This is a genomic window from Cellulomonas hominis, assembly GCF_014201095.1.
Lineage (GTDB): Bacteria > Actinomycetota > Actinomycetes > Actinomycetales > Cellulomonadaceae > Cellulomonas > Cellulomonas hominis.
This window is the reverse complement of record NZ_JACHDN010000001.1, coordinates 510121-621961: the sequence shown is the minus strand read 5'-3', so window position 1 is coordinate 621961 and position 111841 is coordinate 510121. Positions and strand designations below refer to the sequence as shown.

The window sequence follows — 111841 nt, the reverse complement described above, 5'->3', positions numbered from 1 at the left end:
CGGCGTACAGCGCCCAGCCCTCGCCGTGCCCGGACACCCAGCACGCGAGCCGGCGCCAGGAGTTCAGGGTCGCCCGCTGGTACACGGCCTGGCCGATCTGCAGGTGGTGGCCGGGGACGCCCTCGTGGTAGACGGTCGTCTTCTCGCGCCAGGTGTTGAAGGTCGTGACCTCCGGCGGCACGGACCACCACATGCGGCCCGGGCGGCTGAAGTCGTCCGAGGGGCCGGTGTAGTAGATGCCGCCGTTCTGCGTCGGTGCGATCCGGCACTCCAGGGTGCGGATCGGGTCCGGGATGCTGAAGTGCACGCCGTCCAGGGCGGCGACCGCGGCGTCCGAGGTCTCCTGCATCCACGCGCGCAGCGCCTCCGTGCCCTCCAGGCGGCGGGACGGGTCGGCGTCGAGGGCGGCGACGGCCTGCTCGACGGTCGCGCCGGGGCCGGCGATCTCCGCGGCGACCCGCTCCTGCTCGGCGACGACGCGGTCGAGCTCCTCGAGCCCCCACTGGTACGTCTCGTCGAGGTCGACCGCCGCGCCCAGGAAGTACCGGGACCACAGGGCGTACCGGTCGCGCCCGGCGGCGTCGGCCTCGGGCGCCTGCGGCGCGAGCTCGTCGCGCAGGAACGTGACGAGCTCGGCGTAGGTCTGCCGGGCGGCCTCCGCGCCGCGCTCGAGGTCGGCGCGCAGCCCGTCGCCCGCGGCCTCGACGGCCGCCTTCGCCTCGGCGCCGGTGACGAAGCCGGTGAAGAAGGACGTCGACGGGTCCGCGAGCTCCTCGGCCTGGGCCAGGGCCTCGCGCACCTGCCGGACGGCCGGGACGCGGCCCTTCGACGCCGCCAGGCGCAGGGACTCGACGTAGCCGGCGCCCGCGGAGGGCAGGCCGGCGAGGCGCTGCGCGATCGCGGACCAGGCGTCCGGGCCGTCGGTCGACATGATGTCGAAGACGTCCCGCAGGCCCTGCACGGGTGAGGCGATGACGTTGAGGTCGGCGAGGACCTCGCCGGACTCGTGCAGCTCGACGTCGAGGCCCAGGCGCTCCCGCATGGCCGCGAGGGTGACCTCGTCCACCTCGTCGGCGGGGGCCAGGCCGTCCAGGGCGCGCAGCGTGGCGCGGGCGGCCTCGGCGCGGGCCTCGTGCCCGGCGGGGGACAGGTCGGTGACCTCGTGGTCGTGACCCGGGATGCCGAGCTCGGTGGCCTCGAACGGGTTCAGGGTCGCCAGCGTCGTGACGTAGGCGTCGGCGACGGCGTCGATCGGGGTCGCGGCACGCTCCGGTGCGCGGCTGTCGGGGGTGGGTGCGGTGCTCACCCGGCCGACCCTACCCGCGCCGCGGCCGCCGGCTCGTCCCGATCCCCGCCGCGGGCCGGCGGGTCAGCGCAGGCTGCGGCGCCAGGCGTCCGGGCCGGTCCGCCAGGTGCTCTGCGTGCCCCGGACGGTGCGCGCGCGGTCGGACCAGGCGTCCCGCGGGGACCACGCGCCGTCCGGCTCGTCCCCGCCGGCGCCGGCCGCGGCCACCAGCCCGGCGACGAGCGCGGCGAGCTCCACGTCGTCCGGCGTGCCGCGCACGACCTGCACGTGCGCCGCGGACGGCCCCTGCGGCGCGGTCACGAGCCCTCCGGGTCGTCGCCGTCGTCGTCGAACGTCACCGGCGCCCCGCGGGACGCGCCCCAGCCCTCGACGGTGTAGCCGCTCTCCAGGAGCCGCTCGACGATCTCCGCGCCGCCGTTGTCGACGATGCCGAGGACGGCGTCGATCGACTGGTCGGCGGGGCCGGCGGGCACGCTCACGACGAACCCGAGGTGGAACTCGTCGGTGTCCTCCTCCTCGGCCGGCTCGGCGGCGGGACGGGTCTCGTCCTCCCACGTCATGCCGGTGAGCTCGGAGTGCATGCCGAGGCTCGCGTGCAGCAGGTCGTACAGCCGGGCGTTCAGGCCGGAGACGCGGGCCTCGAGCGCGAGCACCCGCGGGTCCTCGTCCGCCTCGGCGGCGCCGAACTCCGCGCGCACGCCCGCGGCGGTCTCGACGTACTCGTGCAGCGCGGCGGTCAGCGCGTCGACCACGCCGTGCATCGCGCCCGTGTCGACGCCGGGCAGCGGCTCGGGGCCGTGCGCGCCGCCGTCGTGGTCGTGGGCGTGGCCGTGGTCGTCGGGCCCGTGGCCGCCGGGCAGGAGCGGGTCGCCGGTCACAGCGGGATGTTCCCGTGCTTCTTGGGCGGCAGCGCGGCGCGCTTGGTCCGCAGCACGCGCAGCGCGCGCACGATCTGCGAGCGCGTCTCGGCGGGCGCGATGACCGCGTCCACGTAGCCGCGGTCGGCGGCGTCCCACGGGTTCACGATGGCCTCCTCGTACTCGCGGGTCAGGCGGGCGCGCTCGGCCTCGACGTCCCCTCCGGCGTCGGCGACCTGCTTGAGGGCGCCGCGCTGCAGGATGTTCACCGCACCGCCGGCGCCCATCACCGCGATCTGCGCCGTCGGCCACGCCAGGTTGACGTCCGCACCGAGCTGCTTGGACCCCATGACGATGTACGCGCCACCGTACGCCTTGCGGGTGATGACCGTGACCAGCGGGACCGTCGCCTCCGCGTAGGCGTAGATGAGCTTGGCCCCGCGGCGGATGATGCCGTTCCACTCCTGGTCGGTGCCCGGCAGGAAGCCCGGGACGTCCACGAACGTCAGCACCGGCAGCCCGAACGCGTCGCAGGTGCGCACGAACCGGGCGGCCTTCTCGGCGGCGTCGATGTCGAGCGTGCCCGCCATCGTCAGCGGCTGGTTCGCGACGATCCCGACCGCGTGCCCCTCGACCCGGCCGAAGCCGACCAGGACGTTCCGCGCGAACAGCGGCTGGACCTCCAGCAGGTCGCCGTCGTCCAGCACGTGCTCCACGACGGTGCGCATGTCGTACGGCTGGTTGTCCGAGTCCGGGACCAGCGCGTCGAGCTCGCGGTCCTCGTCGGTGACCTCGAGGTCCGCCTCCTGCGGGTAGGCCGGCGGGTCGGTGAGGTTGTTCTGCGGCAGGTAGGACAGCAGGGAGCGCACGTAGTCGAGCGCGTCGTCCTCGTCGGAGGCCAGGTAGTGCGCGACCCCGGAGCGCGTGTTGTGCGTCGTGGCCCCGCCGAGCTCCTCGAAGCCGACGTCCTCGCCGGTCACGGCGCGGATGACGTCCGGGCCGGTGATGAACATGTTCGACGTGCCGTCGGCCATGACGATGAAGTCCGTCAGCGCCGGGGAGTACACCGCGCCGCCGGCGGACGGGCCCAGGATCAGGCTGATCTGCGGGATCACGCCGGACGCGGCGACGTTGCGGCGGAAGATCTCCGCGAACTGCGTGAGGCCCGCGACGCCCTCCTGGATGCGCGCGCCGCCGCCGTCGCTGATGCCGACCAGCGGCATCCCGGTGCGCAGCGCGAGGTCCATGACCTTGGTGATCTTCTGGCCGTGCACCTCGCCGAGGCTGCCGCCGAACACCGTGAAGTCCTGGGAGTACACGGCGACCGGGCGGCCGTCGACCGTGCCGTGCCCGACGACGACGCCGTCGCCCGGGACGCGCCGGCGGTCCAGGCCGAAGTTCGTGGACCGGTGCCGCACGAAGGCGTCGAGCTCGGTGAACGAGCCCGGGTCCAGCAGGGCCTCGATGCGCTCGCGGGCGGTGCGCTTGCCGCGCGCGTGCTGCTTCTCGGCCGCCGCCTGCTCCGGCTCGGTGACGGCGCGGCGGTGGCGGTCGGCCAGGTCGGCGACCTTGGCGGCGGTGCCGGCGGGGGCGCCCGGGGGGACGTCCGCGGGGGCGTCCGGGGTCCGGGGGGCGTGCGAGGCAGAGGTGTCTGTCACCTGAGGAAGGCTAGTGGCCGCGCCGGGGGCGCGGGGGGTGCGGACGCGCACGGACTCCGGCGCGCGGGGTCGTGCGGATGCGACAAGCGCCCGGTGGAGGCGGCGGGGGAGGATGGGCGGGTGGACTCCGGACGGGCCCCCCTGCGGGCGGACGAGGTGCGGGCGGCGCTGCTGGCCCCGGCCGGGCCGCTGCGCCGCTGCGAGGTGCTGCCCGTCGCCGGGTCGACCAGCACCGAGGCGCTCGCGCGGCTGGCCGCCGACCCCGCGTGGGCGGACGGCGGCCTGCTCACCGCGGAGCACCAGGACGCCGGCCGCGGTCGCGGCGGGCACACGTGGACCACCCCGCCCGGCGCGGCGGTGACCCTCTCGCTGGTGCTGCGCCCCGGCGTGCCGCGGTCCGCGTGGGGCTGGCTGCCGCTGCTGACCGGGCTCGGCGTGGTGCGCGCCGTGTCGGCGGTCTCGGGGCTGCCGGCGGCGCTCAAGTGGCCGAACGACGTGCTGCTGCCCGCCGCGGACGGCGCGGACCTGCCCGGGTGGGGGACCGACCGCAAGGCCGCCGGGATCCTCGCGGAGGTCGCCCCGTCCGGCGACGCGGTGGTGCTCGGGATCGGGGTCAACGTCGGGCAGGCCGCGGCCGAGCTGCCGGTGCCGAGCGCGACGTCGCTGCGTGCGGCGGGCGCGGCGGGCGCGGCCGGCGTGGACCGGACCGCCGTGCTCGTCGCCGTGGTGCGGGAGGTCCTGGCGGTGCTCGAGCGCTGGCGCGCGCACGGCGGCGACGTGACGGCCGCCGGGCTGGACGCCGACGTCGCGGCGGTGTGCCGGACGCTCGGGTCGGCGGTCCGGGCGACGCTCCCGGACGGCGCCGAGGCGCGCGGGACGGCGGTGCGGATCGACGCGGACGGTGCCCTCGTGCTGCGCGGCGCGGACGGGGCGGAGCGGCGCCTGCTCGCCGGTGACGTACGTCACGTGCGGCCCGCCGGTGAACTAGGGTCACCGGTGTGACGGACGGGACGCAGGGCGTGGTGCACGGGGACGGCGGGAACGCGTCGGACCCCGCCGACGCCCCCGGCGCCCGGCTCGACGCCGCGCTGCTCGGCGGCCCGCGGACCCTGTCGCTGCGCGACCTCGCGGACAGCACGGGCGTCGACCTGGAGCTCGTCCGGCTCTACTGGCGGACGCTGGGCCTGCCGCACCCCGACGCCGACGACGTCGCGTTCACCTGCCGGGACGCGGAGGCGCTGGGGAGCGCCGCCGCGCTGCTCCGGGACGAGCGGGTCGGCGGCCGCACGATGATCTCGCTGACCCGGGCGCTCGGGCACACCAGCGACCGGCTCGCGCTGTGGCAGGTGGAGGCCCTGGTCGAGGACATGGCCACCCGCCGCGGCCTGGACGACCCGGCCGCGCGGCGCGCGGTCCTCGACGAGCTGCCCGACCTGGCGCCCGTCCTCGAGGCGCAGCTCCTGCACTCCTACCGGCGGCACCTGGCCGCGATCGCCGCCCGGTACGCCGTCGAGTTCGCCGCCGGGCAGGACCGGGCCGGCGACCCGGCCGCGCTGCCGCTGGCCCGCGCCGTCGGGTTCGCGGACATGGTGTCGTTCACCCGGCGCACCGCCGGCCTGGGCTCGACCGACCTGTCGGACTTCGTGCAGCGCTTCGAGACCATCGCGCGGGACGTCGTCACGCAGGGCGGCGGCCGGGTGGTCAAGACGATCGGCGACGCCGTGCTGTTCGTCGCGGACGACGTGCGGACCGGTGCGCGCGTGGCGCTGGAGCTCGCCCGGGTGCTCGGCGGGGACCTCGACGTCGAGCGCGAGAAGGGCGCCGGCGGGCTCGCCGAGGGGGCCCGCGGCGTCACGCCCGTGCGGGTCGGCGTGGTGTGGGGGCGGGTGCTGTCCCGGTTCGGCGACGTGTTCGGCCCGTCGGTGAACGTCGCCGCGCGCCTGACCGACATCGCCGACCCGAGCACGGTGCTGACCGACCCGGCGACCGCGCGGCTGCTCGTCGACACCCCGGGCCTGGTGCTCCAGGCGCTGCCCGAGCGGGAGCTGGAGGGGATCGGGGCGCTCGCCCCGGTGCGCATCCGCACCGCCTGACCGGCGGGGTCGAATCGATTCGCGACCGCGGCGGCGCCGTGGGACGATGGGGCCACATGAGCACCGGCGACCCCGTCCCGCCCCCGCCTGCGCCCGCCCCCGGCGCGGCGCCCGCCGTCGCACCGGCCGCCGCCAGCCCGGACCCCGTGTTCCGCCCGAACGCGAAGTACGTCCTGCTGCTGGGCGTCATGACCGCGCTGCCCGCGGTCACCACCGACATCTACCTGCCGTCGCTGCCCGACGTGGCGCGCGACCTGCACACCAGCGCCGCCGCCGCGCAGCTCACCATGACGTCGATGCTGATCGGCGGCGCCGTCGGCCAGCTCGTCATCGGCCCGCTGTCCGACCGGTTCGGCCGGCGGAAGCCCGTGCTGACCGGCGTCGCGCTGCACGTCGTGACCTCGCTGCTCTGCGCGATCGCGCCGGCGATCGTCCCGCTCATCGCGCTGCGCACGATGCAGGGCTTCTTCAACGCCTCGGCGTCCGTCGTGGCGATGGCGGTGATCCGGGACCGGTTCGTCGGGCCCGACGCCTCGCGGCTGCTGTCCCGGCTCATGCTCGTCATCGGCGTGGCCCCGCTGTTCGCGCCCACGGTCGGCGGGCTGATCGCGGGGGAGTTCGGCTGGCGCGGGGTGTTCGTCGCGCTCGCCCTCTACGGGGCGGCGCTGTGGGTGGTCGTGCTGCTGCGGCTGCCCGAGACGCTGCCCGCCCGGCGGCGGCTGCCGTCCACCGGCGGGGCGTGGCGCGGGTACGGGGTGCTGGTCAAGGACCGGCACTTCGTGGCGCTCGCGGTGCTGCCGGGACTCGGGCAGGCCGTGCTCATGAGCTACGTGGTCGGGTCGCCGTTCGTGCTGCGGGAGGGCTTCGGGCTGACGTCCGGGCAGTTCGCGCTGGTGTTCGCCGTGAACGGCGTGGGGCTCGTCGCCGGGGCCCAGGTGAACGCCGCGCTGGTGCGCCGGTACGCGCCGATCCAGATCGTCCGGGCCGTGCTGCCGGTGTCGTTCCTCCTGACGCTCGTGCTGCTCGGGCTCGCGCTCACCGGTGCCGGCGGGCTGCCCGCGCTGCTCGTGTCGCTGTTCCTCATCATGTCGCTGGTGAACTTCACGCCGCCCAACGCCTCGGCGATCGCGCTGTCCCGGCACGGCGAGCGCGCCGGGACGGCCGCGGCCTTCATCGGCGCGCTCCAGGCGGGCGTGGCGGGCGTGGTCAGCCCGCTGGTCGGCGTCCTGGGCGAGGACACGGTCGCGATGGCCACGGTCATGGCGTGCGCCGCGGCGGCGGCCCTCCTCGTCCTGGCCCTGGCCACCCCGGCGTACCGCCGAGGCGGCTGGACCAGCACCCACTGACCGCGCGCCCCGGGCGTGCGCGGACGGTGCGTGCGCGGCCCGTGCCCCTGCCGAGGGGGTGCCGTGCGATCACCCGGGGCGGTCCGGGAGGTGCCCGCCCGTCCGCGGGGGACCCCCTCGGTGGCCGGGGGGCGGCGGGGTGCGCGGGCGGGGTGCGCGGGCGCGGGGGTCAGCGGGCGAGGGCGGCCAGGCGGGTGGTGGCCTCCGCCAGGACGTGCTCCTGCTTGACGAACGTGAACCGGACCGCCGTGCGCAGGGCGCGGTCGGCGGGGGAGCCGTCGCGGGTGAACGCGCCGACCGGCACGCCCACCACCCCGGCCAGCTCCGGCAGGGCGCGGCACAGGTCCGCGGCGTCGCGCAGGCCCGAGCCCGCGAGCGGGCCGGCCAGCAGCGGGGCGGCGTCCGCGACCACGAAGTAGGTCCCCTGCGGGCGGACCACGGCGAACCCGGCGTCCGCCAGCCCGGCGCTCAGCAGGTCGCGGCGCGCCGCGAGCGAGGTCGCCAGGTCGCGGACCCAGCCGGCGTCGGGGCCGTCGGACGTCTCCAGCGCCAGGGCGTGCGCGATCGCGGGCTGGAACGGCGCACCCGACACGTACGTGAGGAACTGCTTGACCGCGCGGACCGCGTCCACCAGCGGCGCCGGCCCGGTCACCCAGCCGATCTTCCACCCGGTGAACGAGAACGTCTTGCCGGCCGACGAGATGGTCAGCGTCCGGTCGGCGACGCCCGGGAGGGTCGCGAACGGGACGTGCGCGACGCCGTCGTAGGTGAGGTGCTCGTAGACCTCGTCGGTGACGACCAGGCAGTCGTGCCGCTCGGCGACCTCCGCGACGACGGCCAGCTCGTCCCGGGTGAGCACGGCGCCGGTCGGGTTGTGCGGGGTGTTCAGCAGGATCACGCGCGTGCGGTCGGTGACCGCGGCGCGCAGCGCGTCGGCGTCCAGCCGGAACCCGTCGGGGGTGGCGGCGAGCGGCGCCGTCGTGTGCCGGGCGCCGGCCAGGGCGATCACGGCGGCGTAGGAGTCGTAGTACGGCTCGAGGGTCAGCACCTCGTCGCCCGGCTCGGTCAGGGCGAGCAGCGCCGCGGCGAGCGCCTCGGTCGCGCCGGTGGTGACCAGCACCTCGGTGTCCGGGTCCGGCTCGAGGCCGTAGTGCCGGCGCTGGTGGTCGGCGATCGCGTGCCGCAGCTCCGGAATGCCCGGGCCCGGCGGGTACTGGTTCACGCCGGCGGCGATCGCGTCCGCGGCGACCCGCTTGACCGACTCCGGGCCGTCGACGTCCGGGAACCCCTGGCCGAGGTTGATCGCGCCGGTGCGCGCGGCGAGCGCGGACATCTCGGCGAAGATCGTCGGACGCGGCACGCCGTCGGCGCCCAGCAGGCCGGCGGACCGGGCGGCGTCGCGCCACCGGCCGGCGGGGGAGGTCGGGGAGGGGGTGCTCATCGCGGTCCTGTCGTGTCGGGGACGCCAGGAGGGTAGACCCGCGACGGCCGCGGGGGTCGGGGGTGCCCGCGGTGCGGTCCGGGGTGTCGGAGCGGCGGCCCGCGGCCTGGCCCGGCGGTCAGAGCAGCCCGGACGCCGCGGCCAGCCCGCCGAGGACCAGCAGCAGCAGCGACGCCCACGCGCACACGACGAACCACGGCACGTGGTGCCGGGTCCGGGTGCGGGGGTGGTGCGCGCTCATACCCGGGACATCGGCAGGACGGGCGCCGCCTCAAGGCCTCGCGGCGCGTCCACCCGGGTGACATCCGCCCGGGCGTCGCGCGGGGCGTTCGCCCGGACGGGTGGCGGGGCGGTCTCAGCCCTGCTCGGTCTGCCGCACCTGGTCGCCGAGCTCCTGGACCTGCTGCGCCAGCCGGTCGAGGGCGTCGGCCGTCGTGGCGTCGACCTGACCGGAGGCGTCGTCCAGCGCGGTCCGGGCCTGGTCGAGCGCCGACTGCGCGGACTCGAGCTTCTCCTGCGCGGCGGCGGAGCCCTGCTCCTTGGCGTCCGCCAGGGCGGTCGTCGCGTCGTCGATCGCGGTGCGCGCCTGGTCGACGGCGTCCTGCGTGGCGGCCTGCGCGGTGCCGTCGAGGTCCGAGAGGCGGGCGGTCGCGTCGTCCAGCGAGGCGCGCGCGGACTCGACCCGCTCGCGCGCGGAGTCCGCCAGGGCGGACAGCCGGTCGGCAGCCTCGCTCGCGGACTCGCGGGCGGAGTCGACGGCCGACTGGGCCTGGGACGCGGCCTCCTGGGCCTCGGCGCACGCCCCGAGCACCCCGGCGGTGCCGAGGGCGAGCGGGACGGCGAGCGCGAGGCGCGCGGCGCGGGTCAGCGGGGCACGGCGGGTGGTCATGCGGGGCCTCCTCGTCGGGGGCGCTCATTGTGCCAGGACGGGCTGGGAAGGGCCTGGACACGGGAGCGCCCCGCCCGCGGACGATCGCGGGCGGGGCGCTCGGCGAGCAGCCTGACCGGGGGTCAGGAGGAGGCGACCGTGGCGCTCTCCTCGGCCGGGGCCCCCGCCCCGGCGGGCGCGTCACTCGTCGCACCCTGCTGCTCGCGGCGGCCACGCACCTCGGCGACGGAGGTGCCGTAGTAGGCCGCAGTCATGATGTCCTTCATGTCCGCCCGCATCGGCATGCGGGGGTTGGCGGGGGCGCACTGGTCCTCGTACGCACCCATCGCGACCTCGTCGAGCCGGGACAGGAAGTCCTGCTCGTCGACGCCCTGCGCCTGGAAGGACGACGGGATGCCGACCTTCGCGCGCAGCGCCTCGATCGCCAGGGCGTAGGACTCGACGCCCTGCTCCGGGGTCTCGGCGGGCAGGCCCAGCATCTGCGCGATCTGCTGGAACCGCTCGGGGGCCACGTAGTGCTCGTACTTCGGCCAGCTCGTGAGCTTGGTCGGGATCTGGCCGTTGTACCGGATGACGTGCGGCAGCAGCGTGGCGTTCGTCCGGCCGTGGACCAGGTGGAACGTCGAGCCGATGACGTGCGCCATCGCGTGCACGATCCCGAGGAAGGCGTTGCCGAACGCCATGCCGGCGATGGTGCCCGCGTTGTGCATCTTCTCGCGGGCGGCCTTGGTGGCCGGGTCGGCCGGGTCGCCGTTCACCGACTGCGCCAGGTTGTCGAAGATCAGGCGGATCGCCTGCAGCGCCATGCCGTCGGTGAAGTCGTTGGCGTACACCGCGACGAACGCCTCGGTGGCGTGGGTCAGGGCGTCGAAGCCGGAGTCGGCGGCCAGCGAGCGCGGCATCTTCGAGGTGAGGACCGGGTCGATGATCGCGACGGTCGGGGTCAGCGCGTAGTCGGCCAGCGGGTACTTCTTGCCGGCGTCGGGGTCCGAGATGACGGCGAACGGCGTGACCTCGGCGCCCGTGCCCGACGTGGTCGGGATGCAGACGAGCTTGGCGAGCTCGCCCAGGACCGGGAACTTGAAGGCGCGCTTGCGGACGTCGAAGAACTTCTGCTTGAGGTCGGAGAACACGATCTCCGGGTGCTCGTACAGCAGCCACATGACCTTCGCGGCGTCCATCGGCGAGCCGCCGCCCAGGGCGATGATCGTGTCGGGGCGGAAGTGCCGCATCTGCGCCGCGCCGGCCTGGACCGTCTTGACGCTGGGCTCGGGCTCGACCTGGTCGATGATCTGCACCGACACGTGGTTGCCGCGGCGGTTCAGCACGTCCAGGACGCGGTCCACGAAGCCGAGGGTGGTCATCGTGGCGTCGGTGACGATGGTGACGCGCTCGACGTCGGCCATGTCGGACAGGTAGCGGATGGCGTTCGGCTCGAAGTACGTCTTGGCCGGGACCTTGAACCACTGCAAGTTGTTGTTCCTCCGGCCCACGCGCTTGATGTTGACGAGGTTGATCGCCGACACGTTGTTCGACACCGAGTTGTGGCCGTAGGAGCCGCAGCCGAGGGTGAGCGACGGGATGAAGGCGTTGTAGATGTCGCCGATGCCGCCGAGCGACGACGGGGCGTTCGCGATGACGCGGATCGCCTTGACGCGGTTGCCGTACTCCTCGGTCAGCGCGTCGTCCTGGGTGTGGATCGCGGCGGAGTGGCCCAGGCCGTCGAACTCGACCATCTGCTCGGCGAGCTGGATGCCCTGCTCGGTCGAGGTGGCGCGCAGCACCGCGAGGACGGGGCAGAGCTTCTCGCGGGTCAGCGGCTCGTTCGGGCCGACCGAGCCGACCTCCGCCAGGATGATCGAGGTGTCGGCCGGCACCGTGAAGCCGGCCTGCTCGGCGATCCACTGCGGGGACTTGCCGACCACCGTCGGGTTCAGCTTGGCGTCGGCGCAGTTCTTGCCCTTGGCCTCGACGCCGAAGATGAACTTCTCGAGGAGCGCCTTCTCCTTCTTGGTGGCCCGGTAGGCGTGCAGGACGGCGAACTCGGCCAGCGCGGCGTCGTAGATCTCGTCGTCCAGGATGACGGCCTGCTCGGAGGCGCAGATCATGCCGTTGTCGAACGACTTGGACAGCACCACGTCGTTGACGGCCCGCTTGAGCTTCGCGGTCTTCTCGATGTACGCCGGGACGTTGCCCGCGCCGACGCCGAGGGCCGGCTTGCCGCAGGAGTAGGCCGCGCGGACCATCGCGTTGCCGCCGGTGGCGAGGATCGTGGAGACCCCCGGGTGGTTCATCAGCAGGCCGGTGGCCTCCATCGAGGGGGCCTCGACCCACTGGATGCAGTTCTCGGGGGCGCCGGCGGCGATCGCGGCGTCGCGCACGACCTGGGCGGCGGCGACCGACGACCGCTGCGCGTTCGGGTGGAACGCGAAGATGATCGGGTTGCGGGTCTTCAGCGCGATGAGCGACTTGAAGATCGCGGTGGAGGTCGGGTTGGTCACCGGGGTCATGGCGCAGATGACGCCGACCGGCTCGGCGATCTCGGTGATGCCGTTGATCTCGTCGCGGCTGATGACGCCGACCGTCTTGAGCGAGGACATCGAGTTGGTGACGTGCTCGCAGGCGAAGATGTTCTTGACGGCCTTGTCCTCGAAGACGCCGCGGCCGGTCTCCTCGACCGCGAGCTCCGCGAGGTGGCCGTGCTGGTCGAGCGCGGCGACGGCGGCCTTCTTGACCAGGCGGTCGACGTCCTCCTGCGTGAAGCGGCTGTACTCCGCCAGCGCCTTGGTGGCGCCGGCGACCAGCTGGTCGATGGCGGCCGCGGTGTCGGTGCTCGTCGTGGTGGTCACGGGGCAACTCCCGAGGTGGGTCCGATGAGGGGGATGAGAGGGCTCCGTCGACCTCACGTGGACCACGCTATCGAGAAACTTTTCACAAAGTCTGGGACCGGAGTCCCGGGGACCTTCGTCCGGCCGGGCGCGGGGGTCCTCCGTCCGCCCGGAGGACCCCCGCGAGGACGCTCCTATGGTTCGTCAAGCCGGGAGTGGGCCGTGTTCGAGTTGGCGGAACAGGTCGCGGGCGATGTAGCGCTTGAGGCAGCGGCGGATCTCGCGGTCGGTCTTGCCCTGGGCGCGGCGGCGGTCGATGTAGTCGCGGGTGCGCTGGTCGTAGCGGGCGCGAGACAGGGCGATGACGTGCAGCGCGCGGTTGAGCTGGCGGTCCCCGGAACGGTTCAGCCGATGCCGGATCGTCATGCCTGAGGACGCGGGGATCGGGGCGGTCCCGGCGAGCATCGCGAACGCGGCCTCGGAGCGGATCCGTCCCGGGTGGGACCAGGCGATCAGGACCTGGGCGGCGGTGAGGGCTCCGATCCCGGGCTGGGTCAGCAGGTCGGGCCGCCACGAGCGCACGATCTCACCGATCGCGGTCTCGTGGTCGCGGGCCTCGTCCTGCAGGGTCAGGACCCGGCGCGCCAGGGTCCGCAGGACGTTCGCGGTGGTCACCGTCTGACGGTCCCAGGCCGATCGGGTCCGCAACCGGGCGGCGGTCTGGACCGTCACGGTCGTGTTCGCCCCGCGCAGCACGGCGCGCAGCTCCTCTGGCGCCGCGGTGACCAGAGCGAGCAGCTGGCGCTGAGCCAGGGTCGCGGCCTCGACCCCCGAGCGGCGGGCCGCCATGAGAACGGCGAGCTCGGCGCGAGGACCGTCGTCCTTGATCCGCGCGAGGTGCTCGCGGGCCAGGGCCTCGCGTGCGGCGCGGACCGCGTCCAGGGAGTCGGACTTCGCGCCATGACGTCGGGCGGCTCGCTTCGGGCGGTCCAGCTCCACGACCTGCTCACCGGCCGACCCGAGGAACCGGGCCAGACCGGCGCCGTAGCCGCCGCCACCTTCCAACGCCCAGACCCGCGAGCCACCACGGATCGCGCCGACCCAGGTCAGCAGCTCGCCATAGCCACCCGGATCGGTGCTGACGGTCAACTCGCTGAGCGTGCCGCCAGTGGTCGCGTCCACGACCGCGGCGGTGTGGGTGTGCTTGTGGGTGTCGACCCCGATGACGAGATCGACGCGTTCAGCCAGACTGGTCACCGCGTACTCCTTCGAACCGGAGGAACGTGAGGTTCCGGTCCGGCTGGAGATCGGCAGGACTGTGACGGGACACGCCCGCGTCCACGGGCGGTCAAGCTCCTGATCAGGCCAGCAACTCCGGTCGGGCCGGGGCCGGCAGGCACGCGCGGACAAGTCCGCTCGAAGGCACGAAGCCAGTCAGACGTAGAGTCACGCGCGCACCCACCGAACACAGCCCACCGCTCAGCGAGCCGCAGGCACAAGCCTCACAGTCAGTCGTGCGAGAGCGGCGGCGGGGTCAGCACCGTCGGGTGGTCCGGCACCGTCGCGGTCATGAGCGTGCCGTCGGCGCGGCGCGTGCCCTCGATGTCGCGGACCGTCGGCGTGCCGATGAGGCGCGGCGCCGGGGCCAGCGCGAGGACGACCGGGTCGCCGGCCGTGACCTTGACCTGCTCGCCGCGCACCACCAGGTCGGCGGCGTCGCCCTCCTCGACCGTCAGGCGCAGCTCGGTGTGCCGGACGTCCACGCGGACGCGGGTGCCGCGCAGCGTGAGCCGGAACGTCAGCCCGTCCCAGACCTCCGGCAGGCGCGGGTCGAGGGACACGACGCCCTCGTGGTCCCGCAGGCCGCCGAAGCCGCAGACCAGCGCGCTCCACACGCCGCCCGCCGACGCGACGTGCACGCCGTCGGAGGTGTTGTGGTGCAGGTCCGCGAGGTCCACGTACAGCGCGGCCGTGAAGTACCGCAGCGCGAGCTCCTGGTACCCGACCTCGGACGCCACGATGGACTGCACGACCGCGGACAGGGTGGAGTCCCCGGTGGTCAGCGGGTCGTAGTAGTCGAAGTCGGCGAGCTTCTCCTCCGCCGTGAACTGGTCGCCCTGCAGGAACAGGGCCAGCACGACGTCGGCCTGCTTGAGCACCTGGAACCGGTAGATGACCAGGGGGTGGTAGTAGAGCAGCAGGGGGCGCTTGGCCGGGTCGGTGTTCGCGAGGTCCCACAGCTCCTTCTCGAGGAACTGCGCGTCCTGCGGGTGGATGCCGAGCCGCTCGTCGTAGGGGATGTGCATCCGCTCGGCGGCGTGCGCCCACTCGTCGAGCTCGTCCTGGCTGAGCCGCAGCCGGGCGACCATCGCGGCGTGCGCGGCGGGGTCCTCGTGCGCGAGCCGCTCGACGGCCTGCACCGCGCCGCGCAGGTTGGCCCGCGCCATGACGTTGGTGAACAGGTTGTCGTTGACGACGGTCGTGTACTCGTCGGGGCCGGTCACGCCGTGGATGTGGAACGACGCGTCGCCGTTCGTCCCGCGCCAGAAGCCCAGGTCGGCCCACATGCGGGCGGTCTCGACGAGGATGTCGATCGCCTCGCGCGCGAGGAAGCCCTCGTCGCCCGTGGCGGCCACGTACTGCCGCACGGCGTGCGCGATGTCGGCGTCGATGTGGTACTGCGCGGTGCCGGCCGCGTAGTAGGCCGAGGCCTCCTCGCCGTTGATCGTCCGCCACGGGAACAGCGCGCCGTGCTGGTTGAGCTCGGCGGCGCGGCGGCGGGCCGCGTCCAGCATCGTGTACCGGAACCGCAGCGCGTTCCGGGCGACCCGGGGCGAGGTGTACGTGAGGAACGGCAGGACGTAGATCTCGGTGTCCCAGAAGTAGTGCCCGCTGTACCCGGAGCCCGTCAGGCCCTTCGCGGCGATGCCGTTGCCCTCGGCGCGGGCCGTGGCCTGCGCGATCTGGAACAGGTTCCAGCGGATGGCCTGCTGCAGGTCGGGCTGGCCGGGGACCTCGACGTCGCTGCGGGCCCAGAAGGCGTCCAGCCGCGCCCGCTGGTCGGCGAACTGCTGCTCGACGCCGGTCTGCGCGACCCGGTCCAGGGTGCGCCGGCACCGGTCGGCGAGCTCGCGCGCGGGGACGCCGCGGGACGAGTGGTAGGTGACGACCTTGGTGATCCGGACCGTCCGGCCCTGCTGGGCGTCGATCCGGTAGACGTGCTTGGCGAGGTCCTCCTCGACCAGCGAGAGCTCCTCGTAGTCGTTCTCGGTCTCGATCGTGTGGTCCGCCGCGACCGCGAGCGTCATCCCGGACGTCGCGGCCCGGTAGGACAGCACGTACCGGCCGCCCGAGCCCCAGTGGGTGCTGGGCTGCAGGACGCGCTCGGTCAGCGTCTCGGACTTGCGGGGGTCGAAGCCCTCGCCCATCGCGGCGGCGCGGACGTGGTACTCGTCCTGGCCGTCCTGCCGGTTGAGGATCTGGCTGCTGATCACGACCGGGGCGTCGGCGTCCAGCATCGTCAGCTCGTACGTCATGACCGCGAGGTGCCGCTCGGCGAACGACACCATGCGCCGGGTGCGCACCTGCACGCGCTTGCCCGACGGCGTCTGCCAGACCAGGTCGCGGTAGAGGACGCCGTCGCGGAAGTCGAGGCTGCGCTCGTACTCGTGCAGGTCGGCGACCGTGAGGAGCAGGGGCTCGTCGTCGACGTACAGCCGCATGATCTTCGCGTCGGGGACGTTGACGATCGTCTGCCCGACGCGGGCGAAGCCGTACGCCTCCTCGGCGTGCCGGATCGGCCAGGTCTCGTGGAACCCGTTGATGAAGGTGCCGTGGCTGTGGCTGTCCCGGCCCTCCTCGACGTTGCCGCGCATGCCGAGGTAGCCGTTGCCGACGGCGAACAGGGTCTCGGTGCGGCCGAGGTCGGCGGCGTCGTGCCGCGTCTCGCGCAGGCGCCACGGGTCCGCCGGGAACCGGTGCCGGTCGACGGGGTCGGGGGTGAACAGGGAGGTCGGGTTCACGGCTCGGTGCTCTCGGCGTCGTCGGACGTGGTGACGAGCTCGGCGAGGTCGTCCACCACCAGGTCAGCCCCCTGCTGCAGCAGGACCGCGGCGCCCGCGCCCCGGTCCACCCCCACGACGAGCCCGAAGTCCCCGGCCCGGCCGGAGGCGACGCCGGACTCGGCGTCCTCGACCACGACCGCGCGGGCCGCGGGCACGCCGAGCTGCTCGGCGGCGTACAGGTAGGTCGCCGGCTCCGGCTTGCCCGCGAGGCCGCGCGCGGCGGCCACGAGGCCGTCGACGACGAGCGGGAACCGGTCGGTCAGGCCGGCGGCGGCGAGCACCGGCACGGCGTTGCGGCTGCTCGACACGACGGCGACCTTCCGGCCGTCGGCGAGCAGCGCGTCGACCAGGCGCACCGAGCCGGGGTAGGGCGTGACGCCCTCGGACTCGAGCACCTGGGTGAAGACGGCGTTCTTGCGGTTGCCCAGCCCGCAGACGGTCTCGGTCGCCGGGTCGTCCGACGGGTCGCCCCAGGGCAGCTCGATGCCGCGCGACGCCAGCAGCGAGCGGACGCCCTCGTACCGCGGCTTGCCGTCGATGTGCGCGAAGTAGTCCGCGTCCGCGTACGGCGCGACGCCGCGCGCCTCGAGCAGCGGCGCGAACAGCCGGGCCCACGCGTGCATGTGCACGACGGCGGTCGGCGTCAGGACGCCGTCGAGGTCGAACAGGACGGCGTCCAGTCCGTCGAGGACCGCGGCGGGGCGGTCGGGGGCGGGTGCCACACGTGCTCCAGGGGCTCAGGGGGTGGGTGCTGCGGACAGGTCGGGGACGGCGGGCCGGCGGCGGGGTGCGGGCGCGACACTGGAGGCACGGACGACGAGCTCCGGCGCCACGAACCCGGCGGGGGCCGGCGGGTGCCCGAGGTCGACGCCGAGCCGGTCCAGCACCTGCTCGACGAGGGTCTGCGCCACCAGTGTGATCGGTTGGCGCACGCTCGTCAGCCCGGGGCGCGCGAGCGTCGCCAGGTCGGAGTCGTCGAAGCCGGTCACGGCGACGTCGCGGCCCGGGGTCGCGCCGGCGTCCGTGACCGCGGCCAGCACGCCGAGCGCGAGCACGTCGGAGGCGCAGACGAGGGCGGTCGGAGCGGTGCCGGTGCCGGAGGCGGCGAGCGCCGGGGCGGCGACGGCGGTGGCGGCGGCGGGGTCGTCGGCGGCCGCCGTGAGGTCCGGCCCGGCGTCCAGGCCGAGCCGGGCCAGCGCGTCCCGCCACCCCGCGCGCCGGGCGTCGCCGCCGGCGCCGTCCGCGGGCCAGCCGACGAACCCGATCCGGCGGTGGCCCTGCTCGGCGAGGTGCGCGACGGCGCGCGCGGTGCCGAGCGCGCCGTCGACGTCGACCCACGGGTGCGCGGCGCCGGCGTCGCCCCAGGGGTGGCCGTGCACCGCGAACGCCGCGCCGTGCTCGGCGAGCCACGCAGGCCGGCGGTCGCCGGGGTGGGTGTCGGCGACGACGACCGCGTCCACGTCGTGACCGGCCAGCAGCTCGGCGTACGCGGCGATCTCCGCGTCGTCGTCCCCGTAGGGCGCCTGGAACGCGAGCAGCCGGTAGCCGTGCGGGCGGGCGGCGCCGACCAGGGCGTGCAGCAGCCGGTCGGGGTGCGCGGCGGTGCGGTGCGCGGTCGGGCCGACGCGGATGCCGATCAGGCCGGACCGGCGCGACGACAGGGCGCGGGCCGCGCGGTCCGGCCGGTAGCCGAGCGCGGCGACGGAGCGGCGGACCCGGGCGAGCGTGGCCGCGGACAGGCGGCCGGGGGAGTTCAGCGCGTTGGAGACGGTCTGCCGGGAGACGCCCGCGTGCTCGGCGACGGCGCGGATGGTGACCCGCGCGCCCGTGCCCGTGCCCGTGCGGGTGCCCGTGCGGGTGCCCGCGCCCGGGCGCGCGGGGGCGCCCGGTCGTGCGGGGTCGGCGGGGGGCATGGGGCGGTCCTCGGGGCGTCCGTGCAGGGGGGTCGGTCGGACCCGACGGAGCCGCGTTTGACCGGTCAAATCCGTGATCCATCATCGAGCCGCGCCGGGGGCGGTGTCAAAGACCCAGGACGAGCCGGGCGAAGCCGGCATCCGCGGCCCTGCCTGGGGCTTCGTGCCCGCGCAGGGCGGTCCGCGGTGTGACTAGGGTGACAGTCATGACGTGGCTGACGACGCCCGCGCACGCCCGCTGGCTGGAGACCGAGACCGACCGCCTGCTCGCCTTCGGGAGGGCCTCGGCCGCGCCCGCCGGCGGCTTCCTGCGGCTCGACGACGTGGGGCGCCCGCTGCCCGGGCCCGTCGAGCTGTGGATCACCTGCCGGATGACGCACGTGTACGCGCTCGCGCACCTGCTCGGACGGCCCGGGAACGCCGCGCTCGTCGACCACGGCCTCGCGGCGCTCGACGGCCTGTTCCGCGACGCCGAGCACGGCGGCTGGTACGCCGAGGTGGACGCGGACGGCACCCCGCGCGACGACGCGAAGGCGGCCTACCCGCACGCGTTCGTGGTCCTGGCGACCGCCTCGGCAGCCGCCGCGGGCCGCCCGGGCGCCGAGGCGCTGCTGCGCGAGGCCCTCGCGGTGTCCGAGCGGCACTTCTGGGACGAGGAGGCCGGCATGGCCGTCGAGTCCTGGGACCGCACGTTCACCGACCTCGACGCGTACCGCGGCGTCAACGCGAACATGCACACCGTCGAGGCGTACCTGGCGGCGCACGGCGTCACCGGCGAGCGGGTCTGGCTGGACCGCGCGGTGCGGATCGTCGGCCGCGTCGTGCACGGGTACGCGCGCGACAACGCCTGGCGGATCCCCGAGCACTTCGACTCCGCGTGGCAGGCCGACCTCGAGTACAACGCCGACACCCCGGCGCACCCGTTCCGCCCGTACGGCGCCACGATCGGCCACTGGCTCGAGTGGGCGCGGCTCACGCTGCACGCCCGGGCCGCGATCACGGCCGCCGGCGACGTCGCGCCGGCCTGGATGCTGGACGACGCGGTCGCGCTGTTCGACGCCGCGGTCCGCGAGGGCTGGGACGTCGACGGGGCGCCGGGGTTCGTCTACACCGTCGACTGGTCCGGCCGCCCGGTCGTGCGCGAGCGGATGCACTGGGTCGTCGCCGAGGGCATCGCCGCCGCGGCCGCCCTGCACGCCGCGACCGGCGAGCAGCGGTTCGACGACTGGTACACGACGTGGTGGGAGTACGCCGCCGAGCACCTGCTCGACCACGACGGCGGGTCCTGGTGGCACGAGCTCGGCACGGACAACCGGGTGTCGCGGACCGTCTGGGAGGGCAAGGCCGACCTGTACCACGCGGTGCAGGCGACCCTGATCCCGCGCCTGCCGCTCACGCCGGTGATCGCGCCGGCGCTGGCCCAGGGGCTGCTCGACTAGGCGCGGACCGCGCGGACCGCGCGGGCGGGCGGGGGCCGGGGGGCCTACAGTTCCGCCGTGTCCCGGCGGCGGTCTGTCCCGTGGTGGGCGGTCGCCGTGGGGGTGGCCGCCCTGCTCGTCGTGACCGGGGTCCTGCCCCGGGCCGACGCGGCGGCGCTCGCGGAGCGGGTCGGCCCCGTCCTGGTGTTCGTCGCGGCGCTGACCGTCGTCGCGGAGCTGTGCGGCGCGGCGGGCCTGTTCGACGTGGCGACGGACGCGGCCGCGCGGTCGGCGGGCGGCCGCCGGTGGGTGCTGTGGCTCCTGCTGGTCGGGATCGCCGTGGTGTCCACCGTGCTGCTGTCGCTGGACACGACCGCGGTGCTGCTGACCCCGCTGGCGATCACGCTCGCGCGGCGGACCGGGACGTCGCCGCTGCTGCTCGTGCTGACCGTGGTGGCGCTGGCGAACACCGCGTCGCTGCTGCTGCCGGTGTCGAACCTGACGAACCTGCTCGCGGACCACCGGTTCACCGAGGCGGGGGCCGGGTACCTCGGGGTGATGTGGGCGCCGGCGCTCGCGGCGGTGGTCGTGACGGTGGCGGTGCTCGCGGTGCGCGGACGGGCCGACCTGCGGGGGCGCTTCGACCCGGGGCCGCGGTACGCGCCGCCGGACCGGGGCCTGCTGCTCGCGACCGGGGCGACGACGGCGGTGATGGCGGTCGGGTTCGTCGCCGGGCTGCCGGTGTGGGCGGTCGCCGTGGGGGCGGCCGCGGTGCTGGTCGGGGCCTTCGCGGTGCGCCGCCGGCCGCTGCCCGGGCGGGCGCGCGACCTGGTGCCGTGGCGGATGCTGCTGGTGGTCGCCGCGCTGTTCGTCGCCGTCGAGACGCTGCAGGTCCGGGGTCTCGGGGAGGCGCTCGCGGACGTGGCGCCCGCCGGCGGCGGGGCGGGCGCGCTGCTCGGCGTCGCGGGCCTGTCGGCCGGGGCGGCGAACCTGCTCAACAACCTGCCGGCGTACCTGGTGCTCGAGCCGGTCGCCGGGGGCGACCCGCTGCGGCTCGCGGCCGTCCTCATCGGCACCGGGGTCGGCCCGCTGCTGACGCCGTGGGCGTCGCTGGCGACGGTGCTCTGGTGGCGGCGCTGCCGGCAGGCGCTGGTGCACGTGCCGGTGCGCGCGTTCCTGGTGCAGGGGCTGTGGCTCGCGCCCCTGTGCGTCGGGGCGGCGACGCTCGCGCTCGTGGTGGCGCGGTGAGCCTCAGCGCGGCCGGCGGGTCGACCGGGCGCGGACGTGCATCCGCTCGCCCTGCGGGCCCCACAGGCTGATCACCTCGGACGGCCCGGGCCCCGGGTTCGTGAACCAGTGCGGCACCCGGGTGTCGAACTCCACCGCCTCGCCCGGCTCCAGCAGCAGGTCGTGGTCGCCGAGCACCAGCCGGATCCGGCCGGTGAGGACGTACATCCACTCGTAGCCCTCGTGCGTGCGCGGGTCCGGCGGCCCGGGGTGGTGGCCGGCGGGGAACACGAGCTTGTACGCCTGCAGGCCGCCCGGCTTGCGGCTGAGCGGGACGTACGTGACGCCGTGCCGCACGAACGGGGACAGGTGCACGCGGGGGTCGCCGGTCTCGGGCGCGCCGACGAGCTCGTCCAGCGGCACCTGGTGGGCGCGCGCGAGCGGGAGCAGCAGCTCGAGCGTCGGGCGGCGCTGCCCGGACTCCAGCCGGGACAGGGTGCTCACGGAGATGCCGGTGCTGCGGGACAGGTCGGTCAGCGTGGCGCCGCGGCGCTGGCGGAGGTCGCGCAGGCGCGGGCCGACCGCGTCGAGGACGGGGCCGAGGTCGGGCGCGGGATCGGCGGCGTCGGGGGCGTCGGGGCGTGCGGGGCGGGCGGGGCGGTCGGGCACCCGCCCAGTTTGCCGTTCCGGCAACGGCACTTGTCAACAGAGCACGTCCCGGCGCACCGTGGACGCCGACCGGGAGGAGACCCCATGGACCAGACGTACGACGCCCTCGTGCTGGGCGGCGGCGCGGCCGGGCTGAGCGCCGCGCTGACCCTGTCCCGCGCGCGCCGCCGCGTCGCGGTGGTGCACGACGGCACCCCGCGGAACCGGCCCGCCGCGCACATGCACGCCTACCTCGGCTCGGACGGGCTGCCGCCGGCCGAGCTGCTCGCACGCGGCCGGGCGGAGGTCGCCGGGTACGGGGCGACGCTGGTCGAGGGCACCGTCGCCGACGTCCGGCGCGACGGCGACGCGTTCCGGGCGGCGCTCGCGGACGGCACGGTGCTGCGCGCGGGGCGCGTGGTCGTGGCCACCGGGCTCGCCGACGGGCTGCCGGACGTGCCGGGGCTCGCCGACCGCTGGGGCCGGGACGTGCTGCACTGCCCGTTCTGCCACGGCTGGGAGGTGCGGGGAGCCGCGGTCGGCATCATCGCCGCCGGGCCGCTCGCCGTGCACCAGGCGACGCTCTGGCGCGGCTGGACGGACGACGTGACGCTGTTCCTGCACACCGCCGACGAGCCGGACGAGGCCGGCTGGGAGCAGCTCGCCGCGCTCGGCGTGCGGGTCGTGGACGGGCGGGTCGGCGGGCTCGTCGTCGCCGGGGACACCCTGACCGGGGTGCGGCTGGCGTCCGGGGCGGTGCTGCCCGTGGCGGCGGTCGTCACGGCGACCGGGATGCACGCGCGGCTCGACGGGCTCGACGGGCTCGGGCTGACCGTGGAGCCGGTGGTGCGCGAGGGGTACGTGATCGGCACCCGGGTCGCCGCCGGCCCGGACGGCGCCACCGGCGTCCCGGGGGTGTGGGCCGCCGGCAACGTCACCGACCTCATGGCGCAGGTGCAGGTGGCCGCCGCGGGCGGGCTGACCGCCGGCGCGGCGGTGGTGGCGGACCTGACCGCCGCGGACGCCCGGGCCGCGGTCGCGCGGTACCGGGCCGAGCGGGCGGCGCCCTTCTCGGCGGCCGCCGAGCGGGCGGTCGCGGAGCGGGTGGCGGGGCCGGGGCGGCACGGGCTGTGACGGACCACGGACGGACGACGGAGGAGCGCATGGAGCAGCACGACGGGCACGGGCACGCGCGGCCCGGCCACGGGGACCCGCGGGAGGTGCGGCACGACCGCGCGTTCTGGGAGGAGCGGTACCGGTCCGCGGACCGGATCTGGAGCGGGCGGCCGAACGCGCAGCTCGTCGCGGAGGCCGGCGACCTGCCGCCGGGCCGCGCCCTGGACGTCGCGTGCGGCGAGGGCGGGGACGCGCTCTGGCTCGCGGCGCGCGGGTGGGAGGTCACCGCGGTGGACCTCGCCCAGGCGGCGCTGGACCGGGTGGACGCCGCCCTCGAGCAGGCCGGGCCGGAGGTCGCGGCGCGGGTGCGCACGGTGCGCGGCGACATCGGGAGCTGGGACCCCGGGGCCGGGCGCTACGACCTGGTGACCTCGCACTTCCTGCACCTGCCGCCCGCCGACCGGGTGTCGGCGTTCGCGCGGATGGCCGCGGCCGTCGCCCCCGGCGGCACGCTGCTGGTGGTCGCGCACCACGGCAGCGACCTCGCGACCACGATCGGCCGGCCCGACCTGCCGGAGCTGTTCTTCGAGCCGGCGGAGGTCGTCGCGGCGCTCGAGCCGGGGGACTGGGACGTGCCCGTCGCCGAGGCGCGGCCCCGCGAGGCCGTGGACCCGGACGGCCGGACGATCACGATCCGGGACACGGTGGTGCGGGCGCGCCGGCGCGGCTGACCGGGCGCGCACCCGGTGGCAGGATCGCGGGCATGAGCGACCACGAGCTGCGGACCCTGATCGCGGAGGTGGAACGGCAGGAGCGCGACCTGCGGTTCGCCACCTTCACCAACGACGACGCCTGGGAGCTCGGCTGCCTGCTCGTGCGCGTCGCGACCGAGCGCGGGCTGCCCGTCACGGTCGACGTCCGGCGCGGCACGCAGCAGCTGTTCCACGCGGCCCGCCCGGGGACCACCGCCGACAACGACTCCTGGGTGGAGCGGAAGGTGCGGGTCGTCGAGCGGTTCGGGACGTCGTCGTACCTGCAGGGCCTGCGGGCGCGCGCGAAGGGCACGACGTTCGCGGAGGCGCACGACCTGCCGCTGCAGGAGTACGCGGCCCACGGCGGGGCGTTCCCGGTGCACGTCGAGGGCGTCGGCGTCGTCGGGGCGGTGACCGTCTCGGGGCTGCCGCAGGCCGAGGACCACGCGCTGGTCACCGAGGCCGTGCGGACGTTCCTCGACGGCTGACGTCAACCGAGCGGGAGCACCCCGGGCAGCCAGGCGGCGACCGCCGCGGCGACCGCGGGCAGGTCCTTCTTCAGGCCGTGGTCCCCGGCGACCCGCACGACGGTGCGCCCCGGGGCCTCCGGCGGGGTGCCGTACGGGTCGGTCGCGCCCTGGACGACCAGCACCGGGACGCCGGCCCCGTCGAGCTCCGGCAGGCGGTCGGGGGCGTCGGGGCGGCCCGGGGGGCGGGTCGGGAACGCGAGGCACAGCACGCCGGTGGCCCCGGTGGCGAGCGCGGTGCGGCACGCGGTGCGGGCGCCCGCGGACCGGCCGCCCGTGACGAGCGGGACGTCCAGCCCGCCGGCGCGCAGGTCCGCGACCACCGCCGCCCAGGCCTCGTCCAGCGCGGGGCCGCGGGGGCCGACGCGCCGGCCCGCGACGCGGTAGGGCTGCTCCACCAGGGCGACGGCGAGCCCGAGGCCCAGGGCTGCGGCGGTGACGGCCCGCAGGTCCGGCGCGTCGACGCCGCCGCCGGCGCCGTGACCGAGCACGAGCGCGCCGGGGGCGGGGGCCGCCGGTGCGCGCACGTGCGCGCGGGCGGCACCCTGCGGGGTGGCGATCTCCACCACGCGGGCCGGGGGCAGCGCATCGGGCGTCACGTCCGGCACGGTACCCCCGGCGGCCGGGGCGGGTCAGGCGGGGTCGACGAGGCCGCGTTCGACGGCGCGCACGAGGCGGCGGGGGACCTCGACGGTGCGGCCGTCGGGGGTGCGGGCGGTGGTCAGCGGGACGGGGGTCGCCTTCCACTGCGACCGCCGGGTGCGGGTGCTGGCGCGGGAGAGCTTGCGCTTGGGGACGGCCATCAGCCCTGCCTCGCCTTCCAGCGCGGGTTCTTCTTGTTGAGGACGAAGGTCTTGCCGTGGCGGCGCACCACGATCGACCCCTCCTTCTTCTTCAGGGACGCCAGGGACGCGCGCACCTTCATCGGGTCTCCTCGGGGGCGGTGATGCCGTAGCGCCGGCGGAACTTCTCGACGCGGCCGGCGGTGTCCAGGACGCGGGACCTGCCCGTGGAGAACGGGTGGCTGGCGGAGGACACGTCGACGTCGACGACCGGGTAGGTGTTCCCGTCCGGCCACTCGACGGTCTTCTCGGACGTGATCGTGGACCGGGTCAGGAACGCGAAGTCCGCGCTGATGTCCCGGAAGACCACCGGGTGGTAGTCGGGGTGGATGCCCTGCTTCATCTCGTTCTCCTCACCAGCTGGACTTCGTGACGCCGGGCAGCTCGCCGCGGTGGGCCATGGCGCGCATCCGGACGCGGGACAGCCCGAACTTCCCCACGTACCCGCGCGGCCGGCCGTCGGCGACGTCCCGGTTGCGGACGCGGGTCGGGCTCGCGTCACGGGGCAGGGCGTGCAGGGCGGCCCGGGCCGCGACGCGCTCGGCCTCGGTCAGGTGCGGGTTCACGGCGGCGGCCTTGAGCTCCAGGCGGCGCTCGGCGAAGCGGGCGACGACCTGCCTGCGGCGCTCGTTCGCGGCGATCTTCGACTTCTTGGCCATGTCAGCGCTCCTCTCTGAAGTCGACGTGCCGCCGGACGACGGGGTCGTACTTCTTCAGCACGAGCCGGTCGGGGTCGTTGCGGCGGTTCTTGCGGGTGACGTAGGTGAACCCGGTCCCCGCGGTGGAGCGCAGCTTGATGATCGGGCGGACGTCGGCGGCGCGGGCCATCAGACCTTCTCCCCGCGGGCACGGATCCGGGCGACGACGACCTCGATGCCGAGCTCGTCGATCGTCCGGATGCCCCGGGCCGAGACGGTGAGCGTGACGTGCCGGCCGAGCGAGGGCACCCAGTAGTGCTTGCGCTGGATGTTCGGGTCGAAGCGGCGCTTCGTGCGCCGGTGGGAGTGCGAGATCGCATGGCCGAAGCCGGGCGAGGTCCCGAGGACCTGGCAGTGAGCGGACATGTCGTCATCATAGGTAATGAGAATCGTTCGCGACAAGCGTTAGGCTGTCGGGCATGACGCAGCCGAAGCCCCTCGTGGTGCTCGCCACCGTGGGCCCCCTGCTCCGCGACGCCGTCGCGCTCGGCGTGGTCGTCGACCACCCGCGGACCGTCGTGCTGCGGCACGACATCGTCGACGGGCCCGACGGCGGCGGGATCCGCCGCGTGGTCGCCGACGCCGGCGGAGTGCTCGAGGACGTCCTCGTGCCGCTCGCGCACGCGTGCCTGTCCTGCTCGGTGCGCGAGGACGCGGTGCCGACCCTGGAGCGCCTCGCGCGCGACCCGCGGTGGGACCAGGTGCTGCTCGCGCTGCCGGTGTCGGCGGAGTCCCTGCCGGTCACGCGGGCCCTCGGGGCCGCCGCCGGTCGTGCCGGCCGGCTGCGCGGCCTGCGGCTCGCCTCCGTCGTCGCGGCGCTCGACCTCGCCGCGTTCGAGGACGACCTGCTGGGCGACGACCTGCTCGACGAGCGCGGGGTCGCGCTCACCGCGGACGACGAGCGCGCCGTCGGCGAGGCGCTCGCGGCCCAGGTCGCGCACGCGGACGTCGTGCTGGTCGCCGGGGAGCCGGCCGAGCACCCGGTCGCCTCCGACCTGCTCGACCACGTGCGCGCGGCCGACGGGCTCCGCGTGGACGGCGTGCTGGCGGCCGACGCCGCGGCGCTGTTCGCCGGGGCGCACGACCTGCGCGCGGGCGACCGGCGGCTCGACCCGCGGCGCGCCGCACCGGTGCCGGACGCGCCGACGCGGCACGGCGTGTGGACGCTCGACCTGCGGGCCGACCGGGCCCTGCACCCCGAGCGGCTGGTCGCGGACGTCGCCCGGCTCGGGCAGGGGCGGCACCGCAGCCGCGGCCGGTTCTGGGTGCCGAGCCGGCCGGACTCGGTGTGCGCGTGGGACGGCGCGGGCGGGCAGCTGTCCGTCGGCGAGGTCGGCACCTGGGGGCGGCGCGCGCCCGGCACGCGGCTGGTGTTCACCGGCGTCCAGGACGTGCGGGCGGACCTGCTCGCGGCGTTCGAGGACGTGCTGCTCACCGCCGACGAGCACGCGCGCGGGCTGCACCCGTGGCTCGGGCGCGAGGACGTGCTGGCGCCGTGGCTGGGGGACCGGGCGGCGTAGGCCGGTCGCCCGGGGGGCTGCCGGTGCTGCGGATGCGTCACGGTGCCGGCGGGGGCATGGTCGAGGGGACCGAACGTCGTCGCCTGCGAGGAGGCCGCCATGCCGCGCCGTGACTCCGGTCCGAGCGTCAAGGACAAGGAGCTCTACGAGGAGCTCCGGGACGAGGGCAACAGCAAGGAGAAGTCCGCGCGGATCGCGAACGCCGCCGCCGCGCGCGGCCGGTCCTCGGTGGGCCGCAAGGGCGGCGAGTCCGGGTCGTACGAGGACTGGACCGTGGACGACCTGCGCAGGCGCGCCGCCGAGATCGGCATCGAGGGGCGGTCCTCGATGAAGAAGGCCGACCTCGTGCGGGCGCTGCGGTCGCACTGAGCCCCGGCCCGGGCGGGCCCGCGCGGGTCAGCCCGCGCAGACCAGGCCGGACGCCAGCGCGTCGAGGTTGTCCCGCATGATGTCGAGGTAGTCGCGCTCGTCGCCCTCGGTGCGGCCCTCCAACGGGTCGAGCACCGCGGTCCCGACGCCCAGGTCCTCCGCGAGCGTCTGCGTGACCTTCGGGCTGGTGAGCGCCTCGAAGTACAGCGTGCGCACGCCCTCGGCCCGGACGGTCGCGGCGACGTCCCGCAGCCGGGCCGGCGACGGCTCCACCTCCGGGTCGATGCCGCTGAGGCCGACCTGGTGCAGGCCGTAGCGCTGCGCGAGGTAGCCGAACGCCTCGTGCGAGGCGACCAGGGTCGCGCCGCGGCACGCCGCCAGGCCCGCGGCGAGCTCGCCGTCCAGCGCGTCCAGGTCCGCCGCCAGGTCGTCCGCGGCGCCGGCGAACTCCGCGGCGTGCTCGGGGTCGACCTCGGCCAGCGCGTCCGCGACCTGGTGGCCGACGTCCGCGAGCCGGGTGGGGTCGAGCCAGAAGTGCGGGTCCAGGCTGCTGGTGCCGAACGTGCCGGACGTGCCGGGTGCGACGCCGTCGGGCGCGACCTCGAGGGCGGCCGCCTGCGCGGCGTCCACGGTGTGCGCCGGCGCGGTCGAGGCGACGGCCGCGTCGGTCGCCGCCTGGAACCCCGACAGGTAGACGACGAGGTCCGCGTCCCCCAGCCCGGCGACCGCGCTCGGCGACAGCTCCAGGTCGTGGGACTCGCCGCCGGGCGGGGTGAGCGAGGTGACGGCGACGTGCGCGCCGCCGACGCGCTCGGCGACGTACTGCAGGGGGTAGAACGCGGCGACCACGTCGTGCCGGCCGTCGTCGGCGGCGGGCGCGCAGGCGGCCAGCCCGAGGGTGAGGCCGGCGGCGAGGGCGAGGCCGGCCGCGAGCGCGGCGGTGCGGGTCGTGCGGGTGGTGCGGGAGGTGGTGCGGGCGGGGCGGGTGCGTCGGGGCACGGGGTTCCTCCGGGGCGGCGCCCGGACGGACCGGACGCGTGCCGAGTGGAGAGTTCTGGCACGACGCGCCGCGCGTGTCGGGCAGAACTCTCCACTCGGCGAGGTCAGTGGGTCGATGGGGGACGGGTCAGTCGGTGTGCTCGTCCTCGTGGGCGTGCTCGTCGTGCTCGTCCTCGTGGGCGTGGTCCCCGGACGCGTGGGGGTCGACCTGGCCGGAGGCCGTGGTGAGCTCGTTCGGGGTGACCTCGAGGGTCGCGCTCAGCCAGACCTCGCCGGTGACGACGTCCACCGCGTGCACCGCGTCCGCGGCCGGGTCGGTGACGTAGGCCGTGCCGTCGAGGACGGTGACCGCCGGGCGCGGGGACTGCCACTCGTCCGGCTCCTCCCAGGCGTCGACCACCGGGATCGAGCGGACGAGGGTGCCGGACTCCGGGTCGATGACGTGCAGCGAGCCGTCGGTGCCGAGCACCAGGGCCTCGCCGTCGTCGCCGCGGGCCAGCGAGCGGAACGTGTAGGAGGACGGCAGGTCGACCAGGCGCAGGGACGCGTCGCGGGTGTCGATCAGCGAGACGCGGGTCGGTCGCTCGAGCTCGGCGTCCGGGTCGGACTTGTAGTCGCCCAGGACGATCGGGGACGCCTCGGTGCCGGCCTGGTTGCCGATGCGGCCGTACGCGTCCGGCGCGGCGACCTTCTGGATGCTCCCGCCCGCGTAGACGACCGCGCCGTCCTCGCAGCCGATGACGACGGCCTCGTCCGCGGCGACGGCCTCGCCGTGCACGCCGGGGCACTCGGCGGAGGCGGCGACCTCGGTGCCCTCGGCGTCCAGGACGCGGATGCCGGTGCGGGCGTCCTCGGTGCCCTCGGAGACGACGAGCGTGCCGTCGGCCAGCTCGACCGCGACCCCGTGGTGGGCCGACGGGGTGGTCAGCTCGCGGACCTCGGCGCCGGCGTCGCCGACCTCGCCCGAGTCGAGGACGGTGATCGTGCCCGTGCCGTCGTCGAACAGGGCCGTGCGGCCCTCGTGCGGGACGACGTGGCCGGGCTTCTCGGCGGACCAGGTGACGTCGGTGAGCACGGGGTCGCTGGTGTACGAGTGGGAGTGGTCGCCGTGCGGCTCCGACCACGTGCCTGCGTCGAGGACGCGGAACCCGCCGGTCGTGGAGACCATCACGTGCCGGTTGTCGCCGGCGGCGTTGACGCGGTTGAACCCCTCGAGCGGGAGGTCGGCGACCAGCTCGAGCGTGTCGGCGTCGAGCACCTGGATGCCGCCGTCGTACGTGAGGACGAGGCGGGGCTTCGCGGTGGCGACCTCGGTGGCGGCGGGCGCGGCGTCGGTGGTCGGGTCGGCGGCCGGGGCGGCGTCACCGGAGCCGGAGCCGGTGTCGGCGCAGGCGGCGAGCAGGGCGAGGGACAGCCCGAGGCCGAGGGCCCCGAGCGCGCGCGGTCGGGTGGGGGTGTGCTTCATGCCCGCACGTTAACACGAGTGATACCCGTTCTCATTACCGAACGCGCACGGGTCGCACGTCGAGGTCGTCGGTTGCGCCCGTCCGCCCGGGTGCGCAACCGGCGACCTCGCGCGCAACCGACGACCTCGCGGGCCGGGCCGGCCCCGCGGTTCACCAGGCCGCGTCGAGGCGGGTGCGGAGCTCCGGCGGGAGCGCCAGGCGGACGCCGCGCAGGGCCGCCTCCAGCTGGGCGGGCGTGCTCACGCCCGCGACCGGCGCGACCTGCGGCGACCCGCCGGCCATCCAGGCCAGCACGACCTCGCTGCGCGAGACGCCGAGCTCGCCCGCGACCTCCGCGAGCGCGGCCAGCCGGCGGGTGGTGCCGGGGTGGTCGTACCCCTCGGGGACCGGGCGGTCGTCGCGGTCGTACGCGCCGCCCAGCAGGGGGCTGTAGGCCCACAGCTCGGTGCCGGTGTGCTGGGCGTGGTCGAGGTGGTCGTCGGTCAGCCAGCCGAACCGGTGGTCGTGCAGGTGGCCCCGGACCATCGGCCGCGGCTGGAGGTAGGAGTACCGGAGCTGGAACGCGCTCGGCTCGGCGAGGCCGGCGGCGCGGGCGAGCGCGGCGGCGCGCTCGAACCGCCACAGCGCGGTGTTGGAGCAGCCCCAGCGCCCGGCCGTGCCGTCCGCCACCAGGCCGCCGAACGCGTCGACGATCTCCGGCAGGGGCGTGGCGCGGTCGTCGCGGTGCACCCAGAACAGGTCGACGTGGTCGACGCCCATGCGGTCGAGGCCCTGCCGGGCGACGCCGCGCACGACGTCGCTGCCGAGGCCGGTGGACCGCTCGGGGTACGAGCCGGGCCACAGGGGCTCGCAGCCGACCTTGGTCGCGATCCTCACGCGCTCGCGCATGCCGGGCCGGGCGGCGAGCCAGCGGCCGAGCACCCGCTCGCTCTGGCCGCCGTGGCCGGAGCCTTCGGCCCAGAAGGCGTAGCAGTCGGCGGTGTCGATCCAGACGCCGCCGCCCTCGACGTAGGCGTCGAGCAGGTCGAAGGACTCGGCGTCGTCGTGGCGGGTGCCGAACAGCATGGCGCCCAGGGCGATCGGGGGGACGGGGGAGGTCGTCGTCATGGCGCCAGCGTGTCGGCTGGAGCGCGCTCCAGCGCAAGGGGGGACGTCGCGGGCACACTGGGCCCATGACCACCTACGCCCCGGCCGTCGCCGCGCGGCGCTCCGGGTTCAGCCTGGACACCCTGCGGTACTACGAGAAGATCGGCCTGGTGCGCGACGTGCGCCGGGACGCGGCGGGGCGGCGGGTGTACGACGACGCCGACCTGGACTGGCTGGGCGTGCTGCGCTGCCTGCGGGACACGGGCATGCCGATCGCGGCGATGCGCCGGTACGCGGCCCTCGCGCTGGACACCGGCCCGGGGGCGGACGCGACGGTGCCGGAGCGGCTGGCCCTGCTGGAGGCGCACGCCGCGCAGGTCGCCGCGACGATCGCGCTGCTGAACCGCCAGCAGGCGCACCTGGCCGACAAGATCGACTGGTACCGCGGGGTCGTGCGCGCGGCCGAGGCCCCGGTGGTCGTCTGATGGACCTGCTGCTCGTCGGCCTGATCGGCGCGATCGCCGTCATCGCCGTGACGGCCCTCGCCCCGCGCGTCGGGGTGGCGGCGCCCCTGCTGCTGGTCCTGCTCGGCGTCGGGATCAGCCTGCTGCCGGTGGTCCCGGCCGTGGAGATCGAGCCGGAGTGGATCCTCGGCGTGGTGCTGCCGCCGCTGCTGTACGCCACGTCCGTGTCGCTGCCGACGATGGACTTCCGCCGGGACCTCACGGCGATCAGCGGGCTGTCGGTGCTGCTCGTCGTGGTGACGTCGGTGGTGCTCGGGTTCATCTTCAGCGCGCTGGTCCCCGAGGTCTCGCTCGCGACGGGCATCGCGCTGGGCGCGGTCCTCAGCCCGACCGACGCCGTCGCGACGTCGATCGTCCGCAAGTCCGGCGTCAGCCCCCGCGTGGTCACCGTGCTGGAGGGCGAGAGCCTGCTGAACGACGCCTCCGCGCTGGTGCTGCTCCGCTCGGCGATCGCGGCGACGGCCACGTCGGTCACCCTCTGGGGCGTGTTCGCGGACTTCGTGTACGCGGTGGTGGTGGCCGTCGTCGTCGGCGCGGTCGTCGGGAAGGTCAGCCTGTGGCTGCGGACCCGGGTGTCGGACCCGCACCTCACCACGGCGATCTCGTTCCTCGTGCCGTTCATCGCCTACCTGCCGGCGGAGCGTCTCGGGGCCTCCGGCCTGGTGTCGACGGTCGCCGCGGGCCTGGTGGCCGGTGCGGGGAGCGTGCGGCTGCGGCCGCAGGACCGGATCGCGGAGGCGGCGAACTGGCGGACGCTGGAGCTGCTGCTCGAGGGGGGCGTGTTCCTGCTCATGGGCCTCGAGCTGTACGGCCTGGTCGAGGAGGTCCAGGACGACCACGGCCACCTGGGGATCGCGTTCGGGCTGGCCGCGCTGTCGGCGGTCGTCGTGCTGCTGGTGCGCACCGGCTACGTCGCGTTCCTGCTGCGGACGCTGTCCCGGCGCGCCCGGCGGGGGGCCACCGTGCGCGGGTACCTCACGGCCGCGAGCGACCGGGTGGACGCCCTGGGCTCGATGACGCCCGAGGAGCTCGCCCGGCTGCGCGTCCCCGGCGCGCCGCCGTCCGGCGCGGTCGACGACCCGCGCACGCGGCGCCGGACGCTGCGCGGCGTCCCGCGCCGCCGCCCGGCGGTGGGCCGCGACGACAGCGTCGAGCACCGCACCTCCCGGCTCCGCACCCGGATCATCCGGCGGATCGCGGACATCGACTACCTGCAGGCCGAGCCGCTCGGGCCGCGCGAGGGCGCCGTGCTGGTGTGGGCCGGGATGCGCGGCGTCGTCACGCTGGCCGCCGCCCAGTCGCTGCCGCGCGAGACCCCGCACCGGGCGCTGCTCGTGCTGGTCGCGTTCGGCGTCGCGGCGGGGACGCTGCTGGCGCAGGGCGGCACGCTCGCCTGGGTGGTGCGCCGGCTGGGGCTGTCCCGGGACGGCGCCGACGAGCGGGCCGACGTGGAGCGGCTCGTGGTCGAGATGGCGCGCGCGGCGGCGGACCTGCTGAGCGACCCGGACCTGCGGCGCGCGGACGGCACCCCGTACGACCCGGCGGTGCTGGACAAGGCCCGCCGGATCGCCGCGCGCCAGGGCGAGGAGGTCGACGAGGACGAGGCCGCCGAGGCGGACCGCGCGTCGGCCGCGGCCCAGGTGCGGGAGCTGCGCCTCGCGACGCTCACCGCGCAGCGGGAGGCGCTGCTGCGGGTCCGGGACCTCGGCACCGCCTCGTCGGGGGCGCTCACCGAGGCGCTCAAGGTGCTCGACGCCGACCAGATCAGCCTGGAGCTGCGCGGCGGCGACTGAGCGGGCGGGTCAGGGCGCGGGCAGCGGACCGCCGCGCGCGTCGAGCATCGCGTGCAGCGCAATCAGCTCGCGCTCCTGCGACGTCACGATGTTCCGGGCCAGGGCGACGACCTGGGGCCGGCGGGCGTGCTCGACGGCGTACCCGGCCATCGCCACGCCGCCCTCGTGGTGCGGGATCATCAGCTCGAGGAACAGCCGGTCGGCCTCGGCGCCGTCGGCGGCGGTGAGCCGCGCGAGGTCCTCCCGGGACACCCACCCGGGCATCGCGGCGTAGCCGGCGGGGGCGTCGGGGTCCGCGGCGCCGGCGGTGTGGGCGTGCTCCTCGCCGGCCATCCACGCCATCGGCGCGTCCGATGCGGCGGCCGGCAGCCCCCACGTGGACAGCCAGCCCGCCATCTGGCCGATCTGGTTCTGCTGGGTGAGCAGGATGTCCAGGGCGACGGTCCGCACCTCCTCGTCGGTGCTGCGGTCCCGGACCAGCACCGCGAGCTCGACGGCCTGCGCGTGGTGCGCCTGCATGTCCCGGGCGAACCCCGCGTCCACCGAGCCCTCGGCGGCGGCGGTGAGCGTCGGCTGCCGGGCGAGCAGCGCGCCGGCCAGGGCGCCGAGGGCCAGCGCGGCCACGACGACGACCGCGAGCACCGCGCGCCCGTGCCCCCGGCCCGCCGCGGGGGCGGTGCCGGGCGCGTCGGGCGCGTCGGGCGAGGTCACGCCGGGACGCCCACGCCGTTCGAGCAGGGGGCGCCGACCTCCGCGAGCTCCGGGTTCAGCAGGTACTTCTGCACGAACACCGCGAGCCGCTCGTCGTCGGCGGAGTCGACCTTGAGCTGGTAGCCCCACGCGGAGGCGGCCACGGCCGAGTCCAGGCCCTCGTACGGGGAGACGATCACGTAGCTCTGGCCGGCGGCGAGCGCCTCGAGCGCGGCGACCTGGTCGGCGGGCAGCGCGGGGTCGTAGGTGATCCACACCGCGCCGTGCTCGAGGGAGTGCACCGCGTTCTCGTCCGGGACGGGCTCGGTGTAGACGCCGCAGTTCAGCCAGGCCGCGTTGTGGTCGCCGCCCGCGGGCGGGTCCTGGGCGTAGTCGACGGCGGTCGTGACGTGGTTGAACGTCAGGCCGTCGATCTGCTCGACGCCGTCGATGGCCTGCTCGGCCTGCGCCTCGAGGGCGGCGTTCTCGCGACCGGCGTCGAGGATCACCCAGGCGCTCACGCCGACGAGGGCGAGGACGAGGACCCCCGCGATCGAGGCGATGGTGACGGTGCGCCGGCGCTCCTTGCTGCGCTGCTCGGCTCGGACGGCGGCCAGGCGGGCCTGGCGCTCGGCCGCGGTGGGACGGCGGTCGGGCATGGGGGTCTCCTCCGGTCGGTCGGCGCCGCGGGGCGCCGGTCGGTCGGACGAGGATACTTGAATCGTCTACTAATCGACAGGGGTGGCAGGCGACGGGACCGCCGGGCGCAGCAGCGGGTCCAGCGCGGCGGGCGCGCAGGGACGGCCGAGCGCCCACCCCTGCGCCGAGTCGCAGCGCAGGTCCCGCAGCAGGGCGAGGGTGCGGGCGTCCTCGACGCCCTCGGCCACCACCTGCATCCCCAGCGCGTGCCCGAGGTCGACCGTCGAGCGCAGGATCTCCGCGCACACCCGGTCGTCCGCGGCAGGGGCGACGAACGCCCGGTCCACCTTGAGCACCGTGAACGGCAGGCGCCGCAGGTAGTCCAGCGAGCCGTAGCCGACGCCGTAGTCGTCGATGGCCAGGTGCACGCCGAGGCCGGACAGCGCGCGCAGGGTGCGCTCCGCCCGGACGCCGTCGCGCATCGCCATCGTCTCGGTCACCTCCAGCGCCAGCGCGTCCGCCGGCAGCCCGTGCCGGGTGAGCGCGGCGCCGACGTCCGCGGGGAGGCGGTCGTCGTCCAGGTCGTGCGCGGAGACGTTCACCGAGACGACGAACCACGGCGCGCCCGCCGCGCGCCACCGGGCGCAGTGCCCCAGCGCGACGTCGAGGACGTGCAGCGTGACCGGGCGGATCAGCCCCGTGCGCTCCGCCGCGGGCACGAACGCCGCCGGGCCGAGCAGGCCGTGCTCCGGGTGCTGCCACCGGACGAGCGCCTCGGCGCCCTCGATGCGGCCGCTCGCGACGGCCACCATCGGCTGCACGTGCACGACGAGCTCGCCCGCCGCCACGGCCGCGGGCAGGCCGCGCAGCAGGTCGGCCTCGGGCAGGGCCGAGCCGGACTCGTCGCACCCGCCGCTGCGGTCCAGGGCCAGCCGGTCGGGCCGGGCCCGGGCCCCGGAGAGCGCGGCGTCGGCGCGGCCGAGGAGGGTCGCGGACGACACGGGACGCTCGACGCCGACCGCGGCGCCGACCAGCGCGCCCGCGGCCAGGTCCATGCCCCGGACCGGGACCGGGGCGGCCAGGCGGTGCAGCAGCCGCCGGGCGGCCGCCTCGGCCTCGTCCGGCCCGGCGACGTCCAGGCCGACCGCGAAGACGTCCCGGCCCAGCCGGGCCACCGTCGCGCCGTCGTCGGCCTCCCGGGCCAGCACGCCGGCGGCCGCGCGCAGCAGGTCGTCGGCCACGCCGTACCCCAGCGTCTCCATGACCACGCGGTACCCGTCGAGCGCGACCAGCAGCACCGCGGGGCGGGTGCCCTCCGGCGCGTCGGCGGGTCCGGCCTCGACGCGCTGCGCCAGCCCGGTCCCGTTCGCCAGCCCCGTGAGCGGGTCGGTCACCGTGAGGTGCTCCAGCCGGGCGTGCTGCCGGCGCATGTCCCGGATCAGGCCGCCGAACCGGGTCATGAACACCACGATCAGCGCCGCGCCGATCGTGCAGACCTGGACGAGGTGCACCGGGCCGCCGCGCAGCGCCTCGACGACCAGCGTCCCCGGCAGCACGGCCACCGAGACGGAGAGGAACGCGATGTGCACCCCGGTCAGCTCGCCCGTCGGCCGCGGCGGCGCCGGGCACGCGGCGGAGGGGTGCGAGGCCGCGGCGGCGAGCAGCACGTAGCCGGCGAGCCACAGGGTGTCCGCGACCGCGACGTGCCGCTCGAGCCACGGCCACGCCGGGGCGAGCTGGAACGCGAGGTCGGCCAGCAGGATGCCGACCACCGACAGCGAGGTGAGCTGGTGCGCCCGGGACCAGGGGCCGGTCGCGGCGAACGAGCGGGCGAGGACCACCAGCAGCACGCCGTCCCCGAGCGGGTAGAGGGCACCGACGACCGCGGCGAGCGGTGCGGACCACCCGCCCGCCAGCGCCGGCTCCAGCACGAAGACCCACAGCAGCACCAGCCCGCCGCTCGCGAGCATGAACGCGTCGAGCAGCCACACCGGCTGCCGACGTCCCGGTTGGGCCGGGAACGCCCGGACCAGCCCGAGCGCGAGCAGCGGGTACGACGCGACGTACGCGACGTCCGCGACGGACGGGAAGGGGTCCGTGCCGGCGACCCGCTCGAGGAACGTCCAGATCGCGTCGCCGAGCACCCACGCGGCGAGGCCCAGTGTGAGCAGCAGCCACGCGGCGCGGCGCGCGCGGGGCAGCCGGGCGGTCGCCCGGGCCGTGGCCACGACCGCCAGCACCGCGACCAGCAGGTACACGGCGTCCTGGACGGGCCCCACCGGGAGCAGGGCGTGCGCCAGGGTCCCGCAGCCGGCGACGGCGATCAGCAGCGGGGACGGTCGGGCACGTCCGGTCACGTGCCCAGTCATCGGCAGCGGGGGGCGGTCGTTGACCCGTCCTGAGGAAGCGGTGCGGGGCGGAGGGTCGGCGCGCGGGCCGCGCGCCCGCTGGGTAGGGTCGCGCCGGGTGGCACCGCCGTGGGCGGACGTGTCGTCCGGTCTGCGGAAGGAGCCGGGAGTGAGGCAGCAGCTCGTGCTGCGGGTGGTCGTCACGATCACGCTCGTGCTCGGCCTGAACTACATCGCCTGGCGCTGGCTGGAGTCGGTGAACTGGTCGGCCTGGTGGATCGCCGTGCCGCTGGTCGTCGCCGAGACGTACTCGTTCGTCGACGTCGGGCTGTTCGGCATGACCATGTGGCGGGCGCGCCGCCGACCGGAGCCGCCCGCGCCGCCCGCCGACCTCACGGTGGACGTGTTCGTCACCACGTACGACGAGCCCGTCGACCTCGTCATGCGCACCGCCGAGGCCGCGCGGGACATCCGCTACCCGCACCGCACCTGGGTGCTGGACGACGGCTCGCGCCCCGAGCTCGCCGCGGCCGCCCGGGCCGCCGGCGTCGGCTACATCGAGCGCTCGGCGGACTGGACGGACCGGCCCCGGCACGCCAAGGCGGGCAACCTCAACAACGCGCTGTTCGTGACGGACGGCGAGTTCCTGCTCGTGCTGGACGCGGACCAGATCCCGGAGCCGGAGATCCTCGACCGGACGCTCGGGTACTTCGCGGACGACCGGGTGGCGCTGGTGCAGACCCCGCAGTTCTTCACGAACGTCACCGAGGCCGACCCGCTGGGCAGCCAGGCGCCGCTGTTCTACGGCCCGATCCAGCAGGGCAAGGACGGCTGGAACGCGGCGTTCTTCTGCGGGTCCAACGCGGTGCTGCGGCGCGACGCGCTCATGCAGCTCGGCCTCGTCGGCTACGTGCGCGAGACCGAGCGCTCGGTCCGCGAGGCGCTGCACGCCGCCCGCCGCGTGCTCGAGCAGGCGCAGCGCACCGCGCCCGACGCGGAGCAGGCCGCCGTGCTGCACGAGGTGCAGGAGGCGGCGGCGCAGGCGCTCGGCGCCCTCGACGCGGGGGAGCCGCTGTCGGACGTCACCTACGGGTTCCAGCGCCGGGTGGACGCGATCTCGGCCTCCGTCGTCGCGCACGACGTCGCCGGCATCCAGGCCGACCTCGCCGCCATCGCCGCCCTGCCGATCGCCCGGGACGACCAGATCGACGCCGTCGTGGTGGACGAGCCCGCTCTGGCCCGCCTCGCCGACCGGGAGTGGTCGCCGCTGGGGGCGATCGAGTCGGTGCAGGCGCTGGTCCGGGCGGTCGACGTGGGCCGCTCCGCCGAGGCGCAGGCCGTGATGCCGGTGGCGACGCTGTCGGTCACCGAGGACATGGCGACCGCGATGCGGCTGCACGCGCTGGGCTGGCGGACGGTCTACCACCACGAGCGGCTGGCGCACGGGCTGGCGCCGGAGGACCTGGGCACGATGATGACCCAGCGCCTGCGGTGGGCCCAGGGCACCATGCAGGTGATGCTCCAGGAGAACCCGCTGACGGTGCGGGGGCTCGCGGTGGGGCAGCGGCTCATGTACTTCGCGACCATGTGGTCGTACCTGTCCGGGTTCGCGGCGCTGGTGTACCTCGCCGCGCCGATCATCTTCCTGTGCTTCGGCGTCCTGCCGGTCACCGCCTGGAGCCAGGACTTCTTCGTGCGGTTCATCCCGTTCTTCCTGGCCAGCCAGCTGCTGTTCGTCATCGCGGCGCGCGGGGTCCGGACCTGGCGCGGCCAGCAGTACGCGCTCGCGCTGTTCCCGGTCTGGATCAAGGCCGTCTGGACCGCCGCCGCGAACGTGTGGTTCGGCCGGCCGCTGGGCTTCGCGGTGACGCCGAAGACCCCGCGGGGCGGCCGCCGGCGCCCGGGCCAGGCCCGGCTCGTGTGGCCGCAGCTCACGGCGATGGTGCTGCTCGTGGTCGCCGCGGTGGTCGGGACCGTCCGGGCGTCGATGGGCCTGTCCTGGTGGGTGGGCACCGCCGTCAACCTCGTGTGGGTCGGGTACGACCTGGTGGTGCTGAGCGTGGTGGTGCAGGCTCTGCGGTACCGGGGGTACCCGGGCGCGGCGGACGACGCGGCGCCCCGCCGCGCGCGTGCGCGGCGCGCGTCCTGAGGGTTCCTGAGGAGGAGAGTCGATGGAGCTGGTGACCGAGCAGGTCGGGCAGGCCGCGGTGGTGCGGGTGCGCGGCCGGCTGACCATGGCCGCCGCCGGCGAGCTCAAGGCGGCGGTCGACGCCGAGGTGGCCGCCGGGCGCACCCTGGTCGTCGTCGACCTCGCCGAGACCACCTTCCTGGACTCGTCGGGGCTGGGCGCCCTGGTCGGCGGCCTGCGCACCGCGCGCGCGGCCGACGGCGACCTGCGGATCGCCCGGGTCGGCCAGCAGGTCCGCACCGTGCTCGAGCTCACCACCATGGACCGGGTGCTCCGGCCGTACGCGACCGTCGAGGACGCGGTCGGTGCCGCGCGCTGACGGGGCCGCGGAGCTCCGCGTCGAGGGGCCGGCCGAGCCGGTCTGGCTCGACCAGGTGCACGCCGCGCTCGACCGCCTCTGGACGGCGAGCGCCGACGTGCCCGAGCTCGACCGGATCCGGTTCGAGACCGCGGTCATCGAGATCGCGACCAACATCGTGCGGCACACGGTGCCCGCCTCCGGGCCGGGGCCGGTGCAGGCCGCGGTGCTGCTCCGGTCGGCGCCGCCGCGGCTCGAGGCCGAGCTGTCCGACGACGGCGCGGCCGTGTCCGTCGACCTCGACCCGGCGCCCGTCGACGACCTCGCCGAGAGCGGCCGGGGGATCGCGCTCGTGAAGCGGGCCGTCGACACCCTGACCCTCGACCGGGCGGACGGGCGGAACACGTGGCGGCTCGCGCGGGTGTGGGCCCGCTGACGGCGGCGAGGCCCGGGCGTTCGCGGGCCCGCTGACGTACGGTCGGAGGCGATGTCCACCGACACCACCGCCCGTGAGCAGGACCGCGTCGCTGCGCTGCACCGCCTCGGCGTGCTCGGCACGCCCCCCGAGGAGCGCTTCGACCGGGTCGTCCGCCTCGCGCGCCAGCTGTTCGACGTCCCGACCGCCCTCGTCTCGCTGGTCGACCGCGACGTGGTGGTGCACAAGGCCATGGCCGGGTTCGACCAGGAGGTCGTGCCGCGCGGCGACTCGTTCTGCGGGACCGCCGTCACCCAGGACGCGATGCTCGTGGTCGAGGACGCCACGGCAGACCCGCGGTTCGCCGCCTCGCGGTACGTGGACCAGCCCGACGGCCTGCGGTTCTACGCCGGGCAGCCGCTGGTCGCCCCGGGCGGGTACCGCGTCGGCACGCTGTGCATCGCGGACAACCGGCCGCGCGCCTTCCCGGCCGAGAGCGCGGCGCTGCTCCGCGACCTCGCGGCGTGGGTCGAGAAGGAGCTCGTCATCGACTCCGAGCTCGAGCGCGCCGCCCAGGTGCAGGCGGGGCTGCTGCCGCGCACCGCGCCCGACGTGCCCGGCTACGGCGTCGCGGGCGCGTGCCTGCCGAGCCGCGCCGTCGGCGGGGACTTCTACGACTGGGCGCCGACCGCGGACGGCGGGCTCGTGCTCAGCCTGGTGGACGTCATGGGCAAGGGCGCGGGCGCCGGGATCATCGCGGCCTCCGTGCGGGCGGTGCTGCGGGGCTCGGCGCACGGGTCCGACGTGGGGCAGTCCCTGGCCCGGGCCGGCGCGGTGCTGCACGCCGACCTGTCCGGCGCCGGGGTGTTCGCGACGGCGTTCCACGCGTGCCTCGACCCCGCCACGGGCGACGTCCGGTACGCCGACGCGGGGCACGGGCTGACGGCGCTCGTGCGGGCCGACGGGACGTGCGAGCGGCTCGAGGCGACCGGGCTGCCGCTCGGGGTGCTGGACGAGCCGGCGCGGGAGCAGCGGGGCGTCCGCCTCGCGCCCGGCGACCTGCTGGTGACGTTCTCCGACGGGGTGCTCGACCTCGGCGACGGCACCGTCGCGACCGGGCTGCCGCGGGTCGTCGACGCTGTCCGGGGCGCGGGGTCGGCGCAGGCCGCCGTGGACGGGGTGCTGCGGCTCGCCGCGGGTGCGGCGGAGCGGCCGGACGACCTCACCGTGGTGGCGCTGCGGCGGGACTGAGGCCGGGCCGGTGCGGCGTCAGGACCGCGGGACCGGATGCAGGACGACGTCGGTCAGCGCGCCGTCGTGGGCCCGCGCGGTGAGGTAGGTCCCCGTCGGCTGCCGCCGGCGGTCGGTGGGCGACCCGGGGTTCAGCAGCCGGAGACCGCCGGGGGCGACGCTGTCCCACGGGATGTGGCTGTGGCCGAACACGAGCACGTCCGCGTCCGGGTACACGGCGGCCGCCCGCGCCTCGCGGCCGGTGCGCTGGCCGGTCTCGTGCACGACGGCGAACCGCACGCCGCCGAGCGTCGCCCGGGCCACCTCCGGGAGCCGGGCGCGCAGCTGCGGGCCGTCGTTGTTGCCCCAGCAGCCCACCACCCGGCGGGCCCGCTCCTCCAGGGCGTCGAGCAGCGCGACGTCCACCCAGTCGCCGGCGTGCAGCACGACGTCCGCGGCGTCGACCGCCGCCCAGACCTCCGGCGGCAGGTCGCGGGCGCGCCGGGGGACGTGCGTGTCGGCGAGCAGCAGCACGTCCACGCCGGTCACGCCGCCCGCAGCAGGGTCACGACGGTGAGGTCGTCCTCGGGCTGCCGCGTGTCGCGCACCAGGGACAGCACCGCGTCCGCCGCCTCCTCCGCCGACCGGGTGCCGCGCACCACCCGGCGCACCTGGTCGAGGTCCTGCAGCGAGCCGCCCAGCGCGTCGAGCACGCCGTCGCTGAACGTCACCAGCAGGTCGCCGGGCCGCAGCCGGGCCTGCGCGCTGGTCCGGGCCGGACCGGGCGCGATGCCGAGCGGCAGGCCGGTGGCCGACAGCCGGCGCGCGCTGCCGTCGGCGCCGACGATGAGCGACAGCCCGTGCCCGGCGTCGGTGTAGGACACGCTGCCGTCCGCGACGTCCACGTAGGCGCGGAACATCGTGACGAACGCGCCCGCGTTCACCAGGTCGGCGTCCATGGCACGCTCGGTGGCCGCGAGGGTGCCGGCGACGTCGTGCAGGCTCGGCTGCGCGTGCAGCACCGAGCGTGTCGTCGCCGCCAGGATCGCCGCGGCGGTCCCCTTGCCCATCACGTCCGCGAGGGTGAGCACGAGCCCGTCCGGGAGCGACTGCCAGTCGTAGAAGTCGCCGCCGACCGACCCGGCCGGCACGAACCGCGCCGCGAGGTCGAATCCCGGGACGTCCAGCCCGCGCGCCGGCAGCAGGCTCGCCTGCACCTGCGCCGCCCGGCGCAGCTCGGTGCGCTCCGCTGTGACGTCCCGGAGCACGGTGACCACGCCGCCGCCCGACGCGTCCGGGATGGGGGAGGACGAGAACGTAACGATCCGCGGCTCGGGGGTGCCGGGCACCCGGACCAGCAGGTCCAGGTCGCGGACCTCCTCGCCCGCCAGCGCGCGCCGGAACGGCAGCTCCGCGTCCGGCACGGGGGAGCCGTCCAGGCGCGCCAGCCCCGCGAGGTCGGTGGTGCTGTCGTCCGGGTCGAGGTGCGAGCGGCCGGCCAGCAGCCGGGTGGCGGTCGGGTTCCGCACGACCACCCGGCCCTGCGCGTCCACCACCCGCACGCCCTCGGCCATCGTGTCGACGACGGTGCTGAGCAGGGCGGCCTGCTCCTGGGCGCGGTCGCGGGCGGCCGCGAGCTCGGCGACCAGGCGGCCGCGCTCCTCGCGGGCGATGGCCAGGGCTAGCCCGATGACGGTGATGAGCCCGACGTAGAGCTGCGCCACCGCCACCTGCGTCGTCGCGTCGGGCAGGGACGCGAAAGCGCCGATCCCGGCGACGGTGAGCTGGATCGCCACGACGCCGCACGCGAGCGCGTGCAGCACCACCGTCCGGGTGGGCAGGCGCGACCCCGCCCAGACCGTGAGGCCGATCAGGGGGAAGACCACGGCGATGTCGGACAGCTCGGCGAACCAGAGCACGTAGAGCAGCGGGGCCAGGACGAGCGCCGCGAGCAGGTCGCCGCCGCCGCGGCTGCCGGTCCACCCCTCGACGCGCTCCTGCTCGGTGGACGCGCTCCGGCGCACCCGCAGCCAGTCGCCGACCGCGCACCCGAGCGTCACGATGCCCAGGATCGCGACGGTGTTCCGGGCGGACCACAGCAGCCCCGTCCGCCAGGTCCACGGCTGGCCCCCGAGGACCACCGCGGCCTCCACGAGCGGCGCCGTCACCACGGCGCTCCCCGCGGCGCCCAGCAGGAACCACCACAGGTCCGGGACCCGGCGCAGCTGCCGGCGACCCCGCGCGGCCCACACGTACGGGACCCGGCGCGCGAGCACCCAGCAGCACAGCACCGCCTGCGCGGTCGCGGCGACGGCGCCGATCGCGGCCGAGAGCGGCCGGCTGCCGGTGCCGGCCACGACCACCGCCGTCGTGAGCGCGAGGACGAGCGGGTCGAGCCACGGCCAGGGACGCCGGGCGCGCAGGACGAGCCAGAGGACCGACACCCCGGCGGCGGGCCACACGAGGCTGACGTCGGCGTCCGGCACCCGGGTCGAGCGGCCGAACAGGCACGCGCCGGCGTACAGCGCGGCGAAGGCGAGGACGAGCCACCAGTCCCGGGCGTCCGGCAGCCGGCGGGGGCGTGCCGGGGCGCCGGGCGCGGTCGCCTGCTGCGCGGTCACCCCACCTCCGTCCCCGCCGGGCGCGTCCGCCCGGCGCACCCCTGCAGGCTACGGGGCCGCGCGGGGGCGCGCCGGGCGGGGCGCGTCACGCCCCGACGTACTCCGCGAGGTGCCGGCCGGTGAGCGTGGACCGCGCGGCGACGAGGTCGGCCGGCGTCCCCTCGAACACCACGCGCCCGCCGTCGTGGCCGGCGCCCGGGCCGAGGTCGATGATCCAGTCGGCGTGCGCCATCACGGCCTGGTGGTGCTCGATGACGACGACCGACTTGCCCGAGTCCACCAGCCGGTCCAGCAGGCCGAGCAGCTGCTCGACGTCCGCCAGGTGCAGGCCGGTCGTCGGCTCGTCCAGGACGTAGACGCCGCCCTTCTCGCCCATGTGCACGGCGAGCTTGAGGCGCTGCCGCTCGCCGCCGGACAGCGTCGTCAGCGGCTGGCCGAGGCTGAGGTACCCGAGGCCGACGTCCGCGAGCCGGTCGAGGACCGCGTGCGCGGCGGGGGTGCGGGCGTCGCCGGAGCCGAAGAACGCCTCCGCCTCCGTCACCGACATGGCGAGCACCTCGGCGATGTTCCGGCCGCCGAGCGTGTACTCGAGGACCGACGCCTGGAACCGCCTGCCCTCGCACTCCTCGCAGGTCGTCGCGACCGTGGCCATCATCCCGAGGTCGGTGTAGATGACTCCCGCGCCGTTGCACGTCGGGCAGGCGCCCTCGGAGTTGGCGCTGAACAGGGCCGGCTTCACGCCGTTGGCCTTCGCGAACGCCTTGCGGACCGGCTCGAGCAGGCCGGTGTACGTGGCGGGGTTGCTGCGCCGGGAGCCGCGGATCGCGCCCTGGTCGATCGCCACGACGCCCTCGCGCCGCGACACCGACCCGTGGATGAGCGAGCTCTTGCCGGAGCCGGCGACGCCCGTGACGACCGTGAGCACGCCCAGCGGCACGTCGACGTCGACGTCCTGGAGGTTGTGGCGCGTCGCGCCGCGGATCTCCAGCGCGCCGGTCGGGGTGCGGACCTGCTGCTTGACCGCGGCGCGGTCGTCCAGGTGCCGGCCGGTCAGCGTCCCGCTCGCGCGCAGCTCGTCCACGGTGCCCTCGAAGACCACCTCTCCGCCCGCGGTGCCGGCGCCCGGGCCGAGGTCGACGACGTGGTCCGCGATCGCGATGGCCTCGGGCTTGTGCTCGACGACGAGCACCGTGTTCCCCTTGTCGCGCAGCCGGAGCAGCAGGTCGTTCATCCGCTGGATGTCGTGCGGGTGCAGGCCGATCGTCGGCTCGTCGAACACGTAGGTCACGTCGGTGAGCGAGGACCCGAGGTGCCGGATCATCTTGGTGCGCTGCGCCTCGCCGCCCGACAGGGTCCCGGACGGCCGGTCGAGGGACAGGTACCCGAGGCCGATCTCCACGAACGAGTCCAGCGTCTCCCGCAGCGCGGCCAGCAGCGGGGCCACCGACGGCTCGTCCAGCCCGCGCACCCACTCCGCGAGGTCGCTGATCTGCATCGCGCAGGCGTCGGCGATGCTGATCCCCGCGACCTTCGAGGACCGGGCGCCCGCGTTCAGGCGCGTGCCGTCGCAGTCGGGGCAGGTCGTGAAGGTGACGGCCCGCTCCACGAACGCGCGGATGTGCGGCTGCATCGCGTCGACGTCCTTGGCGAGCATCGACTTGCGGATCTTGGGGATCAGCCCCTCGTAGGTGAGGTTGATGCCCTCGACCTTGATCTTGGTGGGCTCGCGGTGCAGCAGGTCGTCCAGCTCCCGCTGCGTGAAGTCGCGCAGCGGCTTGTCCATGTCGAAGTAGCCGCTGCCGGCGAAGATCCGGCCGTACCAGCCGTCCATCGTGTAGCCCGGGACCCTGAGGGCGCCGCCGGCGAGCGACTTGTCCGCGTCGTACAGCTCGGACAGGTCGAAGTCCTGCACGGTGCCGCGGCCCTCGCACCGGGGGCACATGCCGCCGGTGATGCTGAACTCCCGGCGCTCCTTGGTGGTCTGGCCGCCCTTCTCGAACGTGACCGCGCCCGCGCCGCTGATCGAGGCCACGTTGAACGAGAACGCCTGGGGCGAGCCGATGTGCGGCTGCCCCAGCCGGCTGAACACGATCCGGAGCATCGCGTTCGCGTCCGTGACGGTGCCGACGGTCGAGCGCGGGTTCGCGCCCATGCGCTCCTGGTCCACGATGATCGCGGTGGTCAGCCCGTCCAGGACGTCGACGTCCGGCCGGGCGAGCGTCGGCATGAACCCCTGCACGAACGCGCTGTAGGTCTCGTTGATCATCCGCTGCGACTCGGCGGCGATCGTGGCGAACACCAGCGAGCTCTTGCCCGAGCCGGACACGCCGGTGAACGCGGTCAGCCGGCGCTTCGGGAGCTCCAGGCTGACGTCCTTGAGGTTGTTCTCGCGCGCGCCCTGCACGCGGATCCGGTCGTGGCTGTCGGCGACGTGCGCCGCCGCCGTCGCACTGCTCTCGCTGCTCTCGGTGGTCGTCATCGTGTCTCCCTGCTGCTCGCGGGCGCGGGAGCGCGTCTGCGCGGCCCCGTCGCCCGTGCCTCCTGCGCCCCGCCGGGGACCAGTGTGACCGATGCGTCCGACACTCAGGCACCCTCCACGACCCCGGGACCTACGTCCCGGGGTACGGTCGGGCGCGTGGACCGGAGCCCCCTGCTGCGCGCGCTCGTCGCGGGGCGGCTCGTGGGCGTGGCCGGCGCCGTGCTGGGCCTGGGGTCCGGCGCGCACGTGCTCGCCGGCGGCGGGCTGCCGTCGGCCGCCGCGCTGCTGCTGGTCGGCGCGCCGGTGCTGGTCGGGGCCGCGGCGCTCGCGCGGCGACCGCTGTCCGTGCCGGTCGTGCTGCCGCTCGCGCTCGCGGGGCAGCTCGGGGTGCACGCGGGTCTCACGTGGCTGTCCCCCGGGGGCGCGGCCGCCGCGGTCGTGCCGGGGGTGCACCTGCACGGGGCGGACGCGGTCGAGGTGGCCGGGTCGGCCGCCCACGCGCACGCCGCGTCGCCGGTGATGCTCGCCGCGCACGCGGCCGCCCTGGTCGTCACGGTGCTGCTGCTCGTCGGCACCGAGCGCGGGGTCGCCGGCCTGGTCCGGCGCTGGTCCGCGATGCTGCCCGCGCTGCTCGGCCGGGCCCACCGGGCGACCGGCGCGGTGCGGGGTCCGGTCGTCGCGCCCGTGCGCGGCGTGCGCCCGCTGCCCGCGGGGCGCGGGGGCGTGGGGCGGCGCGGGCCGCCCGGGGTGCCGCACCCCGCGACCGCCGCCTGACCCGGCCCCGGTCGCGCGTCCACCCGCGCCGCGCCGGCCGTCCGCCGGTGCGGCGCCCCCTGCCGCACCCCTGGAGTCCCGTCATGCCCGCACACCGCACCCGCCTGGCCGCCGGCACCGCCCTGGCCGCCACGCTGGTCCTGCTGCCCGCCGGCGGCGCGTCGGCGCACGTCCGCGTCGTCCCGGAGGCCACCGCCGCCGGCGGCTGGACCGTCCTGACGTTCCGCGTGCCCAACGAGTCCGCCACCGCCGCCACCACGAGCGTCACCGTGGACCTGCCCACCGGCACCCCGCTCACCTCGGTCAGCACCCGCCCGCTGCCGGGCTGGACCGCCACCGTCGAGGAGGGCGACCTGCCCGAGCCCGTCGACGTCGGCGGCGCCACGATCACGCGTGCTCCGGTGCGCGTGGTCTGGACGGCCGACGGCGAGGGCATCCGCGACGGGGAGTTCCAGGAGCTCGAGCTGTCCGTCGGCCCCCTGCCCGAGGCGGGCACCCGCCTGGTGCTCCCCGCCCACCAGGGGTACTCGGACGGCACGGTCGTCGACTGGGACGAGACCACCGACGACGGCACGGAGCCGGAGCACCCGGCGCCCGAGCTGACGACCACCGAGGCGGCGGACACGCACGGGGGCCACGGCGCCCCGGAGGCGGCCGCCGACGCGGGGTCCGACGGCGACGCCGACGCGGGGTCCGACGGAGATGCCGACGCGGGGACGGGAGCCGCGACCGCGACCCCGGACGCGTGGGGCCGCACCCTCGGCGCCCTGGGACTCGCGGCGGGCGCGGCGGCCCTGGTGGTCGCCCTCCGCACCCGCACCCGCGTCCGCCGCCCCTGACCGCGCCCCCGCCGCGGTGAGTGGCGGGTTCTGCCCGACACGCCCGGCGAGTCGCGCCAGAACCCTCCACCCACGCGGGGTCCCGCCGCGCCCGCGGCCCTGGTCCGGCGGAGTGGAAGGTTCGGACGAACACGCCGCGGGCGTGTCCGCTCGAACCTTCCACTCCGCCCACACCGCGGGGCAGCCCCGGTCCGACCCGACCGGGCCCGACCCGGCCCGGCCCGACAGAGGAGCCGGCCCGCGCCCGTGAGTGGAGGGTTCTGCCCGACACGCCCGGCGAGTCGCGCCAGAACCCTCCACTCACGTGGGCCCCGACTCACCAGCGTGCCCCAGCCCGCCCAACCCCAGCCCGGCCCGGCGGCCCCGGCCCCCCGACCCCCTGACCCGCGGCCCCCGGGCCCCCGGGCCCCCGACCCCCCAATCCGGGCCCCCGGGCCCCCGGGCCCCCGACCCCCCAATCCGGGCCCCCGGGCCCCCGGGCCCCCGACCCCCCAATCCGGGCCCCCGGGCCCCCGGAACCCCGACCCCCCAATCCGGGCCCCCGGGCCCGACCTTCGGCCCCGGCCCCCGACCGCCCGCAGAGTGGAAGGTTCGGACGAACACGCCGCCGGCGTGTCCGCTCGAACCTTCCACTCCGCGAGGCGCAGGGGATGGGGACCCCCGGGACCCCGGGCTGCACCCCGTCCCGGGGCACCTTGTCTCAACAGGAGGAACGGGCGTCTCAGAACGTAGGAAATGCCCCATGATCGGCCGCGACGGCAGGGTGGGCATCCCCGGCCGCGACCGACTCGCCCCCAGGACGGATCCCGTGACCCGCACCCCGACCGGCCCCCGCCGTCCGGTGCACCGCCACGCCCCGGGTCGATGTCGCTGACGCCCGCGTCCCGCGCCCGCTGAGCGCGCCCCGGACGCACCCCCCGCACCGCCCGGCGCGCCGATCGCCGGACCCCCTCCCGCCGCGCGCCCCCCCGCGCGCCCCCTGATGGAGCAGCCGCATGTCCTCGTGGAAGAATCTCGCCGCCCTCGCCGTCCTCCCGGTGCTGGCCCTGACCGCCTGCGCGTCGGAGCAGCCCGCCGCGACGGCCCCGAGCGCGGGCGGCGCGACCGTCGCCGCCGGCTCGGACGCCGACATCCCGGAGGCGGTCGTCGACCCGCTCGACGTCGCCCTGGTCACCCGCATCACCACCGGCTCCTGGTACGAGACCTACGCCCGCGCGGTGCAGTCCCAGGTGGACGCGTTCGGCGGGTCGCTGCAGGTCTACGACTCGAACAACGACCTCGCGAAGATGGCGTCGAACGTCGACACCGCGGTGAACTCCGGCGCCGACGTGCTGCTCATCAACAACGGCACGGCCGAGGCGCTCGACGGCCCGGTGCAGGACGCGCTGGACGCGGGGATCACCGTGGTCACGTACGACTCGGACCTCACGCTGGACGGCATCACCCAGATCAACCAGGACGACGCCGCGCTCGCCGGCAACGGCCTGCAGCAGATCTCCGACGACTTCGACGGGGCCGCGGACATCGTGGTGCTGAGCGTCGCGGGCTACCCGCCGCTGGACCGCCGGTCGGAGGCCGTGGACGCGTTCCTCGCCGACCACCCGGAGTCCACCGAGGTCGCCCGTGCGGGCGTGGTGTCCGGCAACTCCGCCCTGGACACCCAGGCGCAGGTCGACGCGCTGCTCAAGCAGTACCCGGACCCGGGGCAGATCGACGCGATCTGGTCGCACTGGAACGAGTTCACCCGCGGGGCGTTCGCCGCGCTGGAGGCCGCCGGCCGCACCGACATCGCGGTGTACTCCGTCGACCTGACCGACCAGGAGCTGCCGTACTTCTGGAACGAGAAGGTCGACTTCGAGGCCGCCTCGGCCACGAACCCGTCGTCCATCGGCCAGGCGCAGGTCCGGCTCGCGTACGAGAAGGTGGCGGGCGAGGACGTCGAGGCGTCCGTGCAGGTCCCGCCGGCCCTCGTGACGAAGGCCGACCTGCCGGCGGAGGAGATCACCTTCGACCAGCTCGCCGACGTGGTGCCCGCGTGGTCCGCCTCCTCGCTGGAGTGGCCGGACTGGGTCGCCGCGCTGGAGAGCCAGAACGCCTGACGCCATGCCGCTCGAGCTCGTCGACATCACGCACGACTACGGGGACGGCCCGGTCCTGCACGACGTGTCGTTCGCCGTCCGCCCCGGGCAGGTGCACGCCCTGCTCGGGGTGAACGGCGCGGGCAAGAGCACCCTCGTCCACGTGGCCACCGGCGTCCTGCGGCCGACCGCCGGCCGCGTGGTGCTGGACGGCGCGCCGGCGCGGTTCGCGGGGCAGGGGGACGCGAACCGCGCAGGCGTCGCCCTGCTGTCGCAGGAGGTCGACCGGGCCCTCGTGGCGTCGATGACGGTGCACGAGAACCTCACGGTCGGCCTGCTGCGCGCCCGGGGTGCCCGCGGGTTCCGGCCCCGGGCCAACCGGGAGGAGGCGCGCGCGCTGCTCGCCCGGTACGGCGTCGACCTCGACGTCGACCGCCTGGTGCAGGACCTGTCGCTGTTCGAGAAGCAGGTGCTGTCGCTGGTCCGGGCCGTGGCGTCGGACGCGCGGTTCGTCGTCCTGGACGAGCCGACGTCCTCCTTCGACGTGCCGGAGACGGAGCGGTTCTACGCGATCGTCCGGGCGCTGCGGGACCGCGGCATCGGGCTGGTGTTCATCTCGCACCGCCTGGCCGAGGTGTTCGCGCTCGCGGACACCGTCACCGTGCTGCGCGGCGGCCGGACCGTGCTGGCCGCGCCGGCGTCGCAGACCACGCCCGAGCAGGTGGTGGCCGCGATGACCGGCGAGGTCGCGCACGGGACGCGGCGCTCCGAGCGCGCCGCGGCGCCCGCGCAGCCCGGGGTGCCCGAGCACGCCCTCGCCGTCACCGGCCTCGACCTCGGCCGCGGCCGGCGCCCGCTGGACCTCTCCGTCGCTGCGGGCGAGGTGGTCGTGGTGTTCGGCCAGCTCGGCACGGGCAAGTCGACCCTCGCCCGCACGCTGTTCGGCCTCGCGCGCCCGTACCGCGCCCGCGTCGGCGGCCGGGAGGTCCGGGTGTCCCGCCCCGAGCAGGCCGCGCGCCTCGGCGTCGGCCTGGTGCCCGAGGAGCGCCGCCGCGACGGCCTGTGGCTGGACGAGACCGTGCAGACCCACCTGTCGCTGCGGCTCCGCGGCCTGGTCCGGCACCGCGCCGAGGCCGCCCGCGCCCGCCGCCTGGTCGTCGACTACGACGTGCAGCCGCCGGCCCCGGAGCGCCTGGTGCGCCGGCTGTCGGGCGGCAACCAGCAGAAGGTGGCCGTCGCCAAGTGGGACGGCGCGGCCCGCCGCCTGCTCGTCCTCGACGAGCCGATGAAGGGCGTGGACGTCGCCGCGAAGGAGGCGCTGTTCCGGGCCGTCGAGCGCGCCGCCGACGCCGGGGCCGGCGTCCTGTACCTGACCGCCGAGCCGGACGACGCCCTGCGCATCGCGGACCGGATCGTCGTCCTGGACCGGTCCGGCGTCGCCCTGGACCGTCCCGCGCACGGGCTGGAGCCCGTCGACCTCATGCTCGCCGCAGAGAAAGCCGAGATCCCGTGACCCTCACCGCCGAGCCGCAGGCGCCCGCCCGCGCCGTCACCGGCAGCGCCGCCCGCGCGTTCGCCTACCGGTACGCCGCGGTGCTGGTCATCGTCGCCGTGGTCGTGTTCTTCTCCCTGGTGAACGACAACTTCCTCACCTACAAGAACCTCATCGACATCGTCCGCTCGGTGTCGGTCTCCGCGTTCCTCGCGCTCGGCGTGACGTTCTCGCTGGTGGTCAACGGGTTCGACGTGTCGATCGGCTCGGTGGCGTCGCTGGCGACGATCGGGGCCGCCGCGGCGATGGTCTACCACCGGCAGGAGCTGCTGGTCGCGCTGCTGGTTCCGCTCGCGCTCGGGGCGATCGTCGGGCTGGTGAACTCGTTCCTCATCGTGAAGCTGCGGCTGCCGGACCTGCTGGCGACCCTGGCGATGCTGTTCGTCGTCAACGGGGTCCAGCTCACGTACACGAACGGGTTCTCGATCTACCCGGGCGTGCAGACCCCCGACGGGCCGGCGCCCGGCATCGTCGTGCCGTCGTTCCTCGCCATCGGGCAGGGCGACGTGCTGGGCGTGCCGGTCGCGGTGCTGCTGCTGCTCGCCGTGGTCGTGGTGTCGCACCTGTTCCTCACCCGCACCACGACCGGCCGGCACATGGCGATGGTCGGCGGGAACGTCGAGGCGGCCCGGCACTTCGGCCTGCCGGTCGGACGGCTCATCACGCTGGCGTACGTCATCAGCGGCGTGCTGGCGGCGGTCGGCGGCATCGTGCTGACCGCCCGCATCGGCTCGGGCCAGGTGTCCGCCGGCGCCCCGATGCTCATGGACGCCGTGGCCGCCGCGTACGTCGGCTACGCGATCTTCGGGCAGAAGCGCCCGAGCGTCGTGGGGACCCTGCTGGGCGCGCTGCTGATCGGCATCCTGCTCAACGGCCTGACCATGATGAACGTCCCGTACTACGCGCAGGACATCGTGAAGGGCGGCGTGTTCGTCGTCGCGCTCGCGTTCGCGTTCCTGCGCAAGGACCGCTGAGGAGCGCCCCGTGACCACCCCCGACTTCGCGCAGGGCTTCACGTTCCTCGGGCACAGTGACCAGGGCGGCCGCCCCGACGGCTGCCAGGTGATGGTGCACCGCGGGCACGCGTACGTCGCGCACGCGTTCTCCGGCGGGTTCTCGGTGCTGGACGTGCGCGACCCCCGCGACCCGCGGCCGGTGGGCTTCGTCGCGGCGCCGCCCGGGACGTGGAGCGTGCACCTGCAGACCGCCGACGACCTGCTGCTGGTCGTCAACGCCAAGGACCTGTTCGCGGACACCGAGTTCCAGACCGAGGCGGACTACTACACCCGCTCGATCGGCACCCCGGCGCTGCAGGCGGCGCGCGGGTACGCCGCGGGCCTGCGGGTGTTCGACATCTCGGCGCCCGCCGAGCCGCGGGAGATCGCCTTCATGCCGGTCGAGGGCGTCGGCCTGCACCGGCTCTGGTACACCGGCGGGCGCTGGGCCTACGCGTCGGCGCTGCTCGACGGCTTCACGGACTACGTCCTGGTGACGATCGACCTGGCGGACCCGACCCGGCCGCAGATCGCCGGGCGCTGGTGGCTGCCCGGCATGCACGAGGCGGCGGGGGAGACCCCGACGTGGGACACCGGCCGCTGGCGGTACGCCCTTCACCACGCGATCGTGCACGGGGACACCGCGTACGCGTCCTGGCGGGACGGCGGCCTGACGATCCTCGACGTGTCCGACCGCTCCGCGCCGTCGCTGGTCGCCGCGCGGAACTGGTCCGACCCGTTCGGGGGTGGGACGCACACCGCCCTGCCGCTGCCCGGCCGGAACCTGCTGCTGGTCGCCGACGAGGGCGTGGCCGACAACGCCGCCGACGGCATCAAGCACACGTGGGTGTTCGACGTCCGCAACCCCGCCAACCCGGTGAGCATCGCGACCTTCCCGCAGCCCGCCGAGGACGACTTCGTCGCCAAGGGCGGGCACTTCGGGCCGCACAACCTGCACGAGAACCGGCCGGGGTCGTTCCAGAGCGAGGAGCTCGTCTTCGCGACGTACCAGAACGCCGGCGTCCGGGCCTTCGACCTGCGCGACCCGTACCGGCCGGAGCTCGTCGCCGGCTGGGTGCCGCCGGCCCCGGAGCGGATGGTCGACACCCGGCCGGGGCGGCCGCGGGTGATCCAGAGCTTCGACGTGTTCGTGGACGCCGAGGGCGTCGCGTACGTGACCGACTACAACGCGGGGCTGTACGTCCTGCAGTACGACGGTTCCTGAGCGCGGGGCCCCGCGGGGCGGGGCCTCAGACGACCGGGCGCTCGACCAGGTAGGACCGGCCGTCCGGACCGGTGACGCGCACGAACTCGGTGCGCAGGGCCTGGTCGCGCTCGCGGTCGGCCTCGGCGACCTCGCGGTCGGGGGCCAGCGGGTCCCCGACCTGCGCGGGGCCGAACACGCTGAGCAGCGCCGCCTCGCGCCTGTCGCCCGCCTTGCCGATGGTGCCCATCGCGCCGTCCTCCCGATCGGTTCGTGCCCTCATCATATGGCCCCTCACGAATCCTCGGTAGCATCGGGGTGTGACCGCCGCACCGGACGCCCCCGCCGACCCGGCCGGCGCCGACCCGCTCGCCGTCGAGGCGCAGGTCTGCCTCGCCGTGTCCGCGGCGTCCCGCGCGCTCGTCGCGTTCTACCGGCCGCTGCTCGAGCCGCTCGGGCTCACCCACCCGCAGTACCTCGCGATGCTCGCGCTCTGGCAGCACGGCGACCTCACGCTCAAGGCCCTCGCCGGGCTGCTGCACCTGGAGCCGGCCACGACGTCCCCGCTCGTGCGGCGCCTCGCGGCGATGGGGCTCGTCACGCGGGACCGGGACGGGGTGGACGAGCGGGCGCTCGCGATCCGGCTGACCGACGCCGGCCGGGCGGTGCGCGAGCAGGCGGTCGGGATCCCCGGGGCGATGGTCGCGGGCCTCGGGCTGGACCTGGCCGAGGTGGCGCGCATCCGCGAGGCGGCGGACCTGCTCCTGGCGGCCTGCACCCGCGAGGCCTGACGGCTCGGCGGTGGGCCGGGCCCGGTCGGGTGGGTCAGCGGGACAGGGCCTGCTCCACGACCGCGCACGGGTCGCCCGTGTCGCGGTACTCGCACGCCGCGCGGCGGAGCAGCACGCCGACCGTGCGGCGGTCGGCGGGGTCGAGCGCGCCGAACACCGCGTCCTCCGCGACGGCGACGCGGTGCTCGAGCTCGGCGAGCAGCGCCTCCGCGGCGGGGGTCGGCAGGACGCGGCGCTGCCGGCGGTCGACCTCGGCCACCTGCCGGCTGACCAGCCCCGCGCGCTCGAGGTCGTCGAGCAGGTACGTCATGACCGTGCGGTCGATGCCGAGGCTGGCGGCGAGCGCGGCCTGGCTGGGGTGCGCGCCGCGGACCACCTCGCGCAGCACGAGGAACCCCCGGAACTCGTGCGGCACGTCCGCGAGCGCCGAGGTCATCGCCCGCTCGTAGGCCCGCAGGAGCACGCCGAGCGACCAGCCGAGGTCGGAGGCCGGGTGCGCGTCCGTGGTGGTCATGTCCCGGAATGCTACGCGCCGACCCGCGGTTGAGCCAATCGTCTGCAACACATACGATCGGGCCTGCCGACGGGTACCGAGGGAGAGGCGCCACGCATGTCCGACTACGGCCACGATCTGCTGTTCGGGTCCTTCATCACGCCGACCAACGCCGCCCCCGAGCGCGTCGTCGGGCTGGCGCAGCTCTCGGAGCAGGCCGGCCTCGACCTCGCGACGTTCCAGGACCACCCGTACCAGCCGGGGTTCCTCGACACCTGGACGCTGCTGTCCTGGGTGGCCGCGCGCACCGAGCGCATCCGCCTGGCGCCGAACGTGGCGAACCTGCCGCTGCGCCCGCCCGCGGTGCTCGCGCGCTCGGTCGCCAGCCTGGACCTGCTGTCGGGCGGCCGGGTCGAGCTCGGGCTCGGCTCCGGCGCGTTCTGGGACGCGATCGAGGCGATGGGCGGCCGGCGGCTGACCCCCGGCCAGGGCGTCGACGCGCTGCGCGAGGCCATCGGCATCATCCGCGCGCTGTGGGACACCACCGACCGCACCCGCGTCGACCTGCCCGGCGAGCACTGGTCCGCGGTCGGCGCGAAGCGCGGCCCGGCCCCGGCGCACCCGGTCGGCATCTGGGTCGGCGCGTACAAGCCGCGGATGCTCCGGCTCACGGGCGAGCTCGCCGACGGCTGGCTCCCGTCGCTGTCCTACCTGCAGAGCCTGCAGGACCTCGACGACGCCAACGCCCGCATCGACGACGCCGCGCAGGCGGCCGGCCGCGCGCCCACCGCGGTGCGCCGGCTGCTCAACGTCGGCGGGCAGCTCGCCCCGCGCCCGACCGGGAACCTGCTCTCCGGGCCGCCGCAGCAGTGGGTCGAGGAGCTCGCGGTCCTCGCGCTCGAGCACGGGATCAGCGCGTTCATCGTCGGCGGGGACGACCCGACCCTGCTGGCGACGGTCGGCCAGGAGATCGCCCCGGCCGTCCGGGAGCTCGTCGCCGCCGAGCGCGGCACCCGCGGCACGGCGCCCGTCCCGGCCCCGGCGGCCCGCGCGTGACCGGCGACCTCGGGCACCCGCTGCAGGTCGGCGTCCTGCTGCCGGCCGACCCCGCCGACCCCGGCGCCCCGCTGCGGGCCGCGCGCCACGCCGAGCAGGCCGGGCTGGACCTCGCGGTCGTGCCGGGCGACGGGGCGCTCGACCCGTGGACCGTGCTCGCGCACGTCGCGTCCGGCACCACCGGGCTCGGGCTCGCGACGCGCGGCCTCGGCCTCGCGGACCGCGTCCCGGCGGTGCTCGCCCGGTCCGCCGCGAACCTCGACCAGCTCGCGGGCGGCCGGCTGTCGCTCGGTCTGTCGCCCGACCCGGCGCACGGCGACGAGGCGGTCGACGTGCTCGCGGAGGCCGTCGAGGTGCTGCGCGGGATGTGGGACGCCGCCGACCCCCGGCCGCTGGTGGTCGACGGCCGGCACGTCCGCGTCCCCGGGGCGCAGCGCGGGCCGGCCCCGGCGCACAACCTGCCGCTCTGGCTGGGCGCGGACCCGGGCGACCCGGCCGGCGCCCTCGCGCTCGCCGCCCGCGTCGCCGACGGCTGGTGGCTCTCCGGCGCCGCCGACGCCCCCGCCCACGTCCCCGCCCAGCAGCGCGTCCTCGACACCGCCCTCGCCGCCGCCGGCCGCGACCCGCGCGAGGTCCGCCGCGGCCTCGTCCTCCACCACCTCCCCGGCGCCGACGACCTCGCCGCCCTCGTCCTCGACCACGGCGTCGGCACCCTCGTCGTCGAGCCGCCGGACGACGCCGCCCTGGCCCGGTTCGCCGGCGAGGTCGTCCCTGCTGTGCGCGAGCGCGTCGCGGCCGCCCGCGCGGCCCGGGGCACCGTCGTCGGCACCGTGCGCAGCGCCGCGGTCCGCGCGGCCCGCCGCCCGGGCATCGACTACGACGCCATCCCCGCCGCCCTCGCCAGCACCGCGGTCGAGCCGGGGGACGCGGGGTACGCGGCCGTGCGGTCCACCTACCTGCGTGGCGGCCGGCCGGGCCTGGTCCTGCGGCCGACGAGCACCGCCGAGGTCGTCGAGGCGCTGGCGTTCGCCCGGTCCCAGGACGTGCCGCTCGCCATCCGGTCCGGCGGCCACGGCATCAGCGGCCGGTCCACCAACGACGGCGGCATCGTGCTGGACCTGTCCCGGATGCGCGCGATCGAGGTCCTCGACCACGCCACCCGGCGCGTGCGGATCGAGCCGGGCGCCCGCTGGGGCGACGTCGCCGAGGCCCTGCAGCCGCTGGGCTGGGCGCTGACCTCGGGCGACTCCGGGGGTGTCGGTGTCGGCGGGCTCGCGACGGCGGGTGGCATCGGCTTCCTGGTCCGGGAGCACGGGCTGACGCTGGACCACCTGCGCGCGGCCGAGGTCGTGCTGGCGGACGGGTCCGTCGTGCGGGTGAGCGACACCGAGCACCCCGACCTGTTCTGGGGCGTGCGCGGGGCGGGGGCGAACCTCGGCGTCGTCACGTCGTTCGAGTTCGAGGTGGACGAGGTCGGCGACGTCGGCTTCGCGCACCTGGTGTTCGACGCCTCCGACACCGAGCAGTTCCTCGTCGACTGGGGCGCCGCCGTCGAGGCCGCGCCGCGGGACACCACGGCGTTCCTCATCATGGGGCCTCCGCGCGGCGGGCTGGTCGCGGCGCAGGTGATGGCGATGGTGGACTCCGACGACCCGGACACGATCATCGCCCGGCTGCAGCCGTTCGCCCGGATCGCCCCGCTGCTCCAGCAGCAGGTCCAGGTGCTGCCCTACAGCGCGGTCGTCACGGCGCCCGAGGTCCAGCACACCTCCGAGGGCGAGCCGGTGACCCGCACCGCGATGGCCGAGCACCTGACGCCGGCGCTCGCGGCCGACGCAGCCCGGCTGGTCCGCAGCGGCGCGACGTCGTTCTTCCAGATCCGGGCCGCCGGCGGTGCGGTGCACGACGTGCCCGCCGACGCGACGGCGTACGCGCACCGGTCGGCGAACTTCAGCGTGCTGGCGTTCGGCGGCAGCCGGCGGCGGCTCGACGCGCTCTGGGACGCGATGGCGGAGCACTTCGACGGGCTGTACGTGTCCTTCGAGACCGACCCGCGCCCCGAGCGGCTGGCGGACGCGTGGCCGGGCGCGACGCTCGCGCGGCTACGGGACCTCAAGCGCCGGTACGACCCGCACGACGTGTTCCGGCACAACTTCTCGGTGGCCGAGCCGCCCGCCGTCGTCGTCTGACCTGCGCCGTGAGGACGACCCCGCGGTCCACGGCGTACGCCGGTCGTCGTACCGCAGGATCGTCCCGCCGGGCGATCCGCCGGGCGTGCCCGGTCGGCCACGATGGATCTCGTCAGCAGCCGCACCCCGTCAGGAGCAGATCGTGTCCGCACAGCTCTGGATCGTCGTCGCCGGCCTCGCGGCCGTGATCGCCGTCGTCGGTCTGGGCGAGGCGGTCCAGCGGCTGCGCGCGGGACGGCAGCGCGTCCAGCGATGAGGAGAGAGCCCGTGTCCGCACGCCCCTGGAAGATCGTCACCGCCGTCGCGGCCGCCGGAGCCGTCATCGCGCTGGGCCGCAAGCTCGCGGCGGACCGCCGCGCGGGCGAGAGCGACTGACCCCCATCGGGCCCGGCGCCCCCGGGAGGGCGGGCGGCGCCGGGCCGACGGCATCGACGGGGCGGGGAGCGATCCCCGCCCCGTCGGCGCGTCACCGGGCGCGGGCCATGTGCCGCGCGGCGCGCATCCCGAACACGGCGGCGGGGCCGATCGTGGAGCCCGGGCCGGGGTAGGTGCGGCCCATCACGGACGCCGAGTTGTTGCCCGCCGAGTACAGGCCGCCGATGACGGTGCCGTCCTCGCGGAGGGCCCGGCCGTCCACGTCGGTCAGCACGCCGCCCTTGGTCCCCAGGTCGCCGATGACGACCTGGAACGCGGTGAACGGCCCGCGCTCGATCGGCCCGAGGTTCGGGTTCGGGTGCACCAGCGGGTCGCCGTAGTACCGGTCGTAGGCGGAGTTGCCGCGGCCGAAGTCGCCGTCCACGCCGGACCGCGCGAAGCCGTTGAACCGCTGGACGGTCGCCCGGAACCGCGCCGGGTCGACGCCGATCTGCCGGCCGAGCTCGGCCAGGGTCGGGGCCTTCACGTACGTGCCGGCCTCGGCCATCGCCCTGGTCGCGCGGGGGTCGAGCGCGTAGTTCCGCAGGTAGCGGCGGGCGTGCCGCGCGTCGGCGACCAGCCAGTACGGGCCGTCCGGGTCGTGCTCCAGCATGTGGTGCCCGAGGTCGACGTAGGACTCCGACTCGTTGGCGAACCGCTCGCCGCGGGCGTCCACGAGGATCGAGTACGGCAGCGAGCGCTCCCCGACCAGGAACAGCGGGTCGCCGCCGGGGGCCGCGGCGATGGAGGCGCCCCACCAGGCGTCGTCCATGAGCTCGACCGCGGCGCCGGCCGCCTGCGCGATCTCGATCGGCCGGCCGAGGTTGCCGGGGTTGCCGGACGGGTCGCCGTCGATGCCGTGGAACTTCTGCCGCCACTGCTGGTTGTGGTCGAACCCGCCGCCCGCGAGCATGACGCCCCGGTGCGCCCGGATGGTGAGCGGCGTGCCGTCCCGGGTGATCCGCACGCCGACGACCCGGTCCTCCTCGAGGACCAGGGACTCCAGCGGGCTGTCGAGCCACAGCGGGACGCCCGCCTGCTGGACCACCGCGTCGAGGAACTGGGTCGCCAGCGCCGCGCCGATGCCGGCCAGCCGCTGCCCGCGCACGGCGGACCCGAGCGCCCGGAACACGAACCGCGCGCCGCGCACGAACCCGCCGGGCGTGGACCAGGCGCGCTCGAGCTGTGGCTTCGTTCGCTTGGTGGCGGGGTTTTTGCAGCGCTCCGTGGCGGTCTTGTTGCCGCGATCACGCAGGACTGGCTGCAGGTAGGTGTCGCGGTCTGAACCGAGAGGGGTGCGCCCGGTCGGGGCCGTTTGGATCGCTGCCGCTACGTCAGAGTCCGAAGGCTCCGCCGCTGACGAGGATCACGATGCCGAGGCCGATGAGAACGATGGGGAAGAGGATGTGCTCCCAGCGTTCGAGCACTTCGGCGATCGGGGGGCGGGTGGCGACGAACTTTGCCAGGGCCACCAGGACCGCGACGAGCGCGAGGAAGATGATGCAGTAGGCGACTACTGCGAGAGGTTCCACGCTGAGGAAGACAGGGGTGTAGACGCCGATGTTGTCGCCGCCGTTGGCAAGGGTGACGCCTGCGACTGTCCACACGCCGACCTTCTTGCCGGCAACCTTGACCTCGTCGTCATCGTCGTCATCGTCTCCGCGCCAGGCCTGCCATGCGGCCCAGAGGCCGAGGCCCAGAGGGATGAGACCGAAGTACGGGATGGCTGCCGAGGGCAGGAATGCTCCGGCACCGATAGTCACCAGGACCGCGGCACCGAGGATGCCGGCGAATCCGAGGTACTGGCCGGCCAGAATGCGGGCGGTAGTGCCGCGCTGGCCTGCCCCTCGCGCGAAGAAGAGGGAGAGCACGATGATGTCGTCGATGTTGGTCGCTGCGAACAGGCCCATCGCCTGCAAGACCGAGGTGAGGATCATGCGCCCTCCCCAGCTGCGTCGCATCCGGGAAGCGAGCAGGCGGGATCGATGCACGGGGCGTCTTCGTCCACTGCCAGGGTGGCATCGACCAGTGCCGTCAGCGCCTGCGCCAGGTGCGAATCGGCGATCTCATATCGTGTCCGACGACCCTCGGGCTCGGAGACGACGATCCCGCAATCGCGCAGGCATGCCAGGTGGTTGGACACGTTCGGGCGTGTCAGGTCCAGATCTCGGGCCAGTTCCGCCGGGTAAGCGGGATGGTCGAGCAGGGTCAAGATGATCCGGGATCGAGTGGGGTCGGCCAGTGCACGACCCAGGCGGTTCATCACGTCGAGACGCGAAGCAATAGTCAGCATGGACTGAACTATACAGCGCGCACTGAACACTCGGTCACAGGCGTCAGCCCAGATGGGTCTGCTGCACGGATAGGTGACAGCGGTGACCTGCCCTACGGTTCGGTTACCAGATGGGGTCTGGTGGTTCGGCTTCTCCAGAGAGAAGGTTCGAACCATGCCGAAGCCGTATCCACCGGAGTTCCGCGCCAGGGCGGTCGCGCTCGTGCGGGCAGGCAAGCCCGCCAGCACGGTCGCCGGTGACCTGGCAATCAGCGCGAGCTGCTTGCAGAACTGGCTGCGTCAGGACCGCATCGACCGCGGCGAGATCGAGGGAGTTCCGCGGGCCGAGAGCGCGGACCTGCGACGGGCGCGGGCACGCATCCGCGAGCTGGAACGCGAGGTCGAGATCCTGCGCGTCGCGTCGAACCTGCTCGGGAACGAGGCCCCGCACCCAAAAGGGTCCACCCGGTGATCGACACCCTCGTCGCCGCCGGGCACCCGGTCCTGACCTGCTGCCGTGTCCTGGGCGTCAGCAAGCCCGGCTACTACCGCTACCGCAACCGTGCCACGTCCCAGACCCAGCTACGCCGCCAGTGGCTCACGGGCCTCATCCGGGAGGTCCATGTCGCCTCGCGCGGCACCTACGGCTACCGGCGCGTGCACGCCGAACTGACCATGGCGATGGATGTGACGGTCTCCTCCCGACTGGTGTTCACCCTCATGCACGATGCCGGGATCTACGGGCTGCCGGGCCCCGCCAGGGTCAAACGGCTGCGCGGCGTCGTCACGGCCGGTGACGGGGCCTGACCCCGGTTCTTGGACACGCTGAATCCAGCAACGCGCTGGGGAAGCGAGATGATCCAGTTCATGGCCAGGAAGAGCTACTCCGAGGAGTTCCGTCGTCAGGCCGTCGACTTGTACGAGTCCACTCCGGGCGCCACGGTGCGCGGGATCGCCGCGGACCTGGGCATCGTGCGCGGCACGCTGCGCCACTGGCTCGAGGTCTACGGCACGGGCGCCAAGACGGCCGTCGACGGGTCGGCGACGCCCAGCCCGTTGCGGTCCAAGAGCGCTGCGGCGAGCTCGACGGCGCCTGTCGGCGAGTCGCCGCAGGAGCGGATCGCCCGGCTCGAGGCCCGGGTCCGCGAGCTCGAGGTCGAGACGACCAAGCTGTCCACCGAGCGGGCGATCTTGCAGCAGGCGGCGAAGTATTTCGCCGGGGAGACGCGCTGGTGAGTCGCTTCCAGTTCGTCGCCGACAACTCCGCCACCTACCCGGTGAAGCGACTGTGCGAGCTCGTGCAGGTCGAGCGCTCGTCCTACTACGCGTGGAAGGCTGGCGCGCCGGCGCGGGCCGAGCGCGCCGCGGCGGACGCTCGGCTCGAGGCACGGATCCGCAAGGTCCACGCCGCGGACAGCACGCTCGGCGCGCCGCGGGTCACGGCCGAGCTCAACGACGACGCGCCCGCCGGTGAGCAGGTCAACCACAAGCGCGTCGCCCGGGTGATGCGCGCGGCGGGTATCGCGGGCTACGTCAAGAAGCGTCGAGTGCGGACCACGATCCCCGAGCCGTCGGGCCGCAAGCACCCCGACCTGCTCAAGCGGGACTTCACCGCGCCGGCACCGAACCGGCGCTACGTCGGCGACATCACCTACCTGCCGATCGCCGACGGCACGAACCTCTACCTCGCCACGGTCATCGACTGCCACTCCCGCCGGCTCGTCGGGTGGGCAGTCGCCGACCACATGCGCACCGAGCTCGTCGAAGACGCGCTCAAGGCCGCCGCCGCGACCCGCGGCACCCTGGCCGGGGCGCTGTTCCACTCCGACCACGGGTCGGTCTACTGCTCGAAGGACTACGCCAGGGTCTGCGCGAGGCTCGGCGTGACCCAGTCGATGGGCGCCGTCGGGTCCTCGGCCGACAACGCGATGGCCGAGTCGTTCAACGCCACCCTCAAGCGCGAGGTCCTGCAAGACGACGCCTGCTGGCCCGACGAGCCAACCTGCCGCCGGCAGGTCTTCCGCTGGCTGACCCGCTACAACACCCGCCGCCGCCACTCCTGGTGCGGCTACCTGTCCCCGACCGCCTACGAGGCCCGCCGGGCCGCTACGCTGCCGATCGCCGCGTAATCACACCCCGTGTCCAAGAACCGGGGGTAGGGCCCGACCTGGTCAACCGCAAGTTCCACCGGGTTCGACCGAACGAGCTGTGGGTCACCGACATCACCGAGCACCCCACCCGCGAGGGCAAGCTCTACTGCTGCTGCGTGCTGGACGCCTTCAGCCGCAAGATCATCGGCTGGTCGATCGGGCCCTACCCCCGGTTCTTGGACACGGGGTGTGATTACGCGGCGATCGGCAGCGTAGCGGCCCGGCGGGCCTCGTAGGCGGTCGGGGACAGGTAGCCGCACCAGGAGTGGCGGCGGCGGGTGTTGTAGCGGGTCAGCCAGCGGAAGACCTGCCGGCGGCAGGTTGGCTCGTCGGGCCAGCAGGCGTCGTCTTGCAGGACCTCGCGCTTGAGGGTGGCGTTGAACGACTCGGCCATCGCGTTGTCGGCCGAGGACCCGACGGCGCCCATCGACTGGGTCACGCCGAGCCTCGCGCAGACCCTGGCGTAGTCCTTCGAGCAGTAGACCGACCCGTGGTCGGAGTGGAACAGCGCCCCGGCCAGGGTGCCGCGGGTCGCGGCGGCGGCCTTGAGCGCGTCTTCGACGAGCTCGGTGCGCATGTGGTCGGCGACTGCCCACCCGACGAGCCGGCGGGAGTGGCAGTCGATGACCGTGGCGAGGTAGAGGTTCGTGCCGTCGGCGATCGGCAGGTAGGTGATGTCGCCGACGTAGCGCCGGTTCGGTGCCGGCGCGGTGAAGTCCCGCTTGAGCAGGTCGGGGTGCTTGCGGCCCGACGGCTCGGGGATCGTGGTCCGCACTCGACGCTTCTTGACGTAGCCCGCGATACCCGCCGCGCGCATCACCCGGGCGACGCGCTTGTGGTTGACCTGCTCACCGGCGGGCGCGTCGTCGTTGAGCTCGGCCGTGACCCGCGGCGCGCCGAGCGTGCTGTCCGCGGCGTGGACCTTGCGGATCCGTGCCTCGAGCCGAGCGTCCGCCGCGGCGCGCTCGGCCCGCGCCGGCGCGCCAGCCTTCCACGCGTAGTAGGACGAGCGCTCGACCTGCACGAGCTCGCACAGTCGCTTCACCGGGTAGGTGGCGGAGTTGTCGGCGACGAACTGGAAGCGACTCACCAGCGCGTCTCCCCGGCGAAATACTTCGCCGCCTGCTGCAAGATCGCCCGCTCGGTGGACAGCTTGGTCGTCTCGACCTCGAGCTCGCGGACCCGGGCCTCGAGCCGGGCGATCCGCTCCTGCGGCGACTCGCCGACAGGCGCCGTCGAGCTCGCCGCAGCGCTCTTGGACCGCAACGGGCTGGGCGTCGCCGACCCGTCGACGGCCGTCTTGGCGCCCGTGCCGTAGACCTCGAGCCAGTGGCGCAGCGTGCCGCGCACGATGCCCAGGTCCGCGGCGATCCCGCGCACCGTGGCGCCCGGAGTGGACTCGTACAAGTCGACGGCCTGACGACGGAACTCCTCGGAGTAGCTCTTCCTGGCCATGAACTGGATCATCTCGCTTCCCCAGCGCGTTGCTGGATTCAGCGTGTCCAAGAACCGGGGTCAGGCCCCATCGACTCCACCCAGGACACCCGTCTGGTCATCAACGCCCTCGACATGGCGATCAGCAACCGCGACCCAGCCCCGGGAGGGATCGTGCACGCCGACCACGGGGCCCAGTTCACGTCGTGGGCGTTCGGCGACCGCATCCGCCGGGCCGGGCTCATGCCCTCGTTCGGGTCCGTCGGTGACGGTCTGGACAACGCGATGATGGAGTCGTTCTGGTCCTCGATGCAGATCGAGCTGCTCAACCGGCAACGCTGGAACACCCGAGTCGAGCTCGCGAACGCGATCTTCGAGTACATCGAGATCTTCCACAACCGTCGCCGCCGACACTCGAGCCTGGGCTACCTCAGCCCGATCGAGTTCGAGCTACGCTCCGAACTGCCACCCATCCCGGCCTGACCACCACACGCACCGTGGTAACCAAGCCGTAGGGCAGGTCACGCTGTCACCTACTCGTGCAGCAGACCCGATCGCATGCCCGTAAGGGGAACCCTCACCGGACACCACCGCTACTTATCGAGAGGAACGACGGCACGCCTGGCGGGCTGTCCCGTAAGACCCGTCCGGTGAACTGTCCGGTGAAGGGAGGCTATATGTGTGGCTTTCAGCGCTGGGTGGCGGGAATCTGTCGCCGCAATGTGGCGGTTGAGCTGGGCCCATGACATCGACGGGGGGCTACGGCCCAGAGGCAGCCATCGGCGGCGCCGTGATCATGTGTGCACCTTGCGGCTGACTGCGCTGCGGCGTTCGCGCGCAGGTACGGCGGATGCTTCAGGCGGTGGGGATGAGGTGACAGACCTGGGCGGGGGTGCACTGGTCAGGGTGCAGAGTCTTTGCCCGCGCGCTGAGCTGGCGCACCTGGGTTAACAGAGTCGTGAGCTCGGCGATCCGCCGCTCAAGATCGTGGGCGTGCTGTTCGAGCACTGCCGCGACGTGTGCGCACGGTGCGCCGGCGCTTTCGCGGGCAGAGACGACGTCGACGATCTCCGCCAGGGTCAGCCCGGCCGCCTGCGCGGCCTTCACGAACGCCAGCCGGTCGACCGCCCGGTGGTCGTACTCCCGGTAGCCCGACGCTTGGCGAGCCGGCGCTGGCAGCACGCCGGCGCTCTCGTAGTAGCGGATCGTCTTGGTCGTCACGCCGGCCGTGGCGGCCAGCTCTCCGATGCGCATGGTCAACCGTAGACCTTGACCTTCCCCCGCACTGGAACGTCTACCGTCCGATGACCTGTCCGCGCGCGCGAGGAGAATGCCATGGACGAGTACGACCTGATCGTCATCGGGACCGGCGGCGCTGCGATGGCCGCGGGCATCGAGGCACGGTCCCGCGGCAACAGCGTCTTGCTCGTCGAGCACGGGCCGCTAGGCGGGACCTGCCTGAACATCGGTTGCGTGCCCAGCAAGAACCTCCTCGCCGCCGCCGGGCAGCGCCACCGTGCGGCCACGCACCCCTTTGAAGGCATCTCCACCAGCGCGGGCCCGGTCGCCTTGGGCGCCCTGATGGAGCAGAAGCAGGCCTTGATCGACCGCCTGCGCCAAGCGAAGTACGCCGACGTCGCCGACGCCCACGGCTTCCCGATCCTGCAGGGCCACGCACGCTTCATCGACCAAGAGACACTGCAGGTCGACGGCCAGGCCCTGCGAGCACGGCACGGGTACGTCGTGGCCACCGGCGTGGCACCACACATCCCGGACCTCCCGGGGTTGGGTGACGTGGCGTACCTGACCTCCACCACCGCGATGGAGCAGCAGGACCTACCCGCATCCATGGTGGTGCTCGGCGCCGGGTATGTCGGGCTCGAGCAGGCCCAGCTGTGGGCGCACCTCGGTGTCGCCGTCACCATCGTCGGACGCTTCGCGCCCCACGCGGAGCCGGAGGTTGCAGACGTGTTGCTCGGCGTGTTTCAGGACGAGGGCATCACCGTGGTGCAGGAGCGCGCGACGGAGGTGCGGGCGACTCACGACGGCGTTGAGGTCCGGACCGGGAGCGAGAGGCGGCTGACGGGCCAGCGGTTGCTCGTGGCGACCGGGCGCTTCGCCGACACGTCCGACCTGGCTCTCAATGCAGCAGGTGTTGCTACTGACAGGCGCGGCTTCGTCGTCGTCGACGAGAACCAGCGGACCACCAACCCACGGGTCTTCGCGGCCGGGGACGTGTCCGGCGTCCCGCAGTACGTCTACGTCGCAGCCCAGACAGGACACGTCGCCGCAGCCGGCGCGCTCGGCCAGCCCTCAGCAGTGGACTATCGAGGGCTGCCCGGCGTCACCTTCACCACGCCCCAGATCGCCAGCGCGGGACTGACGGAGGACCAAGCTCTCGCCGCTGGGCACGCCTGCGAATGCCGCGTCCTAGGAGCGCAAGACATCCCGCGCGCCCTGGTCAACCAGGACACCCGCGGTGTCCTCAAGCTCGTCATCGACGCCGAGAGCCGCAAGATCCTCGGGGTGCACGCTGCCCTGGACGGCGCAGGCGAACTGATGCTCGCAGCGACCTACGCGATCAAGTTCGGCCTCACCGTGGACGACCTCGCCGACACTTGGGCCCCCTACCTAACGATGAGCGAAGCCCTGCGCATCGCCGCCGGCTTGTTCCGCTCAGCGCTGCCCACGAGCTGCTGCGCATAGGCACCCGAGCCGGCGCGTCACGGCTCGTGCGAGCCCGCGCCGACAGTGTCGCCCTTCAGCCTCAGGGCCACCCATAGGCCGCAAGGCCGACAGATGTACGACGCCCCGCCGTCCAACGCATGAAGAGCGCGGCGCGGCTTGCTGCGCCCGCAGCACGAGCACTCCCTCGAGTCCTGGCTCATCACGCGATGCTCCCACTCCCGCACCAGAAGACACAGGGCCAGGCTGGGTCAACGCGTCAGACAGAGTTGAGCCTGTCCCACTTCCTTGGAAGTGGGACGAGCGGTCCAAGACTTGTTCGAGCCGAGGCGGCACGGCTGACGCGCCGTGCCAGAAGTAGGTCCCGAAATCGCGTCCCGTTGGTTCCGTACAGAGACGACCTTCGGTACGTTGGGCCGGTGGAGTTGGGCTACGCACGCGTCTCGACGGCGAAGCAGGACCTTGACCGGCAGGTCGAGGCGCTCGTGGCGGCCGGCGTCGCACGGGACAAGATCTTTTTGGACAAGAAGTCCGGCGCGACCACCGACCGGCCGGGCCTCCGGGCGGTGTTGGAGTACGCCCGTGAGGGCGACGTCATCGTCGTGCACACCCTGGACCGCCTGGGGCGCACGGTGCGCGACACCCTCAACCTGATCCACGACCTCACCGACCGCGGCGTCGGGGTCCGCAACCTCGCGGACCCGATCAAGGTCGACTCCGCGAACCCCAGCGACCCGATGGGACAGCTCGCGGTCGTCCTGCTGGCCCTGTTCGCGCAGATGGAACGGACCTACACCGTCGAGCGCGCCGCCCACGCTCGAGCTGTTGCCACAGCCAAGGGCCGGCGGATTGGCCGACCCGTCCTGGTCGACGCTGACAAGCTCGCCTACGCCGCCCACCTGCGTGAGGCCGGCCACTCCATCGCGGAGATCGTCGCCAAGACGGGGATCGCCCGCACCAGCCTGTACCGCCACCTGCCGCCTCGGGCCGTCGAGCACCTCACCGCTGCGCCGGCGACCGAGCAGGCGGCAGCGGAGTCCGCGAGGTAGCAAGGAGACAGCGATGGTCTCGGCTCGGTTGACGGCCCAGCAGAAGGCCTTGCTGCTGTGCCAGCACCTCCAGGACGGAGTGCCGCTGACCCGCCTGGCTGAGCACGCTGGCATCCCGGAGCGCACGCTGCGCCGGTGGGCAACGACCTACCGGGCCGACGGGACCGTCGATTCACTGGAACGTCGACGGCGCAGCGACGCCGGCCAGCGCCGGCTGCCCGACGACCTCATCGCGGCCGTCGAGGCGTTGGCTCTACGCCGGCCCGCCCCGACGACCGCGTTCGTGCACCGCCGGATCGCTGACATGGCGCGCGACCGCGGGCTGGCTCCGCCGAGCTACTCCACGGTGCGCGACATCGTCACCAGCATCGACCCAGGTCTGCGCACCCTTGCGACGGGTGGCGACACCGCCTATCGGGATCGGTTCGAGCTGGTCTACCGGCGCTCGGCGGCCCGCCCGAACGAACAGTGGCAGGCCGACCACACGCTGCTCGACGTGCAGATCCTCGATGCCCACCGACGCCCGGCACGACCGTGGCTGACGGTAGTGCTGGACGACTACTCGCGTGCCGTCGCCGGCTACACGCTCTTCCTCGGCGCGCCGAGCGCCGAGCGGACGGCCCTCGCGCTGCACCAGGCCGTCATCGCGAAGGGCAACCCTGCCTGGCCGGTCCAAGGCCTACCCGACGTGCTCTACAGCGACCACGGCAGCGACTTCACCAGCAGCCGGCTCGAGCGGGTCTGCCTCGACACCCACGTCAGCCTGATCCACTCCCGGATCGGGGTCCCGCAAGGCCGCGGCAAGATCGAGCGCCTCTTCAGGACCATCACCACCGAGCTGCTGCCGCACCTGCCGGGGTACATCCCGCACGGCACCGGCGGGCAACCCACCACACCGCCGCAGCTCACCCTCGCCGAGCTCGACAGCGCAGTCGAGCGCTTCGTCGTCGAGGAGTATCACAGCCGGCCGCACTCCGAGACCCGGCAGCCGCCCGTGGTCCGCTGGCTCGCCGACGGTTGGATCCCTCGCAGCCCAGCCCACCCGGAGGACCTCGACACGCTCCTGCTCACGGCGGCTACCAGCCGCATCGTCCAACGTGACGGGATCCGCTTCTCCGGCACCCGGTACATCAGCCCGGTGCTCGCCGCCTACGTCGGAGAGAGCGTCACCATCCGCTACGACCCCCGCGACGCAGCCGAGGTCCGCGTCTACTACTGCGATAAGTACCTGTGCCGGGCGATCGCACCTGAGCTCGCCCGCGAAGCAGTCACGCTGGAGCAGCTGCAGGACGCTCGCGTCGCCAGACGGCGGGCGCTGAAGAAGGAGCTGCGCGAGCGTCGGAGTCTGGCCGACGCCTTGCCCGCGGATCACCACTACGCCGTGGTGCAGCCCGCGGGCTTGCCGGGCGTGGACGGGCAGCGTCCGCCGGCCGAGCCGCCCGTCCCTCGTCACAGGCTGCGGACCTATGCCAACGACTGAACCTGCCCCCGACCGGAGCATCCTCGGCAAGAACGACGACGGCCGGCGCTTCCTGACCAGAGGACTGGGTGAGCTTGTCCCGCCGGCGCCGCGTGAGGAGCAGGTCTCCTTCTTGGTCACGAAGGAGCACCGGCGGTTCGCAGAGTTCGCCGACACCGTGCGACGCCACCGCCACGTCGGGCTGTGCTGGGGGCCGCCCGGGGTTGGCAAGACCCTGTCTGCTCGCCACTACGCCGGCACGGATCACTGGGCGCGTTGGCAGCACACCCTCACCAGCGGCACCGATCCCGGTGCCGTGCCCGAACGCGTCCTGCAGGCGCGGACCGCGTTCTGGACGCCCACGGTCAACGCGAGCACCCGCGAAGTCGACCGGGCCTTGCCCCGCGCGTGCCAGGAGATCTCCTACGCCGTCGACTACCACCAGTACGGCAAGGTCGACCCCTTCGTGCACCCGGCCTCAGCGGGCTCTGCGCTCACCGAGCTGCTCATCATCGACGAAGCCGACCGGCTTAGAACCGCTGGGCTGGAGCAAGTCCGCGACTACTACGACCGACACCGCCTCGGCGTCATCCTGATCGGCATGCCCGGGATCGAGAAGCGCCTGGCCCGTTACCCCCAGCTCTACAGCAGGATCGGCTTCGCCCACGAGTACCGATCACTGGGGCCCGACGAGCTCACCGCCGTCCTCACCCGCCGCTGGCAATCAGATAAGCACCCGGACGAAGACGACTTGGCTCAGGCCGCCGCCATCACCACGGTCGCCCGCGTCACCGGCGGCAACTTCCGCCTCGTCGACCGACTCCTCACTCAGATTGAACGCATCCGCCAGATCAACCACCTCCCGACGGTGACACCGGAGGTCGTCGAAGCGGCCCGCGAGGCCCTCCTCTTCGGGCACTGAGCGAAGGTGCCCGGACACAGAGCACAGGTGATCTACGGCCACATATCCCTGTGGGCCACACGCTCGAGCTCCCACATGTCGTCGGTCTTGATCGGCAGCGGGACCGGGGCGCGGCAGGTGTGCCACCACGCGCCGATGCGCTTGGTGTCCACGGGCTTCGCCTCGACGGCGCGGCCGATCTTCCCGCCGGGGAGCTCCGGGTAGTAGTCGGGGTAGTCGGTGGCGCGGGTGAACACCATGCCGTGCCGCTCCGCCGTCGTGACGAAGTCGGCGACGCCGTCGACGAACGCCTCCTTGCGGGCCCGGTCCGACGCCCGGCCGACCTCGCCGACGCAGGCCTCGAGGTAGGTCAGGGCCTCCTCGCGGGAGTCGCCGACGCCGTCGCGGCGCATGAGCGGGTTGTCGGGCAGCCACAGGCCGCCGCCGGACATGGCCGTGCTGCCGCCCCACTTGTCGGTGCTCTCCAGCATCAGCACGCTCAGGCCGGCGTCGACGGCGCCGAGGGCGGTCGCGAAGCCCGCGCCCCCCGTGCCGACCACGACGACGTCGTAGCTGTGGTCGAAGACCTCGGGCATGTGTCCTCCTCGCGCGATCCGGACACCGGTGTCCGGTTGCCGCCCAGCATGCGCCAGCGGGCCGGGGAAGGCAACGGCCGGCGCCCGACCCGCCCGTCCCGCTCGGGCCGCCCGCGCCCGGCCGCCGGGCCCGCGAGATCGGTCGGTCCGCCCGAGATCGGTCGCCGTATCGACCGATCTCGGCGCGGACGACCGATCTCGGTGCGAGGGTCCCGGGGGTGAGTGGCCCCGGGGCGGGGCGCGCGGGTCTCGCCCCGCGTCAGGACGGGAGGACCAGGCCGGGCTCGGGCAGGTCGTCCGGGGGTCCGAGCAGGAGGCCGTGCAGGGCGACCGCCAGGGCGCGGCGGACGCTGGCGCGGGCGCGCGCCGGGTCCTCGACCGCGAGCACGCCCTCGACCATGGCGAACACCAGCCGCACGTCGTCCACCGTCACGCCCTCGCGGACCCGGCCCCGGCGGTGCGCCTCCGCGAGGGCGACCTCCAGCAGCGCGGTCGCACGGCGCTCGACCTCGGCGACGCCGGGCGTCGTGCCGTGCGCGGCGCGGACGGCCGTGAACAGCCCGGGGGCGTCGGCCTGCAGCGCGGCGATCTCCACCACCAGGTGCTCCAGCAGCCGGTCGGGGGGCAGCCCGGCGGCGTACGCCTCGAGGGCGTCCACCCGCACCGCGTACACCGCGGCGATCAGGGCGGCGCGGTCGGGGAAGTGCCGGTAGAGCGTGCCGCGCCCGACGCCGGCGCGCTCGGCGACCCGGTCGAGCGGGACCGCCGCGCCGTGCTCGCGGAACACCGCCTCGGCCGCGGCGACGATCCTCGCCCGGTTGCGCACCACGTCCCGCCGCTCACCCACCCGGCCGAGGGTAGGGGACGCCGGCGGCCCTGGTGCGCCGGCCGGCGCGGGTCTACTGTCCGGAAACGGACACCGACGTCCTCTTCCGGGGCTCGGGCCGCCGCGGGCCGCTCACGAGGCGGCGCCGCCCGAGCGAGGAGGACCCCCGTGACCGACACCCCGCACCGCTTCGCCGACCGCACCGTCGTCGTCACCGGCGCCGGCTCCGGCATCGGCCGCGCGACCGCCGTCCGGCTGCACGCCGAGGGCGCCACCGTCGTCGCCACCGACGTGGTGGCGGACCGGTTGGCGGACCTCGCCGCGGCGCTCGGCGGGGACCGGCTGCGCGTCGTGGCCGGCGACGTCGCGGACGCCGGCACGATCGATCGGGTGGTCGCCGCCGCGGACGGCCGGCTCGACGGCCTGGCGAACGTCGCCGGGATCATGGACGGCTTCCTGCCCGCGGGCGAGGTGGACGACGACACCTGGGACCGGGTGATCCGGGTGAACCTCACCGCGCCGCTCCGGCTGGTGCGGGCGACGCTGCCGCTGCTGCTCGACGGCGGCGGGGCGGTCGTGAACGTCGCATCGGAGGCGGCGTTCCGCGGGTCGGCGGCCGGCGCCGCGTACACGGCGTCCAAGCACGGCGTCGTCGGCCTGACCAAGAACATCGCGTTCATGTACGGGCCGCAGGGCGTGCGGGCGAACGTCGTCGCGCCGGGTCCGGTCGCCACGAACATCGGCGGGCAGATGCGCTCCGGGCTGGCCGCCGAGCGGGTCGGCCCGGTGATGCAGACCGCCGGGCTCGTCGTCGCGCAGCCGGAGTCGCTGGCCGCCGCGATCGTCTGGCTGCTCAGCGACGAGTCCGCGAACGTCAACGGCGCGGTGCTGCCGAGCGACGGCGGCTGGTCGGTGGTCTGACTCAGCGGGGGTCGGTGACGAACACGTCCAGCAGCTCCGGGTGGTGCGCGTGCACCAGGACGCCGAACACCACGAGGTCGAACAGCAGGTGCACCGCCACGACGTAGGTCAGCGACGTGCTGCGGGCGAAGATCCAGCCCTGCACCAGCGCGAACGGGATCGTCAGCAGCGGCCCCCACTCGCGGTAGCCGAGCTCCCAGAGGAAGGACACGAACACCACGGCCTGCAGCACGTTCGCCGTCCACACGCCGAGGTGCGCCCGCAGCAGGGCGAACACCGTGCAGATGAAGAACAGCTCGTCCCAGATGCCGACGGCGTTCACCCCGACGAACAGCCGCGCGATCTCCTGCGGACCCGTGACCTCCGGCCAGTTCCGGTAGGCGCCCGACCCGATGAAGTAGAACGGCAGGATCAGGTACCCCGCGACGACCACCACCGCGAGGTAGACGAGCTGCGCGCGGGTCCACCGCCGGCCGGTCCGCACCGGGAACACGATGGTCCGCTGCCCGAACGCGTGGCGGGACAGCGCCCAGGGCACCAGGACGGCGAGGGACAGCGCGACGGTGAACCGCGCCATGCCCGCGTCGGACAGGTCCGCCTCGAGGGAGATGGTCGAGATGATCGCCATCCCGGTCGCGATCAGCGCGAGGTCCCGGCCGAGGCCGCGGTCCACCGCGAGGCCGAGCGCCACCCCGGCGACGAGCGGCAGGTAGCCGAGCGGACGCACGTGCACCGCGAACAGCAGCACGGCCGAGCCGCACACGAGCGCGGCGGCGAGCAGGCGGGCGGGGGAGCCGATCGCCCACGGGGCGCGGGCGGCCGGGGCGGCCGTCGTCGTCATGCCCGCACGCTGCCACGGCGGGCAGTCGGCGGCGACCGGGGATGCCGGCGGGGATGTCGGTGGCCGGCGGTACGGTCGGGCGGCAGCCGCGTCCGGGGCGAGGAACGGCGACGACCCCGCGACCCCTGGAGCGACCCGTGGACGACGAGTACACCCGCACGACCGTGGCCCTGGTGGCCGGCATCCCGCCCGGCCGCGTGCTGACCTACGGCCGGGTGGCGGCCGAGGTGGCCGAGCGGCTCGCCGCCGACGGCGGGGCGCCGCGCGGCGGCCCGCGGCAGGCGGCGCACGTGCTGCGGGTGCACGGTCCGTCCCTGCCGTGGTGGCGGGTCGTGTCGGTGGAGGGCCGGGTGGCGTGCCGCGACCCCGAGGCGGCCCGGGCGGCCCTGCGGGCGGAGGGCGTGCCGTTCGCGGCGGACGGCGAGCGCGTCGCCGTCGCGGACGCCCTGTGGCAGCCCGGCGGCTGAGCCCGCCCCGCGCGCCGGCCCCCGCTCAGGCGGCGACGGGCTCCGGAACCCCCGCGGTCCGGAACCGCAGCACGGTCGCGCTGAACACCAGCGGCACCACCGCGCACAGCAGCAGCGCCGGCCGCAGCCCGCTGCCGCCGTCGGCGGGCAGCAGGTCGGCCAGCGGGGCGAGCGGCCCGTCCGACGCGGCCGCGAGCAGCCCGGCGGTCCACGGCCCGAACGTGCCGCCCGCGTCACCCGCGAGCGCCAGCAGCGCGAACATCGCGGCGCCGCCGAGCGGGAACCGCGCCGCCGTCAGCGAGAACGTGCCCGGCCACAGCAGGCTGACCGACAGCCCGCACAGCGCGCACGCCAGCAGGCTCACGGCCGGGGTGCTCGCCGTCGCCGCGACGACGTAGCAGACCGCGGCGGCCGCGCTGGAGGCCACCAGCACCGCGCGCAGCGACACCCGGTGCCCCCACAGCCCGTACGTGAACCGCCCGAGCCCCATGAGCAGGGCGAACAGCCCCGGACCCAGCAGGTCGCCGACCTCCTTGCCGGCGCCCGCCCCCTGCTCGGCGAAGAACGACGACCACTGCGACATGGTCAGCTCCGCCGCGCCGCCGGTCATCATCAGCACGAGCGCCGCCAGGAACAGCGGCGTGCCGAGCAGCGAGCCCACCGAGGTCCGGTCCTCCTCGGCCACGGTCGGCGGCATCGGCACCCGCAGCAGCGCGACGAGGTTCACCAGCGGGACCACGGCCCACAGCACCGGCAGCACCGGCCACAGGTCCGTGCCCAGCACCGCGAGCAGCACGGTCGTCCCGGCTACCACCGCGACCTGTCCCCAGCAGTAGAACGAGTGCAGCAGCGCCATCCCCGCGGCCTTGTGCTCCTGCGGCGACGGCAGGTGCTCGACCACCGGGCTGACCAGCACCTCCAGCAACCCGCCGCCCACGCCGTAGACCACGACCGCCGCGCACAGCCCGAGGAACGGGTCCGGCGTGGCACCCGGCAGCACCGCCAGCAGCACCAGGCCGAGCGCCGCGAGCACGTGCGCCAGCACCAGAGGGCGGCGGTACCCGATCCGGTCGACCACCTTCATCGCCGCGAGGTCCGTGAGCAGCTGCACGCCGAAGTTCAGCGCGGCCAGCCCGCCGAGCTGCGCCACCGGGATGTCGAACCGCGTGTGGAACACGATGAACAGCAGCGGGGCCAGGTTGTTGACGATCGCCTGCACCACGTACGCGACGTAGCTGGCGCGCCGGGTGGCGGCGTAGGCGGGCACGGGCGGGTCCTCCGGGGTGGTGCGTGCGGGGCGGGCGGGATGTGCGCGCTCACATCCTGCCGGGTCGCGCGGGCCCCGGGGCGTCCGCCGCGCGGCGTCAGCGCGCCGTCGCGAGCAGTGCGGCCTGCGGTCGCCGCTCCCGTCCCTCCGCCGCGCGCTCGACCCGCGCCCGGACGTCGAACCCGCCGGCCACCAGCAGCGCCGCCAGGCGGCCGGGATCGTGCCGGTGCACCGCGAGCGTGACGTCCGTGCCGTAGGCGCCGGCGACCTCGTCGCGCTCGCCGTGCCCCGCCTGGAACGCCGCGAGCAGCGGCGCCCCCGGGCGAGCGACCCGGCGCAGCTCGGCGACCACCGCCGCCAGCCCGGCCGGCGCCGTGTGGATCACGGAGTACCAGGCGAGCACGCCGCCCGCGCACGCGTCCGGCAGCGGCAGCGCGTCGGCCGCCGCGACCAGGAACGGCAGGCCGGGGTGCGCCCGCCGCGCGGCGGCGACCATGCCGGGGGACAGGTCGGCGCCCAGCACGTCGACGCCACTCGCCGCCAGGTGCGCGGCGACGCGGCCGGTGCCGCAGCCCACGTCGAGCAGCGGGCCGCCGGGGCCGTCGGACCACCGGGCGGCGAGCTCGTCGAGCAGGGCACGTCGAGCCGGGACTCCGCGCGCAGGTCCGGGAGCAGGGCGGCGTACCGGTCGGCGACGGCGTCGTAGCCGGCGCGGGTGCGCGCCTGGTCCTGCGGGATCACGTCGGGCACCCTACGCCGGCGGCGACCGTCAGGCGGCCGCCGGCGAGGCCCGCCGGCTCGTGCGGCGAGGCGCTCGCTGTCCCCGTCGCCGCGGGCGGCGGAGCCGACCAGGTGTCCGGTGCGCGGTCGCGGCTCGGCGCCACGCCGGGGCGGCGAAGGCCCGGCCGCTCGATGAGCTGCCGGGCCTCGCGGTGCGTGCCCTCGATAGGATTCGAACCTACGACCTTCTGCTCCGGAGGCAGACGCTCTATCCACTGAGCTACGAGGGCGCTGCGCCGGCCGTGACGACCGGGCGGTGCACGAGACTACCAGGCCCGCGGCGCGTCGCCGGTCAGTCCTCGCCCAGCAGCCCCGACAGGTAGGTGGCGGTCTCCTCGACCGCGCGGGCGTCGTCCCCGGCGGCGATCGCGTCCACGAGCCCGTCGTGGTTGTCGCCGTCCTGCAGGTGCGCGAAGTTGAACCGGATGTTGTCGGTGACGGCGTCGATGAGGTTCTCGTACAGCGACAGCAGCACCGGGTTCCGGGCCGCGCGGGCGATGGCGCGGTGCAGGGCGAGGTCGGCGGCGACCATCCGGTCGAGCTGGCCGGAGCGGTAGGCCTCGGCGCGCTCGTCGCGCAGCGTCGTGATCGCCGCGACGTCCGCGGTGGTGCGGCGGCGGGCGGCGAGCCGGGCGGCCTCGACCTCGAGGCTGCGGCGGACCTCGATGACGTCGCGCTGCCGGGCGTCGGCGATCTGCCGCCCCATGCTGACGGCGAGCTCGGAGGTGGACAGCACGTAGGTGCCGGAGCCCTGCCGCCGCTCGACCAGGCCGGCGTGCACGAGGGACTGCACGGCCTCCCGGACGGTGTTCCGGCCGACGCCCAGCAGCTCGACGAGCGCGGGCTCGGGCGGGATGCGGGTGCCGACCGGCCAGTCGCCGGACGTGATCCGGGCCCGGAGCTGGGCCACCGTCGCGTCGATGAGGCCGGTGCGTCGCGTCATGCGGAGTAGTCTCCCTGGTCAGTTGTGCCGCGATTCAACACGAACCGGGCACCCGTCCGCCAGCGCCCACCGCCGCGCGCCTCACCAGTCGCCCGAACGAGGTCGCATGCCGTCTTCCCCCGTGCCCGCGGGCACCGTCGCCCCGTGGCGGGGCCGCCGCGTCGTCCTGCTCGGCGTGGTGCTGGTCGCCCTGAACCTGCGGATCGCGGTCGCGTCCGTGTCGCCGATCCTCGACCTGGTGCGCGCGGACGTGGCGCTGTCCGCCACGGAGGCCGGGCTGCTCGGGACCATCCCCGTCGTGTCGTTCGCGGTGTTCGGGTCGCTGACGCCGGTGCTCGCGCGCCGGATGGGGCTGGAGCCGCTGCTCGTGCTCGCGATGCTGCTGTCGGCGCTCGGCGAGGTCGTGCGGTCCGGCACCTCGACGTCGGTGGGCTTCCTCGGCTGGTCGGTGATCGCGCTGGCCGGCATGGGCATGGGCAACGTGCTGCTGCCGCCGGTGGTGAAGCGGTACTTCCCGGACCGGATCGGCGTGGTGACGTCGATCTACTCGGTGACGATGACGTTCAGCACGGCGCTGCCCGCGCTGCTGGCGGTGCCGGTCGCGGAGCGGCTGGGCTGGCGGACGTCCCTGTCCATCTGGGCCGTCGTCGGCGTGCTCGCCGCGCTGCCGTGGCTGGTGATCATCGCGCGCTCCGCCGCCGCCCGCGCGGAGCTGTCGGGACTGCTGCGGCGCGCGCCCGCCACGACGCCCGCGCTGACGTCGCGGCACCGCTCCGGCGGGCGGGTCTGGCGCAGCCCGCTCGCGTGGGGCATGGCCGTGACCTTCGCGATGAACTCGCTCGACTCGTACGCGATGTTCGCGTGGCTGCCGCAGATCCTCATCGACGGCGGGACGTCCCCGCACGCGGCGGGCGTGTGGCTGTCGGTGTTCGCGATCCTCGGCCTGCCGCCCGCCCTGATCGCGCCCATCGCGGCGTCCCGGATGAAGAACCCCATCGGCCTCGTCGTGTTCTTCGTCGCGTGCTTCGCGGCGTCGTACATCGGGCTGCTGGTGTCGCCCGAGGGACCGGTGTGGCTCTGGATCCTGCTCGGCGGCCTCGGCCCGGGCGCGTTCCCGGTGCTGCTGGCGCTGATCAACCTGCGCACCCGCACGTCCGCCGGGGCCGCGTCGCTGTCGGGCTTCACCCAGGGCGTCGGGTACGCGATCGCCGGCACGGGTCCGCTGCTGATCGGCGTGCTGTACGAGGCGACCGGCACCTGGACCGTCGCGCTGCTGTTCCTGCTCGGCACGCTCGTGGTGCTGGTCGGGGCGGCGACGGTGGCCTGCCGGCCGGTGATGCTGGAGGACACGTGGGGTCCGCGCGCCGCGCGGTGAGCGTCCCGGGCTGTGGATGACCGGTCGGGGGCGGTCCGGGGCGTCGCTACGCTTGTCCGGTGACCCCCGCTGAGCTCTCCGAGTCCCTGCGCGCCGCCCTCGCGGGCGCCGTCGCCGACGGGACCTTCGCCCTCGACGCCGCCGACCTCCCCGCCACCGTGCACGTGGAGCGACCCCGGCAGCGCGAGCACGGCGACTGGGCGACCAACGTGGCGCTGCAGCTCGCGAAGAAGGCGGGCACCAACCCCCGCGCGTTCGCCGAGGAGCTCGCGCGCCGGCTCGCCGACGCCCCGGGGGTCGCGAAGGTCGACGTCGCCGGTCCCGGGTTCCTCAACATCACCCTCGACGCCGCCGCGGCGGGCGAGCTCGCCCGTGCGATCGTCGAGGCCGGGCCCGCCTACGGGCGCGGGACGTCGCTGACCGGCGAGCGGATCGACCTCGAGTTCGTGTCCGCCAACCCCACCGGCCCGCTGCACATCGGCGGCGTCCGCTGGGCCGCCGTCGGCGACAGCCTGGCGCGGGTGCTGGAGGCGTCCGGCGCCGACGTGACCCGCGAGTACTACTTCAACGACCACGGCGCGCAGATCGACCGGTTCGCCCGCTCGCTGCTCGCCCGCGCCAAGGGCGAGCCCGCCCCCGAGGACGGCTACGGCGGCGAGTACATCACCGAGATCGCCGACCAGGTGATCGCGGACGCGGTCGCCGCGGGGGAGCCCGACCCGCGCACCCTCCCGGACGCCGAGGCGCAGGAGGTGTTCCGCTCCCGCGGCGTCGAGCTGATGTTCGCCGAGGTGAAGCGCTCGCTGCACGAGTTCGGCGTCGACTTCGACGTGTACTTCCACGAGGACTCGCTGCACGAGAACGGGGCCGTCGACCGCGCGGTCGCCCGGCTGCGCGAGCTCGGCCACATCTACGAGGCCGACGGCGCGACGTGGCTGCGCACCACCGAGTTCGGCGACGACAAGGACCGCGTCATCATCAAGTCCGACGGGGAGGCCGCGTACATCGCGGGCGACCTGGCGTACTACCTGGACAAGCGCGAGCGCGGCTTCGACCGGGCGATCATGATGCTCGGCGCCGACCACCACGGGTACATCGGCCGCATGATGGCGATGTGCGCCGCGTTCGGCGACACCCCCGGCGTCAACCTCGAGATCCTCATCGGCCAGCTCGTCAACCTGGTCAAGGACGGGCAGCCGGTCCGGATGAGCAAGCGGGCCGGCACGGTCGTGTCCATCGGGGACCTGGTCGAGGCCGTCGGCGTCGACGCCGCGCGCTACTCGCTGGCCCGGTCGTCCGTGGACTCCTCGATCGACCTCGACCTGGACCTGCTCAGCAAGGCCACGAACGAGAACCCCGTCTACTACGTGCAGTACGCGCACTCGCGGACCGCCGGCATCGCGCGGAACGCCGCCGAGGCGGGCGTGCGCCGCGAGGACGGCTTCGACGCCGCGCTGCTGGACCACGAGTCGGAGTCGGTGCTGCTCGGCCGCCTCGCGGAGCTGCCGCGCGTCGTCGCCCAGGCCGCCGAGCTGCGCGAGCCGCACCGCGTCGCCCGGTACCTGGAGGAGGTCGCCGGCGCGTACCACAAGTGGTACGACCAGCAGCGCCGGGTGCTGCCGTTCGGCGACGAGGAGGTGTCCGACGCGCACCGCACCCGCCTGTGGCTGAACGACGCCACCCGCCAGGTGCTGGCGAACGGCCTGGGCCTGCTCGGGGTGAGCGCGCCGGAGCGGATGTGACCGCCGGCCCGCTCGGCCTGCCCTGGTCCGCGACGGCGACCCGCGGGGCGGACGGCGCGGTCGCGGTGGGCGGCGTCGACCTGCGGGCGCTGGCCGCCGAGCAGGGCACGCCCGCGTACGTGCTGGACGAGGCGTCGTTCCGCGCCCGGGCGCGCGTGCTGCGGACGGCGTTCGAGCGGGCCTTCGCGCCGCTCGGTGCCGGGGTGGACGTGTACTACGCCGGCAAGGCGTTCCTGTCGGTCGCCGTCGCCCGGTGGGCGCACCAGGAGGGTCTGCGGGTCGACACGTCCACCGGCGGCGAGCTCGCCGTGGCGCTGCGCGCGGGCGTGCCCGGCGCGGACATCGGCCTGCACGGCAACAACAAGTCGGACGCGGAGATCGCGCGCGCCCTGGACGCCGGCGTCGGGCGGATCATCGTCGACTCGCTCGGCGAGCTCGACCGGATCGCCGCCGCCGTGCGCGCCCGCGGTGCCGGCGCCCCGGCCGCGCCCGTGATGGTGCGGGTCACCACCGGCGTGCACGCGGGCGGCCACGAGTACATCTCGACGGCGCACGAGGACCAGAAGTTCGGCCTGTCCGTCGCCCCCGGCCCGGACGGCACGAGCCCCGCCATGACCGCCCTGGAGCGGGTCGTCGCCGCGCCCGAGCTGCGGCTGCTCGGCATCCACTCGCACATCGGCTCGCAGATCCTCGACCCCGAGGGCTTCGCCGTCGCCGCCGGCGCGGTGCTGCGGCTGCGCGCCGACCTCGCCGCGCGGACCGGGTACCTCGCGCCGGAGGTCGACCTCGGCGGCGGCTTCGGCATCGCCTACCTGCCCGGCGAGGTCCCGCTCGACCCCGAGCGGATCGCCAAGGACCTCGCGACGACCGTGGACGCCACGTGCGCCGAGCTCGGCACCGCGGTCCCGCGGCTGTCCTTCGAGCCCGGCCGGGCGATCGTCGGGCCCACCACCCTGACGCTGTACACGGTGGGCACGGTCAAGCCCGTCCGGCTGGACGACGGCCGGGTGCGGCTCTACGTCTCCGTGGACGGCGGGATGAGCGACAACATCCGCCCCGCGCTGTACGGCGCGCACTACCACGCGGCCGTCGTCTCCCGGACCGGCGCGGAGGAGACCGTGCTCGCGCGCGTCGTGGGCAAGCACTGCGAGAGCGGCGACATCGTCGTGCACGAGGTCCAGCTCCCGGCCGACGTCGCGCCGGGCGACCTGCTCGCCGTCGCGGCCACCGGGGCGTACGGCCGGTCGATGGCCTCCAACTACAACCACGTCCCGCGGCCGCCGGTCGTGGCGGTGCTCGACGGGGCGACGCGCGTGCTCGTCCGGCGGGAGACCGAGGAGGACCTGCTGGCCCTCGACCTGGGGTGAACGCCGCTGATAGCATCTGCTATCAGGAGGTGGTCGAGGTGGATCAGGGCCCAGAGCGCGGCGGCGACTCGCCGCTCGAGGCGGCGTTCGCCGCGTACCTCGCCGACGCGTCCGCGCGGGCCGAGCGGCTGCGGGCGGAGGCGGCGCGCGGGCTGGTGCTCGCGGCGCGACAGGCGGCGGACCTCGGGTGGAGCCAGCGGCGCATCGCGGCGGCGCTCGGGCGGAGCCAGCCCGAGGTGGTGCGGCTGCTGCGGCGGGTGGACGTCGTGGAGCCGGTCGGGGACGGGGACTCGTCGCCGGGCGGCGAGGGCGAGACGGTCCTGAGCCGCGTGCTCGGGCGGCAGCGGGACGCGATCGTCGCCGCGGCGGAGCGGCACGGGATGTCGAACGTCCGGGTGTTCGGGTCGGTCGCGCGCGGCGAGGACGGGCCGGAGTCGGACGTGGACCTGCTGGTGGACCTCGGTCCCGAGGTCGGTCTCTTCGACCTGGGCAGGGCGGAGGTGGAGCTGGAGGCCATCCTCGGCCGGGAGGTGGACGTGGTCCCCGCCCGGATGCTCAGACCACGGGTCGCGACGACGGTCGAGGCGATCGCCCTGTGAGGCGAGCGCCGGCCGACCTCGTCGGCGATGCGCTGGAGCACCTGGATGCGGTGGTCGCCTACGCGGCGCGGATCGATCCCCACGACCAGGTCTGGTTCGACGGGCTCTGCCTGCGCCTGGCGGCGGCGATCGAGTGCCTCGGGGAGCTGTCCCCGGACCTGCGGGACACGGTCTGCGGCGGTTCCTGGCCTGCCGTGCGCGCGACGCGGAACCGGATCGTCCACGGGTACTTCGCCGTGGACCGCGAGGTGGTCCTGCGGGCCGTGGCGGACGACGTCGACCCGATGCGCGAGCGGTGGGTCGGCGCGGCTCGCGTGCTGGCCCGTGGCGCGTGACGTCGCGGAGCGTGGTCGGGACGGCCCACGGTGTGGATGCGCCCCCGGCTCGTCCGACCGGCCCCCTATCCTGGGGCCTCGGACCGGCGGCGACGCCCCGGACCGCTCCCCACGGGGCCCGGCTCGGCCGGGCGTGATCGAGAGGCGCACGCGGTGACTGCACGCGACGAGACCGTCGGACCCGCCACGCCCGCGACCGGAGACCGACCCGCCGTGCGGGTCGCGCTGCTCGGCTGCGGCGTCGTCGGCACGGAGGTCGTCCGGCTGCTCACGACGCAGGCGGCGGACCTCGCGGCCCGCGTCGGCGCCCCGCTGGAGCTGGTCGGGGTCGCCGTGCGCGACGTCGAGGCCGAGCGCGACCCGGTGGTCGACCGCGCGCTGCTGACCGCCGACGCCGAGGGGCTGGTCGCCAAGGCGGACGTCGTCGTCGAGGTCGTCGGCGGCATCGAGCCCGCGCGGTCGCTGCTGCTGCGGGCGATCGAGCACGGCGCGGCCGTCGTCACGGCGAACAAGGCGCTGCTCGCCGAGGACGGCCCGACGCTCTACCAGGCCGCCGACGCCGCCGGGGTGGACCTCTACTTCGAGGCCGCGGTGGCGGGCGCGATCCCGCTGGTGCGGCCCGTCCGCGAGTCCCTCACCGGCGACCGGGTCCACCGCGTGCTCGGCATCGTCAACGGCACGACGAACTACGTGCTCGACCGGATGGCCACCGAGGGCCTCGACCTCGCGGGCGCGGTCGCCGAGGCCCAGGCGCTCGGCTACGCGGAGGCCGACCCGACGGCGGACGTCGAGGGCTTCGACGCGGCGGCGAAGGCCGCCATCCTCGCGTCGCTCGCGTTCCACACCCGGGTGTCGCTGGACGACGTCGACCGGCAGGGCATCACCTCGGTCACGGCGGACGACGTCGCGTGGGCCGGTCGCACCGGCCACGTCATCAAGCTGCTCGCCATCGCCGAGCGCCGCGCGGGGGCCGACGGGGCGGAGGGCGTGCAGGTGCGCGTGCACCCGGCGCTCGTCCCGGCGGAGCACCCGCTGGCCGGCGTGCGCGGCGCCTTCAACGCGGTGTTCGTCGAGGCGGAGGCCGCCGGCGAGCTCATGTTCTACGGCCGCGGCGCGGGCGGCGCCCCGACGGCGAGCGCCGTCCTGGGCGACGTGGTGTCCGCGGCGCGGCACCGGGTGCACGGCGGGCGCGGCCCGGCGGAGTCCTGGTACGCGGCCCTGCCGGTGCTGCCCGCCGACGCGGCGCGCACCCGGTACCAGGTGCGGCTCGAGGTCGCGGACCGGCCGGGCGTGCTCGCGCAGGTCTCCGCCGAGCTGGCCGAGCACGGCGTGTCGATCGAGGCCGTGCGGCAGACGCCGTCGGCGGAGGCCGAGGACGGCGTCGCGCACCTGGTCATCACCACGCACGAGGCGCCGGAGGCCGCGCTGGCCGCCACGGTCGCCGCGATCGACGGCCTGGACGCGGTCCGCTCGGTCGTCTCCGTCCTGCGAGTCGAGGGAGCCTGATGGCACAGCAGTGGCGCGGCGTGATCCGCGAGTACGCCGACCGCCTGCCCGCGCACGTCCAGGAGCGCGTCATCACGCTCGGCGAGGGCGGCACGCCGCTCGTCGCGGCACCGGCGCTGTCCGCGCTCACCGGGGCGGAGGTGTTCGTCAAGGTCGAGGGCATGAACCCGACCGGCTCGTTCAAGGACCGGGGCATGACGACCGCGATGTCCGCCGCGGCCGGCCGCGGGGCGCAGGCCGTCGTGTGCGCGTCCACCGGCAACACCTCGGCGTCCGCCGCCGCGTACGCGACCGCCGCCGGGATGGTCTGCGCGGTGCTGGTGCCGGACGGCAAGATCGCGATGGGCAAGCTCAGCCAGGCCGTCGCGCACGGCGCCAAGCTGCTGCAGGTCGACGGCAACTTCGACGACTGCCTCGTCGCCGCCCGCAAGCTCGCGGAGGCGTACCCCGTCGAGCTCGTGAACTCGGTGAACCCGGACCGGATCGAGGGGCAGAAGACCGGGGCGTTCGAGATCGTCGACGCCCTCGGCGACGCCCCGGACATCCACGCGCTGCCGGTCGGCAACGCCGGGAACATCACCGCGTACTGGAAGGGCTTCCGTGAGTACGCGGGCCACGACGCCGGGGCCGACCTCGCCCCGGTCGCCACGCACACGCCGGCCATGTGGGGCTTCCAGGCCGCCGGCGCCGCGCCGATCGTCCGCGGGTTCCCGATCACGGAGCCGGAGACCATCGCGACCGCGATCCGCATCGGCAACCCCGCGTCCTGGACGCAGGCCGAGGCGGCGCGCGACCGGTCCGGCGGGCTCATCGAGTCCGTGACCGACGAGGAGATCCTCGCGGCGCACCGCGTGCTGTCCTCCCAGGTCGGGGTCTTCGTCGAACCGGCGTCCGCGGCGGGCGTCGCGGGCATCCTGCGGCTCGCGCAGGAGGGTCGCGTGCCGGCGGGCGCGCGGATCGTCGTCACCGTCACCGGCCACGGCCTCAAGGACCCGCAGTGGGCGCTGCGCACGGCGGACGGCGGCGAGGTCGCGACGACCCGCGTGCGGCCCGACGTGGTCGAGATCGCCGCCGCCCTCGGCCTCGGCTGAGCCCGCCGTGCGACTGGGAGCCGACCGGGCGCGGGTGCGCGTCCCGGCGACGAGCGCGAACCTCGGGCCCGGCTTCGACGCGCTCGGCCTCGCGCTGGCGCTGTACGACGACGTCGAGGTGCGCGCCCTCGGGTCCGCCGAGGTCGTCGTCGACGTGGTGGGGGAGGGCGCGCAGGACGTGCCCTCCGGTGACGACCACCTGGTGGTGCGCGCCCTGAGGCACGCGCTCGACCACGTGGGCGCTCCGCAGACCGGCCTGCACCTGACCTGCCGCAACCGCATCCCGCACGGCCGCGGCCTCGGGTCCTCCGCCGGCGCGGTGGTGGCGGGCATCCTCGCCGCCCGGGCGCTGGTCGCCGAGCCCGAGTCGATCGACGACGACGTCGCGCTGCGCCTGGCCACCGAGCTCGAGGGGCACCCCGACAACGCGGCGCCGGCGCTGCTCGGCGGAGCGACCGTCGCGTGGTCCGACGAGCCGTCCGGGAGGGTGCACGCCGCCCGGCTCCCGGTGCACGGGTCCGTCGCGCCCGTGGTCGTCGTCCCCGGCACGCGCCTGGCCACGTCGCACGCCCGCGGCGTCCTGCCCGCGACCGTGCCGCACGGCGACGCCGCGTTCCAGGCGGGCCGGGCCGCCCTGCTGGTGGAGGCGCTCGGCCGGCGGCCCGACCTGCTGCTGCCGGCGACCGAGGACCGGCTGCACCAGGGCTACCGGCGTCCCGTCATGGCGGAGAGCATGGCGCTCGTCGACGCGCTGCGCGCCCGGGGCGTCCCCGCCGTCGTCTCCGGCGCGGGTCCGACCGTCCTGGTGCTCGCGCGCGGCGTCGAGGGTGCGGCGAGCGCCGACCCGGCCGCCCCCGGGCCGACCGACGCGGACGACGCGCTGGCCGCCGTGTTCGGGGGTGCGATGGGCGGCTGGCGCATCGTCCGGCTGGCGATCGACACCGCCGGTGCGGCGTGGCGAACGCTGCCCTGACCGGCTGCGCCGGTGGTATGCTGGCGCCGTTCCCCGGACCCTCGTCCTGATATCCGCTCAGCCTTTTTCGGGTGCAGCGCCGCGCGTGCCCAGCGCCCCGAAGGCCCGGGTCCCATGAGCCCCGAGACCGGGAACGATCCAGCCCACGGCAGTCGACGCGCACGCGCGACCCGTGCGGCGTCACCGAGGCGCCGGTCCCGACGGAGGACCGGACGCGGACCGCACCCCGACGGAGGGTGACGGTCCCCGACGAGGGGGAAGGGTCCTTCGTGACAGAAACCATCGAGCCCGCCGTGAGCACCGGCTCCGGCGGCTCCGCCCGTGGCGGTGCCATCTCCGCGATGCGCATGCCCGAGCTGCAGGCCCTCGCCGCGGAGCTCGGCGTGACCGGCACGTCCCGCATGCGCAAGAGCGACCTGGTCGACGCCATCCAGGCGAAGCGCCAGGGCGGCGGCGAGCGGCCCGCCCGCGCCCGCCGCGCCGCCACCCGTGATGCCGGACAGCCCGCCGAGGCGCCGGCCGCCGTGAGCACCGCGCCGGCCGCCGAGAGCACCGCGCCCGCCGCCGAGCGCACCGCGCCGGCCGCCGAGGGCACCGACGCGCCCCGCGGGCAGCGCCGCCGTCCGGTCCGCGCCGCGTCCGCCGACGCCCCGGCCGCCGACGGTGCCGCCGCCGGCCGCGCCGTCGACGTGCTCGCCGGCCTGGAGGCCGCGCTCGACAACCGGCAGAACGCCCAGCAGCCCGACGCCCGGGACGACCGCGCCGCCCGCGCGGCCGACGCCGTGGGCGCGGTCACCGGCGAGCGCCGGTCCCGCCGGGCCGGCCGCGGCGCCGGCGCGCCGACCGTGGACGTCACCCTCCCCGAGGGCCCGACGACCGGCGGCGACCGCGACCGGCAGCAGCGCCAGCAGCAGCCGGACCAGCGTCAGCAGGCCGAGCAGCGCGACCGCGCCCCGCAGCAGGACCGCGGCGAGGACGACGAGCGCGGCGGCCGCCGCCGGCGCTCGCGCGACCGGTACCGCGACCGGGACCGCACCAAGCGCGGCCGCGGCCCGCGCACCGGCGAGGTCGGCGCCTACGAGGAGGTCGAGCTCACCGAGGACGACGTCCTCGTCCCGGTCGCCGGCATCCTCGACGTCCTCGAGTCCTACGCGTTCGTCCGCACCAGCGGCTACCTGCCGGGCGCGAACGACGTGTACCTGCCGCTCGGCCAGGTCCGCAAGGCCGGCCTGCGCCGCGGCGACGCGATCACCGGCGCCGTCCGGGCGCCCCGCGAGGGCGAGGCCCAGCCGCAGCAGCAGGGCGGCAACCGGCCGAACAAGGCCAACGCCCTGGTGCGCCTCGACACGGTGAACGGCATGTCGCCGGAGCAGGCCCGGCAGCGCCCGGAGTTCTCCAAGCTCACGCCGCTGTACCCGCAGGACCGCCTGCGCCTGGAGAGCGACCCGCACCAGCTCACCCCGCGGGTCATCGACATCGTCGCCCCGATCGGCAAGGGCCAGCGCGGCCTCATCGTCGCGCCCCCGAAGGCCGGCAAGACGATCATCATGCAGCAGATCGCCAACGCGATCACCGCGAACAACCCCGAGGTCCACCTCATGGTCGTGCTCGTCGACGAGCGCCCCGAGGAGGTCACGGACATGGAGCGCACCGTGAAGGGCGAGGTCATCGCCTCGACCTTCGACCGCCCCGCGTCGGACCACACGATGGTCGCGGAGCTCGCGATCGAGCGCGCCAAGCGACTGGTCGAGCTCGGCCAGGACGTGGTCGTGCTGCTCGACTCGCTGACCCGCCTGTCGCGCGCGTACAACCTGGCGGCCCCGGCCTCCGGGCGCATCCTCTCCGGCGGCGTGGACGCCTCGGCGCTCTACCCGCCGAAGCGGTTCTTCGGCGCCGCGCGCAACATCGAGCACGGCGGCTCCCTGACGATCCTCGCGTCGGCGCTGGTGGAGACCGGCTCCAAGATGGACGAGGTCATCTTCGAGGAGTTCAAGGGCACCGGGAACATGGAGCTCCGGCTCTCCCGCGGCCTCGCCGACAAGCGCATCTTCCCGGCGGTCGACGTCAACGCGTCGGGCACCCGGCGCGAGGAGATCCTCATCTCCCCGGACGAGCTGAAGATCATCTGGAAGCTCCGCCGCGTGATGGGGGCGCTCGACCAGCAGCAGGCCATCGAGCTGCTGCTCGGCAAGCTCCGCGACACGAAGAGCAACGTGGAGTTCCTGCTCCAGGTCCAGAAGACCACCCCGGGCATGGGCGGCAAGTCCGACGACTGACTGTGAGGCTTGTGCCTGCGGCTCGCTGAGCGGTGGGCTGTGTTCGGTGGGTGCGCGCGTGACTCTACGTCTGACTGGCTTCGTGCCTTCGAGCGGACTTGTCCGCGCGTGCCTGCCGGCCCCGGCCCGACCGGAGTTGCTGGCCTGATCAGGAGCTTGACCGCCCGTGGACGCGGGCGTGTCCCGTCACAGTCCTGCCGATCTCCAGCCGGACCGGAACCTCACGTTCCTCCGGTTCGAAGGAGTACGCAGTGACCAGTCTGGCTGAACGCGTCGATCTCGTCATCGGGGTCGACACCCACAAGCACACCCACACCGCCGCGGTCGTGGACGCGACCACTGGCGGCACGCTCAGCGAGTTGACCGTCAGCACCGATCCGGGTGGCTATGGCGAGCTGCTGACCTGGGTCGGCGCGATCCGTGGTGGCTCGCGGGTCTGGGCGTTGGAAGGTGGCGGCGGCTACGGCGCCGGTCTGGCCCGGTTCCTCGGGTCGGCCGGTGAGCAGGTCGTGGAGCTGGACCGCCCGAAGCGAGCCGCCCGACGTCATGGCGCGAAGTCCGACTCCCTGGACGCGGTCCGCGCCGCACGCGAGGCCCTGGCCCGCGAGCACCTCGCGCGGATCAAGGACGACGGTCCTCGCGCCGAGCTCGCCGTTCTCATGGCGGCCCGCCGCTCGGGGGTCGAGGCCGCGACCCTGGCTCAGCGCCAGCTGCTCGCTCTGGTCACCGCGGCGCCAGAGGAGCTGCGCGCCGTGCTGCGCGGGGCGAACACGACCGTGACGGTCCAGACCGCCGCCCGGTTGCGGACCCGATCGGCCTGGGACCGTCAGACGGTGACCACCGCGAACGTCCTGCGGACCCTGGCGCGCCGGGTCCTGACCCTGCAGGGCGAGGCCCGCGACCACGAGACCGCGATCGGTGAGATCGTGCGCTCGTGGCGGCCCGACCTGCTGACCCAGCCCGGGATCGGAGCCCTCACCGCCGCCCAGGTCCTGATCGCCTGGTCCCACCCGGGACGGATCCGCTCCGAGGCCGCGTTCGCGATGCTCGCCGGGACCGCCCCGATCCCCGCGTCCTCAGGCATGACGATCCGGCATCGGCTGAACCGTTCCGGGGACCGCCAGCTCAACCGCGCGCTGCACGTCATCGCCCTGTCTCGCGCCCGCTACGACCAGCGCACCCGCGACTACATCGACCGCCGCCGCGCCCAGGGCAAGACCGACCGCGAGATCCGCCGCTGCCTCAAGCGCTACATCGCCCGCGACCTGTTCCGCCAACTCGAACACGGCCCACTCCCGGCTTGACGAACCATAGGAGCGTCCGCGCGCACGGCCCACGACGGGGCGGCACTCCCACGGGGGTGCCGCCCCGTCGCCGTCCCCGGTGGCCGGACACCGACCCGCCGAGGGGGCACGCGGCGCGCATCGGGGGTGCGTGACGGGATACCCCGCGTGCTCGGAAGATGCCCCCCGCGCCCGAGGGCTGCCCCCGCGCCCGGGGGCTGCCCCGCGTGCCTGCGCGGTGCTCGCACGGGGAGGGCGCGAGCGGCGAGGGGGTGTCGTACGTGCGCCGGGGGTGCGCCGCGGAGTGCCCCCGGTGCTCGTGGGGTGCCCGGGTGCTCGTGGGATGCCCGGGTGCCCGGGGGGATGCGCGGGTGCCCGGGTGCCCCCGGTGCTCGTGGGCTGCCCCGGGACCACTCCCGCGGTCGTCAGGAGTGCCGCGTGCCGCGGCGGGTGGCGAGGGCCTCCGAGTAGAGGGCGAGGGTCTGGGCCGTGATCTCGCCCGCCTCGAAGCGGGACGCCGCCGCGCGCTGGGCGGGGAGCGCCGCGCGGCGGGCCGCCGGGGCATCGACCCAGTGCGCGAGCGTGCGGGCGAACGACCCGGTCGCGCCGGGCCGCACGAGCTGGTCCTCGAGGCCGGCCATCGGGGTGCGGTAGCCGGGGTTGTCGCCGGCGAGCACGACGCCCCCGGCGTGCGCGAGGGCCTCGACGACCGAGATGCCGAAGCTCTCCCCGCCGGTGGACGGCAGAACGACGACGTCGGCCCCGGCGAGCAGGGCGTTCTTGTCCTCCTCCGCCACGAAGCCGGGGAAGTCCACCTGGTCGGCGATGCCGGCGGCGCGGGCGCGCTCGCGCAGGTCGTCCAGCAGGGGTCCGCGCCCGGCGAGCGTGAGCGTCCAGGGGCGGGCGGTCCCGAGGCGGTGCAGCGCGGCGGCGGCGGCGAGGAGCTCGCGCGGGCCCTTGCGCTCCACGAGGCGCCCGAGGAACAGGATCCGCACCGGGCGGTCGTCGCCGCCGGCACGCGCGACCGCGCCCTCGACAGCACCCGGCGCCGCCCCCAGCTCCACCGGCGCCCCGATGATCGGCACCCGCCGCCCGTAGGCCTGCTGCACGGACTCCTGCGCCGCCTCGGACAGCGCGCTGATCGCGTCGAACCGCCGCAGCCGCCGCCGCTCGATGCGCCCCAGCGCCCGGATGCCCCAACGCGTGGCGGCGTCCTGCGGGTAGATGACGAACGACCCGACGACCGCGGTCCGCGGGTGCGCGGCGGACACGACCCGGCCGGCCAGCACGGGGCTGTACGGCATGGTCACGTGCAGGACGTCGAACGGGACCTCGTCCAGCAGCCGCCGGACCGCCGCGCGCGGGGCGGCCAGCGGGGTCCCGAGGCGGTTGCCGTTGAACCGGACGGCGACGTGGCGGGACAGCACGTGGAGGTTCGCCAGGTCCGTGCGGGTCGTCGTCGAGGTCAGGTAGTGCACCTCGTGGCCCAGGGCGGTGAGGCGGGCGCCGAGCGTGAGGACGATCTGCTGCACGCCGTCGGGACGGTCCAGGCCGTCGTCGATCACGAGGCCGATGCGGAGCATGGCGTCATCGTAGGTGGCGCCGAGGGGGTGGATCGTCCGGGTTCGTCACCGTGGGCGGCCCGGGTGCGCGGCCGGGAAGATTTCGCGGGGGCCCGCTGTTCTGGCAGACTGTTCCGTCGGTCTGCGGTTCACGTGCGCGGCTCGTGCGCACGACCCGGAGACCCAACCCGAGGAGAACACCGTGAAGACTGACATCCACCCCGAGTACGTGGTGACCCAGGTGACCTGCACCTGCGGCAACACGTTCACCACGCGCTCCACCTCGACCTCCGGCGAGATCCGCGCCGACGTCTGCAGCGCCTGCCACCCGTTCTACACGGGCAAGCAGAAGATCCTCGACACCGGTGGCCGCGTGGCCCGGTTCGAGGCGCGCTACGGCAAGCGCCCGGCCAACTAGCCGATCCGACGCCGGTGACCGGCGGTCCCTCACGGACCGCGGTCACCGGCGTCGTCGCATGTCCGGGGCCGGTCGCGCCCCGGGAGACGGCCCCGGAGGAGACAGCGATGACCGACCCGTTCGCCGCGGCGCGGCCGCTGCTCGACGAGCACGCCCGGATCGAGGAGCAGCTCGCCGACCCGGCGGTGCACGCCGACCAGGCCCTGGCCCGGAACCTCGGCCGGCGGTACGCCGAGCTCGGGCGGGTGGCGCAGGCGCACGCGGCGTGGCGGGCGGCGGCCGAGGACCTCGCGGACGCCCGCGAGCTGGCCGAGCAGGACGAGGCGTTCGCGGCCGAGCTGCCGTCGCTGACCGAGGCCGAGGAGCACGCCGCCGAGCGGCTGCGCCGGGTGCTGGTGCCGCGCGACCCGGACGACGCCCGCGACGTCATCCTCGAGATCAAGGCCGGCGAGGGCGGGGAGGAGTCCGCGCTGTTCGCCGGCGACCTGCTGCGGATGTACCTGCGGTACGCGGAGCGCCGCGGCTGGCGGACGGAGACGCTGGAGTCCACCGAGTCCGACCTGGGCGGCTACAAGGACGTGCAGGTCGCGGTGAAGGCCCGCGGCGCGGTCACCGACCCCGCGGACGGCGTGTGGGCGAGCCTGAAGTACGAGGGCGGCGTGCACCGCGTGCAGCGCGTGCCGGTGACGGAGTCGCAGGGCCGGATCCACACCTCCGCGGCGGGCGTGCTCGTGTTCCCGGAGGTCGAGGACGAGGGCGAGGTGGAGGTCGACCCGAACGACCTGCGGATCGACGTGTACCGCTCGTCCGGCCCCGGTGGGCAGTCGGTGAACACCACGGACTCGGCGGTGCGGATCACGCACCTGCCCACCGGCATCGTCGTGTCGATGCAGAACGAGAAGTCGCAGCTGCAGAACCGCGAGCAGGCGATGCGGGTCCTGCGGGCGCGGCTGCTGGCCGCCCGCCAGGAGGAGGCGGCCGCCGCGGCGAGCGAGGCCCGGCGTTCCCAGGTCCGCACGGTGGACCGCTCCGAGCGCATCCGGACCTACAACTTCCCGGAGAACCGGATCGCGGACCACCGCACCGGGTACAAGGCGTACAACCTCGACGCGGTCCTCGACGGCGACCTCGGCCCGGTCGTGCAGTCCGCGGTGGACGCGGACGAGGCGGCGCGGCTGGCGGCGGCCGGTGCCGGTGCCGGCGCGGACGGGGGGCGGCACCGGTGACCGCCCCGACGATGCGCACCCTCGTCGACGGCGCCGCGCGGGTGCTGGCCGAGGCCGGCGTCGGCTCGCCCCGGCACGACGCCACCGCGCTGGCCGCGTACGCGCTCGGGCTGCCGCGCCTGGACCTGGTGCTCGCCCCGCCGGTGCCGGAGGGGTTCACCGAGGAGTTCGCCGAGCTGGTCGACCGGCGTCGTCGCCGCGAGCCCTTGCAGCACATCGTCGGCTCGACGGTGTTCCGCTACCTGACCCTGCGGGTGGAGCCGGGCGTCTTCGTGCCGCGGCCGGAGACCGAGACGGTCGCGCAGGTCGCGGTCGACGAGGCGGCGCGCCTCGCGGACGGGGGAGCGAGCCCGCTGGTCGTCGACCTGTGCTGCGGTGCCGGCGGCATCGCGCTGGCCGTGGACACCGAGGTGCCGGGCGCGCGGGTGGTGGCGGTGGACGCGTCGCCCGCGGCGGTCGGCCTGACCCGGCACAACCACGGGGCCTCGGGCAGCGGCACGATGCGCGTCGAGCTGGGGGACGTCCGCGACCCCGGCCTGCTCGCCGACCTGGACGGCACCGTCGACGTCCTGGTGTCGAACCCGCCGTACATCCCCCCGGACGCCGTGCCGGTGGACCCCGAGGTCCGCGACCACGATCCGGACCTCGCCCTCTACGGCGGCGGGGCGGACGGCCTGGAGGTCCCGCGCGCGGTGCTCGCCGCCGCCGCGCGCCTGCTGGCGCCCGGCGGGCTGCTGGTCATGGAGCACGCGGAGGTCCAGGACGCCGCCGCCCGGGCCGCCGCCGAGGCGACCGGGGCGTTCGAGGGGGTCGAGACCCGGCCGGACCTGACCGGCCGGCCCCGCATGCTGGTGGCCCGGCGGCGCGCCGGACGGCCGGCCCCGGGCGCCCAGGTCGCCGTGGGAGACTCGCAGCCGTGACCGATCCCACCGTGCTGGACGCGACCGACCCCGCCACCTGGGGGCCGTCCCTCGACGCCGCGGTGCACACCGTGTCGCGCGGCGGCCTCGTGGTGCTGCCCACGGACACCGTGTACGGCATCGGCGCGGACGCGTTCACCCCGCCCGCCGTCGCGGCGCTGCTCGCCGCCAAGGGCCGCGGCCGCCAGATGCCGCCGCCGGTGCTGATGCCGGACGTGCGGACGCTGGACGGCCTGGCGATGGGCGTGCCCGCCGCCGTGCGGGACCTCGCGGAGGCGTTCTGGCCCGGCGGGCTGACCGTCATCCTCGTCGCGCAGCCGTCGCTCGCGTGGGACCTGGGCGAGACGCACGGCACCGTGGCGCTGCGGGTGCCGGACCACCCGGTCGCCCTGGCGCTGCTGTCCCGGACCGGCCCGATGGCGGTGTCGAGCGCGAACCGGACCGGGCAGCCGTCGGCGCTGGAGGTCGGCGAGGCGGTCGAGCAGCTGGGCGACCGGGTGCAGACCTACCTCGACGGCGGCCGGACCCCGGGCCAGGTGGCCTCGACGATCGTGGACGCGACGGGCGACGAGCTGCGGGTGGTGCGCCAGGGCGCGATCAGCCTGGAGCAGCTCCGCGAGGTCGCGCCGGTGGTGGGTGATCCCGGCCGGTGAGGGCGTACCTCCTGCTCCTGCTGATCGCCGCGGCGGCGACGTACCTGCTGACGCCGGTGGCGCGGTGGTGCGCCCTGCGGTGGGGGGCCATCACGGCGGTGCGGACGCGGGACGTGCACTCCATCCCGACGCCGCGGCTGGGCGGCCTGGCCATGTGGGGCGGCCTCCTCGTCGGGCTGGTGATGGCGAGCCGGCTGCCGTTCCTGGACGCGGTGTTCGCGCGGCCCGAGCCGATCATCGGCATCGCGGCCGCCGCGACGATCGTCTGCGCGCTGGGCGTGGCGGACGACATCTGGGACCTGGACTGGATGACCAAGCTCGTCGGGCAGGTGCTCGCGGCGTTCGTCATGGCGTCGCAGGGCGTGCAGCTCTACCAGCTGCCGATCGACGGGGTGGTGCTGGGCTCGCACCGCGTGATGCTCGGGCTGACCGTGCTCGTCGTGGTGGTCGCCATGAACGCGGTGAACTTCGTCGACGGGCTGGACGGCCTGGCGGCGGGCCTGATCGCGATCGGCGGCGCCGGCTTCTTCCTCTACTCCTACCAGCTCACCCGCGAGGCGAGCCCGGGGGACTACTCGAGCCTCGCGACGCTCATCGTGGCGCTGCTGGTGGGCGCCTGCATCGGGTTCCTGCCGCACAACTTCAACCCGGCGCGCATCTTCATGGGCGACTCGGGCTCGATGCTCATCGGCCTGGTGATCGCCGCGGCGGGCATCCTGGTGACCGGGCAGATCAACCTGGCCGTGGTGAACACCCGGGAGTCCTTCCCGGCGTTCCTGCCGATCGTGCTGCCGGTCGCGGTGCTGCTGCTGCCGCTGCTCGACATGGGCCTGGCCGTGGTGCGCCGCGTGGGGTCCGGGAAGTCGCCGTTCCACCCGGACCGGATGCACCTGCACCACCGGATGCTGGCCCTCGGGCACACCCACCGCCGCGCCGTGATCATCCTGTACGTGTGGACGGCGCTCTTCACCGGCGCCGCCGTGGCGCTCGTGTGGTTCTCCACCACCGCGGTGCTCATCGGGCTGGGCGTGGGCGTGCTGGTCGCGCTGGCGCTCACCCTCGGCCCGCTGCGCGGCCGCAGCACCCCGGGCGACCCCGGGCGTCCCGGCCCCGCGGGCCCGCCGCGCCCCGGCCCGGCCCCGGAGCCCTCGGCGGCCGGTGCCGCGCGCCACGCCGCCGACGCGCACCGGCACGCGTGGCACGCCGCGCCGCTCCCCGCCGCGGGCGCCGCCCCGGGTCCGGCCGCGGTGCCGCCGCCGGCCGCGCTGGCCACCCCCCTCGCCCTGACCGACCCCGACCCGAGGACGGACCGATGACCGAGCCCACCCCCGACCCGACCCCGCGCCCGGGGGACAGCCCCGAGGTCGCCGCCGTGTTCCGGCGGGCGCTGCGGGACATGGCGGTGCTGGTCGCCGGCGTGACCGTCCTGGGCGTCGGCGTCGGCTACCTCGTCGCGGGCCTGCCCGGCGTGTGGGGCGCGCTGATCGGCGCGGCCATCGCGCTCGTGTTCTCCGGCACGACCACGCTCGCGATGATGAAGACGTCGCACGCGGCGCCCGGCACGATGATGGCCGTCATCATGGGCACCTGGCTGGGCAAGCTCGCCGTGGTGATCGTGCTGCTCGCGATCCTGCGCGGGATGGACTTCTACGACCGCGTCGTGCTGGCCGTGGTGGTCGCCGTGGCCGTCATCGGGTCGGCCCTCCTGGACTACCGGGCCGTGTCGCGGGGCAGGGTGCCCTACGTGTCACCCTCCGGGACTGGGTCGAAGGTCCCGAATGTGGACGAGCCGGACGGCGGCACCCCGACCATGGGCTAGGCTTCCCCCGACCCACCGACGACGGCCGGGTCCCGGCGTGGCGCGTCCCGCCAGGGACTGCCCGCCGGAGCCTTCGACCCCAGGAGACTGCTCTGTCCAGCCTTGCGACGATCCTGCCGCTCGCTGCCGAAGGCGAGTCCGGGTTCCACAAGCCGTCGATCGCCGAGTTCTTCCCCCCGGCCATCTGGTTCGAGGGCACGATCTTCGAGATCAACCGCATCCAGGTCGTGCGCTTCGTCGCCGTCGCGGTGCTGCTGACCCTCATGGTGATCGCGGCCCGCCGCGCGAAGCTCGTGCCCACCCGCGGTCAGAACATGGCCGAGATCCTGCTCGACTTCGTCCGCGTCAACGTCGCCGAGGACATCATCGGCAAGGAGAAGGCCGGCAGGTACGTCGCCCTCCTGACGACCGTGTTCTTCGCGATCTTCGCGTTCAACATCACCGGTGTGATCCCGCTGCTCAACATCGCGGGCACCTCGCTGATCGGCCTGCCCGTGATGCTGGCCCTGTGGGTGTACGTCATGTACCTCGCGGCCGGCATCAAGGCGCACGGCGTCGGCGGGTTCCTCAAGAACAGCCTGTTCCCGCCGGGCGTCCCGCCGTTCCTCTACGTGCTGCTGACGCCGGTGGAGTTCCTGCAGGTGTTCGTCCTGCGGCCCGTCACCCTGGCGATCCGGCTCATGGCCAACATGGTCGCCGGGCACCTCATGCTGGTGCTCTGCTTCTCGGCCACCCAGTTCCTGCTCTTCGAGGCCAGCGGCGGGCTCAAGCCCTTCGGTGCGCTGACCCTCGCCGGCGGCTTCGCGATCACCCTCTTCGAGGTGTTCGTCGCGGCGCTGCAGGCGTACATCTTCGTCGTCCTCACGGCCGTCTACCTCAGCCAGTCGATCGAGGACGAGCACTGACCCAGCACTCCCCGGCCGTCGTCACCGGCGTCCGGTACTGAGACGACCACCGCACCGACCGGTCGGTGGCCAAACGGAAGGAACGAGCACAGCGTGTCTCTTCTCGCGGACCCCAGCGTCATCCTTGCGGCCGAGAACGCCATCTCGGGCAACATCGCGACCGTCGGCTACGGCCTCGCGGTGCTCGGCCCGGGCATCGGCCTCGGCATCCTGATCGGCAAGACCGTCGAGGGCATGGCGCGCCAGCCCGAGGTCGCCGGCCAGCTCCGGACGACCATGTTCATCGGTATCGGCTTCGTCGAGGTGCTCGGTCTCCTCGGCCTGATCACCGGCTTCCTCTTCTCGTGATCACCGCCGCGCTCCCCGCGGCGAGCATCCTGGCCGCGGAGACCGAGGAGGTCGAGGGCTGGCGCCTGCTGGTCCCGGCCGGCTACGACATCCTCTGGTCGACCGTCGTCCTCGTGGTCATCGGCGTCGTCTTCTACAAGCTGGTGCTGCCGAAGTTCCAGGCGGTGCTCGACGAGCGGACGGCGAAGATCGAGGGGGGGCTGGCCAAGGCCTCCCGCGCCCAGGAGGAGGCTGCCGCGGCCAAGGCCGAGTACGAGCAGCAGCTCCAGGACGCCCGCACCGAGGCCGCCCGCATCCGCGAGGAGGCGCGCGCCGAGGCCGGGCAGATCGTCGCCGAGGCCCGCGAGAAGGCGTCCGCCGAGGCCGCCCGCATCGCGGAGAACGCGCAGCGGCAGATCGAGGCGGAGCGCCAGCAGGCCGCCGTCTCGCTGCGCGCCGACGTGGGCTCCCTGGCCACGCAGCTCGCCTCGAAGATCGTCGGCGAGTCGCTCGAGGACGAGGCCCGGCGCACGCGCGTCGTGGACCGCTTCCTGGACGAGCTCGACGCCCAGACGACCGCCACCGCGGGTAAGGGGAACTGATGCGAGGGACGAGCCGGGCGTCGCTGGCCGCCGCGGAGGGCCGGTTCGAGCCGGTGCTGCGCGAGGCCGGCACGCAGGGGCGGCTGCTCGGCGAGCAGCTGTTCGCGCTGGTCGACGCGCTGGACTCGTCCGGCTCGCTGCGGCGCACCCTGACCGACCCGTCGGCCGCGGGCGACGCCAAGGCGGCGCTCGTGGCCCGGCTGCTGACCGCCGCCGACCCGCGCGTGGTCGAGGCCGCGCAGGGCCTGGTCCGGTCGCGGTGGTCGGAGGAGGACGACCTCGCCGACGCGGCCGAGCACCTCGCCTACGAGGCGGTGCTCGCGTCGTCCGAGGCGGACGGCACGATCGAGCAGGTCCAGGACGAGCTGTTCCGGATCGGCCGCGCCCTCGCGGGGCAGCGCGAGGTGCGCCGCCTGCTGTACGAGGACACCGTGCACGCCGAGGCCCGCGGGCAGCTCGTCGACCGGCTGCTGGCCGGCGCCGGGGCGCCCGCGACGCAGGTGCTCGCGCGCCGGGCGGCCGTGGCGCCGCGCGGCCGCCGGTTCGTCGCCACGCTCGGCCACCTCGCCGACCTGATCGCCGAGCGGCGCAGCCGCACGGTCGCGACGGTCATCAGCGCGGCGGACCTGGGCACGGCCCAGCGGCTGCGGCTCGCCGAGATCCTCGGCCGGGCCTACGGCCGCGAGATGCAGGTGCAGGTCCAGGTGGACCCGCACGTCCTGGGCGGCCTGCGCGTGCAGGTCGGCCCCGAGGTGATCGACGCGACCGTGCTCGCACGGCTGGCGGACGCCCGACGACGACTGGCCAGCTGACGGGCCCCGCGCCCGACCCCGAACAGACGTGGGAGCGCACGCCGCACGCGTGCGACACGACAGGAGAGATGCCATGAGCGAGCTGCAGATCCGGCCGGAGGACATCCGCGCCGCGCTGGACAGCTTCGTCACGACGTACGAGCCGACCGGCACCGCCGCCGAGGAGGTCGGGCGGGTCACCCTGGCCGGCGACGGGATCGCCCGCGTCGAGGGCCTGCCCGGCGCGATGGCGAACGAGCTGCTGCGCTTCGAGGACGGCACGCTGGGCCTGGCCCTGAACCTCGACGTCCGCGAGATCGGCGTCATCGTGCTCGGTGAGTTCACCGGCATCGAGGAGGGCCAGGAGGTCCGCCGGACCGGCGAGGTGCTGTCGGTGCCCGTCGGCGACGCGTTCCTCGGCCGCGTGGTCGACCCGCTGGGCCAGCCGATCGACGGCCTGGGCGAGATCGTGCCCGAGGCGCGCCGCGCCCTCGAGCTCCAGGCCCCCGGCGTCATGGCTCGCAAGTCGGTGCACGAGCCGCTGCAGACCGGCATCAAGGCCATCGACTCGATGATCCCGATCGGCCGCGGCCAGCGGCAGCTCGTCATCGGCGACCGCCAGACCGGCAAGACCGCGATCGCGATCGACACGATCCTCAACCAGAAGGCCAACTGGGAGACGGGCGACCCGGACCAGCAGGTCCGCTGCATCTACGTCGCCATCGGCCAGAAGGGCTCCACCATCGCCGCGGTCCGCGGCGCCCTGGAGGAGGCCGGCGCCCTCGAGTACACGACGATCGTCGCGGCCCCGGCGTCCGACCCGGCCGGCTTCAAGTACCTGGCCCCGTACACCGGCTCGGCCATCGGCCAGCACTGGATGTACGGCGGCAAGCACGTCCTCATCGTGTTCGACGACCTGTCGAAGCAGGCCGAGGCGTACCGCGCCGTGTCCCTGCTGCTGCGCCGCCCGCCGGGCCGCGAGGCGTACCCGGGCGACGTGTTCTACCTGCACTCCCGCCTGCTGGAGCGCTGCGCGAAGCTGTCCGACGAGCTCGGCGGCGGCTCGATGACCGGCCTGCCGTTCATCGAGACCAAGGCGAACGACGTCTCGGCGTACATCCCGACCAACGTCATCTCCATCACCGACGGGCAGATCTTCCTGCAGTCCGACCTGTTCAACGCGGACCAGCGCCCGGCCGTCGACGTCGGCATCTCGGTGTCCCGCGTCGGTGGTGCCGCGCAGGTCAAGGCGATGAAGCAGGTCTCCGGCACGCTGAAGCTGGACCTCGCGCAGTACCGGTCGCTCGAGGCGTTCGCGATGTTCGCCTCCGACCTGGACGCCGCGTCCCGCGCGCAGCTCACCCGGGGCGCCCGCCTCATGGAGCTGCTCAAGCAGCCCCAGTACTCGCCGTTCCCGGTCGAGGACCAGGTCGCGTCGATCTGGGCCGGCACCAAGGGCAAGCTGGACGACGTGCCGGTCGAGGACGTCCGCCGGTTCGAGTCCGAGCTGCTGGACCACCTGCGCCGGAACACCGACGTGCTGAGCACGATCGCGGAGTCCGGCAAGCTGGGCGACGACGTGGAGGAGAAGCTCGCGGCCGCGGTCGACGAGTTCCGCCACGGCTTCCTCAAGGGCGACGGCAGCCCGCTGATCGGCGCCGAGGCGCCCGAGGAGGAGACCCCGGTCGAGCAGGAGCAGATCGTCCGGCAGAAGAAGGCCTGAGCATGGCCGGACAGCAGCGCGTCTACCGGCAGCGCATCAGGTCCACCCAGGCGCTGAAGAAGATGTTCCGCGCCCAGGAGCTGATCGCCGCCTCGCGCATCGGGCGCGCCCGGGACCGGATGTCCGCCGCGTCGCCGTACGCCCGCGCCATCACCCGGGCGGTCTCGGCCGTCGCGACGCACTCGGACGTCCGGCACCCGCTGCTCGCGGAGCGCACGGACACCCACCGCGTCGCGGTGCTCCTCATCGCCTCGGACCGCGGCATGGCGGGTGCCTACTCGGCGTCCGTCATCCGCGAGACCGAGCGGCTGATCGAGCGGCTCGAGGGCGAGGGCAAGGAGGTCGCGCTGTACGTGAGCGGCCGCCGCGCGGAGTCGTACTACCGGTTCCGGAACCGCGAGCTCGCGGGGACGTGGACCGGCCAGTCCGACGCCCCGACGTCCGACCTGGCGGAGGAGATCTCGGGCACGCTGCTCGACGCCTTCGCCGCCGCGCCCGAGGACGGCGGGGTGGGGGAGCTGCACATCGTGTCGACGCAGTTCGTCAACATGGTGAGCCAGCGCCCGCAGGTCATCCGGATGCTGCCCCTCGAGGTCGTCGAGGGCGTCGCGCCCGCCGGCGAGCACGAGGTGCTCCCGCTGTACGACTTCGAGCCGGACGCGGCCGAGGTGCTGGACGCGCTGCTCCCGCGGTACGTCCGGACCCGGATCTTCGCGTGCCTGCTGCAGGCCGCGGCGTCCGAGCTCGCGGCCCGGCAGCGCGCGATGCACACGGCCACGGAGAACGCCGAGGACCTCATCCGCATGTACACGCGGCTGGCGAACCAGGCCCGCCAGGCCGAGATCACCCAGGAGATCAGCGAGATCGTGTCGGGCGCCGACGCGCTCGCCTCCTGAGCACCGACAGCACGACCGACCCCAGCCCGCCGGCTCCCCGGCGGACGACCGAAGGCAGGCAGACATGACCGCGACCACCGTCGACGCGAAGGACACCACGGCCACGCCGGGCGTGGGCCGCGTCGCCCGTGTGATCGGGCCCGTCGTGGACATCGAGTTCCCCGCGGACCAGATCCCCGACATCTACAACGCGCTCACGGTCGACATCGACATGTCGGGCCAGGGCGAGGGCGAGCAGTCGTTCACGATGACGCTCGAGGTCGCGCAGCACCTCGGCGACTCGCTCGTGCGCGCCATCGCGCTGAAGCCGACCGACGGCCTCGTGCGCGGCGCCCAGGTCACCGACACCGGCGCGCCGATCAGCGTCCCCGTCGGCGACGTCACCAAGGGCCGCGTGTTCAACGTGACCGGCGACGTGCTGAACCTCGCGGAGGGCGAGAAGCTCGAGATCACCGAGCGCTGGCCCATCCACCGCAAGCCCCCGGCCTTCGACCAGCTCGAGTCGAAGACCCAGATGTTCGAGACCGGCATCAAGGTCATCGACCTGCTCACCCCGTACGTCCAGGGCGGGAAGATCGGCCTGTTCGGCGGCGCGGGCGTCGGCAAGACCGTCCTCATCCAGGAGATGATCCAGCGCGTCGCGCAGGACCACGGCGGTGTGTCGGTGTTCGCCGGCGTCGGCGAGCGCACCCGCGAGGGCAACGACCTCATCGTCGAGATGGAGGAGGCGGGCGTCTTCGACAAGACGGCCCTCGTCTTCGGCCAGATGGACGAGCCGCCGGGCACGCGTCTGCGCGTCGCCCTGTCCGCCCTGACGATGGCGGAGTACTTCCGGGACGTGCAGAAGCAGGACGTGCTGCTGTTCATCGACAACATCTTCCGGTTCACCCAGGCCGGATCCGAGGTGTCGACGCTGCTCGGCCGCATGCCGTCCGCGGTGGGCTACCAGCCGAACCTCGCCGACGAGATGGGCCTCCTGCAGGAGCGCATCACCTCGACGCGCGGCCACTCGATCACCTCGCTGCAGGCGATCTACGTGCCGGCCGACGACTACACCGACCCGGCCCCGGCCACGACGTTCGCGCACCTCGACGCGACGACGGAGCTCTCCCGCGAGATCGCGTCCCGCGGTCTGTACCCCGCGGTGGACCCGCTGGCGTCGACGTCCCGCATCCTCGACCCGCGCTACGTGGGCCAGGAGCACTACGACGTCGCGACCCGCGTGAAGTCGATCCTGCAGCGCAACAAGGAGCTCCAGGACATCATCGCGATCCTCGGCGTCGACGAGCTGTCGGAGGAGGACAAGACGGTCGTCGCGCGCGCCCGCCGCATCCAGCAGTTCCTCTCGCAGAACACCTACATGGCCGAGAAGTTCACCGGCGTCGTGGGCTCCACGGTCCCGGTGCCCGAGACGGTCGAGGCGTTCAAGAAGATCGCGGACGGCGAGTTCGACCACATCGCCGAGCAGGCCTTCTTCAACATCGGTGGCCTCGAGGACCTCGAGCGCAACTGGGCCCGCATCCAGAAGGAGTACGGCGTCTGACGTCCGCGTCGCACGCCCGTACCCCGTCCCCCCAGGAGGTCAGAAGTCCCATGGCTCAGCTCGAGGTCGACCTGGTCGACACCGACGGCACGATCTGGTCCGGCGAGGCCCGCCAGGTCAGCGCGCCCGCCTCGGACGGCGAGATCGGCATCCTGGCCGGGCACACCCCGGTCCTCTCCGTGCTCCGGCACGGGGAGGTCCGGGTGATCGAGGCCGGCGGCACCGTGCACCGCTGGACCGTCGAGGGCGGCTTCCTGTCCGTCGACGCCGACCAGGTGACCGTCGTCGTCGACGCGGCCGAGGCGGTGGCCTCCGGCACGTCGGCGCGCTGACGGGCCGGCGGTGAGCGGGACCCAGGTCGCCCTCGTCGCGCTGCTGCTCGCCCTGGCCGTCCTCGTGGCGGCCGGGCTGGCGTTCTCCCGCCGGCACAGCCTGACCCGGCGCGTCGGGTCGTTCGCGTGCGCCCTGCGCGCCCGGGGCCGCTGGGTCCCCGGCATCGCGCACTACGGCGCGCGCCACCTGTACTGGTGGCGGCTGCGCTCGCTCGCCCCGCGCCCGGAGCACGTCTGGCCGCGCGGGGCGATCGCCGTCCTGGAGCGCCGCGCGGCGTCGGGGCGGCCCGACGACGCGGCGGGGCCCCTGCTCGTGCGCTGCCGCGTCGGCGCCGGGGACGAGGTCGAGCTCACGATGACCCGCGAGGCCTACGCCGGGCTGACGTCCTGGCTCGAGGCGGCCCCGCCGGTGCCGCACACGGTCATCTGACCGCCCGCCCCGCCCGTTCGAAGGAAGTCCCCGATGCGCCTGCTCGTCGCGCGCTGCTCCGCCCGGTACAGCGGCCGGCTCAACGCCCACCTGCCCCTGGCGACCCGGCTCGTCGTCGTCAAGGCCGACGGCTCGGTGCTGCTGCACTCCGACGGCGGCTCGTACAAGCCGCTGAACTGGATGAGCCCCCCGTGCTCGCTGCGCACGTCGGAGGCGCCCGCCGAGGACGCCGAGCGGGGCGTGACGCAGGTGTGGACCGTCCAGCACGCGAAGAGCGACGACCGCCTCGTCATCGAGGTGCACGAGGTGCTGCACGACTCGGCGCACGACCTCGGCGTCGACCCCGGTCTGGTCAAGGACGGCGTCGAGGCGCACCTGCAGGAGCTCATGGCCGCGCAGATCGAGGTGCTCGGCGCCGGCAGCACGCTGGTCCGCCGCGAGTTCCCCACGGCGATCGGCCCGGTGGACATCTTGGCCCGCGACGCCGCCGGCGCGACCGTCGCCGTGGAGATCAAGCGGCGGGGCGACATCGACGGCGTCGAGCAGCTGACCCGCTACCTCGAGCTGCTGAACCGCGACCCGCTGCTGGCGCCCGTGCGGGGGGTGTTCGCGGCGCAGGAGATCAAGCCGCAGGCCCGGGTTCTCGCCACCGACAGGGGCATCGCGTGCCTGGTCCTGGACTACGACGCGATGCGGGGCGTCGACGACGTGGACTCGCGCCTGTTCTGACGCCCGGCCGCCCGGGCGGGGGACCCCGGACGCGGGTCCCGGTGCCGGGCCCGCGGGTGCGACAGAATGGGGCGCGTGACCACTGCTGACACCGCACCTGCCGACGTCGTCCTGCGCGGAGAGGTGGTGACGCCGACGGAGGTGCTGCCCGACGGGGTGGTGGTCCTCGCGGACGGGCGCATCGCCTGGGTCGGCCCCGCCGCCCAGCTCCCGGCCCGGTGGGCGGACGACCTGCCGCCGGTCCCCGCGCCGGGCACGACCCTGCTGCCCGGCCTGGTGGACGTCCACGACCACGGCGGCGGCGGGGCGAGCTTCCCGGACGCGACGACGCGCGAGGAGGCCCTGGTCGCCGCGCGGGAGCACCTCCGGCACGGGACGACCAGCCTGGTCGCCTCGCTCGTCACCGCCCCGCGCGACGTGCTGCTGGCCCGCGCGGCGCTGCTCGCGGACCTGGTGGAGTCCGGGGACCTGGCGGGCATCCACGCCGAGGGGCCGTTCCTGTCCGCGGACCGGTGCGGCGCGCAGAACCCGGCGGACATGCTCGCGGGCGACGCGCAGCTGGTGACCGACCTCGCGCGGGCGGCCCGCGGACACCTCGTGACCATGACGATCGCGCCCGAGGTCCCGGGCGTCGCGGACGGCGGCGAGGGCGCGGACGACGTCGTCGCGGCCCTGGTGCGCGCGGGCGCGGTGCCGTCCGTCGGGCACACCGACGCCGCGTCCGAGCAGGTGGACGCGGCCGTCGCCCGGTCGCGCGCGCTGCTCGCCGGCGGCCGCCGGGGGACCGCCGCGGGCGGGGGAGCGGGCCGGGGCCGGTCGCCGCGGCCGACCGCGACCCACCTGTTCAACGGCATGCGCCCGCTGCACCACCGCGACCCCGGGCCGATCGCCGCGTGCCTGGCGGCCGCGGCGCGCGGGGACCTCGTGGTCGAGCTCGTCGCGGACGGCACGCACCTCGCCGACGGCACGGTCCGCGCGGTGTTCGACCTGGTCGGACCGGACGCGATCGCGCTGGTCACCGACGCGATGGCGGCGGCCGGCATGGCCGACGGCGACTACCAGCTGGGCCCGATGTCGGTGCGGGTCGGCGACGGCGTCGCGCGGCTGCGGAACGAGGACGGCACGGCGGGCGCCATCGCCGGCGGCACGGCGCACCTGCTGGACGTCGTGCGCAGCGTCGTGCGGGCGGGGGTCGGGATCGTCGCGGCCGTGCGCTCGGCGGCGACGACCCCGGCCGAGGTGCTCGGGCGCCCCGACCTGGGCGCGCTGGCGGTGGGCCGGCGCGCCGACGTGGTGGTCACGGACGCCGACCTGGCGTGCGTCGCGGTGTACCGGGGCGGCGCGCTGATCTCGGCCTGACGACGCGAGGCGCCGCCGAGGTCGAGAGTTCCGCGCGACACGCCCCCGCGACACGCCGGAGGTCCGTCGCGAACCCTCGACCTCGTCGACGCGGCGCGCCCGGTGCCGCACGCCCGGTGCCGCGCGCCCGGCGCCGCGAGGCCGGCCCGCGGTCAGGCGCCGACGGGGGCGACGCTCCCGTGGTCCGTGTACGTCGGCGCGACCAGGCGCGTCTCGGCGAGGTCCTCCCCGCCGAGGCGCGCCATCACCATCTCCACCGCGATCCGCCCGATCCGGTGCCCCGGGACCTCGATGGTGGAGACGGGGACGGGCAGCGCCGCGGCGATGTCCGAGGGGCTGACGGCCACGACCGACAGGTCGTCCGGCACGTGGAGCCCGCGCTCACCCGCCCGGGCCAGGACGCCGCCGAGCGCCGCCTCGTTGTGCACCACGAGCCCCGTGGTGCCGGGGTGCTCGTCGAGCACCCGGTCCAGGGCGAGCGCACCGCCCGTGAAGGTCGGCTCCGCCGGGACGACGGCCGCCTCGACGCCGCTGGTGGCGGCCTGGTCGAGGACGCCGTGCCGCATCCGGACCGCGTAGTTCGCGCGGTGGTCCAGCCGGTCCTGGGAGGCCCCGACCAGCGCCACGCGGCGGTGCCCGTGCCGGGCGAGCTCCCGCACCGCCAGCCGGCCCGCGCCGGCGAAGTCCAGGTCCACGCAGCTCAGGCCCGTGGTGTCGTCCGGGACGCCGATGAGGATGCTCGGCAGGGTGAGCGACCGCAGCGCCGGCAGCCGGGCGTCGTCCGCCTCGATGTCCATGACGATCAGCGCGTCCGCCGTCGAGCTCGCGGCGACCCGGTTCATGCCCTGCGGGTCGTCCTGGGTCAGGACGAGCACGTCGTGGTCGTGCTCCCGCGCGGTGGTCACGACCCCGCCGACGAACTGCATGATGATCTGCACGTTGATGCCCGGGCGGAACGGCACCATCAGCGCGATGACGTTGCTCCGGCTCGACGCGAGGGCCCGCGCGCCGGCGTGCGGGCGGTAGCCGAGGTCCGCGATGGCCCGCTGCACCCGCTCGCGGGTGGGGGCCGAGATGGTGCGCTTGCCGCTCAGCACGTAGCTCACGGTGGAGACGGAGACACCCGCCGCCCGGGCCACGTCCCCGATGGTCGCCATCCGCCCAGGGTAGTGGCGCGGGCGGCCGCGTCCGCGCAGGTCGCGGCGGGTGTGCCGGAGCCTGGCAACCCGGGCGGCCGGGGCGGGCCGTCCGGCGGGACCGGGGCACCCGGCGCGTGGCCCCGGGGCGCCTCGAAGGGCCGCTCAGCGTGTGCAAACGCTTCGACATTTGAGTCGCCAGGTGGGCGTCCGCGGCGACCGCAGACCGCCCGCAGCGCCCGCGACGGCCCATGAACACGCCGTGTAGGCGCCCACACACGCTCGAATCGCTTCGATCAACCTCGTGACCATTTCGATACCTCCACCCCTGGACGCACCCCCTTCGGCGGGCCTACAGTGACGACCGCGCGAAGCGCTTCGACTCTCATCGACGAGAGCTCGCCGCCACTCACCGAGGAGGGCAGGACCCGTGGTCGTCACCATGCAGGACGTCGCCCGCCGCGCCGGCGTCGCCCTCTCCACCGTCTCGGCCACCCTCACGTCCGCCCGCCCCGTCTCCGCGGCCACCCGCGCCCGCGTCGTCGCCGCGATGGACGAGCTCGGCTACACCCGCAACGCCCTGGCGCGCGGGCTCGCGTCGCGCCGCAGCCGCGTGCTGGCCCTGACCTACCCGGTCGGCACCTCCGGCCTGAGCCGCACGTCCGCCGAGTTCGTGCTCAGCGCCGCCCAGGTCGCGCAGGAGCGGGGCTACCAGCTCGTGCTGTGGCCGTTCGGCGTGGCCGACGAGGCCGGGATCGTCGAGGTGGCCGGCCAGGGGCTCGCGGACGGGGTGCTCGTCATGGAGGTGCACCTCGACGACGTGCGGGTCCGCGGGCTGCGGGCGGCGGGGGTCCCCGTCGCGCTCATCGGCCGGACCGCGGACGACGGCCCGCTCCCCACGGTGGACGTCGACTTCGAGGCCACCCTGCGCGACGCCGTGGCGCACCTCGCGGCCCTCGGCCACCGGGGCATCGCGTTCGTCAACCACGCGGCGCACCGGGTCGCCGAGGGCCACGGCCCGACGGTCCGGGCCGCCGCGGCGTACGAGCGCGCGATGACGGACCGCGGGCTGGCGCCCGTCCAGGTCTTCGCGGACGAGTCGGTCGCCGGCGGCCGCGCCGCCCTGGCGGGGCTCCTGGCCGCGGACGAGGCCCCCACCGCCGTCATCACGATGAACGAGGACGCCACGTTCGGCGTCGCCGCCGAGCTCGCCGCGCGCCGGATCGCGGTGCCGCGGGAGCTGTCCGTGCTCGCGGTGGTGTCGTCCCCGGCGGTGTCCGGGCAGACGGTCCCGCCGCTCACCACCCTGCACGCCCCGGGTGCCCAGCTCGGCCGGGCGGGCGTCGACGCCCTGCTCGCCCTGCTGGACACCGGGACCCCGCCGCCGCCCGCGCTGCTGCCGTGCCGGCTCGTGGACTGCGGCAGCACCGGCCCCGTGCCGGCACCGGAACCCGCGCTCGCGGGTGCCCACCCCCAGACCCCCACCCGGGACGGGCACCGGCGACCCCGCCGGCGCCCGGCAAGGACCCACACAGAGGAACTCGACGAGGAGGACGTGTGATGGCAGGACAGCGCAAGAAGGTCATGGCGGGCGCCCTGGTGCTCGCCCTGCCGCTCGCCCTGGCGGCGTGCGGCGGCGACTCGGGCGGCGACGGCGGGGGCGGCGGCGACGGCGACACCCTCACCATCTGGCACTACGAGAACGACGACTCGGCGATGGGCCAGGCGTGGGCCAAGGCCATCGAGATCTTCTCCGACGAGAACCCCGACGTCACGGTGACCGTCGAGAACCAGACGTTCGAGCAGATCCAGAAGAACGCCAAGATCTTCCTGACCGGCGACGACGTCCCGGACGTCATGGAGTACAACAAGGGCAACGCCACCGCCGGCCAGCTCGCCTCCCAGGGCCTGCTGACCCCGCTCACCGACGAGGCCGAGTCGCGCGGCTGGGCCGACACGCTGCCTGCGTCCATCCAGACGACCGCCACGTACGACGAGCAGGGCCTCATGGGCTCGGGCGACTGGTACGGGGTGCCGAACTACGGCGAGTTCGTCGGCGTCTACTACAACCAGGACATGCTGGACCAGTACGGCCTGGCGGTGCCGACGACGTTCGACGAGTTCGAGAACGTGCTCAAGACGTTCAAGGACAACGGCGTCACCCCGATCGCGACCGCCGGGTCCGAGTACCCGATGGGCCAGCTCTGGTACGAGCTCGTGCTGCACTACGCCGACCGCGACCTCATCGACCAGTACCAGCTGTTCACCGAGGACGTCGACTTCCACGACGCCGCGTTCCAGCAGGCCACCGAGAAGCTGGACGAGTGGATCAAGGCCGGCTACGTCGCCGCGGACTCCGCCGCGCTGACCGCCGAGGACATGGGCGTCTCCTTCATCAACGGCACCTACCCGCTGATGGTCTCCGGCTCGTGGTGGTTCGGCCGCCTCGTCGAGGAGATCCCGTTCACCTGGGGCCAGGCGCTGTTCCCGGAGAACGCGATGCACCCGGGCTCGTCCGGCAACCTCTGGGTCGTCCCGGAGAACGCGGCGAACAAGGACCTCGCGTACGAGTTCATCGACATCACGCTGCGCCCCGAGGTGCAGGAGATCCTCGGCCAGAAGGGCGGCCTGCCGGTCGCGGGTGACTCCTCGACGATCACCGACCCGAAGACCCAGGAGCTCACGGAGAACTTCGAGGCGATCCTCGGCGACGACGGCCTGGCGTTCTACCCCGACTGGCCGGTGCCGGGCTTCTACGACGTGATCGTCAGCGAGTTCCAGTCGCTGATCAACCAGTCCAAGACCCCGGACGAGGTGCTGGACGGCCTGTCCTCCGCCTACGAGTCGGGCAAGACGGACCTGCTCGAGGGCTGACCCTCGCCCAGCCCGGCCGGGCGGCGCGCCGCGGTGCGCCGCCCGGCCGGGGCCGACGTCCCCTCGAGGAGCTTGAGTGACCACCGTCGACCGCCCCCCGGTGCGCAGCCGCCGCACCCGCCGCGACCGGATCGGGTACCTGCCGTACCTGCTGCCCGGGCTGATCGCGTTCACCGTCGTCATCCTCATCCCGTTCGGGATGAACATCTGGTACAGCCTGCACAAGTGGAAGGGCGGCAACGCGCCGCTGCGCTGGTACGGGCTGGGCAACTACACCGACCTGCTGGCCGACGAGCAGTTCTGGACGTCGTTCCGGAACTCGATCGCGATGATCCTGGCGATGGTCGTCGTGCCGACCCTGATCGGCCTGCTGCTGGCGACCACGCTGTTCGACGTGCTGGGCAAGCGGTTCGGCCCGCGCGTGGCGTCGGTGCTGCGGGCGACGTACTACCTGCCGCAGATCCTCCCGGTCGCCGTCGCCGGCGTGCTGTGGAACTGGATCCTCAACGCCCAGACCGGCGCGGTGAACGTCGTCCTGCGGTCGCTCGGCGTCACCGACCCGCCCAACTGGCTCGGCTCGACGGACACCGCGCTGCCGACCGTGATGCTCGTGCTCATCTGGATCCAGATCGGCTACCCGGTCGTCATCTTCATGTCCGCGCTGCAGCGGGTCGACCCCGAGCTCTACGAGGCAGCCGAGCTGGACGGCGCGGGCTGGTGGCACCGGTTCCGGGCGATCACGCTCCCGCAGATCAAGCCCGAGACGTTCGTCATCACGCTGACCTGCACCGTGGCCGCGCTCAAGGTGTTCGGCCCGATCTACGTGCTGACCCGCGGCGGCCCGGAGTCCTCGACGCTCGTGCCGTCCTACTACTCGTACCTGAACTTCTTCGACAAGTCGAAGGTCGGCTACGGGGCCGCGATCGCGAACGTCCTGACGGTCCTCATCATCGTCGTGGCCGTCGTCATCATGGTGCTGCAGGCACGCAGCGCCCGCCGTGAGGAGGAGGGTCGCTGATGGCCGCCCCGATCGAGACGCTGCCGGCTCCCGTCGGGTCCGGCACCCCGCGCCGGCCCGCACGTGCGAAGGCCACCGAGGCCGACCGCCGGCACCGCCGGGGCGCCGCCCGCTGGTTCGTGCTCGCGGCCGCCGTGGTCGTGGCCGTCGTCATGATGGTGCCGTTCGTCATCATGGTGCTCAACGCCTTCAAGGCGCCGGCCGACTACTCGCAGAACGGCCCGCTGTCCTGGCCTGCGGAGTTCTACACCGAGGGCCTGCGCAACTTCTGGGACCGCGTGAACTTCCCGGAGAAGCTGGTCAACTCCATCTGGATCTCCGGCGCCGTGGCGGTCTTCGGGACGCTGCTGTCGCTGCTGTCCGCGTACGCGCTCGGCGTCGGCCGGGTCAAGGGCCGGATGTGGATCGTCACGCTGTTCCTGCTGGCGAACATGCTGCCGCAGGAGGTGCTGGTCTACCCGCTGTTCCAGATGGCGCAGGACGTCGGCCTGTCGAACAACCAGTGGTCGGTCATCATCATCTTCACCGTCATCCAGGCGGCGTTCGGCACCTACCTGCTGTCCTCGGTGCTCGGCACGTTCCCGAAGGCGCTGCTCGAGGCGGCGGCCCTGGACGGCGCCGGCAAGTGGCGGACGCTGTGGGGCGTCGTGTTCCCCGTGGTCCGGCCGACGCTCAGCGTGCTGCTGATCTTCTTCTTCATCTGGACGTGGAACGAGTTCTTCATCCCGCTGGTCATGCTGACCACGAACGCCACCCAGACGATCCCG

107 protein-coding genes, 1 tRNA gene and 3 pseudogenes (2 of these 111 running past the window's edge) are annotated in these 111841 nt (G+C 74.9%); 66 read left to right on the top strand and 45 right to left on the bottom strand.

What is annotated here, in order from left to right; all coding sequences use genetic code 11:
* The 4 genes from HNR08_RS02940 to HNR08_RS02925 all read right to left on the bottom strand — a co-directional run.
* A protein-coding gene (locus HNR08_RS02940; protein WP_146840128.1) for a DUF885 domain-containing protein crosses the window boundary here: on the bottom strand, positions 1-1306 show its 5' portion. Its footprint begins 416 nt before the window's first position; 1306 of the gene's 1722 nt are visible here — the first part of the coding sequence; it begins with the start codon at positions 1304-1306; its stop codon lies beyond the left edge, outside the window.
* A gap of 63 nt (positions 1307-1369) precedes the next feature.
* Positions 1370-1606, bottom strand: coding sequence for an acyl-CoA carboxylase epsilon subunit (locus HNR08_RS02935; protein ID WP_146840126.1), 237 nt, complete (start codon positions 1604-1606; stop codon positions 1370-1372).
* Positions 1603-2184, bottom strand: a complete 582-nt coding sequence (locus HNR08_RS02930) for a hypothetical protein (protein ID WP_246803163.1) — start codon at positions 2182-2184, stop codon at positions 1603-1605. The genes HNR08_RS02935 and HNR08_RS02930 overlap by 4 nt, the downstream gene beginning before the upstream one ends.
* Positions 2181-3821: an acyl-CoA carboxylase subunit beta gene (locus HNR08_RS02925; protein WP_146840124.1), complete on the bottom strand. Its 1641-nt coding sequence runs from the start codon at positions 3819-3821 to the stop codon at positions 2181-2183. The genes HNR08_RS02930 and HNR08_RS02925 overlap by 4 nt, the downstream gene beginning before the upstream one ends.
* Before the next feature lie 120 nt (positions 3822-3941).
* Between HNR08_RS02925 and HNR08_RS02920 the strand changes: the two genes are divergently transcribed.
* The 3 genes from HNR08_RS02920 to HNR08_RS02910 are packed head-to-tail and all read left to right on the top strand — an operon-like array spanning position 3942 to position 7260.
* Positions 3942-4823 carry a biotin--[acetyl-CoA-carboxylase] ligase gene (locus HNR08_RS02920; RefSeq protein WP_146840122.1) on the top strand — a complete coding sequence of 294 codons (882 nt, stop codon included), beginning with the start codon at positions 3942-3944 and terminating at the stop codon, positions 4821-4823.
* A complete protein-coding gene (locus tag HNR08_RS02915) occupies positions 4820-5914 on the top strand; it encodes an adenylate/guanylate cyclase domain-containing protein (RefSeq protein ID WP_307724267.1) in 1095 nt (364 codons plus the stop codon). Before HNR08_RS02920 ends, HNR08_RS02915 begins: the two co-directional genes overlap by 4 nt.
* Positions 5915-5970: 56 nt before the next feature.
* A complete protein-coding gene (locus HNR08_RS02910) occupies positions 5971-7260 on the top strand; it encodes a multidrug effflux MFS transporter (protein ID WP_146840120.1) in 1290 nt (429 codons plus the stop codon).
* A 169-nt stretch (positions 7261-7429) separates the two neighbouring features.
* Here the strand turns inward: HNR08_RS02910 and HNR08_RS02905 are convergent, their stop codons facing one another.
* From HNR08_RS02905 to HNR08_RS02870, 8 genes are all read right to left on the bottom strand, one after another.
* Complete coding sequence (locus HNR08_RS02905; protein ID WP_146840118.1) at positions 7430-8701, bottom strand: pyridoxal phosphate-dependent aminotransferase; 1272 nt, start codon at positions 8699-8701, stop codon at positions 7430-7432.
* 118 nt (positions 8702-8819) lie between these two features.
* Complete coding sequence (locus HNR08_RS02900) at positions 8820-8942, bottom strand: molybdopterin oxidoreductase (RefSeq protein WP_146840116.1); 123 nt, start codon at positions 8940-8942, stop codon at positions 8820-8822.
* Positions 8943-9056: 114 nt separating this feature from the next.
* Positions 9057-9590 (bottom strand): hypothetical protein, encoded by a 534-nt coding sequence (locus HNR08_RS02895; RefSeq protein WP_146840114.1) that lies wholly within the window; start codon positions 9588-9590, stop codon positions 9057-9059.
* A gap of 122 nt (positions 9591-9712) precedes the next feature.
* Positions 9713-12439, bottom strand: a complete 2727-nt coding sequence (gene adhE, locus HNR08_RS02890; RefSeq protein WP_146840112.1) for a bifunctional acetaldehyde-CoA/alcohol dehydrogenase — start codon at positions 12437-12439, stop codon at positions 9713-9715.
* Between the two features lie 183 nt (positions 12440-12622).
* Complete coding sequence (locus HNR08_RS02885; protein ID WP_183834773.1) at positions 12623-13675, bottom strand: IS110 family RNA-guided transposase; 1053 nt, start codon at positions 13673-13675, stop codon at positions 12623-12625.
* 251 nt (positions 13676-13926) lie between these two features.
* Positions 13927-16440 (bottom strand): glycoside hydrolase family 65 protein, encoded by a 2514-nt coding sequence (locus HNR08_RS02880; RefSeq protein WP_183834771.1) that lies wholly within the window; start codon positions 16438-16440, stop codon positions 13927-13929.
* Positions 16437-17204 carry an HAD family hydrolase gene (locus HNR08_RS02875; RefSeq protein WP_146837479.1) on the bottom strand — a complete coding sequence of 256 codons (768 nt, stop codon included), beginning with the start codon at positions 17202-17204 and terminating at the stop codon, positions 16437-16439. Before HNR08_RS02875 ends, HNR08_RS02880 begins: the two co-directional genes overlap by 4 nt.
* 15 nt (positions 17205-17219) lie before the next feature.
* Positions 17220-18395 carry a LacI family DNA-binding transcriptional regulator gene (locus tag HNR08_RS02870; protein ID WP_146837476.1) on the bottom strand — a complete coding sequence of 392 codons (1176 nt, stop codon included), beginning with the start codon at positions 18393-18395 and terminating at the stop codon, positions 17220-17222.
* Between the two features lie 206 nt (positions 18396-18601).
* On the opposite strand from HNR08_RS02870, the gene HNR08_RS02865 reads away from it, so the two are divergent.
* Together HNR08_RS02865 and HNR08_RS02860 are read left to right on the top strand one after the other, a co-directional pair.
* Positions 18602-19834, top strand: a complete 1233-nt coding sequence (locus HNR08_RS02865; RefSeq protein ID WP_146837473.1) for an AGE family epimerase/isomerase — start codon at positions 18602-18604, stop codon at positions 19832-19834.
* Positions 19835-19891: 57 nt separating this feature from the next.
* The gene (locus tag HNR08_RS02860) at positions 19892-21061 is read left to right on the top strand and encodes an SLC13 family permease (RefSeq protein WP_146837470.1); all 1170 of its coding nucleotides are present in this window, start codon (positions 19892-19894) and stop codon (positions 21059-21061) included.
* Between the two features lie 3 nt (positions 21062-21064).
* Here the strand turns inward: HNR08_RS02860 and HNR08_RS02855 are convergent, their stop codons facing one another.
* Positions 21065-21610 (bottom strand): helix-turn-helix domain-containing protein, encoded by a 546-nt coding sequence (locus HNR08_RS02855; protein WP_246582580.1) that lies wholly within the window; start codon positions 21608-21610, stop codon positions 21065-21067.
* Positions 21611-21793: 183 nt separating this feature from the next.
* Between HNR08_RS02855 and HNR08_RS02850 the strand changes: the two genes are divergently transcribed.
* From HNR08_RS02850 to HNR08_RS02840, 3 genes are read left to right on the top strand one after another with little or no spacing between them, the layout of a single operon-like run.
* Positions 21794-22822, top strand: a complete 1029-nt coding sequence (locus HNR08_RS02850; protein ID WP_146837464.1) for an NAD(P)/FAD-dependent oxidoreductase — start codon at positions 21794-21796, stop codon at positions 22820-22822.
* 29 nt (positions 22823-22851) lie between these two features.
* Positions 22852-23535, top strand: coding sequence for an SAM-dependent methyltransferase (locus HNR08_RS02845; RefSeq protein WP_146837461.1), 684 nt, complete (start codon positions 22852-22854; stop codon positions 23533-23535).
* A 32-nt stretch (positions 23536-23567) separates the two neighbouring features.
* Positions 23568-24044: a heme-degrading domain-containing protein gene (locus HNR08_RS02840; protein ID WP_146837458.1), complete on the top strand. Its 477-nt coding sequence runs from the start codon at positions 23568-23570 to the stop codon at positions 24042-24044.
* A gap of 2 nt (positions 24045-24046) precedes the next feature.
* Here HNR08_RS02840 and HNR08_RS02835 read toward each other — a convergent pair whose 3' ends face one another.
* Genes HNR08_RS02835 through rpmB form a run of 7 tightly spaced genes read right to left on the bottom strand, consistent with a single transcriptional unit; the run spans position 24047 to position 25989 of the window.
* The gene (locus HNR08_RS02835) at positions 24047-24682 is read right to left on the bottom strand and encodes an alpha/beta hydrolase family protein (protein WP_222596012.1); all 636 of its coding nucleotides are present in this window, start codon (positions 24680-24682) and stop codon (positions 24047-24049) included.
* Positions 24683-24715: 33 nt separating this feature from the next.
* Positions 24716-24886 carry a 50S ribosomal protein L32 gene (rpmF, locus tag HNR08_RS02830; RefSeq protein ID WP_146837455.1) on the bottom strand — a complete coding sequence of 57 codons (171 nt, stop codon included), beginning with the start codon at positions 24884-24886 and terminating at the stop codon, positions 24716-24718.
* Positions 24886-25008, bottom strand: a complete 123-nt coding sequence (gene ykgO, locus HNR08_RS02825; protein WP_146837452.1) for a type B 50S ribosomal protein L36 — start codon at positions 25006-25008, stop codon at positions 24886-24888. The genes rpmF and ykgO overlap by 1 nt, the downstream gene beginning before the upstream one ends.
* Positions 25005-25268, bottom strand: a complete 264-nt coding sequence (locus HNR08_RS02820) for a type B 50S ribosomal protein L31 (RefSeq protein WP_146837449.1) — start codon at positions 25266-25268, stop codon at positions 25005-25007. The genes ykgO and HNR08_RS02820 overlap by 4 nt, the downstream gene beginning before the upstream one ends.
* Positions 25269-25278: 10 nt before the next feature.
* The gene (gene rpsN / locus HNR08_RS02815; RefSeq protein WP_146837446.1) at positions 25279-25584 is read right to left on the bottom strand and encodes a 30S ribosomal protein S14; all 306 of its coding nucleotides are present in this window, start codon (positions 25582-25584) and stop codon (positions 25279-25281) included.
* A gap of 1 nt (position 25585) precedes the next feature.
* Positions 25586-25753 (bottom strand): 50S ribosomal protein L33, encoded by a 168-nt coding sequence (gene rpmG, locus HNR08_RS02810; protein WP_146837443.1) that lies wholly within the window; start codon positions 25751-25753, stop codon positions 25586-25588.
* Positions 25753-25989, bottom strand: a complete 237-nt coding sequence (gene rpmB / locus HNR08_RS02805; protein ID WP_146837440.1) for a 50S ribosomal protein L28 — start codon at positions 25987-25989, stop codon at positions 25753-25755. The genes rpmG and rpmB overlap by 1 nt, the downstream gene beginning before the upstream one ends.
* A 53-nt stretch (positions 25990-26042) precedes the next feature.
* Between rpmB and HNR08_RS02800 the strand changes: the two genes are divergently transcribed.
* Both HNR08_RS02800 and HNR08_RS02795 read left to right on the top strand, forming a co-directional pair.
* Positions 26043-27143 carry a GTP-binding protein gene (locus tag HNR08_RS02800; protein WP_146837437.1) on the top strand — a complete coding sequence of 367 codons (1101 nt, stop codon included), beginning with the start codon at positions 26043-26045 and terminating at the stop codon, positions 27141-27143.
* A gap of 99 nt (positions 27144-27242) precedes the next feature.
* Positions 27243-27512 (top strand): DUF7218 family protein, encoded by a 270-nt coding sequence (locus HNR08_RS02795; protein ID WP_146837434.1) that lies wholly within the window; start codon positions 27243-27245, stop codon positions 27510-27512.
* Positions 27513-27539: 27 nt separating this feature from the next.
* Here HNR08_RS02795 and HNR08_RS02790 read toward each other — a convergent pair whose 3' ends face one another.
* From HNR08_RS02790 to HNR08_RS02780, 3 genes are all read right to left on the bottom strand, one after another.
* Entirely contained in the window at positions 27540-28511 is a 972-nt protein-coding gene (locus HNR08_RS02790; RefSeq protein WP_146837431.1) for a metal ABC transporter substrate-binding protein, read from the bottom strand.
* A 127-nt stretch (positions 28512-28638) separates the two neighbouring features.
* Positions 28639-29976: a zinc metallochaperone AztD gene (gene aztD / locus HNR08_RS02785; protein WP_146837428.1), complete on the bottom strand. Its 1338-nt coding sequence runs from the start codon at positions 29974-29976 to the stop codon at positions 28639-28641.
* A 151-nt stretch (positions 29977-30127) separates the two neighbouring features.
* Entirely contained in the window at positions 30128-31084 is a 957-nt protein-coding gene (locus HNR08_RS02780) for an aldo/keto reductase (protein WP_146837425.1), read from the bottom strand.
* 65 nt (positions 31085-31149) lie between these two features.
* On the opposite strand from HNR08_RS02780, the gene HNR08_RS02775 reads away from it, so the two are divergent.
* Together HNR08_RS02775 and HNR08_RS02770 are read left to right on the top strand one after the other, a co-directional pair.
* Positions 31150-31548, top strand: coding sequence for a MerR family transcriptional regulator (locus tag HNR08_RS02775; protein WP_146837422.1), 399 nt, complete (start codon positions 31150-31152; stop codon positions 31546-31548).
* Positions 31548-33380 (top strand): cation:proton antiporter, encoded by a 1833-nt coding sequence (locus HNR08_RS02770; RefSeq protein WP_146837419.1) that lies wholly within the window; start codon positions 31548-31550, stop codon positions 33378-33380. Before HNR08_RS02775 ends, HNR08_RS02770 begins: the two co-directional genes overlap by 1 nt.
* A gap of 9 nt (positions 33381-33389) precedes the next feature.
* Here the strand turns inward: HNR08_RS02770 and HNR08_RS02765 are convergent, their stop codons facing one another.
* The 3 genes from HNR08_RS02765 to HNR08_RS22575 form a co-directional block, all read right to left on the bottom strand.
* Positions 33390-34091 carry a DUF305 domain-containing protein gene (locus HNR08_RS02765; protein WP_146837416.1) on the bottom strand — a complete coding sequence of 234 codons (702 nt, stop codon included), beginning with the start codon at positions 34089-34091 and terminating at the stop codon, positions 33390-33392.
* Positions 34088-34729, bottom strand: a complete 642-nt coding sequence (locus HNR08_RS02760) for a DUF3105 domain-containing protein (RefSeq protein ID WP_146837413.1) — start codon at positions 34727-34729, stop codon at positions 34088-34090. The genes HNR08_RS02765 and HNR08_RS02760 overlap by 4 nt, the downstream gene beginning before the upstream one ends.
* Positions 34730-34798: 69 nt before the next feature.
* Positions 34799-37066: a putative bifunctional diguanylate cyclase/phosphodiesterase gene (locus HNR08_RS22575; RefSeq protein WP_146837410.1), complete on the bottom strand. Its 2268-nt coding sequence runs from the start codon at positions 37064-37066 to the stop codon at positions 34799-34801.
* A 160-nt stretch (positions 37067-37226) separates the two neighbouring features.
* Between HNR08_RS22575 and HNR08_RS02750 the strand changes: the two genes are divergently transcribed.
* The 4 genes from HNR08_RS02750 to HNR08_RS02735 are packed head-to-tail and all read left to right on the top strand — an operon-like array spanning position 37227 to position 41209.
* Complete coding sequence (locus tag HNR08_RS02750; RefSeq protein ID WP_146837407.1) at positions 37227-39206, top strand: glycosyltransferase family 2 protein; 1980 nt, start codon at positions 37227-37229, stop codon at positions 39204-39206.
* 22 nt (positions 39207-39228) lie between these two features.
* The gene (locus tag HNR08_RS02745) at positions 39229-39564 is read left to right on the top strand and encodes an STAS domain-containing protein (RefSeq protein ID WP_146837404.1); all 336 of its coding nucleotides are present in this window, start codon (positions 39229-39231) and stop codon (positions 39562-39564) included.
* On the top strand, positions 39551-39979 hold the full coding sequence (locus tag HNR08_RS02740) for an ATP-binding protein (protein ID WP_146837401.1): 429 nt from the start codon (positions 39551-39553) through the stop codon (positions 39977-39979). The genes HNR08_RS02745 and HNR08_RS02740 overlap by 14 nt, the downstream gene beginning before the upstream one ends.
* A 51-nt stretch (positions 39980-40030) precedes the next feature.
* The gene (locus HNR08_RS02735; protein ID WP_146837399.1) at positions 40031-41209 is read left to right on the top strand and encodes a PP2C family protein-serine/threonine phosphatase; all 1179 of its coding nucleotides are present in this window, start codon (positions 40031-40033) and stop codon (positions 41207-41209) included.
* A gap of 18 nt (positions 41210-41227) precedes the next feature.
* Here HNR08_RS02735 and HNR08_RS02730 read toward each other — a convergent pair whose 3' ends face one another.
* From HNR08_RS02730 to HNR08_RS02720, 3 genes are all read right to left on the bottom strand, one after another.
* Positions 41228-41728: a metallophosphoesterase family protein gene (locus HNR08_RS02730; protein ID WP_146837487.1), complete on the bottom strand. Its 501-nt coding sequence runs from the start codon at positions 41726-41728 to the stop codon at positions 41228-41230.
* Positions 41729-41733: 5 nt separating this feature from the next.
* A complete protein-coding gene (locus tag HNR08_RS02725; protein WP_183834769.1) occupies positions 41734-43809 on the bottom strand; it encodes a SpoIIE family protein phosphatase in 2076 nt (691 codons plus the stop codon).
* 85 nt (positions 43810-43894) lie between these two features.
* Positions 43895-46288 carry an ATP-binding cassette domain-containing protein gene (locus HNR08_RS02720; RefSeq protein WP_146837392.1) on the bottom strand — a complete coding sequence of 798 codons (2394 nt, stop codon included), beginning with the start codon at positions 46286-46288 and terminating at the stop codon, positions 43895-43897.
* A 156-nt stretch (positions 46289-46444) separates the two neighbouring features.
* Between HNR08_RS02720 and HNR08_RS02715 the strand changes: the two genes are divergently transcribed.
* From HNR08_RS02715 to HNR08_RS22570, 6 genes are all read left to right on the top strand, one after another.
* On the top strand, positions 46445-47062 hold the full coding sequence (locus HNR08_RS02715) for a hypothetical protein (protein ID WP_146837390.1): 618 nt from the start codon (positions 46445-46447) through the stop codon (positions 47060-47062).
* 83 nt (positions 47063-47145) lie between these two features.
* Entirely contained in the window at positions 47146-47901 is a 756-nt protein-coding gene (locus tag HNR08_RS02710) for a YcnI family copper-binding membrane protein (protein ID WP_146837387.1), read from the top strand.
* Positions 47902-48896: 995 nt separating this feature from the next.
* Positions 48897-50000, top strand: a complete 1104-nt coding sequence (locus tag HNR08_RS02705; protein ID WP_146837384.1) for a sugar ABC transporter substrate-binding protein — start codon at positions 48897-48899, stop codon at positions 49998-50000.
* A 4-nt stretch (positions 50001-50004) separates the two neighbouring features.
* Complete coding sequence (locus tag HNR08_RS02700; RefSeq protein WP_146837381.1) at positions 50005-51492, top strand: sugar ABC transporter ATP-binding protein; 1488 nt, start codon at positions 50005-50007, stop codon at positions 51490-51492.
* Positions 51489-52505, top strand: a complete 1017-nt coding sequence (locus tag HNR08_RS02695) for an ABC transporter permease (RefSeq protein WP_146837379.1) — start codon at positions 51489-51491, stop codon at positions 52503-52505. The genes HNR08_RS02700 and HNR08_RS02695 overlap by 4 nt, the downstream gene beginning before the upstream one ends.
* A gap of 10 nt (positions 52506-52515) precedes the next feature.
* Positions 52516-53751, top strand: a complete 1236-nt coding sequence (locus HNR08_RS22570) for an LVIVD repeat-containing protein (RefSeq protein ID WP_221286300.1) — start codon at positions 52516-52518, stop codon at positions 53749-53751.
* Between the two features lie 25 nt (positions 53752-53776).
* Here HNR08_RS22570 and HNR08_RS02685 read toward each other — a convergent pair whose 3' ends face one another.
* Positions 53777-53980, bottom strand: coding sequence for a hypothetical protein (locus tag HNR08_RS02685; protein WP_146837376.1), 204 nt, complete (start codon positions 53978-53980; stop codon positions 53777-53779).
* A 70-nt stretch (positions 53981-54050) separates the two neighbouring features.
* Between HNR08_RS02685 and HNR08_RS02680 the strand changes: the two genes are divergently transcribed.
* A complete protein-coding gene (locus HNR08_RS02680; protein ID WP_146837374.1) occupies positions 54051-54521 on the top strand; it encodes a MarR family winged helix-turn-helix transcriptional regulator in 471 nt (156 codons plus the stop codon).
* Between the two features lie 34 nt (positions 54522-54555).
* On the opposite strand, the gene HNR08_RS02675 is transcribed toward HNR08_RS02680, so the two are convergent.
* Positions 54556-55035, bottom strand: a complete 480-nt coding sequence (locus tag HNR08_RS02675) for a MarR family winged helix-turn-helix transcriptional regulator (protein ID WP_146837371.1) — start codon at positions 55033-55035, stop codon at positions 54556-54558.
* A gap of 96 nt (positions 55036-55131) precedes the next feature.
* Here HNR08_RS02675 and HNR08_RS02670 point away from each other — a divergent pair, with 96 nt between their 5' ends.
* Together HNR08_RS02670 and HNR08_RS02665 are read left to right on the top strand one after the other, a co-directional pair.
* Positions 55132-56070 (top strand): LLM class flavin-dependent oxidoreductase, encoded by a 939-nt coding sequence (locus HNR08_RS02670; RefSeq protein WP_146837368.1) that lies wholly within the window; start codon positions 55132-55134, stop codon positions 56068-56070.
* Positions 56067-58259 (top strand): LLM class flavin-dependent oxidoreductase, encoded by a 2193-nt coding sequence (locus HNR08_RS02665; RefSeq protein ID WP_146837364.1) that lies wholly within the window; start codon positions 56067-56069, stop codon positions 58257-58259. The genes HNR08_RS02670 and HNR08_RS02665 overlap by 4 nt, the downstream gene beginning before the upstream one ends.
* Before the next feature lie 466 nt (positions 58260-58725).
* On the opposite strand, the gene HNR08_RS02660 is transcribed toward HNR08_RS02665, so the two are convergent.
* The 3 genes from HNR08_RS02660 to cmtR all read right to left on the bottom strand — a co-directional run bounded on the left by HNR08_RS02660 (position 58726) and on the right by cmtR (position 60966).
* Entirely contained in the window at positions 58726-59823 is a 1098-nt protein-coding gene (locus HNR08_RS02660) for an FAD-binding protein (protein ID WP_221286299.1), read from the bottom strand.
* 184 nt (positions 59824-60007) lie between these two features.
* Complete coding sequence (locus HNR08_RS02655; RefSeq protein WP_048695616.1) at positions 60008-60610, bottom strand: cadmium resistance transporter; 603 nt, start codon at positions 60608-60610, stop codon at positions 60008-60010.
* The gene (gene cmtR, locus HNR08_RS02650; RefSeq protein ID WP_006590980.1) at positions 60607-60966 is read right to left on the bottom strand and encodes a Cd(II)/Pb(II)-sensing metalloregulatory transcriptional regulator CmtR; all 360 of its coding nucleotides are present in this window, start codon (positions 60964-60966) and stop codon (positions 60607-60609) included. Before cmtR ends, HNR08_RS02655 begins: the two co-directional genes overlap by 4 nt.
* Before the next feature lie 154 nt (positions 60967-61120).
* Here cmtR and HNR08_RS21420 point away from each other — a divergent pair.
* From HNR08_RS21420 to HNR08_RS02630, 3 genes and pseudogenes are all read left to right on the top strand, one after another.
* Positions 61121-61743, top strand: a pseudogene (locus HNR08_RS21420) (IS3 family transposase); the annotation flags it as partial.
* A gap of 69 nt (positions 61744-61812) precedes the next feature.
* Positions 61813-63074, top strand: a protein-coding gene (locus tag HNR08_RS02635) for an IS3 family transposase (protein ID WP_183834765.1) whose coding sequence is annotated in 2 segments (ribosomal slippage) — positions 61813-62161 and positions 62161-63074 — 1263 coding nt in all. Because the reading frame shifts where the segments join, the coding sequence is not laid out codon by codon here.
* Between the two features lie 32 nt (positions 63075-63106).
* Positions 63107-63253 (top strand): annotated as a pseudogene (locus HNR08_RS02630) (DDE-type integrase/transposase/recombinase); the annotation flags it as partial.
* Positions 63254-63288: 35 nt separating this feature from the next.
* On the opposite strand, the gene HNR08_RS02625 reads toward HNR08_RS02630, so the two are convergent.
* Positions 63289-64550, bottom strand: a protein-coding gene (locus HNR08_RS02625) for an IS3 family transposase (protein ID WP_183834765.1) whose coding sequence is annotated in 2 segments (ribosomal slippage) — positions 63289-64202 and positions 64202-64550 — 1263 coding nt in all. Because the reading frame shifts where the segments join, the coding sequence is not laid out codon by codon here.
* 69 nt (positions 64551-64619) lie between these two features.
* Here HNR08_RS02625 and HNR08_RS02620 point away from each other — a divergent pair.
* Positions 64620-65012: pseudogene (locus HNR08_RS02620) on the top strand (transposase); the annotation flags it as partial.
* Positions 65013-65384: 372 nt separating this feature from the next.
* Here HNR08_RS02620 and HNR08_RS02615 read toward each other — a convergent pair.
* The gene (locus tag HNR08_RS02615; protein WP_013884816.1) at positions 65385-65783 is read right to left on the bottom strand and encodes a heavy metal-responsive transcriptional regulator; all 399 of its coding nucleotides are present in this window, start codon (positions 65781-65783) and stop codon (positions 65385-65387) included.
* A gap of 81 nt (positions 65784-65864) precedes the next feature.
* On the opposite strand from HNR08_RS02615, the gene merA reads away from it, so the two are divergent.
* From merA to HNR08_RS02595, 4 genes are all read left to right on the top strand, one after another.
* A complete protein-coding gene (gene merA / locus HNR08_RS02610; protein ID WP_034228832.1) occupies positions 65865-67235 on the top strand; it encodes a mercury(II) reductase in 1371 nt (456 codons plus the stop codon).
* 398 nt (positions 67236-67633) lie between these two features.
* On the top strand, positions 67634-68263 hold the full coding sequence (locus HNR08_RS02605; RefSeq protein WP_146840845.1) for a recombinase family protein: 630 nt from the start codon (positions 67634-67636) through the stop codon (positions 68261-68263).
* 13 nt (positions 68264-68276) lie between these two features.
* Positions 68277-69743: a Mu transposase C-terminal domain-containing protein gene (locus HNR08_RS02600; protein ID WP_146840844.1), complete on the top strand. Its 1467-nt coding sequence runs from the start codon at positions 68277-68279 to the stop codon at positions 69741-69743.
* Positions 69730-70644: an AAA family ATPase gene (locus tag HNR08_RS02595; protein WP_146840843.1), complete on the top strand. Its 915-nt coding sequence runs from the start codon at positions 69730-69732 to the stop codon at positions 70642-70644. Before HNR08_RS02600 ends, HNR08_RS02595 begins: the two co-directional genes overlap by 14 nt.
* A gap of 32 nt (positions 70645-70676) precedes the next feature.
* On the opposite strand, the gene HNR08_RS02590 is transcribed toward HNR08_RS02595, so the two are convergent.
* A complete protein-coding gene (locus tag HNR08_RS02590; RefSeq protein WP_183834763.1) occupies positions 70677-71219 on the bottom strand; it encodes an FAD-binding protein in 543 nt (180 codons plus the stop codon).
* A 259-nt stretch (positions 71220-71478) separates the two neighbouring features.
* On the bottom strand, positions 71479-72066 hold the full coding sequence (locus HNR08_RS21225; protein WP_146840446.1) for a TetR/AcrR family transcriptional regulator: 588 nt from the start codon (positions 72064-72066) through the stop codon (positions 71479-71481).
* A 147-nt stretch (positions 72067-72213) separates the two neighbouring features.
* On the opposite strand from HNR08_RS21225, the gene HNR08_RS02580 reads away from it, so the two are divergent.
* Positions 72214-72966, top strand: coding sequence for an SDR family NAD(P)-dependent oxidoreductase (locus HNR08_RS02580; RefSeq protein ID WP_146840445.1), 753 nt, complete (start codon positions 72214-72216; stop codon positions 72964-72966).
* Between the two features lies 1 nt (position 72967).
* Here HNR08_RS02580 and HNR08_RS02575 read toward each other — a convergent pair whose 3' ends face one another.
* Positions 72968-73807, bottom strand: a complete 840-nt coding sequence (locus HNR08_RS02575; RefSeq protein ID WP_146840444.1) for a CPBP family intramembrane glutamic endopeptidase — start codon at positions 73805-73807, stop codon at positions 72968-72970.
* 137 nt (positions 73808-73944) lie between these two features.
* Between HNR08_RS02575 and HNR08_RS02570 the strand changes: the two genes are divergently transcribed.
* Positions 73945-74274, top strand: coding sequence for an MGMT family protein (locus HNR08_RS02570; RefSeq protein ID WP_246803185.1), 330 nt, complete (start codon positions 73945-73947; stop codon positions 74272-74274).
* Positions 74275-74299: 25 nt separating this feature from the next.
* On the opposite strand, the gene HNR08_RS02565 is transcribed toward HNR08_RS02570, so the two are convergent.
* The 4 genes from HNR08_RS02565 to HNR08_RS02550 all read right to left on the bottom strand — a co-directional run bounded on the left by HNR08_RS02565 (position 74300) and on the right by HNR08_RS02550 (position 77264).
* Positions 74300-75541 (bottom strand): MFS transporter, encoded by a 1242-nt coding sequence (locus tag HNR08_RS02565; protein ID WP_146840442.1) that lies wholly within the window; start codon positions 75539-75541, stop codon positions 74300-74302.
* 97 nt (positions 75542-75638) lie between these two features.
* The gene (locus HNR08_RS02560) at positions 75639-76175 is read right to left on the bottom strand and encodes a class I SAM-dependent methyltransferase (RefSeq protein ID WP_371862409.1); all 537 of its coding nucleotides are present in this window, start codon (positions 76173-76175) and stop codon (positions 75639-75641) included.
* A 303-nt stretch (positions 76176-76478) separates the two neighbouring features.
* A tRNA-Arg gene (locus HNR08_RS02555) sits at positions 76479-76551 on the bottom strand.
* Between the two features lie 62 nt (positions 76552-76613).
* Positions 76614-77264 carry a FadR/GntR family transcriptional regulator gene (locus HNR08_RS02550; RefSeq protein WP_146840441.1) on the bottom strand — a complete coding sequence of 217 codons (651 nt, stop codon included), beginning with the start codon at positions 77262-77264 and terminating at the stop codon, positions 76614-76616.
* A 106-nt stretch (positions 77265-77370) separates the two neighbouring features.
* Here HNR08_RS02550 and HNR08_RS02545 point away from each other — a divergent pair, with 106 nt between their 5' ends.
* The 10 genes from HNR08_RS02545 to HNR08_RS02500 all read left to right on the top strand — a co-directional run bounded on the left by HNR08_RS02545 (position 77371) and on the right by HNR08_RS02500 (position 89832).
* Entirely contained in the window at positions 77371-78639 is a 1269-nt protein-coding gene (locus tag HNR08_RS02545) for a CynX/NimT family MFS transporter (RefSeq protein WP_146840440.1), read from the top strand.
* A 59-nt stretch (positions 78640-78698) separates the two neighbouring features.
* Complete coding sequence (gene argS, locus HNR08_RS02540) at positions 78699-80381, top strand: arginine--tRNA ligase (protein WP_146840439.1); 1683 nt, start codon at positions 78699-78701, stop codon at positions 80379-80381.
* Positions 80378-81748, top strand: a complete 1371-nt coding sequence (gene lysA, locus HNR08_RS02535) for a diaminopimelate decarboxylase (RefSeq protein WP_146840438.1) — start codon at positions 80378-80380, stop codon at positions 81746-81748. Before argS ends, lysA begins: the two co-directional genes overlap by 4 nt.
* Positions 81749-81786: 38 nt before the next feature.
* On the top strand, positions 81787-82347 hold the full coding sequence (locus tag HNR08_RS22565; RefSeq protein ID WP_246803184.1) for a nucleotidyltransferase domain-containing protein: 561 nt from the start codon (positions 81787-81789) through the stop codon (positions 82345-82347).
* Positions 82344-82682, top strand: coding sequence for a HepT-like ribonuclease domain-containing protein (locus tag HNR08_RS22560; RefSeq protein ID WP_146840437.1), 339 nt, complete (start codon positions 82344-82346; stop codon positions 82680-82682). Before HNR08_RS22565 ends, HNR08_RS22560 begins: the two co-directional genes overlap by 4 nt.
* A gap of 153 nt (positions 82683-82835) precedes the next feature.
* On the top strand, positions 82836-84188 hold the full coding sequence (locus tag HNR08_RS02520; RefSeq protein ID WP_246803183.1) for a homoserine dehydrogenase: 1353 nt from the start codon (positions 82836-82838) through the stop codon (positions 84186-84188).
* Positions 84188-85279 carry a threonine synthase gene (thrC, locus tag HNR08_RS02515; RefSeq protein ID WP_146840435.1) on the top strand — a complete coding sequence of 364 codons (1092 nt, stop codon included), beginning with the start codon at positions 84188-84190 and terminating at the stop codon, positions 85277-85279. The genes HNR08_RS02520 and thrC overlap by 1 nt, the downstream gene beginning before the upstream one ends.
* A gap of 7 nt (positions 85280-85286) precedes the next feature.
* A complete protein-coding gene (gene thrB, locus HNR08_RS02510) occupies positions 85287-86252 on the top strand; it encodes a homoserine kinase (protein ID WP_146840434.1) in 966 nt (321 codons plus the stop codon).
* 269 nt (positions 86253-86521) lie between these two features.
* Entirely contained in the window at positions 86522-88528 is a 2007-nt protein-coding gene (gene rho / locus HNR08_RS02505; RefSeq protein WP_183834761.1) for a transcription termination factor Rho, read from the top strand.
* Positions 88529-88779: 251 nt separating this feature from the next.
* The gene (locus tag HNR08_RS02500) at positions 88780-89832 is read left to right on the top strand and encodes an IS110 family RNA-guided transposase (protein ID WP_168432408.1); all 1053 of its coding nucleotides are present in this window, start codon (positions 88780-88782) and stop codon (positions 89830-89832) included.
* Positions 89833-90236: 404 nt separating this feature from the next.
* On the opposite strand, the gene HNR08_RS02495 is transcribed toward HNR08_RS02500, so the two are convergent.
* Positions 90237-91394: a glycosyltransferase family 4 protein gene (locus HNR08_RS02495; RefSeq protein ID WP_146840490.1), complete on the bottom strand. Its 1158-nt coding sequence runs from the start codon at positions 91392-91394 to the stop codon at positions 90237-90239.
* 181 nt (positions 91395-91575) lie between these two features.
* Here HNR08_RS02495 and rpmE point away from each other — a divergent pair, with 181 nt between their 5' ends.
* The 17 genes from rpmE to HNR08_RS02410 all read left to right on the top strand — a co-directional run bounded on the left by rpmE (position 91576) and on the right by HNR08_RS02410 (position 106046).
* The gene (gene rpmE, locus HNR08_RS02490; RefSeq protein ID WP_146840491.1) at positions 91576-91791 is read left to right on the top strand and encodes a 50S ribosomal protein L31; all 216 of its coding nucleotides are present in this window, start codon (positions 91576-91578) and stop codon (positions 91789-91791) included.
* Between the two features lie 107 nt (positions 91792-91898).
* Positions 91899-93017 carry a peptide chain release factor 1 gene (gene prfA / locus HNR08_RS02485; protein WP_146840492.1) on the top strand — a complete coding sequence of 373 codons (1119 nt, stop codon included), beginning with the start codon at positions 91899-91901 and terminating at the stop codon, positions 93015-93017.
* Between the two features lie 11 nt (positions 93018-93028).
* Positions 93029-93937 (top strand): peptide chain release factor N(5)-glutamine methyltransferase, encoded by a 909-nt coding sequence (gene prmC, locus HNR08_RS02480; protein ID WP_146840504.1) that lies wholly within the window; start codon positions 93029-93031, stop codon positions 93935-93937.
* On the top strand, positions 93934-94590 hold the full coding sequence (locus HNR08_RS02475; RefSeq protein ID WP_146840493.1) for an L-threonylcarbamoyladenylate synthase: 657 nt from the start codon (positions 93934-93936) through the stop codon (positions 94588-94590). Before prmC ends, HNR08_RS02475 begins: the two co-directional genes overlap by 4 nt.
* On the top strand, positions 94587-95906 hold the full coding sequence (locus HNR08_RS02470) for an MraY family glycosyltransferase (RefSeq protein WP_146840494.1): 1320 nt from the start codon (positions 94587-94589) through the stop codon (positions 95904-95906). The genes HNR08_RS02475 and HNR08_RS02470 overlap by 4 nt, the downstream gene beginning before the upstream one ends.
* The gene (locus tag HNR08_RS02465) at positions 95903-96409 is read left to right on the top strand and encodes a Cg1360 family ATP-synthase-associated protein (RefSeq protein ID WP_146840495.1); all 507 of its coding nucleotides are present in this window, start codon (positions 95903-95905) and stop codon (positions 96407-96409) included. Before HNR08_RS02470 ends, HNR08_RS02465 begins: the two co-directional genes overlap by 4 nt.
* A gap of 113 nt (positions 96410-96522) precedes the next feature.
* Positions 96523-97314 (top strand): F0F1 ATP synthase subunit A, encoded by a 792-nt coding sequence (atpB, locus tag HNR08_RS02460; protein ID WP_146840505.1) that lies wholly within the window; start codon positions 96523-96525, stop codon positions 97312-97314.
* A gap of 93 nt (positions 97315-97407) precedes the next feature.
* A complete protein-coding gene (gene atpE, locus HNR08_RS02455) occupies positions 97408-97662 on the top strand; it encodes an ATP synthase F0 subunit C (RefSeq protein ID WP_276509384.1) in 255 nt (84 codons plus the stop codon).
* Positions 97659-98243: a F0F1 ATP synthase subunit B gene (locus HNR08_RS02450; protein WP_371862412.1), complete on the top strand. Its 585-nt coding sequence runs from the start codon at positions 97659-97661 to the stop codon at positions 98241-98243. The genes atpE and HNR08_RS02450 overlap by 4 nt, the downstream gene beginning before the upstream one ends.
* Complete coding sequence (locus HNR08_RS02445) at positions 98243-99055, top strand: F0F1 ATP synthase subunit delta (RefSeq protein WP_146840496.1); 813 nt, start codon at positions 98243-98245, stop codon at positions 99053-99055. Before HNR08_RS02450 ends, HNR08_RS02445 begins: the two co-directional genes overlap by 1 nt.
* A 73-nt stretch (positions 99056-99128) precedes the next feature.
* Positions 99129-100757: a F0F1 ATP synthase subunit alpha gene (gene atpA / locus HNR08_RS02440; RefSeq protein WP_146840497.1), complete on the top strand. Its 1629-nt coding sequence runs from the start codon at positions 99129-99131 to the stop codon at positions 100755-100757.
* A gap of 2 nt (positions 100758-100759) precedes the next feature.
* Complete coding sequence (locus HNR08_RS02435) at positions 100760-101653, top strand: F0F1 ATP synthase subunit gamma (protein ID WP_146840498.1); 894 nt, start codon at positions 100760-100762, stop codon at positions 101651-101653.
* A 64-nt stretch (positions 101654-101717) separates the two neighbouring features.
* A complete protein-coding gene (gene atpD / locus HNR08_RS02430; protein WP_146840499.1) occupies positions 101718-103196 on the top strand; it encodes a F0F1 ATP synthase subunit beta in 1479 nt (492 codons plus the stop codon).
* A 50-nt stretch (positions 103197-103246) separates the two neighbouring features.
* Positions 103247-103528: a F0F1 ATP synthase subunit epsilon gene (locus HNR08_RS02425; RefSeq protein ID WP_146840500.1), complete on the top strand. Its 282-nt coding sequence runs from the start codon at positions 103247-103249 to the stop codon at positions 103526-103528.
* Between the two features lie 10 nt (positions 103529-103538).
* The gene (locus tag HNR08_RS02420) at positions 103539-103958 is read left to right on the top strand and encodes a DUF2550 domain-containing protein (RefSeq protein WP_146840501.1); all 420 of its coding nucleotides are present in this window, start codon (positions 103539-103541) and stop codon (positions 103956-103958) included.
* Between the two features lie 33 nt (positions 103959-103991).
* Positions 103992-104687 carry an endonuclease NucS gene (gene nucS, locus HNR08_RS02415; RefSeq protein WP_146840502.1) on the top strand — a complete coding sequence of 232 codons (696 nt, stop codon included), beginning with the start codon at positions 103992-103994 and terminating at the stop codon, positions 104685-104687.
* A gap of 66 nt (positions 104688-104753) precedes the next feature.
* Positions 104754-106046 carry an N-acetylglucosamine-6-phosphate deacetylase gene (locus HNR08_RS02410; protein ID WP_146840503.1) on the top strand — a complete coding sequence of 431 codons (1293 nt, stop codon included), beginning with the start codon at positions 104754-104756 and terminating at the stop codon, positions 106044-106046.
* A 152-nt stretch (positions 106047-106198) separates the two neighbouring features.
* Here the strand turns inward: HNR08_RS02410 and HNR08_RS02405 are convergent, their stop codons facing one another.
* Positions 106199-107203, bottom strand: a complete 1005-nt coding sequence (locus HNR08_RS02405; protein WP_183834759.1) for a LacI family DNA-binding transcriptional regulator — start codon at positions 107201-107203, stop codon at positions 106199-106201.
* Positions 107204-107612: 409 nt separating this feature from the next.
* Between HNR08_RS02405 and HNR08_RS02400 the strand changes: the two genes are divergently transcribed.
* From HNR08_RS02400 to HNR08_RS02385, 4 genes are all read left to right on the top strand, one after another.
* Positions 107613-108743: a LacI family DNA-binding transcriptional regulator gene (locus HNR08_RS02400; protein ID WP_146839063.1), complete on the top strand. Its 1131-nt coding sequence runs from the start codon at positions 107613-107615 to the stop codon at positions 108741-108743.
* Positions 108743-110056, top strand: a complete 1314-nt coding sequence (locus HNR08_RS02395; RefSeq protein WP_221286297.1) for an ABC transporter substrate-binding protein — start codon at positions 108743-108745, stop codon at positions 110054-110056. The genes HNR08_RS02400 and HNR08_RS02395 overlap by 1 nt, the downstream gene beginning before the upstream one ends.
* Before the next feature lie 76 nt (positions 110057-110132).
* Positions 110133-111074: a carbohydrate ABC transporter permease gene (locus tag HNR08_RS02390; protein ID WP_246803113.1), complete on the top strand. Its 942-nt coding sequence runs from the start codon at positions 110133-110135 to the stop codon at positions 111072-111074.
* Positions 111074-111841, top strand: the 5' portion of a protein-coding gene (locus HNR08_RS02385; RefSeq protein WP_146839065.1) for a carbohydrate ABC transporter permease. The gene runs 150 nt beyond the window's last position; only the first 768 of its 918 coding nucleotides appear in the window; the start codon lies at positions 111074-111076; its stop codon lies beyond the right edge, outside the window. Before HNR08_RS02390 ends, HNR08_RS02385 begins: the two co-directional genes overlap by 1 nt.

What these genes read in the sequence shown, in the direction of transcription:
- rpmG (WP_146837443.1), bottom strand. Translation starts at nt 25,753, where the DNA reads ATGGCCCGCGCCGCCGACGTCCGCCCGATCATCAAGCTGCGCTCCACC.
- HNR08_RS02770 (WP_146837419.1), top strand. Translation starts at nt 31,548, where the DNA reads ATGGACCTGCTGCTCGTCGGCCTGATCGGCGCGATCGCCGTCATCGCC.
- HNR08_RS02720 (WP_146837392.1), bottom strand. Translation starts at nt 46,288, where the DNA reads ATGACGACCACCGAGAGCAGCGAGAGCAGTGCGACGGCGGCGGCGCAC.
- HNR08_RS02600 (WP_146840844.1), top strand. Translation starts at nt 68,277, where the DNA reads ATGGTCTCGGCTCGGTTGACGGCCCAGCAGAAGGCCTTGCTGCTGTGC.
- HNR08_RS02820 (WP_146837449.1), bottom strand. Translation starts at nt 25,268, where the DNA reads ATGAAGCAGGGCATCCACCCCGACTACCACCCGGTGGTCTTCCGGGAC.
- HNR08_RS02905 (WP_146840118.1), bottom strand. Translation starts at nt 8,701, where the DNA reads ATGAGCACCCCCTCCCCGACCTCCCCCGCCGGCCGGTGGCGCGACGCC.
- HNR08_RS02670 (WP_146837368.1), top strand. Translation starts at nt 55,132, where the DNA reads ATGTCCGACTACGGCCACGATCTGCTGTTCGGGTCCTTCATCACGCCG.
- HNR08_RS02710 (WP_146837387.1), top strand. Translation starts at nt 47,146, where the DNA reads ATGCCCGCACACCGCACCCGCCTGGCCGCCGGCACCGCCCTGGCCGCC.
- HNR08_RS02845 (WP_146837461.1), top strand. Translation starts at nt 22,852, where the DNA reads ATGGAGCAGCACGACGGGCACGGGCACGCGCGGCCCGGCCACGGGGAC.
- merA (WP_034228832.1), top strand. Translation starts at nt 65,865, where the DNA reads ATGGACGAGTACGACCTGATCGTCATCGGGACCGGCGGCGCTGCGATG.
- HNR08_RS02705 (WP_146837384.1), top strand. Translation starts at nt 48,897, where the DNA reads ATGTCCTCGTGGAAGAATCTCGCCGCCCTCGCCGTCCTCCCGGTGCTG.
- HNR08_RS02435 (WP_146840498.1), top strand. Translation starts at nt 100,760, where the DNA reads ATGGCCGGACAGCAGCGCGTCTACCGGCAGCGCATCAGGTCCACCCAG.
- HNR08_RS02590 (WP_183834763.1), bottom strand. Translation starts at nt 71,219, where the DNA reads ATGCCCGAGGTCTTCGACCACAGCTACGACGTCGTCGTGGTCGGCACG.
- HNR08_RS02465 (WP_146840495.1), top strand. Translation starts at nt 95,903, where the DNA reads ATGACCGAGCCCACCCCCGACCCGACCCCGCGCCCGGGGGACAGCCCC.
- HNR08_RS02895 (WP_146840114.1), bottom strand. Translation starts at nt 9,590, where the DNA reads ATGACCACCCGCCGTGCCCCGCTGACCCGCGCCGCGCGCCTCGCGCTC.
- rpmF (WP_146837455.1), bottom strand. Translation starts at nt 24,886, where the DNA reads ATGGCCGTCCCCAAGCGCAAGCTCTCCCGCGCCAGCACCCGCACCCGG.
- HNR08_RS02495 (WP_146840490.1), bottom strand. Translation starts at nt 91,394, where the DNA reads ATGCTCCGCATCGGCCTCGTGATCGACGACGGCCTGGACCGTCCCGAC.
- HNR08_RS02800 (WP_146837437.1), top strand. Translation starts at nt 26,043, where the DNA reads ATGACGCAGCCGAAGCCCCTCGTGGTGCTCGCCACCGTGGGCCCCCTG.
- HNR08_RS02675 (WP_146837371.1), bottom strand. Translation starts at nt 55,035, where the DNA reads ATGACCACCACGGACGCGCACCCGGCCTCCGACCTCGGCTGGTCGCTC.
- HNR08_RS02700 (WP_146837381.1), top strand. Translation starts at nt 50,005, where the DNA reads ATGCCGCTCGAGCTCGTCGACATCACGCACGACTACGGGGACGGCCCG.
- HNR08_RS02425 (WP_146840500.1), top strand. Translation starts at nt 103,247, where the DNA reads ATGGCTCAGCTCGAGGTCGACCTGGTCGACACCGACGGCACGATCTGG.
- HNR08_RS02850 (WP_146837464.1), top strand. Translation starts at nt 21,794, where the DNA reads ATGGACCAGACGTACGACGCCCTCGTGCTGGGCGGCGGCGCGGCCGGG.
- ykgO (WP_146837452.1), bottom strand. Translation starts at nt 25,008, where the DNA reads ATGAAGGTGCGCGCGTCCCTGGCGTCCCTGAAGAAGAAGGAGGGGTCG.
- HNR08_RS02760 (WP_146837413.1), bottom strand. Translation starts at nt 34,729, where the DNA reads ATGCCCGACCGCCGTCCCACCGCGGCCGAGCGCCAGGCCCGCCTGGCC.
- HNR08_RS02910 (WP_146840120.1), top strand. Translation starts at nt 5,971, where the DNA reads ATGAGCACCGGCGACCCCGTCCCGCCCCCGCCTGCGCCCGCCCCCGGC.
- HNR08_RS02685 (WP_146837376.1), bottom strand. Translation starts at nt 53,980, where the DNA reads ATGGGCACCATCGGCAAGGCGGGCGACAGGCGCGAGGCGGCGCTGCTC.
- HNR08_RS02775 (WP_146837422.1), top strand. Translation starts at nt 31,150, where the DNA reads ATGACCACCTACGCCCCGGCCGTCGCCGCGCGGCGCTCCGGGTTCAGC.
- aztD (WP_146837428.1), bottom strand. Translation starts at nt 29,976, where the DNA reads ATGAAGCACACCCCCACCCGACCGCGCGCGCTCGGGGCCCTCGGCCTC.
- nucS (WP_146840502.1), top strand. Translation starts at nt 103,992, where the DNA reads ATGCGCCTGCTCGTCGCGCGCTGCTCCGCCCGGTACAGCGGCCGGCTC.
- HNR08_RS02550 (WP_146840441.1), bottom strand. Translation starts at nt 77,264, where the DNA reads ATGACGCGACGCACCGGCCTCATCGACGCGACGGTGGCCCAGCTCCGG.
- HNR08_RS02870 (WP_146837476.1), bottom strand. Translation starts at nt 18,395, where the DNA reads ATGCCCCCCGCCGACCCCGCACGACCGGGCGCCCCCGCGCGCCCGGGC.
- HNR08_RS02735 (WP_146837399.1), top strand. Translation starts at nt 40,031, where the DNA reads ATGTCCACCGACACCACCGCCCGTGAGCAGGACCGCGTCGCTGCGCTG.
- HNR08_RS02780 (WP_146837425.1), bottom strand. Translation starts at nt 31,084, where the DNA reads ATGACGACGACCTCCCCCGTCCCCCCGATCGCCCTGGGCGCCATGCTG.
- HNR08_RS02745 (WP_146837404.1), top strand. Translation starts at nt 39,229, where the DNA reads ATGGAGCTGGTGACCGAGCAGGTCGGGCAGGCCGCGGTGGTGCGGGTG.
- HNR08_RS02405 (WP_183834759.1), bottom strand. Translation starts at nt 107,203, where the DNA reads ATGGCGACCATCGGGGACGTGGCCCGGGCGGCGGGTGTCTCCGTCTCC.
- HNR08_RS02840 (WP_146837458.1), top strand. Translation starts at nt 23,568, where the DNA reads ATGAGCGACCACGAGCTGCGGACCCTGATCGCGGAGGTGGAACGGCAG.
- atpA (WP_146840497.1), top strand. Translation starts at nt 99,129, where the DNA reads ATGAGCGAGCTGCAGATCCGGCCGGAGGACATCCGCGCCGCGCTGGAC.
- HNR08_RS02900 (WP_146840116.1), bottom strand. Translation starts at nt 8,942, where the DNA reads ATGAGCGCGCACCACCCCCGCACCCGGACCCGGCACCACGTGCCGTGG.
- atpD (WP_146840499.1), top strand. Translation starts at nt 101,718, where the DNA reads ATGACCGCGACCACCGTCGACGCGAAGGACACCACGGCCACGCCGGGC.
- HNR08_RS02655 (WP_048695616.1), bottom strand. Translation starts at nt 60,610, where the DNA reads ATGATCCTCACCTCGGTCTTGCAGGCGATGGGCCTGTTCGCAGCGACC.
- HNR08_RS02545 (WP_146840440.1), top strand. Translation starts at nt 77,371, where the DNA reads ATGCCGTCTTCCCCCGTGCCCGCGGGCACCGTCGCCCCGTGGCGGGGC.
- HNR08_RS02595 (WP_146840843.1), top strand. Translation starts at nt 69,730, where the DNA reads ATGCCAACGACTGAACCTGCCCCCGACCGGAGCATCCTCGGCAAGAAC.
- cmtR (WP_006590980.1), bottom strand. Translation starts at nt 60,966, where the DNA reads ATGCTGACTATTGCTTCGCGTCTCGACGTGATGAACCGCCTGGGTCGT.
- HNR08_RS02575 (WP_146840444.1), bottom strand. Translation starts at nt 73,807, where the DNA reads ATGACGACGACGGCCGCCCCGGCCGCCCGCGCCCCGTGGGCGATCGGC.
- rpsN (WP_146837446.1), bottom strand. Translation starts at nt 25,584, where the DNA reads ATGGCCAAGAAGTCGAAGATCGCCGCGAACGAGCGCCGCAGGCAGGTC.
- prmC (WP_146840504.1), top strand. Translation starts at nt 93,029, where the DNA reads ATGCGCACCCTCGTCGACGGCGCCGCGCGGGTGCTGGCCGAGGCCGGC.
- HNR08_RS02865 (WP_146837473.1), top strand. Translation starts at nt 18,602, where the DNA reads ATGACGTGGCTGACGACGCCCGCGCACGCCCGCTGGCTGGAGACCGAG.
- HNR08_RS02445 (WP_146840496.1), top strand. Translation starts at nt 98,243, where the DNA reads ATGCGAGGGACGAGCCGGGCGTCGCTGGCCGCCGCGGAGGGCCGGTTC.
- HNR08_RS02795 (WP_146837434.1), top strand. Translation starts at nt 27,243, where the DNA reads ATGCCGCGCCGTGACTCCGGTCCGAGCGTCAAGGACAAGGAGCTCTAC.
- rpmB (WP_146837440.1), bottom strand. Translation starts at nt 25,989, where the DNA reads ATGTCCGCTCACTGCCAGGTCCTCGGGACCTCGCCCGGCTTCGGCCAT.
- HNR08_RS02615 (WP_013884816.1), bottom strand. Translation starts at nt 65,783, where the DNA reads ATGCGCATCGGAGAGCTGGCCGCCACGGCCGGCGTGACGACCAAGACG.
- HNR08_RS02410 (WP_146840503.1), top strand. Translation starts at nt 104,754, where the DNA reads ATGGGGCGCGTGACCACTGCTGACACCGCACCTGCCGACGTCGTCCTG.
- thrC (WP_146840435.1), top strand. Translation starts at nt 84,188, where the DNA reads ATGGCACAGCAGTGGCGCGGCGTGATCCGCGAGTACGCCGACCGCCTG.
- HNR08_RS02395 (WP_221286297.1), top strand. Translation starts at nt 108,743, where the DNA reads ATGGCAGGACAGCGCAAGAAGGTCATGGCGGGCGCCCTGGTGCTCGCC.
- prfA (WP_146840492.1), top strand. Translation starts at nt 91,899, where the DNA reads ATGACCGACCCGTTCGCCGCGGCGCGGCCGCTGCTCGACGAGCACGCC.